This is a genomic window from Marichromatium bheemlicum (assembly GCF_012276755.1).
GTDB classification, from domain to species: Bacteria; Pseudomonadota; Gammaproteobacteria; order Chromatiales; family Chromatiaceae; genus Marichromatium; species Marichromatium bheemlicum.
In genome coordinates this window covers 112202-225174 of record NZ_JAAXKX010000002.1, presented here as the reverse complement: position 1 = coordinate 225174, position 112973 = coordinate 112202, and the positions used below count along the sequence as shown (strand labels likewise).

Genomic DNA, 112973 nt, shown 5'->3' with positions numbered 1-112973 from the left:
GCATCCGTCGCGCCACCGGGCCGCGCTGGGTGTGGGCGCGTGCCACCGGTTCGACCCTGGTCTCGCAGCTCATCGACAGCTTCGTGGTGCTCTACATCGCCTTCGTGCTCGGGCCGCAGCGCTGGTCGCTGGAGCTGTTCCTGGCGGTGGGCACGGTCAACTATCTCTACAAGTTCGTGGTTGCGGTGGCGCTCACCCCGGTGATCTATCTGGTGCGCGCGCTGATCGAGCGCTATCTCGGTGCCGCCCGTGCCGAGACCCTGCGTGCCCACGCCGCCGGAATCGAGAACTGACCAGCACAACACACCGTTGTTGCCCGCTGCCACCCTCCGGCTCGGCTATGGTGGCAGTGAGACCCGTTGCCGCGTGGTCGCGGGTCGGGCGGGGCGTCCATGGTGCCCCGGTGTGAAGGCAGCGATGGAGGATGACGAGATGATCTCGGCTATCAACCAGGGGTTGCAGGGGATCCGCGTCGGTACCGAAGGGGTACGTCAGAACGCCGCTGAGATCGCCAGCGCGCAGACCCTCAACGGCCCGGGTTCGACCCGCGAGCTGGCCGAGCCGCTGGTCGAGCAGACCCAACACCTGCGTCAGGTCGAGGCCTCGAGCAAGGTGGTCGCGGCCGGTGACGAGATGATCGGTAGCCTGATCGATGTGATGGCCTGAACTCAGGCCCCGAGTTGCCCCTCGGGGGTCTCGCCGGCGCTTACCCCGGGCCGCCGCCCACCGCCACAGACCTCTGTATAGAATCCCAGCATCCGTTCAGCCAGTGCTGGCGCCGACCAGGATTGGGCGTGCGCCGCAGCGCCGCGCGCCAGGCGTGCCCGTAACTGGTGGTCGCTGAGTACTCGTAGCGCCTGTTCAGCAAAGATCTGTTCGTCCTCTGGGACGATCAGTGCGCCCTTGTCGTCGGCCCCGGCGAGCACCTCGGCCGTTCCCATCACCGCAGTCGAGACCACGGGGACGCCGAGCGCCATCGCTTCGAGCAGCACCAGCCCCTGGGTCTCGGTGCGCGAGGCGAAGACGAAGGCCTCACCGGCGCGATAGCAGTCCTCGAGGCTGCCGTCGCGGTCGAGATAGCCGGTGAACAGGGTGTTGTCGGCCAGCCCCAGGTCGCGTGCCTGGGCCTCGAGTTCGGCGCGCGCCGGCCCCTCGCCGACCACTACCAGCAACACCTCGGGAAGGTGCGTCTTGATCCGTGCCAGCACACGTAGCACGAAGTCGATGTTCTTCTCGAAGGCCAGACGGCTGACGTGCACCAGTAGCGGACGGTCGGCGGCGATGCCGTGACGCGCGCGAAAACGTGCGCCATCGCCGCGGCTGAACTGGCCAAGCTCGATCCCGGTGGGGATCACCTGCGCCGGGGTGTGCACGCCATAGCGCTCGAGCACCTCGAGCATCGCCCGCGAGGGCACGGCGATGGCGTCGACGTCGTTGCACTGGGCGGCGGAGAAGCGCCGCGCGGCCCAGCGCATCCATGCCGAGGGTAGCCAGGGCACGTAGTGGTGTAAGTACTGCTCGAAGAAGGTGTGATAGCTCTCGATCACCGGTACATCGAGCCGGCGTGCCAGCCCGAGTCCGAGATAGTGGGCGAGGAAGGGGGTCTGGATGTGTACCAGATCGAATCCGGCCGCGGCCAGTCGGTGGTGATGACGCCGCAGTCTGCGTGGGCGCAGGATCCGGTCCTCGGGATCGATCGGGAGATAGCGCGAGGGGATGCGCAGGATCTCGAAGGGTTCGTCGTCTGGGCTCGATTGAGCGTACTCGGGGGCGATCAGGGTGACCGCATGGCCGCGCTCGACGAACTCGCGCGCAAAGGTCTGGATCGAGGTCGAGACCCCGGTGACGCGGGGGAAGTAGACATCCGAGATCATCAAGACGCGCATGGCGATTCCGCTGGGCAGCCGACAAACCGCGCAATCATAGCCTCAGGGGATCGCCAGTCGCCAGCCGGATCGAGCCGCCAGGGCAGGCGCGAGCGATATCAGCCGTCAGGAAGTTTGAACCGCAAAGCCGCGAAGGGCGCGAAGGGATTCAAGCTGCCAGCCATCAGCGGCCAGCCGCCAGTAGGTGGACGGCCTCGACGATAGCGTCACGCTCCATTCACTGTCGGCTACCGATTGGCGTGCGTTTCCGGCCAACATTCGAAGACAGACAGCCGCCAGTGGTGAGGCGCGTTGGTGCTGGAGTCTTGTGCATCCAACATCTTCGCGTCCTTTGCGGCTTTGCGGTTCAATCTCCTGGCCGCTGGCCTTCACCTGGCGGGCTCCTTTGCGCTTCAATCCAGGCCTTGCCCGGCGCGTACGGCCTCGGGTGTTGGTCCACTTTCACAAGGAAACCGAATTCATGCACGATCGATCCTGTACTGGCGCCTCGGGCGCCATTGTCTTGATGCTGGTCCTGACGCTGGGGGCCTCGGTGGCCTGGGGCCAAGCGCCCTCGGCAGCGCTCTGGGGCTATGGGGTCAAGCCCTGTGGTGAGTTCCTGGCAGTGGCGCCTGGGGTGGAGGCCCCGACGGCGCTGGCCGACCCCGAGTATCTGCACTATCGCGAGTGGCTCGCCGGTCTGATCTCTGGGCTGAACCTCGCCACCGGCGGTGATGTGTTGCGTGGCGCCGCGCTGGATGCAGCGCTGGCCCGGGTGCAGGCCTATTGCGAGGCCGATCCCAGGCAGGACTTCTTCAACGCCGCGCTGCGCCTGCTGCGCGCCCTTCAGCAGGAACCGCAATCTGGCGACTGAGCCCGGCCGTCACGAAATGGTCATATCTCGTTCATGGAACGTGCATCGCCGCCGACCACAATACGACGCTGCCATTCAACGCCCACTGGGAGCTTTCCATGAACAAGACGCTCGTCGCCGCGGCCGTCACCCTCGCCGCGGCCTCTCTGTCGTCACAGGCCATGGCCCGCGACTCCATCTACATCGTCGGATCCTCGACCGTGTTCCCCTTCTCGACCGCGGTGGCCGAGACCTTCGGCCGTAACACCGATTTTGCGACTCCCAAGGTCGAGTCGACCGGTTCCGGAGGGGGGTTGAAGCTGTTCTGCGCCGGTGTTGGTGTCGATCACCCCGACATCACCAATGCCTCGCGGCGGATGAAGGCCTCGGAGTTCGAGCTGTGCCAGGAGGCCGGCGTCGAGGACATCACTGAGGTCAAGATCGGTTATGACGGTATCGCCATCGCCAACTCGCGCGAGGGCGAGCGGCTTGATCTGTCGCTGCGCGACATCTGGCTGGCGCTGGCCAAGGACGTGCCTAACGAGGCCGGCGAGTTGGTTCCCAATCCCTACCAGACCTGGAACGAGGTCAACCCGGACCTGCCCGAGATCACCATCGAGGTGCTGGGGCCGCCGCCGACCTCTGGGACCCGTGACGCCTTCGTCGAGCTGGCAATGGAGGGGGGCTGCAAGACCTACGACTTCATCAAGGCGATGAAGCAAGAGGATAAGTCCAGGTACAAGGCGGTCTGCCACGGCATCCGTGAAGACGGGGCCTATGTCGAGGCTGGTGAGAACGACAACCTGATCGTGCAGAAGCTGGTGGCCAACCCCGATGCGCTCGGCATCTTCGGCTTCAGCTTCCTCGATCAGAACGCCGATCAGGTGCAAGGCTCCAAGGTCGACGGTGTCGAGCCGACCTTCGAGAGCATCGCCGATGGCGACTACCCGGTCTCGCGTTCGCTCTTCTTCTACGTCAAGAACGCGCACGTCGGCACCATCCCTGGGATCGCAGAATTCGTCGCCGAGTTCACCGGCGAGCAGGCCTGGGGTCCCGAGGGCTACTTGGTCGACAAGGGCCTGATCCCGCTGCCCGAGGCGATGCGCGCCGAGGTGGCCAGCGCTGCTCAGTCGTTCGCGCCGATGTCCCGGCCCTGAGTCCAGCCCTGATCATCGCGACCAGGGATGGTCGCCCTTTCCTGGATCGGCGCCCCGCGGGGCGCTGATCGTCGTTCGTCTAGCTCGCCGGGAACCCAATGCAAGACTGGATCCTTCTCCTCGTGCTGCTCGCGGTCATGACCGCGGCCTATCACCTCGGACGTCGCCGTGCGGTCAGCGGTGTTGGCGGTCCGTCGCAGGTCCACCGCCTGCATTCGCTGCCTGCCTACTACGGGCTCTATGCCGCGCTCTGGGCGGGCCTGCCGGCACTGTTGTTGCTGGCGCTGTGGACTGGTCTGCAGGATCAGTTGGTGTTGATGCTGTTACAGGCGCAGCTGCCTCGGGAGATGACCGCCGGGCTCTCCGAGGGGCGGCTCGGGCTGCTGGTCAACGACATCAAGAATCTCGCCTCGGGGGCGATGGTCTCGACCGAGGTCTCCCCCGAGCTACAGGCCGCCGCTGCACAATACGCCCGGCTCGATCGCCTCGGTCGCTGGTCGATGTGGGTGGCGGTGCTGGCGCTCGCGCTGGGCTGTGGTTGGATTGCCTGGGGGCGTGCCCGTCCCCGCTTCAAGGCGCGTAATCAGGTCGAGACCATGGTGATGGCGGTCATGGTGATCTTCTCCTCGATCGCCATCCTCACCACCCTGGGGATCGTGCTCTCGGTGCTGTTCGAGTCGCTGCGTTTCTTCTCCATGGTCTCGCCGCTGGAATTCTTCTTCGGCACCCTGTGGAGCCCGCAGACGGCGCTGCGTGCCGATCAAGTCGGGGCCAGCGGCGCCTTCGGCGCGGTGCCGCTGTTCACCGGGACGCTGATGGTCTCGGCCATCGCCATGCTGGTCGCCGTCCCCATCGGTCTGCTCTCGGCGATCTATCTCTCCGAATACGCGCCACGACGTCTGCGCGCCGTGGCCAAGCCGGTGCTCGAGGTGCTGGCCGGTATCCCCACGGTGGTCTACGGCTTCTTCGCCGCGCTCACCGTCGCCCCCTTCATCCGCGAGCTGGGCCAGTCGGTCGGGCTCGATGTCGCCTCCGAGAGTGCGCTTGCCGCCGGGTTGGTGATGGGGGTGATGATCATCCCCTTCGTCTCCTCACTCTCCGAGGACGTGATCAACGCGGTGCCACAGTCGCTGCGTGACGGCTCCTACGCGCTCGGTGCGACCGAGTCCGAGACCATCAAACGGGTGATCATCCCGGCGGCGCTGCCGGGCATCGTCGGCGGTGTCCTGCTCGCCGTCTCGCGCGCCATCGGCGAGACCATGATCGTGGTGATGGCTGCAGGGTTGGCAGCCAACCTCACCGCCAATCCGCTCGACAGCGTTACCACGGTCACGGTGCAGATCGTCACCCTGCTCACCGGCGATCAGGAGTTCGACAGCGCCAAGACGTTGGCCGCCTTCGCCCTCGGTTTGACGCTGTTCGCCGTGACCCTGGTGCTCAACGTCCTCGCCCTTCACATCGTGCGCAAATACCGTGAGCAATATGACTGATCAGACCCCGGCGAGCGCGCCGCACAAGCGCACCATCGATGCGGTCAACGCCAGCCTCAAGCGCCGCCGTGCCAAGGAGCGTCGTTTCCGCCGGCTCGGTGCCGCGGCGGTGGCCCTGGGACTGCTGTTCGTGGCGTTGCTGTTCGCCGACATCGTCGGCAAGGGCCATACCGCCTTCCAGCAGACCTATATCAAGCTGCCGGTCGTGCTCGAGCGCGCGCAGATCGATCCCGAGGGTAGCGGTTCGGCCGAGGTCATCGCCCGTGCCAACTATCTCGGCATCATCCGCGCGGCGCTGCGCGCGCACTTCCCCGAGGTCACGGCCCGGCGCGACAAGCGCGCGCTCTATCAGATGGTGAGTGTCGGCGCGCCGCAGCTGCTGCGCGATCGGGTGCTCGCCGATCCCGCGCTGATCGGCACCACCGCCGAGGTCTGGCTGCTCGCCGACGATGACATCGACATGGTGGTCAAGGGGCAGATCGATCGCACGCTGCCGGAGTCCAAGCGTCGGGTCAAGGATCAGACCCTGGGTTGGATCGAGCGGCTGGAATCGGAGGGGCGCATCACCAAGCGCTTCAATACCATCTTCTTCACCAATGGCACCTCGCGCGAGCCCGAGCTTGCCGGCATCGCCGGGGCGCTCGCCGGGTCCTTCTACACCCTGGCGCTGACGCTGCTGCTGTCCTTCCCGATCGGCGTGGGCGCGGCGATCTATCTCGAGGAGTTCGCGCCGAAGAACCGTTGGACCGACCTGATCGAGGTCAACATCAACAACCTCGCGGCGGTGCCCTCGATCGTCTTCGGCCTGCTCGGGCTGGCGGTGTTCATCGGCATCTTCGGGGTGCCGCGCTCGACCCCGCTGGTGGCGGCGCTGGTGCTGACCCTGATGACCCTGCCGACGATCATCATCTCCAGCCGCGCGGCGCTGAAATCGGTGCCGCCCTCGATCCGCGAGGCCGCGCTCGGGGTCGGTGCCTCGTCGCTGCAGACCCAGTTCCATCATGTGCTGCCGCTGGCGCTGCCGGGCATGCTCACCGGCGCCATCATCGGTATGGCCCAGGCGCTCGGCGAGACCGCGCCGCTGCTGATGATCGGCATGATCGCCTTCATCGTCGACGTGCCCGCCGGCTTCACCGATCCGGCAACCGTGCTGCCGGTGCAGATCTTCCTCTGGGCCGACAGTCCCGAGCGCGCCTTCGTCGAGCGTACCTCGGCCGCGATCATGGTGCTGCTCGCCTTCCTGATCCTGATGAACCTTGCCGCGGTGCTGTTGCGGCGTCGCTTCGAGCGACGCTGGTGAGCCCGCGTCCTGTCCTGAGCTTCCGAGGCTAGACCCTATGATTACCACGGTAGAAGAGATCCAACGCAGCACCTCCACCGCGATGCGCTCGGGCGAGCTGGCGCGGGTGCGAGAGTCGCGCGAGACGGTTGGTGACTACAGCGTACCCGATGCGCGCATGCGTTGTCGCGATATCGAGGTCTGGTACGGTGACAAGCGTGCCATCCACGGCGTCAACCTCGACCTCGGTCGTAACGAGGTGCTGTCGATGATCGGGCCTTCGGGCTGCGGTAAGTCGACCTTCCTGCGCTGTCTCAATCGCATGAACGACACCATCGACGGTTGTCGGGTCAGCGGCTCGATCCAGCTCGATGGCGAGGAGATCTACGACCGCGCGCTCGATCCGGTGCCGTTGCGTGCCCGCGTCGGCATGGTCTTCCAGAAGCCCAACCCCTTCCCCAAGTCGATCTACGAGAACGTCGCCTACGGGCCGCGCATCCATGGGCTGACCACCAGTAAGGCCGAACTCGACGCCCTGGTTGAGACCAGTCTGCGCAAGGCTGGGTTGTGGGACGAGGTCAAGGACCGGCTCGAGGCCCCCGGCACCGGGCTCTCCGGCGGTCAACAGCAACGCCTCTGTATCGCCCGCACCATCGCCGTCTCTCCCGAGGTGATCTTGATGGACGAGCCCTGTTCGGCGCTCGATCCCATCGCCACCGCGATCATCGAGGAGCTGATCGACGAGTTGCGCGCCAACTACTCGATCGCCATCGTCACCCACTCGATGCAGCAGGCCGCGCGTGTCTCCCAGCGTACCGCCTACTTCCACCTCGGTGACCTGGTCGAGGTCGGTGAGACCAATCAGATCTTCACCAACCCGCAGCATCGCTTGACCGAGGACTACATCACCGGGCGCTTCGGTTGACCGGGGGCGGGAACGCGTTCACCACTGGCCGGGGGGCGGTGCGGACCGTCGTGTCGATCCAGACCGTGTGACCGAGGACGACATCACCGGGCGCTTCGGCTGAACCGGGAGGCCAGGGAGGCATTCATCGAGGGCCGGGGTCCGGCGCGGAGCGCCGCGCCGATCCAGCCTGCCCGCAGCATCATGAGGCCGCAGATGACAGAGTCGATCAACCCGCCCATCACCGATCTTGCCCGCGGCCATACCGTCAGCCGTTACGATCAGGAATTGGCCAAGCTGCGTGGCATCATCCTCGAGATGGGGGAGCACGTGGTCGAGCAGATCCAGGCCGCGGTCTCGGCGCTGGTCTCGCGAGAGGAGAACCTCGCCTTCCGGGTGCTCGACCGTGAACCGCAGGTCGATTTCCTCGCGCTCGATGCCGACGAGGAGGTGTTTCGGGTGATCGCCCGGCGCCAGCCGACGGCGATCGATCTACGCATCGTGCTGGCACTCTCGAAGATTGCCGGCGATGTCGAGCGCGCCGGTGACAAGGCCGCGCGTATCGCCCGCCAGTCGATCGAACTCGATGCCCTCGGAGGCGGTGAGGACCTGCTCAGCCCGAGGCTGCGTGCGGCGTTGAGCACGCTCGATGCGTGCGCCTGCTGTATGTTCGAGCGTGGCATCAGCGGGGTTGCGCGTTTCGATGTGCGTATTGCGCTCGATATCTTCGAGCGTGAGCCGGCACTCTACGAGGCCTCGCACGCGGTGCGCGCGTTGCTCAGCGATGCCGAACAAGAGGGATTGAGCGCGCGTCAGACCGTCTGTGTGCTCACCTCGGCCCATGCGCTCGAGCGCATCGGTAACCATGCCGCCAATATCGCCGAGCAGGTGATCTATGTCGCCGAGGGACAAGATGTCCGCTTTCGCAACCGTGAGATCCTGATCGAGACGTTGCGGCATCGCACCTTGTAGTCGTGCTGGCTGGTGTCGCGCACCAGGTTCCCCCAGTGGCACTATTGTTTTTCGCGTGGTCGACCCAGACAATGGTGTACGGGTCGGGACGTGCCGGCGGTGTCGGTACGCTGTCCGACCAGTGCATTCATCCTGAACACAGGGGAGCATCCATGTCGAGTGAAGGCTATCACGAGCCCATCGAGGAAATGACCGACGAGACCCGCGATATGCACCGGGCCATCGTCTCGTTGATGGAGGAGCTGGAAGCAGTCGATTGGTACAACCAGCGTGTCGATGCCTGCAAGGACGACGAGCTGCGGGCGATCCTCGTCCACAATCGCGACGAGGAGAAGGAGCACGCGGCCATGGTGATGGAGTGGATCCGCCGCCGCGACCCGACCTTCGACAAGGAGCTCAAGGACTATCTGTTCACCGAGAAGCAGATCGCCCACCACTGACCCGGTCCCGGCCGTCGGCCGGGAGGACCGAGCCGGCGAGCCTTGGTGCCGACTGGTTAAACGAAAACGCCCCTGGCGATCACGCCAGGGGCGTTTTCATATTCGCCCTTGCGTTAGCGTAGGGCGTGTCCCGAGTCTATCTCCACCGACATGAAGAGGTCGCGAACGAAAGCGGGCCGAGTCCGTGCTCGCCCGTTGCCGGTGGCGCCAGCACTGCCGTCAGCGCGCCATCCGTGCGCTCATCCTCCATTGACGGCTGACGGCGGCGCGCTACTTCTCGCGCGGATAGGGCCAGGCGAGGATGCCACCCTCGAGCACCTTGACGTTGGTCCAGCCGTTGGCCTTGAGCGCCGCGGCGGCCTCGTAGCCGCGCATCGAGACCTTGCAGTAGAGGATGATCTCCTGAGACTTGTCCGCAGGCAGCTCGTCGAGCCGTGAGCGCAGCGCGCCGACCGGGATCAGGTGCTCGCCGATGCCGAGACGCTCCTCCTCGTACTCCTGCGGGGTGCGGGTGTCGATGATGAAGCACTCGGCGCCGCTGTCGACGCGCTGCTTGAGCTCGGCGGCCGAGAGCCCCTGCATGAGCCCCTTGAGCTTGTTCTCGAGCACGTGTGCCGAGACGATCACGTGATCGAGCGCGAGCGAGTAGGGCGGGGCGTAGGGCAGGTCGGCGTTGGTCAGCTCCTCGATGCCGAGTCCGCCGCGGATGGCCATCGCCACCGTTGCCACGCGCTTGCTGGCATCCCCCGGGCCGATGCACTGGAAGCCAATGATGCGTCCAGTGGTGCGCTCGGCCACCATCTGGCTGATCAGCACCTTGCCGCCCATGTAACCGGGGATGTCGAGCCCGGAGATGGTCACCGTCTCGATGTCGGTGATACCACTGGCGCGGGCCTGTGCCGCGTTGAGCCCGGTGAAGCCGATGGTGTAGTCGAACACCTTGCAGATACCGGTATGGGTGATGCCAGGGAAGCTGGCGCTGTCGGGCTCGATCAGGTTTTGGCCGATCACCCGACCCTGGAGGTTGGCCAGGTCGCCGTAGGGCGCGCGCACCTGCTCGCCGGTGATCAACGAGCGGCACTCGACACAGTCGCCGGCGGCATAGATGTCGGGGTCCGAGGTCTGCATCTGCGCGTTGACCTTGATGCCGCCGAGCGCGCCGATCTCCAGCCCGGCGGCCTCGGCCAGGGCGATGTTGGGACGCACCCCGACGGCGACCACCGCCAGCTCGCAGGGCAGCTCGGTGCCGTTGTCGAGCTTGACCCCAGCGAGCTTACCCTCCTCGCCGAGGAAGGCGGCCACACCGTTGCCGGTGATGATGTCGGCGCCCTGACGGCGCACCTCGTTGGCGACTAGGTGGGCGAGCTGAGGATCGAGGAAGGGCAGGATCGAGTCGGTCTTCTCGATCACCGTGGTCTGGATCCCGGCCAGGTGCAGCGCTTCGCAGACCTCGAAGCCGATCAGCCCGCCGCCGACGATCACCGCCTTGCGCACCTTCCCGGCATCCCGGATGGCGCGCAGCGCGTCGGCGTCACCGAGCGACTGCAGGGTGTGGATGCCGTCGAGTTCGGTGCCCGGCACCGGTGGGCGCAGCGGGGTGGCGCCGGTGGCGATCACCAGCCGGTCGTAGGGGAGGGTGCGGCTCTCGCCGCTCGGCAGGTGGGTGCAGGTGACGGTCTTGGCGGTACGGTCGATGTGCGTCGCCTCGGTCTCGACCAGTGCCTCGATCGCCTTGGCCTTCTGGAAGAAGTTGGGGTCGCGGACGATGCCCGCCGGGGTGCAGATGAGCTGGCTGCGGTCGTCGAAGACCCCGCCGACGTAGTAGGGGAAGCCACAGGAGGCCATCGACAGGTCGGCCTCCTTCTGGATCAGGGTGATGGATGCGTGCTCGTCGAGACGGCGGGCCTTGGCCGCGGCCTTGGGGCCGGCGGCCGAGCCACCGATGACCACGATCTTGAGCGGTTGCGAGGACATTGTCGGATCCTTCGGAAGGTAGGGTGGAACTGATCACGCCGGGGCGCGAGAGGCGGGGCAGTGTGCCCGCGGGTCATCGGGATCGACGTGACGAATCGCAATCGGTTCCCGACGACCCGATGGTGGGCTGACTCAGGTCATCAGATTCTTGTCCCTGAGTCGCCACTGGAAGTGGCTCAGTAGACGTGAGCGCACCTTCTTCTCCTTGTGCTTGGCGGCGGCGGCGAGGCGTTTCTCGGCGACCCCGGCGAGGATCTCCTGCGCCCCCTTGGTGTTGTCGTCGGGGGGCGTGCGCTGGGTGTAGTTGCCGTTGGCGTCCATGTCCCAGGCCGCCCGCGAGTCGGCGAGCTGGACGTCGAGGATCAGTCGTAGCTCCTGGCGCAGCTCGGGATTGTCGACCGGGGCATGGACCTCGACCCGGCTGTCGAGGTTGCGGCGCATCATGTCGGCCGAGCCGATGAAGTACTCCTCCTCGCCGTCGTTGTGGAAGTAGATGATGCGTGCGTGTTCGAGGAAGCGCCCGACGATCGACACCACCCGTGCGCGCTCGCTGATGCCTGGCAGCCCGGGGCGGAAGCGGCAGGTGTCGCGGATGATCAGGTCGACCTGTACCCCGGCGCGACTGGCCTTGTAGAGCGCGCGGGTGACCTCAGGGTCCTCCAGCGCATTCATCTTCATCTGGATCAGGCCGTTGCCGGCACGCTGGTGGTGGCGGATCTCGCGGTTGATCTTGTCGATGATGACGCGCTTGAGGGTATAGGGCGCGGCGAGGATCTTGCGGTAGCTCGGCGGGGGCGAATAGCCGGTGAGATAGTTGAACAGCTCGGTGAGGTCCTGGCCGATCTCCTCGTCGCAGCCGAGCATGCCGAGGTCGGTATAGAGCTTGGCGGTGCCGGGGTGATAGTTGCCGGTGCCGATATGGTAGTAGCGACGCAGCTGCGAGTAGTCGCGGCGGACCACGAAGATCAGCTTGCTGTGGGTCTTGAGACCCATGACCCCGTAGTTGACGTGGATGCCTTCGCCTTCGAGTCGGCGCGCCCATTGAATGTTGGCCGCCTCATCGAAGCGCGCCTTGAGCTCGACCAACACCGCGACCTGCTTGCCATTGCGCGCGGCCTTGATCAGCGAGTCGAGGATGGCCCCGGCAGAGGTGCGATAGAGCGTCATCTTGATCGCCAGCACCTTGGGGTCCTCGGCGGCGGTGCGCAGGAAACGCTCGACCGAGGTACTGAAGGGCTGATAGGGGTGTTGGAGCAGGATCGGCCCGTTCTCGCGGATGATGTGGAAGATGTTGCGCCGGTCGTTGGCGAGCAGCGGGTGATCGACCGGGCGGTGCGGGCGGTCGTGGAGTTCGGGACGGTCGAGCCCGGCGAGCTCGAAGAGATCGCGCAGCGCCATCATGCCCTCGATCTCGAAGACGTCGGCGACCTCGTCGAGCCCCAGCTCGGCGGCGAGCATGCCGCGCTGGATCGGCTGCATCCCGGGCTCGATCTCGAGGCGAACGATAGGGGCGAAATGGCGCTCGCGCAGCTCGGTCTCGATCATCTCCAGCAGATCGTTGGCGGCCTCGGCGTCGGGCTCGACGATGGCGTTGCGGGTGATCCGGAACAGCGCGCAGGAGTCGATCTCCATGCCCGGGAAGAGCATGTCGAGGTTGTTGACGATGAGGTCCTCGAGGGTGACGAAGGTGGTGCTGGCGTCGATTGCGATCAGCCGCTTGGAGACGTCCTTGTTCACCGGCACCTTGACCCGCGCCATGTAGACCTCACTGCCACCGGGGAAGCGTAGCGTCACCAACAGGTTGAGGGTGAGGTTGGAGATGAACGGGAAGGGGTGCGCCGGGTCCACCGCCAGGGGCGTGAGCATCGGGAAGATATTGGCGCGGAAGTGCTCGCGCAGCCGGGCGCGGGTGTCCTCGGTGAGGGCATCGTGGCGGACGATGTGGATGTCGCGCTCGGCCAGCTCCGTCATCAGGGTGTCGTAGATGCGCTTGAGATCTCCCTGAAAGGCGCGCACCGCCGCTTGGCACTCCTGTAGCTGCTCGCTCGGGGTGCGGCCGTCGACGCTTGGGGTATGGACCCCGGCGGCGATCTGCTGCTTGAGTCCGCCGATGCGTTTCATGAAGAACTCGTCGAGGTTGTTGCTGGCGATCGCCAGGAACTTGACGCGCTCGAGCAGCGGGGTGCGCGGGTCCTCGGCCTCGTGCAGTACCCGACGGTTGAACGACAGCCAGGTGAACTCGCGGTTGAGATAGAGGCTGGGGGCGTCGAGGTCGATCTCTTCGTGGACCGGGGGCTGGGGCTCGCCGACCGTCTCGATCGGGATCTCGGCCTCGACGGCCTGCGGATCTGCGCTGGTGCTCATTGCATGTTCCCTGGCGATGCGGCGTGAATCATCAAAGTCTAATCCTCCATTTTATCCCGAAAGCCCATGACCGTTGGGTGACGGCCCCCTTGGGGCGACGTTCGGGTATACAATCGCGCCATGCAGCACAGCGATCCCGATGACCTCTTCGACCGCGCAGAGATGCCGGTCGCGCCCTTCGAATTCAATGCCGACGTCGCCCGTGTCTTCCCCGACATGGTACGCCGCTCGGTGCCCGGCTATGCCGATCTGGTTGCGCTCTGCGGGCTGGTGGCGCGGCGCGTGGCGCGGCCCGGAACCCGTTGCTACGACCTCGGCTGTTCGCTCGGCGCGGTCAGTCTGGCGATGCTTGCCCGCACCCCCTCCGGGGTCGGGATCGTCGCCGTCGACAATGCCCGGGCGATGGTCGACGGACTCGCGCGCCGGCTCGCCGAGGTGCCCGGGGGCGAGCGGGTCAGGGTGTGCTGTGCCGACGTGCGTGAGGTCGAGGTCGCTGACGCCTCGGTGGTGGCGCTCAATCTCACCCTGCAGTTCCTACCACCGCAAGCGCGCGCCGGGCTGCTCGCCCGTATCCGGGACGGGATGGTCCCGGGCGGGGTGCTGGTGCTGGCCGAGAAGGTGCGCTTCGACGATGCCGCCGAGGCGGCCCTGGTCACCGCATTGCACGAGGACTTCAAGCGCGCCAACGGCTACAGTGAGCTGGCGATCGCCGGCAAGCGTGCCGCGCTCGAGCGGGTGCTGGTCCCGGAACCGGCCGCGGCCCATGAGCAACGGCTGCGCGAGGTCGGTTTCACCCGTGTCACCCGACTCTATCAACATCTCAACTTCGTCGCCTGGGCCGCATGGACCTGATCCCCTTCGCCCCCTTCCTCGATCATCTCGCCGGAACCCCGCTGGCGCCTTGGCGCACCGCGCTGGCCGAGCGGGTGGCGCAGCGTCTCGGCGCCGGCGCGCACGGTGATCTGCCGCACTGGGAGGCGGCGCTGTCGCGACTACCCGAGCTACCGTCGGGCGAGGTCATGCTCGATGCCCCGTGTGTCGGGCTCGCCGGCGCCACCCTCACGCCCGAGCAGCACGGAGTGTTGCGCGAGACGCTGATGGCCTTCCATCCCTGGCGCAAGGGGCCTTACTGCCTGCACGGGCTGCACCTCGACACCGAATGGCGCTCGGACTGGAAGTGGGAACGGCTGCGCGAAGCCATCGCCCCGCTCAGTGATCGCTTGGTGCTCGATGTCGGTTGCGGGAATGGCTATCACGGCTGGCGGATGCTCGGCGCCGGTGCTCGGTTGGTGCTGGGGATCGACCCGACGCAGCTGTTCGTGATGCAGTTCCAGGCGATCAACCGCTATCTCGGCACGGATCGGTTGAGCGTGCTGCCGCTCGGTATCGAACACCTGCCGACACACCTGACCGGCTTCGATACCGTGTTCTCGATGGGGGTGCTCTATCATCGCCGCTCGCCGATCGACCATCTCGCTGACCTGCGCCGGTTGCTGCGTCCGGGCGGCGAGCTGGTGCTCGAGACCTTGGTGCTGGAGGGCGGCGATCAACGGGTGTTGGTGCCGCCGGGGCGCTATGCGGCGATGCGCAACGTCTGGTTCATCCCCACCGTGGCCGCGCTGCGGGTGTGGGTGGCGCGCTGTGGCTTCGACCACATCCGAGTCGCCGACGTCAGCCCGACCACGATCGAGGAGCAGCGCGCCACCGACTGGATGCACTTCCAGTCGCTCCCGGACCAACTCGACCCGGACGACCCTCGCCTGACGAAGGAAGGACACCCGGCGCCGGTGCGCGCGGTACTGGTGGCGCGCCGGGCTGGGTGACGATGCGGCCCCCGGTTCGGTGGAGCCGTCGATGCCTCATGGAGGGTGAAGATGTCGATCCCGGAGGTGGTGATCGCGTGCTGGAGCCATGACTTCGAGCCGCACCGTATCCCGGTGCCGGTGCTGCCGGACGGGTGTCGCGATCTGATCTGTGTCCAGGCGCGGGGGGTTGCGCCGTGCTGGATGATCACGCCGCTGTTCGATCACGTGCACCAGCCGCGCCTGGCGTGCCCCGAGACGCGGATGGTCGGCTATCGGCTGTATCCCGATGCCCGGCTCGATCAGGGTGCCTTGCTCGGCGCGGTGGCCGGGTGCGACCCCGCCGACCGCGTAGCGGTGGAGACGGTGCTCGCGGCGCATGCGTGCCGCGATCCCGTACTCGCTGAGGCGCTCGCCGGTCTCGCCGATGCGCCACGCCCGCTCGCCCAGAGCGCACGGCAGTGTGGGCTGAGCCTGCGCAGCCTGCAGCGGCTCGTCGGCGGGCGCAGTGGCCGCCCGCCGCTCTTCTGGCATCAGCTCGCGCGGATCCGCCGTGCCGGACGGATGCTCGACGGCGAGCGACCGCTGGCCGAAGTGGCGTTGTGCGCCGGGTTCGCCGATCAAGCGCACCTGAGCCGGGCGTGCCGTCGCTGGTTCGGGCTCTCGCCGGCACGGCTGGTGCGGGACCCCGAGCTGCGTTGGCAACTCGGGCAACCGGGCTACGATGGCATGGCGATCGGCGAGCAGAGTTCGACCAGATAGCCGTCGGGGGTTCGGACATAGGCCGTCGTCTGTCCCCAGGATTCCTCTTGCACCTGCTGGACCACCACGGCCCCGGCGGTCTGCGCTCGCTCCAGGGCTGCGGCGACGTCTGTGGTCTCGATGGCAATCTCGAACACCGGTGCGTTCGGCTCCGGGATGCCCGGTTTCTTGCCGAGCTGACGCATCAGGGTTCGCGAGGAGAAGGCGAGCCGGGTTTCGCCGGTGTCGAGTTCGCCATAGTCGCCGCTCTCGTCGACGAAGCCGGTGCTGAATCCGAAGGCGTCGTGGAAGAAGGCGAGGCTGCGGGCGACGTCCTCGACGTAGAAGATGGTGTATGCGAAGCGCATGATGTCGATCTCCCTGGTGACGATGGAGCGGTCAGTGGATCACCGGGTGGGGTGTCCAGGCTTGAACGAACGCGCCAAGGTGCCCTGTCGACACTCGGCGCGAGTCCTTGATGTGTTCCCGATGAGGTGGTGTCGATGAGCCGTTTCCCCGAACAACTCAGGCGCAAGGAGCAGGGCGAGGAGGACAGCTATTTCGCGCGGCGCGATCGCGAGTTGGTCCAGGCGCTCGCCGCCGCGCCCTGGGTGGTCTCTGGTGGCCAGAGCGGGGTCGATCGCGCCGCGCTCGATGCCGCGCTAGCGCTGGGGCTGAGGTGCGGGGGCTGGTGTCCGCGCGGGCGGCGTGCCGAGGACGGCGTGATCGCCGCGCGCTATCCGCTGCGCGAGACCCCGAGCGCGGATTATCCCGAGCGCACCGCCTGGAACGTGCGCGACAGCGATGCCACCCTGATCCTCTGTCGAGGCGTGCCGAGCGGTGGCACCGCGCTGACGCTGCGGCTGGCGCGCGAGCAGGGCAGGGCGGTGCTGGTTCGTGATCTGGAGGGCGAGCCAGCGATTGCGCCGGTGCTCGACTGGCTGGTGGCCGAGGGGGTGCGGGTGCTCAACTGTGCCGGTCCGCGTGAATCCGGCGCGCCCGGCATCCAGGATGAGGCCCGGGTCTGGTTCACGACCCTGTTCGACGCTTGGCGAACGCGCCGTGCGCACCACGGCGCAGACTGATCGCGTGCTCAGTCGAGCACGCCCTCCGGGAGCTGCATGGTGATGCAGTGCAGGCTACCGCCTTGGCGGATCAGCGGGCGGGCGTCGATGGGGATCACCTCGCGGTCGGGGAAGCACTCGCCGAGCACGGTCAGCGCCTCGGCATCGGCCGGATCGTCGTAGACCGGGACCAAGACCGCACCGTTGATCACCAGGAAGTTGGCATAGCCGGCGGGTAGCCGCTCGTCGTCCTCGTCATAGACCGGGCGCGGGCTCGGTAGTGCTACCAGCCGGTAGGGGCGGCCCTCGGGGTCGCGCAGTGCCTGGAGTTCACGTTCCATGGCGGCCAGTTCGCGATGATCGATATCGTCGGGATCGCTGCTGCGGGTGTAGCAAAGGGTGTCGGGGGTGCAGAAGCGCACCAGGGTGTCGATATGGCCGTCGGTGTCGTCGCCGCTGATTGCGCCGTGCTCGAGCCAGAGGAAATGACGGATGCCGAGCCGAATGGCGAGCGCCTGCTCGATGTCGGCGCATTGGTGGTCGGGGTTGCGGTGGGGGTCGAGCAGGGTGCGGCTGACGGCGAGCAGGGTACCCTGACCGTCGGTCTCGAGCGCGCCACCCTCGACCACCAGTTCGCACATCTCCAACTCACAATCGCCGAAGGTGCCCTGGTCGGCGACCGCGCGGGTGATGCGGTTGTCGAGCCCGGCGGGGTATTTACCGCCCCAGCCGTTGAAACGAAAATCGAGCAGTAGCGGTCGACCACGCCCGGTGAGTACGGTGATTGGCCCATGATCGCGAGCCCAGGTGTCGTTGCTCGGTGCGGTGGCCAGGCGCAGGCGCTCGGTCGCGGCACCGGCCTGTTCGCAGCGGGCGTGGACGGCGGTGGCGTGCGCCGGGTCGCGACAGACGATCAGTACTGGCTCGAAGGCGCTGATCCGCGCCGCAAGCTCGGCATAGAGCGTCTCGACCGCCGCGAGTTGATCCACCCAATCGGTCTCGTCATGAGGCCAGGTGAGCATGACCCCGCTCTGGGGTTCCCATTCAGCAGGCAGTCGGCGCATGGTCGGTGTCTCGGCTGTTCAGCGATGCCGCGTCGCGCACTCCCGGCGACGGGCGAGAGGGCCGCTGTGGCACGTGATCCGGTGCGGCCGATGTTTGCAAAGATTGTGTGGATTCGACGCCCGCTTGTAAATCCCGGCGCGCCAGCCGTCAGGAAGTTTGAACCGCAAAGGCCCAAAGGGCGCGAAGGGATTCAAGCTGCCAGCCATCAGCGGCCAGCCACCAGTGGATGGTCGGCGTCGACGATAGCGCCACTCCCCATTCGCTGTCAGCGACCGGTTGGCGTGCGTTTCCGGCCAACATTCAAAGACAGGCAGCCACTGGCGGCTGGAGGCTGGTGGCTGGAAGCTCTTCTCTCCTTTGCGTCCTTTGCGGCTTTGCGGTTCAATCTCCTGGCCGCTGGCCGCTGGCCGCTGGCCGCTGGCCGCTGGCCGCTGGCCGCTGGCCGCTGGCCGCTGGCCGCTGGCCGCTGGCCGCTGCTGTTCCTACGTCGTCGCGGACTTTGTGGTTTAATCCATCCCCATGTTCCATCCCCTGTCACTCTACATCGGTCTGCGCTACACGCGTGCGCGTCGGCGCAACCACTTCATCTCCTTCATCTCGGGGATCTCGATGGCTGGCATCGCGCTCGGCATCGTCGCCCTGATCGTGGTGCTGTCGGTGATGAATGGCTTCCACAAGGAGATCCAGCAGCGCATCCTCAGCATGGCCTCGCACGCCACCCTGAGTGATCCCTTCAGAGGCGGCTTGAGCGACTGGAACGGCGTACTCGAACAGGTGCGCAGGCATCCCGAGGTGGTTGGTGCGGCGCCCTTCGTCGAGGTCCAGGGGATGCTCGCCAACGGCTCGCGGGTGAGTGGGGCGATGGTGCGGGGGATCCTGCCGCGTGAGGAGGATCAGGTCGCCGAGCTGCGTCGCGACATGGTCTCAGGCTCGGTCGACGACCTCGTCGACGGTGCGTTCAACATCGTCCTCGGTCGCGATCTCGCCGGTTACCTGGGGGTTGCGCCGGGCGACAAGGTCACCGTGGTCACGCCGCAGGTGAGCGCTACCCCGGCCGGGGTGATGCCGCGACTCAAGCGCTTCACGGTGAGCGGGGTGTTCTCGGTGGGGATGGCCGACTACGACCGCAACGCCGCCTTCATCCACATGCGTGACGGGGCGCGGCTGCTCGGATACGGCGATAACGTCTCCGGGGTGCGGCTCAAGCTCACCGACATGTGGGCTGCACCGCAGCTGGCGCGTGAGATCGCCTATGATCTCGGCGGCGCCTACCGGGTGCTCGACTGGACCCAGGTGCACAGCAACTTCTTCAGTGCGTTGGCGATGGAGAAGCGGATGATGAGCATCATCCTCTTCCTAATCGTCGCCGTGGCCGCCTTCAACATCGTCTCGACCCTGGTGATGGTGGTCACCGACAAGCAGTCCGACATCGCGGTGTTGCGGACCCTCGGTGCCTCACCTGCACGGGTGATGGGGGTGTTCATGGTCCAGGGGACGGCGATCGGGCTGATCGGTACCCTGGTGGGGGTGGTCGCCGGGGTGGTGCTGGCGCTCAACGTCGAACCCGTCGTGGCCTGGATCGAAGGCATGTTCGGGGTGCATTTCCTCGATCCCTCGATCTACTACATCAGCACATTGCCCTCGGATGTGCAGTGGATCGATGTGTTGCGGGTGGGTGGTGCGGCCTTCGCGATGTCGGTGCTGGCCACCCTCTATCCGGCCTGGCGCGCGGCGCGGACCGATCCGGCGGAGGCGCTGCGGTATGAATGATGCGAAGGCGCCGGGCGCGGTGCTCGAGACCGTCGATCTGGTCAAGACTTTCTGCCAGGGGCCGACCGAGGTCGGGGTGCTGCGCGGGGTGGATTTCCGTGTCGGCGCCGGCGAACGGGTGGCGATCGTCGGTGCCTCGGGTTCGGGTAAGAGTACCCTGCTGCACTGTCTCGGTGGTCTCGACCGGCCGAGTGGTGGGCAGGTGTGCTGGCGCGGCCAGGACATCGTCGGGCTCTCCGAGGCGCGGGTCGGGCGGTTGCGCAACCGTCATCTCGGCTTCGTCTACCAGTTCCACCACCTGCTGCCCGAGTTCACCGCACTCGAGAACGTGGCGATGCCGCTGCTGATCGGCGGCATGCGTCCGCGGCTGGCGCGTGAGCGCGCGCTCAACCTGCTCGCTCAGGTCGGGCTGGCGCATCGCGGTGCTCACCGCCCTGCCGAACTCTCCGGCGGCGAGCGTCAGCGCGCGGCAGTGGCCCGCGCCCTGGTCACCGAACCCGATTGTCTACTCGCCGACGAGCCGACCGGTAACCTCGATCGCAACACCGCTGCTGGTGTCTACGAGCTGATGCTCGAACTCAACCGCGATATCGGTACCGCGTTGGTGATCGTCACCCACGACCTGGAGCTGGCGGCACGCATGGATCAGCGCTGGCGGCTCGACGAGGGGGTGCTGGTGACGGTCGAGGACAGCGCCCGGTAGCGCTCCCGCCGGCGCTGGATCTCGCGCATCAGCAGCCAGCGCCAGAGCATCTGGATGATGAGATAGCCGACCACTGCGCACAGCGTGGCGCAGACCAGTGAGCCGAGCAGGAGTGGCGCGAGGACTGCCAGCCAATTGTGCCAGTCGATCCAGAAGTGCATGTCGAACCCGACCACGGGCTGGTCGGTCATCCAGCAACCGAGCGCGTAGGCACCGTAGAACATCGGCGGGATGGTGATCGGGTTGGAGATCCAGATCAGGGTCACTGAGATCGGCAGATTGACGCGGAGCACGATCGCCAGCCCCGTGGCCATGAACAGATGACCGAGCGGTGGTAGGTACATCACGAACAGACCGACCGCGACCGCACCCGAGACCGAATGTCGGTTGAGGTGCCAGAGGTTGGGATCCTGGAGTAGCTTTCCGAAGATACCGAGCTGCCGATTTTCCAGGATCACCCGGGGGTCTGGCATGACCCGTTTCAGCGATTTCTTCACGCGGAGAGTCCGCCTGGTCTCAACTGTCGAGGCAGGCGGCAAGTATAGGCCAGGTCGCGGTGCTGGTGTGCGGTGCGCCGCCCGGGTCAGGACTGCGGTCCGCAGGTGCTGATCGGCGCGGCGCTCGCCTTCGTCCTCGGTGTCGTGGGGGTGCTGGTGTTGCCGGTGCTGCCGCCGCCGGGGTGGTTGGTGGCGAGCGCGCTCGTGCTGCTGCCGGGGTGGCGGCGTCGGTCTGTGAGGATGGCGGGCGCGGCACTGCTCGGGGTATGTTGGTCGTGGTGGTCGCTGGCCGCCCTGGTTTGTCATCCCTTCCCCGACACGCTGGCGCGGGTGCCTCTGGTGGTCGAGGGGCGCATCGAGACACGACCGGTGCGGCGGGGCCAGGCCACCCGTTTTCTGTTCCGGGTCGAGCACGCCCGCCATGGCGGTGAGACGATCGCCTTTACCGGGCGGGTCCGGTTGTCCTGGTATCGCGACGCCCCGGTGCTGCATCCCGGTGAGCGCTGGCGGCTGCCGGTACGGCTCAAACCGGTGCACGGCTATGCCAATCCAGGCGGCTTCGACTACGAGCGCTGGTTGTTCGTGCGCCAGGTGGTGGCGACCGGAAACCTCCGTGCCGGGGAGCCCGCGCAGCTGCTCGATCCCGGTCCTGGAGGCTACTGGTTGGCACGGTTGCGTCAGCGCCTTGGCGATCATCTCGCCACCGTGCTCGGTGACGCCCCGGCGCTGGGTGCGGTGCAGGCGCTCACCCTGGGGGTGCGCGATGCGCTGACCTCGCGTGACTGGGAGATACTCACCCGCACCGGCACCAACCACCTGCTGGCGATCTCCGGGTTGCATGTCGCGGTGATCGCGGGTGCGGTCTTTGCGTTGGGGCGATGGTTGTGGTCGCGCAGTCGTCGCCTGACCTTGTGGTTGGCCGCGCCTCGCGCGGGTGCCGTGATGGCGACAGGTGCGGCGCTGGGGTATGCGGGCCTCGCCGGTTTCGCGATCTCGACCCAGCGCGCGCTGATCATGATCGCGGTGGTACTCGGTGCCTTGTTCTGGTTGCGGGTGCTGCGTCCCTGGCAGGGGTTCGTGCTGGCACTCGCCGGGGTGGTGGCGCTCGACCCGCTGGCTCCGCTCGGTGTCGGTTTCTGGCTCTCCTTTGGCGCGGTCGCGGCGATCCTGCTGGCGCTTGCCGGGCGGTTACCGAGCCGCACGCCGTGGCGACGTTGGGGGCAGGTGCAGTGGGCGGTGAGCATCGGGCTGTTGCCGCTGCTGTTGCTGCTGTTCGCCCGCGCCTCGCTGGTCGCGCCCCTGGTCAACCTGGTGGCGGTGCCGCTGTTCTCGCTGCTGTTGCCGTTGTTGCTGGTCGCCGCGGTGCTGAGTCTGCTGCCCGGGCTGGAGGCGCCGTTGCGCGCCGTTGCCTGGCTGCTCGAGCAGGGGCTCGTCGGCCTTGGCTGGGTCGCCGACCAGCCGTGGTCGGCCGTTACGCTGGCGTCGCGCCCGTCCTGGGTGTGGTTGGCCGCGATCTTAGGGGTCGCGCTGTTGCTCGCCCCGCGTGGGCTTCCGGGGCGCTGGCTGGGCCTGGTGGGGCTGGCGGCGCTGGTGCTGGTGCGCCCGCTGTCGCCCCCATCGGGGGCCTTGTGGTTGACCTTGGTCGATGTCGGTCAGGGACTGGCGGTGGTGGCACGCACCCATGAGCACACCCTGGTCTATGACACCGGTCCAGGTTTCGCCAGTGGCTTCGAGACCGGCAGCGCGGTGCTGGTGCCGCTGTTGCGCGCCCAGGGCGTTGAGCGGGTCGATCGACTGGTGGTCAGCCATGCCGATCGTGATCATGCCGGCGGGCTCGTGGGGCTGCGCCGTGGCGTGGAGGTCAGGCGTATCGATTCGGGCGAGCCGGCAGCGCTCGGCCTCGACGGCGTCGGGCGCTGTCGGGCCGGGGAGGGCTGGGTGTGGTCGGGGGTGCGCTTTCGCTTCCTGCACCCGGTGACCGGAGGTGGTTCGGGCAACGACGCCTCCTGTGTGTTGCGCATCGAGGTCGGGGATGTCTCGGTGCTGCTCACCGGCGACATCGGCGCTGCGGTCGAGCGCCAGCTCGTCGAGCGCCATGGCGCGGCCCTGCGCAGCACCGTCCTGGTGCTTGCCCATCACGGTAGTGCCAGCTCGTCGAGCGCGACGCTGCTCGAGGCGGTTGCCCCCGAGCTGGCGCTGGTCGCATCGGGCTATGCCAATCACTACGGCTTCCCCGCCGAGGTGGTGTGCGCGCGGCTCATCGCGCGTGACATCGAGACGCGCGGGACGGCGCACGAGGGCGCGCTGAGGCTGCGTCTCGAAGCCGAGGGGGTGGCGCTCGAGCCCGGCTGGCGTGCCCGCCATGACCGGCTTTGGCGCCACCGCCCCGACGCCGGTTGCGCACCGCGCTGCCCCTGGGCCTGCGGTCGCGCCCGCACCCTTGCGGCCTGGTTCGTGCCGCTGCCGGCCCCGCTTACCGCGCCGACCTGTCGGGAGCGAACGCCAACCATCAGCCGGACGGATTGAACCGCAAAGACTCAAAGAGCGCCAAGGGAAGGGAGTGTTGCGCTTCCAGTGATTCGTGATCGCGCCTCAACAGAGCGCTCGCACTTAAATCCTTTGTCTTCTTTGGGTCTTTGCGGTTCGTATCGGCGGCCGATGCCCCGATGGCTGGAGGTCGAGCGCTTCGAGTATCATGAAGGGTCGGTCTCGGCCCATCCGGGTTCGGGGTCATTTGTCATAGCCTGCGCCGAGGAGTTCGCCCTTGCTAGATCTGATGTACGCCGGCGGCTGGTTGATGGTGCCGATCATCGCCAGCTCCGTGGTCGCCACCGCGATCGTCATCGAACGCGCTTGGATGTTGCGCCGCACCCGCATCATGCCGCCGGGGCTGTTGGCGCGGATCTGGCAGCTCTATCGCCTCGGTCAACTCAGCGATACGCAGATCGAGGAGATTCGCTATGGGTCGCCGCTGGGGCGCATGCTTGCCGCCGGGCTGGCCAATCGGATGCACTCGCGAGAGGTGATGAAGGAGGCGATCGCCGAGACCGGTCGTCAGGTGGTCGTCGAGTTGGAGCGCTTCCTCAATACCCTGGGCACCATCGCCGCAGTGACTCCCTTGCTCGGCCTGCTGGGGACGGTGCTGGGGATGATCGATGTCTTCGCGGTGATCGTCGAGGCAGGGGTCGGTGACCCCGAGGTCCTTGCCGGCGGGATCTCTGAGGCGCTGATCACCACGGCCGCCGGCCTCGCGGTGGCGATCCCGACGTTGATGTTCCATCGCTTCTACGACAATCGTGTCTCACGTCTGGTGGTCGACATGGAGGAGCTGGCTCTGCGCCTGATCGAGGTGATCAAGGGTGAGCGTGAGGATACCGTGGAGGGGGCGGCATGAATCTGCGCCCCCAACGCAAGGCGGCGATCGATATCAACCTGACGCCGTTGATCGACGTGGTCTTCCTGCTGTTGATCTTCTTCATGGTCTCGACCAGCTTCAAGGACGAGGCGCGGCTGCGAGTACAGTTGCCCGAGGCCGATGGCGCACCGGCCCCGGCCGAGGAGCCGCCCGAGACCCTGACCTTGGTGATCGATGCCGAGGGCACCTTCTTCATCGGCGAACAACGCGTGCTCGGTGATGATGCCGCGACCCTGGCGCGGGCGATCCGCAGCCATCTCGCCGGGCGTGGTTCCGCGCCGGTGCTGATCCAGGCCGACGCCAAGACCCCACACCAGGCGGTGATGACTGCGCTCGATGCCACCGCGCGCGAAGGACTCAATCAGGTCGCCTTCGCCGCGACCCGCAATCAGGAGGCGCCATGAGCGAGTCACCCGCTGCAGCGCCGGCCAAGGCCAGCGCGATCTATCGCCGCCTGCTCGGCTACGTCCGCCCCTACTGGCGGATGTTCTCCGTCTCCATCGTCGGCATGCTCGCCTTTGCGATCACCGAGCCGCTGTTCGCGGCGATGATGCAGCCGTTGATCGACGGCAGCTTCGTCGAGCGCGACGAGACCGTGGTGCGGATGATGCCGATCCTGCTGGTGGCGCTCTTCCTCGGTCGCGGCATCGCCGGCTTCATCAACAACTACTGTCTGAGCTGGGTCGGGCGGCGGGTGGTGGCCGATCTGCGTCAGCAGATGTTCGAGCACCTGCTGCGTGCGCCGACGCGCTATTTCGACAACACCGGCTCGGGCCATCTGCTCGCCAAGCTCACCTATAACGTCGAGAACGTCGCCACCGCCGCGACCTCGGCGGTCACCACCCTGGTGCGCGACGGCTTCACCGTGCTCGGGCTGATGGCCTACATGCTCTATCTCGACGCCGAGCTGTCGGTGATCTTCCTGCTCATCGGTCCGTTGATGGCCGGCGCCATCAAGTACGCGACCAAGCGCTTTCGCCGTCACAGCAAGCGCATCCAGGACCGTGTCGGTGAGCTCACCCATGTCGCCCAGGAGGTGATCGACGGCCATCGGGTGGTCAAGGCCTTCGGCGGTCAGGCGCGCGAGGCGCGTCACTTCGGCGCGATCAACGAGAAGACCCGTTCGCTGCAGATGAAGATGATCGCCACCGAGGCGGCGAGTGTGCCGCTGGTGCAGCTGATCTCGGCGATGGCGATCGCGGTGATCGTCTATCTCTCGACCATGCAGGGGCTGCAGGACAACATCTCGGTCGGCACCTTCATGTCCTTCATCGTCGCCATGGCGCTGCTGCTGCCGCCGGTCAAGCGTCTGACCTCGGTCAACGCCCATCTGCAGCGCGGCATCATCGCCGCCGAGAGCCTGTTCGAGCTGCTCGACGCAGAGGAAGAGGACGATCGCGGGCGCGGCGAGGTTGAGCGGGTCGCCGGACGCATCGAGTATCGCGGCGTCACCCATCGCTACAGCCCCGACAAGCCGCCGGCGATCCGCGAGCTGGAGCTGAGCGTCGCCCCGGGCGAGAAGATCGCCCTGGTCGGGCGTTCGGGCAGCGGCAAGAGCACCATCGCCAGCCTGTTGCCGCGCTTCTACGACCCCAGCGAGGGCGAGATCCTGATCGACGGCACGCCGATCCGCGACCTCTCCCTGGGCTCGTTGCGCCGTCAGATCTCGCTGGTCACCCAGGACGTGGTGCTGTTCAACGACACCATCGCTAACAACATCGCCTATGGCCAAGCCGAGCCGCCGAGCCGCGAGCGGCTCGAGCAGGTCGCCGAGAGCGCGCACGCGCTGGAGTTCATCCGCGCCCTGCCGCAGGGCTTCGACACCGTGGTGGGGGATCGGGGCGTGTTGCTCTCGGGCGGTCAGCGCCAGCGTCTGGCGATCGCCCGCGCGATGCTCAAGGACGCCCCCATCCTGATCCTCGACGAGGCGACCTCGGCGCTCGATACCGAGGCCGAGCGCCACATCCAGGCCGCGCTGCAGGAGCTGATGGAGGAGCGCACCACGCTGATGATCGCTCATCGGCTCTCGACCATCGAGCGCGCCGACCGCATCCTCGTGCTTGATGCCGGGCGCATCGTCGAGCAGGGCAGCCATCAGGCGCTGCTCGAGCGCAACGGCTATTACGCGCGGCTGCACCGGCTGCAGTTCCACGACGGTCTCGCGGCCGAGGACTGATGCGCTGGATCGATCCAGACCGTGTCTGGTACGCCCGGCACTGGCTCGGCATGCTACTCGCCCCGCTCGGTGCGCTCTACTGCGTGCTCGCCATGCTGCGACGGTTGGGCTTCCGGCGCGGCTGGTTGGCGAGCACGCGGTTGCCGGTGCCGGTGGTGGTGGTCGGTAACCTCAGTGTCGGCGGTACTGGCAAGACCCCGGCGGTGATCGCCTTGGCGCGGTGGCTGCGTGAGCAGGGCTGGCGACCGGCGATCCTCACCCGCGGCTATGGCCGGCGCGAGGACGGGGTGCGCCGGGTCACGCCGGGCGATGTCCCCGAGCAGGTCGGTGACGAGCCGCTGCTGCTCGCGCGCCACGCCGGCTGCCCGGTGGTGGTCGGTGCCGATCGGGTGGCGGCGGGGCGCTTCGCGCTCGCCCACTGCGACTGCGACCTGTTGCTCACCGACGACGGATTGCAGCACTACCGTCTGGCGCGCGATATCGAGATCGCCGTAGTCGACGGCCGCCGTGGTCTCGGCAACCGGCGCTGTCTGCCGGCCGGGCCGCTGCGCGAGCCGCCGCGCCGGCTCGAGACGGTCGACCTGGTGCTTTACAACGGCGCCGCGGCGCCGCCGGGGGCCGGGCGGATGCAGCTGGTGCCGGGCGCGGCACTGGCGCTCGACGGCACCGGGCGCAGCCGTCCGTTGGCGGCCTTCCGGGGGCAGCGGGTGTGCGCGGTGGCGGGGATCGGCAATCCCGACCGCTTCTTCGCCATGCTCGAGGCGCACGGTCTGGTGCTCGACCCGCGCCCCTATCCCGATCATCACGACTTCACTGCCGCCGAGGTCGCGGCCTGGCCCGCGGGGCCGGTGCTGATGACCGAGAAGGACGCGGTCAAGTGCGCCCGGTTCGGTGGCGGTGATCACTGGTATGTCCCCGTCGCGGCCGAGTTCGATGCCGACTCGCTGGCGGGGCTGTTGACTCGACTGGCAAGGGTGAAGAGGCATGGCTAAGGGTTTCAAGGTGGTGATTCCGGCGCGTTACGGTTCCTCCAGGCTGCCGGGCAAGCCGCTGCTGGAGATCGCCGGGGAGCCGATGATCCGGCACGTGGTGGCGCGGGCCTGCGCCAGCGGTGCCGACGAGGTGGTGGTGGCGAGCGATGACGCGCGCATCCTCGAGGCCTGTGCCGGGCTCGGCGCCGCGACCCAGCTGACCGCGACGGAGCACCGTAGCGGTACCGAGCGGGTCGCTGAGGTGATCGCTACGCGTGGTTGGGAGGCCGACACCGTGGTGGTCAACCTGCAGGGCGATGAGCCCTGCATGCCGGCGGCGCTGATCGACCAGGTCGCCAGCGACCTGGCCGGGTGCGAGGGCGCGGGGATGGCGACCCTGGCCTCGCCGATCCGGCGGGTCGAGGCGCTGTTCGATCCGCACGTGGTGAAGGTGGTGACCGATGTCAAAGGCTTCGCGCTCTACTTCTCGCGCGCGCCGCTGCCGTGGCATCGCGACGAGTTCCTCGGCAGCCGCGCAAGCCTGCCCGAGTCGGTGACCTTCCTCCGTCACATCGGGCTTTATGCCTATCGCGCCGGGTTCCTCGAGCGCTACCTCGCCTGGCCGCCGGCGCCGCTCGAGGTCGCCGAGTCGCTCGAGCAGCTACGCGTGCTGTGGCACGGTGAGCGCATCCATGTCGGTATCGCCGAGCGCACCCCGGGGCCTGGGGTCGACACCCGTGAGGACCTGGGGCGTGCCGAGGCGTGGATGCACGAGGACGGTTGAACGCACGGATGTGTTCAGTGCCGCCGGCCGATGGCGGGCGTGAGGGTGTCGAGCAGCTCGCGCAGCGGTGCCGAGGGGCAGCGGTGACGGTCGAACAGCGGTACCTGTAGCAGGGTGTTGCGCCGCTGGCGCGGACGGCCGTACTGGTCGGCCTGGATCTCGGCGGCGTGTTCGTCGTCGGACTCGAGGATCAGCAACTCCTCGCCGGGGAGCAGGTCGATCAGTCGCCAGGAGGTGCCGCGCAGCCGACAGCGGCGCCCGAGCAATGTGCGGACCTGGTGCAGCAGCGCCTCGCGGTCGTGCCTGCCCTGTGGGGTCGTGGGTCTGGTGTGCATTGCGCCTCCTGAGTGGGCTGTCGCCGTCGTCTCGGCCTCCGTGCCGTGTCTGTCCCTGGCTCGATGATGGCGTCGTGGGGGCGCGCTTTCCAGTCGTGTCTCGCGCCCCCAGGTCAGGGTCTATGACCGGGCGTTGTGACGGGAGATCAAGACCATGTCCAAGCGAGCACTGATCATCCATGGCCTCGGCGCCGCGTTCGTCTGGGGCGTGGCCATGCCTGTGGCCGGGGCCGATGCTGCTGCGGTCGGTGCCGCGCAGGCCACTGGCGCCGGCGGCTGGTTGCGACTCGAGGGCGTCGCCCGCGAGCCCGCCGGGCGCCGCCCGGCGCCGACCCGGCAGCCGGGCACGCGGCTGCTCGAGCAGCGCCAGGATGAGCGGCGCGCCTGGCAGTCGCTGCGGCGTGAGTCGCGTGCCGCCTCTCCATCCCTTGACGCCCCGGCGCGCGACAGCGGCGGCTGGCGGTTGCGCCTCGAGCGCCAGGGCGCCGCCCAGGCGCGCCAGCGCGAGGCGCAGCGGCTCAGGCGTGAGCGCACCGGCGACTGAGTCCGGCGCCGGGCGCTGCTATGATCGGGGCGGTGTCAGTCAGTGATGGAGGAGTCGCGAGGTGAAACGCGAGATCAAGGCCAGGATCCTGTTCGTCTGCATGGGCAATATCTGTCGCTCGCCGACTGCTCACGGGGTGTTTCGCCAACTGGTGCGTACCCAAGGGGTCGAGCACCTGGTCGAGATCGACTCGGCCGGCACTCATGCCTATCACGTCGGTAACCGCCCGGATCGGCGTGCCAGCGAGACGGCGCGCGCCCGTGGCATCGACATCGATGACCTGCGCGCGCGTTGCGTCGGCGCCGAGGACTTCGAGCGCTTCGACTATGTGTTGGCGATGGATCAGGACAACTACGCGCATCTCGCCGCGCTCTGCCCGCCCGGGCTGGAGTCGCGCCTGGGGCTGTTCATGGACTTCGCCCCGGATTACTCGCAGCGCGAGGTGCCCGATCCCTACTACGGTGGTCGGCGCGGCTTCGATCAGGTCTTCGACATGGTCGAGGCGGCCGCGCGCGGGTTGTTCGACGACCTCAACGCGCGTTTTCTGTGACCTCGGCGCCGTCGCGCTCGGGGCGGCGTTCGGTGAGTGCGCCGTAACGGCTGTGATGGCGGTAGTGGCGTAGATCGCGCCGCAGCGATTCGGCCAGGTGCAGTTCGAGGTCGTGCGGGTGGATGCCGATGCGCAGCCAGCCGCGGGCCCGCGCCCGACTGCGGTTGAGGCGGTTCCACAGCCCGATGGCGCGGGCGCGCCCCGGGGTATCGGCCTCGTAGCCGAGCATCGGTACCGGTTCGAACAGTCCGCTTTCGGCCGAGAGGATCCCGGAGAGGTACTCATAGCGCTCGAATGGCAGCTCGGCGAGCGCCGAGCGTGCGATCCGGCCCATCGCCCAGGCTGGCGGGACATAGAGTCCGGGCGCCTCCAGCCCCTGTTCACCGAACCAGGCATGGCAGCGCTGGACCAGGGTGCTGATGCCCGCGGCGTCGAGTGCCAGGTGTTCGGCGACATCGCGCGAGACGAGCCGGGCGTGCAGGCGATGGTACCAGCCGCCATAGCTGGCGACACGATGGTGCCAACCGTGTCCGGCCAGCTCGTAGCCGCGCTGTTGCCATTGGTGCAGCCGCGTGATCGCCGCCTCGTCCCAGTCCCCGCCGGGGACCACCAGCAGGGTGACCGGGTAGACCCGTTCGGCCTCGAGCAGGGCAAGCAGGCGCTCGACCTGGGGCAGGGTCTCGGGCATTACGTCGTGCACCGAGACCAGGGTCCTGGGGGTGTCGTCAGTCGCGCATGTCGACGCTGTGTCCATGATCGCCGGAGAGTACCGATAGCCAGTGTTGAAGGTTGCGGCGGTTGATCTCGATCGCCGCCGCTCGCGCCAGCCGAGCCTTGCGCTCGCGCAACGCCGGATCGAGGTCGCGCAGCCGTGCCAGGGTGTCGGCGAGGGTCTCGTCCTCGCCGATGGCGTGTAGCCCGCGCCCGAGCAACTCCCAGCTGAGGATACCGCATGCCGAGGAAACCACCACGGTGCGAGCGCGCGCCATCGCCTCGAGTGCGATGGTACCGAAGGACTCGACCCGGGAGGGAAGCACCAGGGCATCGACCGAGTCGAGCAGGGCCATGATCTGGCCGCGTCGCACCCAGCCGAGGTGCTTGAGGTTGGGATGTTCGAGGCAGCGTTGTTCGAGCCAGGGGCGCAGCGGCCCGTCACCGGCGACCAGGAACTCGATCTCGGGGAGCTGGCGCGCGGCCTCGACCACGCTCTCGAGATTCTTCTCCGGGGCCAACCGGCCGGCGAACAAGACCCGTCTGAACTGCGGCGAGATGGGGCGTGGCGGTTGGTCGAGGAAGCGCTTGGCGATCGGCGTGGCCATCAGCGCGGCGCGGTTGGCGCCGATGCGTCGCGCCACCTCGACCATCTCGTGGGAGTTGGCGAGCACCAGCTGGCTGCGGCGAAACAGCATGCGGTGACAGGTGCCGAGATAGGCGTTGGCCACGCGCGCGCGCAGGCCGCTCCACTCGGGGAAGAGGTCGGTGAGTGCCTCGAAGTGGGTGTGGAAACCGACCACCAGGGCGATCTCACGCCGCCCAGCTAGGTGCATGCCGAGCATGCCGAAGGGGCCGGGGGTGGGCACGACGATGGCGTTGGGCCGCAGTCGGCGCAGTCGCCCACTGACCAGCGGCCAGGAGGGGACCAGTAGCCTCTGGGTGGGGTCGCCGGGGAGCGGGAAGGTCAGTCCGCCGTGCCAGCTGCCGTGGCGATAGCGTGGTGCAATCAACTCGACCCGGGCGCCGGCGGCGCGCAGATGGTCGGCGAGGTCGCGATAGTAGGCGCCGACCCCGTTACGCTCGGGTGCGGCGTCGGAGAGGATGGCCACGCGCAGCCGTGAGGCGTCGATCGGACGAGACGACTGGGGGAGGGGCGGCTGGTGTGGGCGTTGGGGACTCAGCATGGCAACGCGGTTTCCGTGGCTCGCGTGTGGTCGACGGCGCTGACAGCGGTCGTACTCGTGGCCTCGACGTCGATGGTGCGGGCGTGCAGGCGTCGGTAACAGGCACCAAGGTCGTGTTCGATGCGCGCGGCATCGAGCCCGAACTGTGCGAGGCTGTACTGGTGTGCGCTGCGATAGCGGCGGGCATGGTGCTGATGCGCCTGGAGCCGGGCGCGGTAGTCGGCCTCCAGGGCGAGGCCGAGCTGACGGTAGATGGCCTCGATGCTCGGGCCGAGCCGCTCGCGTAGCTGCTCCATGCTCACCCAGGCACAGCGCTGGCGCGGGACCTCGGCGAGGACTCGTTCGAGATTGTGGTAGTAGAAGCCGAGTTGTTCGGTCATGCGGCGCTCGAGCGCAGGCGCGATGGCGGCGGCGCCGAACAGCGTGGCGCCGCCGGCGATCGCGCTCAGCTGTGAGGGGAGGGTCTGCTGCGGGGCGCGCAGACAGACCACGAAGCGCGCGTCGGCATAGCGCGCGCGCAGCGCCCCGGCGAGCGGGGCGAAGGCGGCATTCTTCGACAGCAGACGCTTGTCCTGGCCATGGACGTAGAGGTGGCGCTGCAGGCAGCGGTGGTAGTGCTCGAGGAGGCGGCTGCGCAGCGGCTCGGGCATGTCGCGGTCGAAGGTGCCCATGCGCCATAGTCGCGTCGAATCGGGGAAGGGGAGGACGAGGATGAAGCAGGCGAGCGCCGGCAGCAGTGCGAAATAGTCCTCCTCGGGGTCGTCGAGACGCATGCTGTGGATCGCATCGAGGGCGCCGAAGACGTGACGCTCGCTCCAACGCAGCACCCGGGCGAGCGGGGCGCCGAGCCGGGCATCGAGGCGACCGAGCCCGAGCCAGAAGCGCCGGGCGCTGATCGAGAGCGCGAACAAACACTCCCAGGTGGTGAAGGTGGTGAAGCCGGGGTCCTTGGCCAGCACCCGGTGGAGATGGGTGGTGCCGCTGCGTGGCACCCCGAGGACGAACAGTGGCTCGCGGACCTGGACCTGGCGATAGTCAGGGTAGAGCAGCTCGTCGAGTGCTAGCCCGAGCCAGTGGATGAGCTGGATCAGGGCGAACAGCGGCACGAAGCCGAGCATCAGCAGGGGGCGGATGTAGCCGGCCCAACCGGCGCCGCGCCTGGGGACGAGGGCACGCAGGGCGAGCCCGAGAAGGTGCAGTTGGCTGGAGAAGAAGAGTCTGAACATCGTCCGTCCTCTGCCCGAGCACTGCTGCAGGGCGTGCGCGCAGGCTCCAGTGGTGCATGCGTGCGGGTCGTCGTCGACGACCCGCACGGGTTCAGGGTGACCGCAACAGGGCGGACCCTAGCACGCACGAGGTGACGATCGCGACCTCAGTCTCCGCCTTTCTGTGCGATACGTTCGCGACCGCTCGCTGGCGGACTGGGGGGCGTGTCGGTCGTGCTGCCGGCCGATTGCGGCTTGGCCGCCGCGGGCTTGGTCTCGCTCGCCGGGGCCTTGGGCGCGGCACTGGGTGCGGCGTCGGCCGGCTGGGGTTTGGCCGCCGCGGGCTTGGCCTCGCTCGCCGGGGCCTTGGGCGCGGCGCTGGGTGCGGCGTCGGCCGGCTGGGGCTTGGCCGCCGCGGGCTTGGCCTCGCTCGCCGGGGCCTTGGGCGCGGCGCTGGGTGCGGCGTCGGCCGGCTGGGGCTTAGCCGCCGCGGGCTTGGTCTCGCTCGCCGGGGCCTTGGGCGCGGCACTGGGTGCGGCGTCGGCCGGCTGGGGCTTAGCCGCCGCGGGCTTGGTCTCGCTCGCCGGGGCCTTGGGCGCGGCACTGGGTGCGGTGTCGGCCGGCTGGGGCTTAGCCGCCGCGGGCTTGGTCTCGCTCGCCGGGGCCTTGGGCGCGGCACTGGGTGCGGCGTCGGCCGGCTGGGGCTTGGCCGCTGCGGGCTTGGTCTCGCTCGGCTGTGCCGTGCTTGACTCGGTGGCGCGTGTCTGCTGCCGGGGCTTGGCGTTGGCGCGCTCGTCGCCGGTTTGCGCCCTCGGTACGGCCGCCGCCCCGTGGTCGCTGGCGGCCTTGGCGGTGCCGGTCGTGTCTGCGGTGGCGGGACGGGGTGACTCGGCCGCGGTGGCGGGCGGCAGCAGCGCCGTGGTCTCGGGCTTGGTCTCGCTAGTCGTCGTCGAGCGCGATGATGCCGTCTCGGCCGTCTGCTCCTCGAGCTTTTCGGTGCGAGGCTGAGCCTTGCCGTTGGCCTGCTCGTGGCCCGTGCTGGTCTGCGACTCGTTGTTGCCGCCGGTCGGGTTGGTGCGGCGTCGGTTGCGCCCGCCGCGTCGCCGCCGGGCCGAGCGCGGTCGTTCGTTGTTACCCTCTTGCGCTGCCCCCTCGCCGCTACCCTGGGGTTGCTGTTCGTTCACACCGGCAGCAGGCGCCTGTCGGGGTTGCTCCTGAGCGGGCGTGGCCTCGGCGCCTTGATGTGGTGGTTGGGCGTCGCGGTTGCGCTCGTCGTCACCCTTGCCCTTGTTGCTGCGGGTGCCGTTGTCGTTGCCGTTGCGACGGGGACGATTGCGGGTGGCGCTACCGCGCCGGTTGCGGTTGTCGCCGTTGCGACCCCCTCGCCCCCCCTCATCGCCTTCGCCACCGCGGCCCTCCGGGCTCGGGCGCTTGCGCTCGCGGCTCTTGTTGTTGGCGTTGTCGTTGCGATCACGCGGGTCGTTGCGGTTGGCGTTGCCTGCCTTGGGCTGTGACGACGACGTGCCCTGGGGGGCGCTGCTGCCGTCGACCTGGCGCGGGGCGAACAGACCACTCCAGATACGTTTGAGCAGGCCCTCGGGTTCGCTGGGCGTCGCTCCCTGCAGGCCCACCGGGGTCTTGGGGGTGCTGCGCTGGGCCGGGCGCTGGTGGTGTTGGGGGGCCGGGGTCGCAGGGGTGACCTGCTTGACCGCCGGTTCCTCGATACGTGGTGGTGTGGTCAGGCGGGTGTAGCGTGAGTCGGCCTCCGCCTCGGGCGGTGTGGCGGCGATCTCGTAGCTCTGTCGGCCCTCGTCCTGCTTGGTGACGTCCTGGGTGCGGATGCGCTCGATCTGGTAGTCGGGGGTGAGCAGGTGCTCATTGGGCAGCAGCAGGATCTCGACCTGTTGACGGTGCTCGATGTCGACGATGGTGCGGCGCTTCTCGTTGAGCAGGAAGGTGGCGACGCTGACCGGCAGGTGGGCGAGGATGCGCTGGGTGTTGTCCTTCATCGCCTCCTCCTCGATCACGCGAAGGATCGACAGCCCCAGCGACTCGACGCCGCGGATGGTGCCCTGGCCCTTGCAGCGTGGACAGACCTGCTGGCTCGATTCGCCGAGCGAGGGGCGCAGCCGCTGGCGCGACATCTCCAGCAGGCCGAAGCGCGAGATCCGCGCCACCTGGACGCGGGCGCGGTCCTGCTTGAGCGCCTCGCGCAACCGGTTCTCGACCTCGCGTTGGTTCTTCGGTGGGGTCATGTCGATGAAGTCGATCACGAACAGCCCACCGAGGTCACGCAATCGCAGTTGGCGGGCGATCTCATCGGCCGCCTCGAGGTTGGTGTTGAGTGCCGTCTCCTCGATGTCGGCGCCCTTGGTGGCGCGCGCCGAATTGATGTCGATGGCGGTGAGCGCCTCGCCGTGGTCAATCACGATCGAGCCGCCCGAGGGCAGGCGCACCTCACGCTGGAACGCCGACTCGATCTGGCTCTCGATCTGGTAGCGGGTGAACAGCGGCACCTCGTCGTCGTAGCGGCGCAGCTTCTTGATGTTCTGCGGCATTACCTGACGGATGAAGGTCTCGGCGCGTTCGTAGACGGCGGGGTCGTCGATGACGATCTCGCCGATGTCGGCGCGCAGATAGTCGCGGATCGAGCGGATGATGACATCGCTCTCCTGATAGATCAGGAAGGGTGCCTTGCGCTGCTCGCCGGAGGTCTCGATCGCCTTCCACAGCTGCAGCAGATAGTCGAGATCCCACTGCAGCTCCTCGACGCTCTTGCCGACCCCGGCGGTGCGCACGATCAGGCCCATGTCCTCGGGGATCTCGAGCTGGCTCATGGCATCGCGCAGTTCGCTGCGATCCTGGCCCTCGATGCGACGCGACACCCCGCCGGCGCGCGGGTTGTTGGGCATCAGCACCAGATAGCGCCCGGCCAGCGAGATGAAGGTGGTGAGCGCCGCGCCCTTGTTGCCGCGCTCCTCCTTGTCGATCTGCACCACCACCTCGCGGCCCTCGCGCACCGCGTCCTTGATGTTGATGCGCGATCCGGGCTTGACCGAGTCGGGCTCGAAGTAGGCGCGGGCGATCTCTTTGAGGGGGAGGAAGCCGTGGCGTTCGGCACCATAGTCGACGAAGGCGGCCTCGAGGCTGGGCTCGACGCGGGTAATGGTGCCCTTGTAGATGTTGGCCTTTTTCAGTTCCCGGCCGGGGGATTCGATGTCGAGATTGTAGAGCAGTTGACCGTCGACGGTCGCGACGCGCAACTCTTCCGGCTGAGTTGCGTTGATCAGCATTCTTTTCATGTTGTTCCTTCTCTCACCACGGCGCGTGTCCCGTCGTGGGGGACGGTTCGCCGCGGACCCCCGGTGGCTGACCTGGGGGCGGCTCGGCGCGTTGCCGTTCGTCCCACGGTGAGCAAGGATCCGACGGCATCAGCACTGTCCGTTCGGTCGCCTCCAGACGGGACCCGGAACGGGCACGCGCGCATGAACTATCGTTGACGGACGCTGGCGGGCGCCCGCGGGTTCTTGTCCCCGTCCGCGTGGAGGGGGAGGTATTCGGAGCGGCGCGGATGGTGCCGGATGCGTTGGCCTGCCTTGACGCACGGCGCGCGGAACGCAGAGGGTGTAGAATGCGCGATTGCTCGCTGCTCGAGTCCGCGCGCCATACCCCATGCTGCCCTCGGGCAGGCGTGGTTAAGATGTCGAAAGACGGCTTCCGGCGCGAAGGCAACGTCCCGGCCGGTTTCGAGTGGACGCGGACCAACCTTCAGCTGCGCTCGCCGCTCCGGGAATGATCGATATTCCACAGGCCAGCGCAAGCGATTCATGGTAGCAGCGAAGACTATTAGCATCAATTGAGCCAACAAGGCAAGGCTATCCCCTTTGAGTCCACCAGATCCCCATCCAGATCCCGCGCTGGCCAAGGGCGGCGCGGATACCGGGCCGCGTCTGGTCCGCGTCGATGCCGAGTCCGACGGACAGCGTGTCGATAACTTTCTGCTCCGTTTCATCAAGGGCGTCCCGCGCAGCCATCTCTATCGCATACTCCGTCGTGGAGAGGTGCGGGTGAACAAGGGGCGGGTCAAGGCCAATCACCGGCTGCGCGCCGGCGACATGGTGCGTATCCCGCCGCTGCGCCTGCCCGAGCAGCGCGCCCCGGCGCGCGCGCCCGCGGGCTGGCTGAGCCGGCTCGAGGGTGCGGTGCTCTACGAGGACAACCGTCTGCTGGTGATCGACAAGCCCTCGGGGCTGGCAGTGCACGGCGGCAGTGGGCTGAGCTTCGGGCTGATCGAATCGCTGCGCCAGCTCCACCCCGGTCGCGAACTCGAGCTGGTGCACCGGCTCGATCGCGATACCTCGGGCTGTCTGGTGGTGACCAAGCGGCGCAGCGCACTGCGTGAGCTGCACCGGATGATGCGCGAGGGTGGGGTGGAGAAGCGCTATCTGGCGCTGATCGGTGGCGAGTTGCCACACGCCGAGATGACCGTCGATGCGCCGCTGTGCAAGAACGTGCTGCGCGGGGGCGAGCGTATGGTCAGCGTCGATCCGGTCGAGGGCAAGCCAGCGCGTACCCGTTTTCGCCGGCTGCGCCGCTTCCAGGCCGGGTCGCGGATAGCGACCCTGGTCGAGGCCACCCTGATCACCGGCCGGACGCATCAGATCCGCGTCCATGCCACCCATCTCGGGGCCCCCCTCGCCGGGGATCCCAAGTACGGTGACGACACCTGGAACCGGGAGCTCAAGGCGCTCGGGCTCGATCGCTTGTTCTTGCACGCGGCGGCCCTGAGTTTCCGTGCCGAGTACATGAACCGACCGTTGCACGTCGAGGCCCCCTTACCGGAGACGCTGCAGGGGTTGTTGGACGCACTGGAGGAGCGCGCGTGAGTTTCGAGCTGATCGTTTTCGACTGGGATGGCACCCTGATGGATTCCGAGGCCCATATCGTCGATTGCATGCAGCGTGCCTTCGTCGAGCTGGGGCTGGAGCCGCCCCCGCGCGAGGCCGCGCGCGAGATCATCGGACTGAGCCTGGAGCGGGGCACGCGGGAGCTGCTGCCGGGGGCTGAGCCCGAGATCTATGAGGCGCTGATCCTCGCCTACCGGCGTCGCTTCCTCGGCGCCACCCCGAACGCCTCGGCGCTGTTCGCGGGCGCCGTCGAGGTGCTCTCGACGTTGACCGAGCGCGGCTGTCGGCTGGCGGTGGCCACCGGCAAGAGTCGCGCCGGGCTCGATAAGTCGCTGCGCGAGACCGGGCTCAGCGGCTTCTTCCACGCCACCCGTTGTGCCGATGAGACCTTCTCCAAGCCCCACCCGCAGATGCTCTTCGAGCTGATGGACGAACTCGGCGCCACCGCCGAGGAGACGCTGATGATCGGCGACACCGAGTTCGACATGCAGATGGCGCGCAACGCCGGGGTGGCGGGGCTGGCGGTGAGCTACGGCGTGCATGCCCCGGAGCGGTTGCTTGCGCACCAGCCGCTGGCCTGTATCGATAGGTTGAGCGCGATCCCGGGGTGGCTTGCCGCACGCACCACGAGCGAGAACTGAAAACAGCACGGAGACTGAACGATGCAGTGGCGATTCTGGAGACGGTGGCGCAAGACAGCGATGCCCGATCCCGACCAACCCGGCTGGGAGCGGGCGCTGATCAACCAGCTGGCGCTCGATTACATGCGCGAGCGGCGTCGCTCACGGCGCTGGGGGCTGGTGCTCAAGCTGCTGATCCTGGCCTATCTGGTGGGGCTGGTGGTGGCCGCCTCGGTACGGGATTGGGATCGGCGTATGGCGGTGACCGAGCCTCATGCGGCGTTGATCGACATCGACGGGGTGATCGCCGCCGACACCGAGGCCAGCGCCGATCGGGTGGTCAGGGCGTTGCGCAAGGCCTTCGACAACGATCAGGTCGAGGGGGTGATCCTGCGCATCAACAGCCCCGGCGGCAGCCCGGTGCAGGCCGGCTACATCAACGACGAGATCGGCAGGCTCAAGGTCGAGTATCGCGAGGCCCATGACGGCGACGATCTGCCGGTGTATGCGGTGGCCGCCGATCTCTGTGCCTCGGGGGGCTATTACGTCGCCGTCGGCGCCGATGCCATCTATGCCGACAAGGCCAGCCTGGTCGGCTCGATCGGGGTGCGTATCGGTAGCTTCGGGCTCGATCGCCTGCTCGCCGATCTCGGTATCGAGCGCCGGCTGCTCACCGCCGGTGCCAACAAGGGCATCCTCGATCCCTTCTCGCCGCTGCCCGAGTCGCAGCGCGTCTTCATCCAGGGCGTGCTCGACACCCTGCACCAGCAGTTCATCGAGGTCGTCAAGACGGGGCGTGGCGATCGCCTCCAGGGCGGCGACGAACTCTTCAGCGGGTTGTTCTGGAGTGGCGAGCAGGCCCTCGAACTGGGCCTGATCGATGGTCTGGCGAGCGCCGGGACGGTGGCGCGCGAGCAGCTCGGCACCGAGGCCGTGGTCGACTACACCCAGAAACGCGACCTGCTCGATTCCTTCGCCGAGCGACTCGGTGGTGGCATGGCCGCGGCGCTTGGTGGTCTGTTCGGTGGGTTGGACGCCAGCGTGCTGCGCTGAGACCGCATGCTGCGGCGCGCCACACGCCCGCAGCATGGCCCCGCGATCAGTCGCCTAGGGCCGCCTCGATGGCGTCGAGATCGAGCCGTTCGAGATAGGCCTCGAGCGCACCCTTGTCATCCAGCCCCGACCCCTGGGCCTGGATCACCAGTCGGGCGCCGACCATCAACGTGATCTCGTAGTCCTCGCTGTCGGCGGCATGCTCGACCATGCCGCGATGCCCGGCGAGGGCGTAGGGTTTGAGGTCGGGGTTGCCCTGCATCATCATCGGCATCGACAGCGCCATGGTCAGCATCGGCATCATCGGTGAGTCGGCCATCAGGTTGAGTGTGATCTCGGCGCCGTCCTCGCGGGTGTAGCGACGGCTCAGGTGGGTGCCGGTGATCATGCTCGCCATGCCTCCGGACTCGGCCACGGCCTCATCGGCCCGCCAGCCATCCAACGGCTCGGGCAGCAGCTTGAGCAGGTTGGCGCCGATCTGTTCCTGGATCTCGGCGATGGCCGCCTCGAGATGACCGATGGCGCCGCGCAGGCTGTTTTCCTCGTAGGCCGTCGCGGCCGCCTCGAGTTGCTCGATCACCGGATCCTCGGTTGCGCTTACGCTCAGTGGCAGACCGAGGGCGAGGAGGGCGACGTACAGCGGACTGGTGTGTCTCATGCGAGGTCTCCGTAGCGTGGTTCGCAGCGCGATTATCCCCCGAACCGGTGGTGCAGGCAGCTGCTCATTCTGCTGGCGTCGGTTGCCGCCCCGCCCAGTCGCGCGCGAACTGCCAGGCGGTGCGTCCGCTGCGCGAGCCGCGTCGTAGTGCCCATTGCAGTGCGGCCTGCTCGATCGTCGGCCAGTCGTCGCTCCCCCCCATCGACCCCAGTCGTTCCAGCCAATGGCGCACCACCGCCAGGTATTGCGCCTGGTCGAAGGGGTGGAAGGAGACCCACAGCCCGAAGCGATCGGACAGCGAGATCTTCTCCTCGACCGACTCGCCGTGGTGCAGCTCGCCGTCGACCACCCGGGCCTCGCGGTTCTCGGAGTGGAACTCGGGCAGCAGGTGGCGGCGGTTGGAGGTGGCGTAGATCAGCAGGTTCTCGGGGGTGGCGGCGATCGAGCCGTCGAGCGCGGCCTTGAGCGCCTTGTAGCTCGACTCGCCGGGCTCGAAGGAAAGGTCGTCGCAGAACAGGATAAAGCGTTCGGGGCGATCGCGGATCAGCGCGAGGATGTCGGGCAGCTGTAGCAGGTCGTCGCGGTCGACCTCGATCAGCCGCAGGCCCTGTTCGCGCAGCGTATTGAACACGGCCTTGATCAGCGATGACTTACCGGTGCCGCGCGAGCCCCACAGCAGCACGTTGTTGGCGCTGCGCCCGGCGAGGAACTGCTCGGTGTTGCGCAGGATCTCCTGCTTTTGCCGCTCCAGCCCGAGCAGGTCGTCGAGCGCGAGCCGGTGCGGCGCGGGCAGTGCCTGCAGCTCGCCGCCGTGGTCGCCGCGCCGGCGCCAGAGGTAGGCGTGGGCCGACCAGTCGGGTGTCGGGGTGTGGGGGACGAGCACCCGCTCGAGACGCTCGATCAGGGTCTCGGCGCGGGCGAAGAGGTGTTCGAGTTCGGACATGGGCATTCCTGGGGTGGCGGCGCCTGTGCAGATGGACGGGCACCCGGGGTCGGATCTGCCCGGACGACCGGCGCCGCCGGGGCGGCGCCGGGGCGGGTCAGGCCGAGAGCTTGCGGTACTTGATGCGGTGGGGCTGGTCGGCGTCGGTGCCGAGTCGGCGGTGACGGTCGGCCTCGTAGTCGGCGTAGTTGCCCTCGAACCAGGTCACCTGCGAGTCACCCTCGAAGGCGAGGATGTGGGTGGCGATGCGGTCGAGGAACCAGCGGTCGTGGCTGATCACCACGGCGCAGCCGGGGAAAGTGAGCAGTGCCTCCTCGAGCGCGCGCAGGGTCTCGACGTCGAGGTCGTTGGTCGGCTCGTCGAGCAGCAACAGGTTGCCGCCGCGCTTGAGCAGCTTGGCCAGGTGGACGCGGTTGCGCTCACCGCCGGAGAGGTCACCGATGCGCTTCTGCTGATCGGAGCCCTTGAAGTTGAAGCGGCTGCAGTAGGCGCGTGAGGGCATCTCGTAGCGACCGACGACGATGTTGTCGGCGCCGTCGGAGATCTCCTCCCACACCGTCTTGCTGTCGTCGAGGGTGTCGCGGCTCTGGTCGACGCAGGCGATGTCGACCGTCTCGCCGATGCGCAGGGTGCCGGCATCGGGCTGTTCCTGTCCGGTGAGGATGCGAAACAGCGTGGTCTTGCCCGCGCCGTTGGGACCGATCACGCCGACGATGCCGCCCTTGGGCAGGTTGAACGAGAGGTTGTCGTAGAGCAGTCGCTCGCCGTAGCCCTTGCGCAGCCCCTCGGCCTCGATCACCAGGTCGCCGAGCCGCGGGCCCGGCGGGATGTAGATCTCGTTGGTCTCGTTGCGCGACTGGAACTCCTGCGACTGCAGTTCCTCGAACCGGGCCAAGCGTGCCTTGCTCTTGGCGTGACGGCCCTTGGGGTTGCTGCGTACCCAGTCGAGCTCCTGCTTCATGGTCTTGATGCGCGCCTGCTCCTGCTTCTGCTCGAGTTCCAGGCGCTTTTCCTTCTGCTCCAGCCAGCTCGAGTAGTTACCCTCCCAGGGGATGCCGTGACCACGATCGAGCTCGAGGATCCAGCCGGCGACGTTGTCGAGGAAGTAGCGGTCGTGAGTGACCGCGACCACGGTGCCGGGGTAGTCGTGGAGGAAACGCTCGAGCCAGGCGATCGACTCGGCGTCGAGGTGGTTGGTCGGCTCGTCGAGCAGCAACATGTCGGGGCTCGACAGCAACAGCCGGCACAGCGCCACGCGGCGGCGCTCGCCGCCGGAGAGCTTGGTGACATCGGCCTCCCAGGGCGGCAGACGCAGCGCCTCGGCGGCGACCTCAAGGGTGTGGTCGAGGTTGTGACCGCCGCTGGCCTCGAGCAGGTTCTCGAGCTCGGCCTGCTCTTGGGCGAGGGCGTCGAAGTCGGCGTCGGGCTCGGCATAGGCGGCGTAGACCGCCTCGAGACGTTCGCTCGCTTCCTTGATGTGGGCGAGCGCCTCCTCGACGTTGCCGCGTACGTCCTTGTCGGGGTCGAGCTGCGGTTCTTGGGGCAGATACCCGACCTTGATCCCCGGCTGCGGACGCGCCTCGCCCTCGATCTCGGTGTCGAGCCCGGCCATGATCTTGAGCAGGGTCGACTTGCCCGCGCCGTTGAGGCCGAGCACGCCGATCTTGGCGCCGGGGAAGAAGGACAGGGAGATGTCACGCAGGATGGTACGCTTGGGCGGCACGATCTTGCCGACCCGGTTCATCGTGTAAATGTACTGAGCCATGAGGTCCTTGCGGTCGTTGTCGAGAATCGGGTGATGGTCCGGGCGCGGCGGGGCGCCCGGGCCGAGGTGTTGCGCCCCGGACGAGGGTCCATTCTGCGCTGCCCCCCGGGAAAAGTCCAAGCGCAGACGACCGCCCACGACCGCTGTCCCGAGGAGTGAACGCGATGGCAGTAGCAAGCCCGCCGGTACTCGGCTTCGTCGCCCCCAGCGGCACTGGCAAGACCACCCTGTTGTGCCGATTATTGCCGCGACTGCGCGCGCGCGGGCTGCGGGTGGGCTGCCTCAAGCATGCCCATCATCGTTTCGATGTCGATCATCCCGGCAAGGACAGCTTCGAGCTGCGTGCGGCCGGCGCCGAGCAGGTGCTGGTGGCCTCGCGCTGGCGCTGGGCGCTGATGGTCGAGACTCCGGAGACGGGCGCCGATCCCGACCTCGAGACCCTGCTCGCGCGGCTCGATCCGGGGCGGCTCGACCTGGTGCTGGTCGAGGGTTTCAAGCAAGCCGACTATGCCAAGATCGAGGTCCATCGCAGCGCGCTCGGGCTCGCACCGCTCTATCCCGAGGACCCGGCGATCATCGCCGTGGCTACCGATCGACCCTCACTGACCGCCCCGGCGCCGCCCCGGCTCGCGCTCGATGACCCGGAGGCGGTGGCCGAGTTCGTGCTCGAGTGGTTGGCCGGGGAGGGGGGCGGTAGGCGGGGCGGCTTGGGTCAACGTAGGTATTGACGCGCGAACGCGGCGCCCGGCAATGGACGGCTGAACAGATAGCCCTGGTAGGCGTCACAGCCGGCCCGCCGCAGGAAGTCGCGCTGGGCCTCGGTCTCGACGCCCTCGGCGAGTACGCGCAGGTTGAGGTTGCGCGCCATGGCGATGATGGTCGCGGCGATCTCGGCATCGTTGCGGTCCTCGGGGATGCCCTGCACGAAGCTCTTGTCGATCTTGAGTTTGTCGATCGGCAGTTGCTTGAGATAGGCCAGCGAGGAGTAACCGGTGCCGAAGTCGTCGATCGAGAGGGCGATGCCGAGCGCGCGCAGCGCCTCCAAGGTCTCCATGCCGCGGCGGTCGTGCTGCATCAGGGTGCTCTCGGTGAGTTCGAGCTCCAGCAGCTCCGGGGGGAGGCCGGTGAGCTGAAGTTCGTGGCCGATGTGCATGGCCAGATCGGGTTGGGCGAATTGGTGGCTGGAGAGGTTGACTGCCAGGGTCAGCGGTGGGGCGCCGGCCTCGATCCAGGCCTGGAGCTGGCGACAGGCGCTGGCCAGTACCCAGGCACCGAGCGGGATGATCAACCCGGTCTCCTCGGCCAGGGGGATGAAGCGGTCGGGGGGGATCAGCCCTGCGTCCGGGTCCTCCCAGCGTACCAGCGCCTCGACTCCGGTGACCCGGGAGGTGCGCATGTCGACTTGGGGCTGGTAGTGGAGCACTAGCTCCTCGCGTTCGAGCGCACGCCTGAGGCGTGATTCGAGCGAGAGCCGGGCATTGGCGGCGCGGGTGAGCGACTCGGTGTAGTAGCGGTAGGTATTTCGCCCCTGTGACTTGGCCTGGTACATCACGGTGTCGGCGTTGCGCAGCAGCTGGGTGGTGTCGGTGCCGTTGTCGGGATAGAGGCTGATGCCGATGCTCGCGCCGAGATAGAGCTCGCGTCCGCCGGAGAGGTGGAAGGGCTCGCCCATCAGCTCGATGATCTGTTGGGCGAGGTTGCCGGCCTCGTCGGGGCGTTCGATCGACTCGAGCACCAACACGAACTCGTCGCCGCCGAGGCGCGCGAGGGTGTCCTCGGTGCGGCAACGTGCGTGCAGTCGCTCGGCGACGACCTGCAGCAGCTCGTCGCCGAGCGGGTGGCCGAGGCTGTCGTTGACGTTCTTGAAGCGATCGAGGTCGATGAACAGGACCGCGACCTTGCGGCCGTTGCGCGCGGCGCGATGGATGGCGTGTTCCAGGCGCGAGAGCAGCAGTAGCCGGTTGGGCAGGTCGGTGAGTGCGTCGTAGTGGGCGAGGTGCTCGAGCCGGGCCTCGGACTGCTTGACCTGGCTGATGTCGGAGAAGATGCCGACATAGTTGGTGGTCGCGCCATGTTCGTTGCGCACCCGGCTGATGGTGAGCCAGGCGGGAAAGAGTTCGCCGTTGCGCCGACGGTTCCAGACCTCACCCTGCCAGTGCCCGGTCTGCAGGATCGAGGCCCACATCGCCTGATAGAACTGACGGTCGTGGCGACCCGACTTGAGTAGGCTCGGGGGGTGCTCGAGGGCCTCCGTCTCACTGTAGCCACTGATCTCGGTGAAGGCCTGGTTGACCACCACCAGCCGCTTGCCGGCGGCGTCCGTGATCATGATGCCCTCGTGGGTGTTGTCGAGTACCGCGGCGGCCAGTCGTAGTCGCTCCTGGTCGTGGAGGCGCTCGGTGATGTCCTGGCCGACCCCGGCGATACCGATCACCTCGCCCTGTTTGTCGCGCACCGGGACGCCGTTGTAGCGGTAGCTGCGGATGCCGTTGACGGTCTGGGTACGACCCTCGATCTCGCAATAGCCATGGCTGAGCGCGGCGGCGATCGCCGGCTTGAGCCGGGGCGCGTCGGCGGCGACGAAGAGTTGCTCGAGCGGTAGCTGGCGTAGGGTCTCCGGACCGTATCCGGTCTCGGCCTCGACGCGCTTGTTCCACCACAACAGTCGCCCCTCGAGGTCGACCATGTAGAGGGTGTCGTGCACGGCCTCGGTGATGGCACGACTCTCGCCATAGGCACGCAAGATCTCCTGCTGCGCGCGCTTGGGTTCGGTGATGTCGCGCACCGACTCGATGGCGCCGACGACGCGGCCCTCGGGGTCGCGTAGCGGCGAGGCGACCGAGCGCAGGTAGACCCCACGTCCCTGATCGAGATGGGGGTTGAAGACCTCGGCGGTGAGTTGGTCGCCCTCTTGCTGCTGGAGGTTGTCGTAGGGGTGGGTTGGGTGGTGCTCTGGGGCGAGGATGAGGTCGACGAGCAGGGCTCGGCGCTTGCCGTAGAAGGCCAGGGCATAGGCCTGATCGCCGGTGCCGATGATCTGCTCGCGCGTGACTCCGGTCATGCGCTCGACGGCGAGATTCCAAGCGATCACCCGGCCCTCGGCGTCGACGGCGAAGGTGGCGTCGGGGAGAAAGTTGATGATGTCGGTGAGGCGTCGTTCTGAGGCGCGTAGCGCCTCTTGGGCGCGGGTCCGCTCGGTGATGTGGCCATACTCGCGCAATACCCGTTCGAGCAGGCGCGGCATCTGGGTGAAGGTCTCGGGGGACTTGACGACATAGTCGAGGGCGCCGGCCTTCATCGCCTGTACCGCCATCTGCTCATCGCCCTGACTGGTCATCACCAGCACCGGGTAGCGGATCTCCTGCTGGTCGCCGGGGAGCAGCTCGTAGGCCTTGCCGTCGGCCAGGTTGAGGTCGGCGATCACCGCATCCGGCGGTTGGGCGGCGATCGCTTGCAGCGCCTCGGTCAGGGTCTGCGCGATCCGGGGTGGGCTGAAGCAGGCACTGTCCTCGAGGGCCCGCGCGACTGCCTCGGCGTGCGCCGGATCGTCCTCGACGATTAGTACGGAGAGGGGGCATTGTGTCATGGCGGCCTCAGTCGGGATAACGGTTCCAGGCCAGCCAATAGTGTTTGAGCGAGTCGAACAGCTGGGCGAAGGTCTCGTAGTCGGTGGGCTTGACCAGATAACTGCTGGCTTGGTTGGAGTAGGCGCCGAGCACATCCGGTGGCGCGGCAGAGGTGCTCAGGACCACCACCGGGATGCGCCGGAGTTGGGTGTCGGCCTTGATCCGGCGCAGCACCTCCAGACCGGCGACCTTGGGCAGGCGCAGGTCGAGGAGGATGAGGTCGGGACGCGGGCTGCTCTCGGGGTCGCTGAAGCGGCCTTGACGGAACAGGTAGTCGAGCGCCGCCTGGCCGTCCTCGACGTGGGTCAGGCGCGTCGGCAGGTGCTTGGCCTCGAGCCCTCGGCGGGTGATCTCGGCATGGGCCGGGTCGTCCTCGATCAGTAGGACCGAGAGTGTCTGTTCAGGCATGGCCGCCTCCAGCGCTGTACCGCGCCTCACCCCGGTGGTCGGAGTGAGCCGGTCTCGCCGACCTTGAACTGATCGGCGAGTTGCTGCAGGACCTCGCCGAGCTGGGCCAGCTCCTGGCTGGCGCTGGCGGTGTGCTGGGCGTTGCCGGCGGCCTCCTCGGAGAGGTCGGAGATCTTGATCACGCTGCGGTCGATCTCCGAGGCCGCGACTGCCTGCTCCTCGGCCGCGCTGGCGACATGGGTGTTCATGTCGCGGATGGTGGTGATGGCCGAGACGATCTCGGCGAGCGCGTCGTGTGCCTGACTGGCCTGCTGCAGGGTCGAGGTGGTGAGTTGCTCGCCCCGGTTGATGGCGGTGACCGCCTCCTGGGCGACCGCACGCAGGTTCTGGATCATCTGTTGGATCTCGGTGGTGGACTGCTGGGTGCGGCTGGCGAGGGTGTGGACCTCGTCGGCGACCACCGCGAAGCCCCGGCCCTGTTCGCCGGCGCGTGCGGCCTCGATGGCGGCGTTGAGGGCCAGCAGGTTGGTCTGTTCGGCGATGGCGCGGATGACATCGAGTACGGTGCCGATCGAGACACTCTGCTCGCTGAAACGGCGCACCGCATCGGCGACCTGGGCGATCTCTTGGGCGAGGTGCTGGTTGGATGATTGCACCTCGTCGACCGTGGCGCTGCCCTGGCGGGCACTCTCGTCGGCGGTGAAGGCCGAGGCGGCGGCGTCCTCGGCGCTCTTGGCAATCTCCTTGATGGTGGCGGTCATCTCGGTGACTGCGGTGGCCACCTGCTGGACCTCGCCGCGTTGCCGTTCGATACCGTCGTTGTTGGACTGGGTGATGGTCGAGAGCTCCTCGGCGGCGGTGGCGAGTTGTGCGGTGGCATGGGCCATCGCGCCGATGGTGCGCTCGGTCTTGTCGGCGAATTCGTTGAAGCCCACCGCCATGTCGGTGATCTCGTCGCGGCCGTTGGTGTCGAGGCGCTGGGTGAGGTCGCCATCGCCCTTGGCGATACGGTGCATGGCGCGGGCGGCGGCATCGATTGGTTTGATGATCGAGCCGGCTGTGAGCGCGACCATGAGCATCACCAATGCCAGCATGGCGGCGCCGAGCCCGCCCATCAGTGTCGCGTGACGCCAGAAGGCGGTGTCGACGTCGTCGATATAGATCCCGCTCGAGATCATCCAGCCCCAGTTGGGTTCGAGCTGTGAGAAGGCGAGCTTGGGCTCCGGGTGGTCCGAGCCGGGTTTGGGCCAGAGATAGTGGACCGAGCCGCGGCCGTCACGCTCGACCTGTTCGAGCAGTTCGGCGACGAAGCGCTTGCCGTTGGCGTCGGTCTGTTGGCGTCCGTCGTTACCGACCAGCTCGGGCTTGATCGGGTGCATCAGCATGAGACCGCGACGATCGCGTACCCAGAAATAGTTGTCACCGTCGTAGCGCATCGTGCGCAGGGCCTCGAGCGCCGCACGCTCGGCGGCGGCGCGGGTGAGCGTTCCGCTCTCGGTGCGCTGCTGATAGTGCTCGACGACGCTTTGCGCGGTCTCGACCAGTTTCTGGACCTGAGTGAACTTCTCCTGGAGCAGGATCGACCGCATCTCGTAGAGGGCGAGCGTCACCCCGGAGGCGATCCCGACCAGTACCAGCGCCGAGAGGATCCATAGACGATGCTTGATGGTGAGTGACCGCATGAACTGCATGTTCGCTCCTCGCTGTCGTCAACTGTCTATTGCCTACGGCGCTGGTCGGTGACCCTGGCCGGATTCCCCGGCGGCGATGGGGATGGGCGGGGGCGGTCGACGCGTTGGGCGTCTCCAACCACGGCCCTGATAGAGGAATGGCAGCAAGCCGTGGCGTAATCAATCGATCCCCTCGGGAAAAGCGCGGCCGGTGCCGACGCGATCACGGGTTTTCGGTATGCGCAGGCCGTGCCCCTGCCGGCGGGCCGTTTCAGCGAGGTGGATGCGATGGGCGAAGAATCCAATCGGGCGGCGCCGGTCAGCGCCGGCGCACTGGTGATTGCCGCCGATGGGACGATCTGTCAGGTCGATGCCGACTGGGTGGCGGAGCTGGGGCTTGAGGTCGCGGCGGTGCTCGGTCAGCCGCTCACCACGGTGCTCGATGTGCCGCCCTCGTGGGCGGTGCTGAGTGACTCGCGGCCCTGGCGTGGGATGTTGCGGTTGCGGGTCGGTTCGCCCCGTTGGCGGCAGTGTCGGGTGGATCTGGTGCCGGTCCTCGATCAGGCGGGGCGGATGCGCTGTTGCACCCTGATGTTCGAGTCGGGCGCAGTCGCGGCGGCTGGCGCGGCGGGTCGGGCACAACTGCTCGAGTCGGTCGTCGATGCCGCCTCGGACGCGATCATCGTCGCCCGGCTCGAGCGGCTGGAGGTGATCTATGCTAACCGTGCCGCGCACCTGCTGTTTGGCTGTGATGCGGATGCGCGCGACATGATCGGCCGCGCCGGCGCGCCGTTCTGGCCACGCCATGACCTCGGGGTGCTCGAGGCGCTGTTGCCCCAGGCGCTCGCCGGTGGTTGGCGCGGCGAGTTGCGTCAGCAGCGCCTCGACGGCACCCAGTTTCTGGCCGATGCGACCATCTTCGCGTTGCCCAGCGCGACAGGCGCCCCCGAGTTGGTGGCGGCGATGTTGCGCGATCTCAGCGCACAGCAGCAGACGACGCGAGAGCAGCGCTTGGCGCACTTCGCCCTGGAGCACTCGGGGGACGAGGTCTTTCTGCTCGATGCCGAGGCGCGCTTCGTCTACGTCAACGACAGCATGTGCGCGACGCTCGGCCTGGCGCGCGAGCGCCTGTTGGGCATGGCCGTCCCCGATATCGATCCGGTGTTCCCGCCGCAGCAGCTCCCCGAGGTGTTCGCGCGACTCCGCGAGGAGTCGTCGATCCGTGTCGAGACCGTCCACCAGCGCAGCGACGGCACGCGTTTTCCGGTGGAGGTCGTTTCCAACTATTTCGTCGTCGACGGTGCCGAGTTCAACTGTTGTATCGGTCGTGACATCACCGAGCGGGTCGCTGCTGAGCGTGCGCTCGAGGCCTCGCGCGAGTATCTCGACACCCTCATCGATGCCCTGCCCGATGCCCTTTTCGCGATCGACGCCGAGGGCATGGTCACCATCTGGAACCGGGCCATCGAACAGATGTCCGGGATCGCCAGGGAGGCGGTGCTGGGGCGTGGCGCACGCGCCTATGCGAAGGCCTTCTATGGCGAGTCGCGCCCGATGCTGATCGACCTGGTGTTCGCCCCGGCCGCGGTCGCCGAGCAGATCGAGTGTCACTACGACCAGGTCCAGCGAGACGGCGATGTGTTGCTCACCCAGGTCCATCTGCCCGGTGTCTATGGGGGGCGTGGTGCCCATGTCTGGGGCAAGGCGGCACCGTTGCGCGATGCCGCGGGACAGGTCTTCGGCGCGCTCGAAATCATCCGCGATGTCAGCGAACTCAAGGAGGCCGAGCGGGCGCTGCGCCTTAGCGAGGCACGCTTCCGCTCGGTGGTGAGCAATACCCCGGTGATGATCTTCGAGTTCGATGCCGACGGCGTCTTCCAGCTCTGCGAGGGCAGCAGCCTCAAGACCCTGGGGTTGGTCCCCGGGGCCCTGGTCGGGACCTCGGTGGCCGGGTTCTTCGGTGCCGAGTCCGGGGTCGTGGCAGGGATCGCTCGGGCGCTTGGCGGCGAGGCGGTACAGTTCACCGCCAACCTCGGTCGCCAGGTCTTCGAGACCTATTTCAACCCGGTCCGTGATCCCGGTAGCGCTGCGGCGGCGGTAATCGGGGTGGCGGTGGACGTCACCGAACGGACCGAACGCGAGGCCGAGTTGCGCCAACGCACCGACGAGCTGACCCGCTTCACCTATACCGTCTCCCATGACCTCAAGAGCCCGCTGGTGACCATCCGTACCTTCCTCGGCTTTCTCGAGCGCGACCTCGCCGGCGGCGATGCGGCGCGTGTGGCCAAGGACCTGGACTTCATACGCAATGCCTCGGAGCGGATGACCCGATTGCTCGACGAGCTGCTCGAACTCTCGCGGATCGGTCGGCTGATCAACGAACCGACCGAGTTCAGGCTGCACGAGGTGATCGAGGAGGTGCTCGCGCTGGTCGCCGGACGCATCGTCGAGCGCGGGGTCGAGGTGGTGGTGCACGAGGCCCCGGTGTGGGTCCAGGGGGATCGACCGCGCCTGACCGAGGTGTTCCTCAATCTGCTCGACAATGCCGTCAAGTTCATGGGTGAGCAGCCAGCGCCGCGCATCGAGATCGGTGTCGAGCGTGAGGACGAGGCGCTTGTGGTGGTGGTCGCCGACAACGGCAAGGGCATCGACCCGCGCCATCTGCACAAGATCTTCGGGTTGTTCGAGCGCCTCGACCGCGAGGGGGACGGGACCGGTATCGGTTTGACCCTGGTGCAGCGCATCGTCGAGGTCCACGGTGGCCGGATCTGGGCCGAGTCACCCGGCCCCGGGCTGGGCGCGCGCTTCTGCTTCACCCTCGGCGCCCTCGAGCTGCGTCCGGACGGGTAGCCTCAGCGTTGCCAGAACGACGGGGTGAGCAGCACCAACAGGGTGAAGATCTCGAGCCGGCCGAGCAGCATGGCAAAGCACAGGATCCATTTTGCCGGGTCGTAGATGTCGGCGAAGTGCGGGCCGACCTGCGCCAGTCCGGGGCCGAGGTTGTTGATACAGGCGGCGACCGCCGAGAAGGAGGTCAGCAGATCGAGCCCGGTGGCCGCCAACATCAGATACATCAGCACGAAACAGGCGACATAGAGCGAGAAGAACCCCCAGATGGCATCGATCACGCGGTGGTCGATGGTCTTGCCACCGATGCGTACCGGTAGCTGCGCGTTGGGGTGGACCAGGCGCCCGATCTCGCGGATGCCCTGCTTGATCAGCAGCAGGAAGCGGATCACCTTGATGCCGCCGCCGGTGGAGCCGGCACAGCCGCCGACGAAGCTGGTGAACAGCAGCAGGATCTGCAGGAAGGGCGGCCAGAAGTAGAACTCGGCGGTGGCGAAGCCGGTGGTGGTGCCGATCGAGACGGCCTGGAACAGGCCCTTGGTGAAGGCATCGTCCCAGGTGATGAAGGTGTCCGAGTGATAGAGCCCGATGGTGGCGATGGTGGTCACCGTCGCGATGATCAGCAGGTAGAAGCGCCACTCACTGTCATGGAGATAGACCCCAAGGCTGTGACGGCGCACCGCCATGAAGTGCAGCGCGAAGTTCATCCCCGCCAGCAGCATGAACACCACCGCGATCATCTCGATCAGGGTGCTGTCGAAGTGGCCCATGCTGAGGTCGTGGGTCGAGAAACCGCCGATGGCCACGGTCGAGAAGGCGTGACCGATAGCGTCGAACAGGGTCATGCCCGCGCCCCAGTAAGCCAGTGCGCAGGCCACCGTCATCCACAGATAGATATACCACAGCGCCTTGGCCGTCTCGGTGATGCGCGGGGTGAGCTTGGAGTCCTTCATCGGCCCCGGCATCTCGGCGCGATAGAGCTGCATGCCACCGATCCCGAGCATCGGCAGCACCGCGACGGCCAGCACGATGATTCCCATACCGCCGAGCCACTGCAGCTGTTGGCGGTAGAAGAGGATCGACTTGGGCAGGTCGTCGAGGCCGACGATCACGGTCGCGCCGGTGGTGGTCAGCCCCGAGATCGATTCGAACACCGCATCGGTCGGCGACAGCACCGGGTCGGTCGAGAGCAGAAAGGGCAGGGCGCCGGCCAGTCCCAGGGTGGTCCAGAACAGCACCACCACCAGGAAGCCGTCGCGTAGTCGCAGCACCGCGTGGTGGCGCATCACCGGCAGGAAGATCAGCAGCCCGGCGCTGAACAGGATGGCGAAGGCGACCAGGAAGGGCCAGGTCTCGCCGTCGGCATAGATCAGCTCCACCGCCACTGGTGGCAGCATGGCGAAGCTGAACACCGCCAGCAGCAGGCCGAGGACCTTCTGTACCGCAGCGAACTTCATCATAGCCTTAGAGGAAGGTGACGCCGACCTGGAACAGACGCTCGACCTCGGGGATGCGGCGCTTGTCCTGGAGGAAGAGGATGACGTGGTCCTCGGACTGGATCCGGGTGTCGTGGTGGGCGATGAGGACCTGGTCGCCGCGCACCAGGGCACCGATGCTTGCCCCCTTGGGCAGACGGATCTCGGCGATGCTGCGCCCGATCACCTTGCTCGAGGTCTCGTCACCGTGGGCGATGGCCTCGATCGCCTCGGCTGCGCCGCGGCGCAGCGAGTGCACCATCACCACGTCGCCACGGCGCACGTGCTTGAGCAGGCTGCCGATGGTCGCTTGCTGTGGCGAGATGGCGACATCGATCGCCCCGGACTGTACCAACTCGACGTAGGAGGGGCGATTGATCAACGCCATCACCTTGCGCGCGCCGAGCCGCTTGGCGAGCATCGCCGAGAGGATATTGGCCTCGTCGTCGTCGGTCAGGGCGCAGAATACGTCGGTGCTCTCGATGTTCTCCTCGAGCAGCAGGTCCTGATCGGCGGCGTCGCCGTGGAGCACGATGGTCTTCTCCAGGTCCTCGGCGACTTGTTTGCAGCGTTTCAGATCGCGCTCGATGATCTTGACCCGGAAGCTGCGCTCGAGCGCGCCGGCCAGGCGGGTGCCGATGTTGCCGCCCCCGGCGATGATCATCCGCCGGTAGGTCTTGTCGAGCCGGCGCAGCTCGCCCATCACCGCGCGGATGTGCTCGGGCGCGGCGACGAAGAAGACCTCGTCGTCGACCTCGATGACGGTATCGCCCTCGGGCTGGATGGCGCGGTCCTGGCGATAGATCGCCGCCACCCGCGCCTCGATGTTGGGCATGCGCTGGTGCAGGGTACGCAGCTCCTGACCGACCAGCGGGCCGCCGTAGTAGGCCTTGACCGCCACCAGCCGGATGCGTCCCCCGGCGAAGTCGAGCACCTGCAGGGTGCCGGGGTTCTCGATCAGGCGGATGATGTAGTCGGTGACCAGCGCCTCGGGGCTGATGGCGACATCGATCGGCAGCGCGTCGGTGCCGAACAGACGCGGTTGGTCGAGGAAGCTCTGGGCGCGTACCCGAGCGATCTTGGTCGGGGTGTGGAACAGGGTGTAGGCGACCTGGCAGGCGACCATGTTGGTCTCGTCGCTGTTGGTCACTGCGATGATCATGTCGGCGTCCTCGGCGCCAGCGCGCGCCAGCACGTCGGGGTGGGCGCCGTGGCCGTAGACGGTGCGCAGGTCGAAGCGATCCTGCAGCTCGCGTAGCAGCGCCGGGTTGTGATCGACGACGGTGATGTCGTTGGCCTCGCTGACCAGGTTTGCCGCCACCGAGGTGCCGACCTGGCCGGCGCCGAGGATGATGATCTTCATGCCGGGATCGGTCCTCGGGCGGTCGCCAGTGGCCAGCTGCCAGCTTCCAGCCACCAGTGCTCAGTCGCCAGTCGCCAGCCTCCAGTCACCAGCTTCCAGTCGCCGGTTTCCAGTTGCCGGCTGCCAGTCTCCAGCTTCCAGCGGTCTGTCGGTCCCTGGCGACGTGGCGTGCGCGCCGCCGAGCCGCGGCTGGTGGCCGAGCGCTGGTGGCTGGCAACTGGTGGCTGGTCGCTGGCCGCTGGCCGCTCGATCCTCATCGCCGTTCCTTGATCTCGATGCCGAGCGAGCGCAGCTTGCGATAGAGATGGGTGCGCTCCATCCCCGCCTCCTTGGCCATCTTGCTGACGTTGCCGCCGTGCTTCTCGAGCTGGTAGTCGAGATAGGCCTTCTCGAATTGCTCGCGCGCCTGGCGCAGGGGCTGATCGAAGGAGAGCAGCCCCTCGAGCGCCTGGGCCTGGACCGGTGGCGGCGCACCGAGCGCGCTCTCGACCTCCTTCTGGCTGATCTCGTCACCCGCGCCGAGGATCAGCACCCGTTGCACCAGGTTCTTGAGTTCGCGCACGTTGCCCGGCCAGGTGTAGTTGCGCAGGAAGTTCTGTGCGCCGACGCTGAAGCGCCGGTAGGGCAGTTTCTCGTGGGTGGCGAAGTAGTCGAGATAGAAGTTGAGCAGGTCGGGGACGTCCTCGGCGTGCTCACGTAGCGGCGGGATGTGCAGTGGCACCACGTTGAGATGATAGAAGAGGTCTTCGCGGAAGCGCCCGGCCTGGACCTCCTCTTCGAGGTTGCGCTGGCTGACGGCGACGATGCGTACGTCGATGCGTACCGGCTCGCTGCCGCCGATGCGCAGGAAGGAGCCGCTGTCGAGCGCACCGAGGAGCTTGGCCTGGGCGTCGAGCTCCATGTCGGCGACCTCGTCGAGCAACAGGGTGCCGCCGGCGGCCTTCTCCAGGCTTCCGTAATGGATGTGCTCGCCCTCCTCGGTGCCGAACAGCTCGCGTGCGGCGTTGCCGCCGGCCAGGGTGGAGACGCTGAGATCGACGAAGGGGCGCTCGCGCCGCGCGCTCTGCGAGTGCAGATAGCGGGCGAAGGTCTCGCGTCCGCTGCCGGCGTCACCGGTGATCAGCACCCAGGTGTCGTGCTGGGCGATGCGCTTGACCTGTTCGCGCAGCCGCAGCATCGCCGCGCTGCGCCCGACCGGCTCGTGCACCAGCGGGGTACGGCGCTTGAGCCCGATGTTCTCCTGATGGAGCTTGTCGGCCTCGAGCGCGCGCTCGACGGTGAGCAGCAGCTTGGCCATCGACAGCGGCTTCTCGAGGAAGTCGTAGGCGCCGAGCCGGGTGGCCTCGACGGCGGTCTCGACGGTGCCGTGCCCGGACATCATGATCACCGGGCAGGGCAGGGAGTCCTCTTCGGCCCACTCCTTGAGCAGGGTGATGCCGTCGAGGTCGGGCATCCAGATGTCGAGTAGGATCAGGTCGGGGCGACGGTCGCGTAGTGCGTGTCGGGCCGCCTCGCCATTCTCGGCGCCGGCCACGGTATAGCCCTCGTCCTCGAGAATGTCCTGGACCAGGCCGCGGATGTCGGGCTCGTCGTCCACGACCAAGATATGGGTTGCACTCATGTCTCTGTCTGTGTTCCTCGCGCTTGGGCGTCCTGGAGCGGGGGCTGCCAGACGGGTAGGCGGATCTCGATCCGGGCGCCGGAAGCTGTGTTTTCGACGACGATGATACCGCCGTGTTCCTCGATTATCCTCTTGACGATCGCCAGCCCCAGTCCGGTGCCCTTGGCCTTGGTGGTGACATAGGGTTCGAACAGTCGTTCCATCAGGTGGGGCTCGAACCCCGGACCATTGTCACTGACCTCGAGCCAGCAGCGCTGCTGTTCGGCCTCTTCACGTACCCCGGTGGTGACGTGGATACAGCCGTCGGCACGCCCCTCGAGCGCCTCCTGGGCGTTCTTGATCAGGTTGTGCAGCACCTGGCGCAAGCGCAGTGCGTCGCCGTTGATCTGATGGGGGCCAGCCGCCAGCCTGACCTCCAGTGCCCCGGCACCGGCGCTGCGGTAGAGGTCGAGCACCTCTCGTACCAGGCGGTCGAACACCAGCGGTTCGGGGCGCAGTTGCGGTGAGCGGGCATAGTCGGAGAAGTCGTTGACCATCGCCTTCATCGCCTCGACCTGCTGGATGATGGTGTGGGTGGCGCGGTCGATGACCCGGGCGTCGGCCTCCTCGGCCTTGCGCAGCAGCTTGTGGCGCAGCCGCTCGGCCGAGAGCTGGATCGGGGTCAGTGGATTCTTGATCTCGTGCGCTAGGCGTCGCGCCACCTCGCCCCAGGCCGCCTCGCGCTGGGCGGTGATCAGCGAGGTGATGTCGTCGAACACCACCACGTGCCCCGGTGCCTCGTCGTCGCCGCCGGGCAGCGGACTGCCGCGACACATCAGCGTCTGGCTGCCCTCCTGGCGCTGCAGTCGGACCTCGGCGCGCCAGGCGCGTCCGCTCACCACTTGGTGGTGTACGGTGTCGGTCCAGGGGCTGAGCCAGGGATGGTGCGCGGCGATCTGGTCGAGATCGACTGGTGTCGTGGTCTCGGCGATGGCGAGGTCGAGGATCGCGCGCGCGGCCGGGTTGGCGGTGCGCAGCCGGTGCTCGGCGTCGAGTGCCACCACCCCGGAGGAGAGCCGACCGAGTACCGTCTCGAGATAGTTGCGCTGGGTCTCGACCGCCTGCTGGCTGCGTTCGGCCTCGTCACGGGCGCGGGCGATGCGCCGTGACATGGCGTTGAAGGAGGCGACTAGGAAGGCCAGCTCGTCGTCGTGACGCGGTAGCGGGATCTGCTGTTCGTAGTTGCCCTCGGCGATGGCGCGGCTGGCGCGGGCGATGTCGGCCACCGGGGCGACCAGACGGCGCGCGGTGTGGAAGGCGACGATCAGCGCCGCCATCAGGCTGAACAACAGCACCAACGAGAGCGTTAGCGAGAAACTCAGCTTGAGCGAGTTGCGCAGATAGGCCAGCTCGGTGTAGCGGTTGTAGGCCGCTTCGAGTTGCCCCGAGAGCTCGCCGATACGTGCCGAGGTGGGGAAGATCGCCTGCATCTGCATCGGTCGTCCGAGTGGGTCGTTGACCAACACCCGCACCACCAGATCGGCGCCCGGCACCGAGTCGAGGCCGACATAGTTGTTGCCTGCGCGCACGCTCTGCTGGATCTCGCGCTCGGCGTGGTTGGGGACCAGCTTGGTCGGATCCTCGCTGGCGTTGGCCAGCACCTGACCGCCGCCGCCATAGACGGTCAGCTCGATCGCCCCGGCCTGGCGGCGCAGGCTGTCGAGGCTCAGTGCGATCGCCGTCGACGAGCGGTCCTCGATGCTCACCAGCAGTTGCTCGGTATACTTGGCCAGCACCCGCTGGTTGAGATCGAGCGAGGCCTGGTTGAGCACCAGGGCGTCCTCCATCGCCTGACCGATCTCGACATCGAACCAGCTGTCGATGCCGCGCAGCAGGAAGCCCAGGGAGAAGTAGTAGACGGTGCCCACCGGCAACAGCGAGAGCACCGCAAACAGTGCCACGATCCGTGCCGTGAGTCGTGATCCGGCCGCCTGCTGGCGGTAGCGTCGAACCAGACGGACGACGTTGAACCCGACCAAGAGTGCCAGCATCCCCAGCCCGGCGAGCACGGCGAAGAGCAATGGCACGAAGGCGCGACTGAGCGCCTCGGAGTTGGTCACCGAGTCGCGCATCAGCACCAATACCACGAACAGCGCCGCGATCAGGATCGCCACCGGCAGGGTGCCGAGCCCGAGCCCGCGTAACCGGCTCACGGACGCAGGGGCCATTGGGTCCACCCGCTCGAGAGCTTCCAGGCGGGTTTGAGGTAGGCCATCGGGCGCAGCGGCAGGGGCAGCGCCTCGATCTCCAGGGCAGTGCGCAGTCGCACCTCGTAATCGCTATCGGCGGCGAGCCGGTCGGCACTGAGCAGATGGATGTCGAGGAGTTCGCCGAGCGCGCGTAGCGCCGCCTCGCGCGAGACGAAGCTGCGCCCCTCGGTGTCGGGCAAGGTGTAGACCTGGTAGCGTTCGGAGAGCGGCTTGTAGCGGATGGCGCGGCGCAGTTGCAGGTCGGCGAGACTGTCCTCCCACAGCCAGGCGCCGCTGCGACGGACCTGGATGTGGACCAAGACCGTCAGCGGCACGCCGTTGTCGAGTGCCTCGAGCGCCTCGGCGCTGAAGGCATAGTCGATCTCGGCGCTGAGTCGGTAGCCGCCCTCGTCGTCGAGTCGGGTGTCGAGTCGCTGTACCTGGAATTCCTCGCCCGCAGCCGCCGCCGAGACCCAGGCGAGCAGGGCGCCGAGGATGAGCGTCGTCCACCGGGTGCGCGCACGCCTGAACCTCATGAGGCCGGTTTCTCGAGCAAGGCGTAGTAGAAGCCGTCGCTGCCACCGGGACTGGGCAGGAGCTGGCGACCATGGGGGCGGGTGCGGCCGGGGTCGCCGGGCAAGGGGCACTCGCGGGCCTCGGGGTGACGTTCGAGGAAGGCGGCGACCTGACGATGGTTCTCGTCGGCGAGCAGTGAGCAGGTGGCATAGAGCAGCCGACCGCCGGGGGCGAGCAGTGGCCAGATCGCCTCGAGGATGGCGCGCTGTTGCGCACAGAGCGCGGCGATGTCCTCGGCGCGGCGCAACCACTTGATGTCAGGGTGGCGGCGGATCACCCCGGTGGCCGAGCAGGGCACGTCGAGGAGGATACGCTCGAAACCGGGCGCGGCCCAGTCGCCCTCGGGGTGGGCGGCGTCGGCCTCGACCAGGGTCGCGTGCAGCCCGAGCCGGTCGAGCAGCGCGGCGACCGATTGCAGTCGCTCGCCGTCGACGTCGAGTGCGGTCAGCGCCAGTTCTCCGCCGGCGCGCTCGAGGATCGCCGCGCTCTTGCCGCCGGGCGCGGCGCAGGCGTCGAGCACCCGCATCCCGGGCGCGGCCTCGAGCAACTCGGCGGCGAGTTGAGCGCCGGCGTCCTGCACCGACACCCGCCCCTCGGCAAAGCCGGGCAGCTGCTCGGTGGGGCGGGCGCGGGCAAGGGTCAGCCCCCGTGGACAGGCGTCGAGTGGGGAGGCCTCGATGCCCGCAGCGGCCAGCTCGGCGAGATAGTCCGCACGCGTGCCGCGCAGCGGGTTGACCCGCAGGCTCAGCGGTGCGCGGGTATCGCTGGCGGCGATGATCTGCTCCCAGTCCTCGGGCCAGTCATGGCGCAGTTGTTCGCGCAGCCACTCTGGCACCGGCCAGCGTACCTGTGGTTCGGTATCGACCGCCGCGAGCAGGGCCTCGCGCTCGCGCAGGAAGCGGCGCAACAGGGCGTTGACCAGCCCGGCCTTCCCCGGTCGCGAGAGTTGGCGGCTGGCCTCGACCGTGGCCGCGACCGCGGCGTGCGGCGGGGTCTTCATCGCGGTGAGCTGATAGAGCCCGATCAGGATCAACGCCTGTAGTTCGCCCTCGCGCCTCGGCAGTGGTCGGTGTAACAGTCGCGCGGCGATGGCCTCGAGTCGGGGCAGGGTGCGCAGTGCGCCGTAGACCATCTCTTGGATCAGGGCGCGATCGGGCCCCGAGGGTGTTGGGCGCAGCTGTTGTAACACCCGGGTGAGCGACTGACCACGATCGCGCACCCGGTGCAGGGCGCGGGCGGCGGCGGCACGGGCGCGGGCGCCGCTGGCATCGGTCTGGGGGGCAGGGTGGTGCTCAGCCAAGCAGGACACCCTCGAGATCGCGGGCGTTGATGAAGGCTGCGGCCTCCATCGGGCGCTTGCCCGATGGTTGGAGTCGGGTGAGGCAGAGCAGACCATCGCCGGTGGCGACGCGGATGCCGTGTTTGTCGGCGCCGACGACACGACCGGGTCCGTCCGTGGTCGGCGTGCTCAGGGCGTGAGCGGCCCAGATCCGCAGTGGTTCGCCATCGAGTCGGGTGTGGGCGACCGGCCAGGGGTCGAAGGCGCGGACCTGACGCTCGATCGCCGCGGCCGGGGCGCTCCAGTCGATCTGGGCCTCGTCCTTGGTGAGCTTGTGGGCATAGGTCGCGGCGGCATCGTCCTGGGGGGCGGGGGTGCGGCTGCCGTCGGCGATCCCGGGCAGGGCCTCGAGTAGGGCCTGGGCGCCGAGTTCGGCGAGCCGGTCGTGGAGGCTGCCACCGGTCTCGTCGGCGGCCACGGCGGTCTCGAGTCGATGATAGACCGGGCCGGTGTCGAGCCCGGCCTCCATCTGCATGATGCAGACCCCACTGGTGGTGTCACCGGCGAGTACCGCGCGCTGGATCGGCGCCGCGCCGCGCCAGCGTGGCAGTAGCGAGGCGTGGACATTGACACAACCCAGTCGGGGGGCGTCGAGCACCGCCTGGGGCAGCAGTAGACCATAGGCAACCACCACCATCAGGTCGGCCTCGAGCGCGGCCAGCTCGGCGCGTGCCTCGGCATCGCGCTTGAGGCTCTGGGGCTGGTAGACGGCGAGCCCGTGGTCGAGCGCGAGCTGCTTGACCGGGCTGGCCTGGAGCTTGCGCCCGCGCCCAGCGGGGCGATCGGGCTGGGTGTAGACGCCGACCACCTGGTGGCCCGCGGCGATCAGCGCCGCGAGGCTCGGACAGGCGAAGTCGGGCGTCCCGGCGAAGATGATTCGCAGTGCACGCATGGATGAATCGGTCTGGGTCTGGGTTGGGGACGGGCGGACTGCTGACGAGGGTGGCATCAGAGCGCGGTTTGATGCGCCGTGTCGGCGGCATCGTGGTGGCGTTTGTTGACCTTCTCGAGCTTGCGGCGGATGCGCTGACGCTTGAGCGACGAGATGTGGTCGACGAACAGTTTGCCACCGAGGTGGTCAAGCTCGTGCTGGATGCAGACGGCCAGCAGGCCTTCGGCGTCGAGGGTGAAGGGGTTGCCGTCACGATCGAGGGCCTTGACCCGGACCCGCTCGGCGCGGGTGACCTGCTCGTAGAAGCCGGGGACCGACAGGCAGCCTTCTTCCATCTGTTCTTCGCCTTCGCGCTCAAGGATCTCCGGGTTAATCAGGCACAGCGGCTGATCGTGGTTCTCGGAGATGTCGATCACCACGACCTGCTTGTGGACGTTGACCTGGGTGGCGGCGAGGCCGATTCCGGGGGCCGCGTACATGGTCTCGAGCATGTCGTCGATCAGCCGCCGGATGCTGGCGTCGACCTGGTCGACCGGTCGTGCCGCCTTGCGCAGCCGGGGATCGGGGAAGGTGAGGATTTCGAGCATGGCCATGGTTTACGAGTTTGGTCCGCGAGTGGAAGGGGGCGCGCTACCTGCGCTACTATCGGAATCAATACTATACCCCGTATTGGGGGCAGGTGAATCCCGTTTCGACCGTCACGGAGGATCCATGCGCGTTCCCTGCTTGCTTCGTACGCTGGCACCATTGCTGCTGGCTGGTCTGCTCTCGGCACCGGTGTCTGCGCAGGTGGAACTTGCCCCCGATGCCCCAGAGCGCTATGTGGTCCGTGCTGGCGACACCCTGTGGGAGATCGCCGGACGTTTTCTGCGCGACCCCTGGCGCTGGCACGCGTTGTGGCGCGCCAATCCCGAGATCGTCGACCCCGATCTGATCTACCCCGGCGACCAGCTCGAGCTGGTCGAGATCGATGGCAGGCCGCAGCTGCAGCTGACCCGAGGCGGTGGCGCGCGTACCGTTGGCCACCAAGACGGGATGCGGGTGGTCAAGCTCTCGCCGCAGGCGCGGTCGATCTCGCTCGAGGATGCGGTGCCGATGATCCCGGTGGCCTCGATCGCCCCCTTCCTCACCCAGCCGCTGGTGGCCGATTCCAACCAGGTCGAGCACGCCCCCTATGTGGTCGGTTTTCCCGACGAGCACATCGTCGTCGGTACCTTCGATGCGATCTACGTGCGCCGGATCGACACCACGGACTCGACCCGCTACCAGGTGGTGCGTCCGGGGAAGGCGTTGCGTGATCCTGACACCAATGAACTGCTCGGGTACGAGGTCGAGTTCGTCGCCACCGCCGCGCTCGAGCGCCCAGGTGACCCGGCCAAGCTGCGCATCGCCCGTGCGGCTCGCGAGATCGGCATCGGTGACCGGGTGATTCCGGCCGAACAGGAGCGCCCGCTCGAGAACTTCTATCCCGAGCCGGCCCCTGCCGGGACGCGCGGTCGCATCCTCTCGGTTCTCAAGGGGGTCTCGCAGATCGGTCAATTCGATGTGGTGATCCTCAACAAAGGGGAGCGTGACGGCATCGAGACCGGCCACCTCTTCGAGGTCTTCATCGGTGGCGAGATCGCTCGCGATCAGGTACGCCGCGGCGGCTTCGACTGGAACTGGCGCGATGACTCGCCGCTCGACAGCGAGTTCTGGTACGGCGATTTCTCCTTCGATGGCTGGCGAGCCGATCCGGCCGGGGAAGACGGGATGCCGCTGCATGCCGATATGAGCCGGGGACGCGGCACCTACCTCAAGCCCTATGAGCGTGCCGGTGTGCTGATGGTGTTTCGTGTGTTCGATAGGGTCAGTTTCGCGCTGGTGCTCGATGCCTATCGAGCCATGGCCGTCGGCGACCGCATCGCACCGCCGCCACGCTGAGCGTCGCTGCGGTGACACCGCCCGCGCTTGAGGCCTGGCTGGCCCTACTCAATGCCCCAGGGATCGGGCCGCGCACCGCCGCCGCCCTGGTCGCGCGCTATGGCGATCCGCAGGCGGTGCTGGCCCAACCGGCGCGTCAGCTCAGTGCCGCCGGGTTGCGTCCGGAGACGATCGCGGCCTTGGCCAACCCGGCACGAGAGCCGATCGAGCGGGTGTTGCGCTGGGCCGAGCAGCCACGCGCCTGGGTGCTCACTCGTGACGATCCGCGTTATCCCGAGCGTCTCTCCCAGCTCGATGATGCGCCGCCGCTGCTCTATGTCCGCGGCGACCCGACGTTGCTCGCCGAGGCCCAGCTGGCCATCGTCGGGAGCCGCAATCCGACCCCCGGCGGCACCGAACTCACCCAGGCCTTTGCTCGTGAGCTGGCCGGTTACGGGCTGGTGGTGACCAGTGGGCTGGCCGCCGGTGTCGATGCCGCGGCGCATCGTGGTGCACTCGAGCGCGGTCGTACCATCGCGGTGCTCGGCACCGGCCCGGATCGGGTCTATCCGGCTGCGCATCGCGATCTTGCCCACCGCATCGCCGACAACGGTGCGCTGGTCAGCGAGTTCCCGCCCGGGGTCGAGCCCTTGGCGCACAACTTCCCCAGACGCAACCGCTTGATCAGTGGCCTGTCACTGGGGGTGCTGGTCACCGAGGCGGCGCTCAAGAGCGGTTCGCTGATCACCGCCCGGCTCGCCCTCGAGCAGGGGCGCGAGGTGTTCGCGGTGCCGGGCTCGGTGCGCAACCCGCTGGCACGTGGCTGTCACGCGCTGATTCGCGATGGCGCACGGCTGGTCGAGGAGGCGCAGGAGGTGCTCGTCGAGCTGGCGCCGCAGTTGCGTGCCTTGATCGCGCCCCTCGCCGACGGTGGGTCGCCGTCGGTCGGATCGGCACCGCTGGCCGGGCTCGATGACACCGCCGTGCAGGTGCTGGCGGCGATGGGGCGGGATCCGGTCGCGCCCGATGAACTCAGCGAGCGCACTGGGTTGTCGGCCCAATGCATCCTCTCTACCTTGTTGGTCCTGGAGCTTGACGCTCATGTATCATCGCTGCCGGGGGGTCGCTATTGTCGTCGCGACGCCACCGACCGCGATGATGCGCCGGCGTCCGGGTGAGCGGCACGTCGCGAGGCCAGTGACGATCCCCCGAGGCGCAATGCCGGCGCCGCTTTCCGCCAGCTCCTGGCTGGCGCCGCCCACGAGGTTGGCTGATGTACGAAAACATGGTCGATGTTCTGATCTATCTCTACGAGAACTATATGGACGGTGAGGCACAGCCCCCCGTCGACCAGCGCGCGCTCGAGGATGAACTCTCCGAGGCCGGTTTCACCGGCGATGAGATCGAGAAGGCGCTGCGTTGGCTCGACGAGCTGGCCGCCGAGGTCGAGGCCCCGCAGTATCAAGACCACATGGTCGGCGCGATTCGCATCTACGCCGAGCAGGAGTGTGTCAAGCTCGACGTCGAGGCGCGTGGCTTGCTGTTGTCGCTGGAGCAGAACGGGATCCTCGACCCTCTCAGTCGCGAGCTGGTGATCGACCGGTTGGTGGCACTCGATGCGTTGCTGGTGACGGCCGATGAGGTCAAGTGGGTGGTGCTGCTGGTGCTGATGAACCGCCCCGGTCGCGAGGATGCCTTCACCCAGATGGAGGAGATGGTCTATGAAGAGGGACAGGTCTATCTTCACTGACGGGCGTTGTACCGGGTCGCGGCCCGACATCGGGCAGCGGCTGTGCTCTGTCCCCCTTGTGGGGACTCTGAGCGCACCGCTAAACTGCCAGCGTCCCACGCTGGTCTGACCCCGGCGTCGGCACTCTCCGCGTGCCCGTCCCGGTGCGGCAGCCAACCGTTGCGCATCGGCCACGCCGCCGCACCCTGGCCATCGGGTCAGGGGCGGCCACCGCTTCGACCCCGATGGCCGGTATCCCCGGCTGGGGCCTCCGTCACACCCACAATGGCCGACCAAGACCACAGATGAATCTCGTTATCGTCGAATCACCTGCGAAGGCAAAGACCATCAAGAAATACCTCGGCCCGGACTTCGACGTGGTCGCCTCTTACGGCCATGTCCGCGATCTGGTGCCGAAGGAGGGTGCGGTCGATCCCGAGCAAGGCTTCGCGATGAAGTACCAGGTGATCGAACGCAACGAGAAACACGTCCAGACCATCGCCAAGAAGCTCAAGGTGGCCGATGCCCTGTATCTGGCCACCGACCCCGACCGCGAGGGTGAGGCGATCTCCTGGCACCTTTACGAGTTGCTCAGGAACCGTCGCCAGCTCGGTGAGCGTACCGTGTACCGGGTGGTGTTCAACGAGATCACCAAGCGTGCGGTGCAGGAGGCGGTGGCCCACCCCCGCGAACTCTCACTCGACATGGTCAACGCGCAGCAGGCGCGGCGGGCGCTCGACTATCTGGTCGGCTTTAACCTGTCCCCGTTGTTGTGGAAGAAGATCCGTCGGGGGCTCTCGGCGGGGCGGGTGCAGAGCCCGGCGCTGCGCCTGATCTGCGAGCGCGAGGCCGAAATCGAGCGCTTCGAGCGCCAGGAGTACTGGACCATCGAGGCCGACGCGGACAAGGACGCCAAGCGTTTCGTCGCCAAGCTGATCCAGTTCGAAGGGGCCAAAGTCGAGCAGTTCTCGATCACCGACGGCGAACGCGCCGAGACGGTGCGCCAGCAGCTCGAACAGGCCGCCGCCGGCACCTTGGTGGTCGAGTCGGTCAAGCGCAAGCAGCGCAAGCGTCACCCGGCGCCGCCCTTCACCACCTCCACCCTGCAGCAGGAGGCCGCGCGCAAGCTCGGCTTCACCGCCCAGCGCACCATGCGCGTGGCTCAGCAGCTCTACGAGGGTGTCGACGTCGGCGCCGGTGCCGTCGGTCTGATCACCTACATGCGTACCGACTCGGTCAACCTCGCCCAGGAGGCGCTCGAGGAGATCCGTCAATGCGTTGCCGATCGCTACGGCGCCGATCACCTGCCGCCGCAGCCGCGCTTCTTCAAGACCAAGTCGAAGAACGCCCAGGAGGCCCATGAGGCGGTGCGCCCGACCTCGGTGCTGCGCGACCCGGCCTCGCTCAGGCCCTATCTCAACCAGGAGCAGCAGCGTCTCTACGAGCTGATCTGGAAGCGCACCCTGGCCTGCCAGATGGCCCATGCGTTGATCAACCAGGTCGCGGTCGATCTCAGCGCCGGTGATGGCAACCTGTTTCGCGCCACCGGCTCGATGGTCGCCGAACCCGGCTTCATGCGGGTCTATCTCGAGGGGCGCGACGACGCCAAGGGCGGGGACGACGACGAGGAGCGGATGCTCCCGGAGATGAACGAGGGCGATCACGTGACTCTGCTCGGGATCCGCCCGGAGCAGCACTTCACCGAGCCGCCGCCACGCTATACCGAGGCCTCGTTGGTCAAGGCGCTGGAGGAGTTCGGCATCGGTCGTCCCTCGACCTATGCCACCATCATCTCCACGCTGCAGGATCGCGAGTACGTGGTGCTCGACAAGAAGCGCTTCCTGCCGACGGATGTCGGGCGGGTGGTCAACCGCTTCCTCACCGAGTATTTCACCTCCTATGTCGACTACGACTTCACCGCCCGGCTCGAGGACGACCTCGATGCCATCTCGCGCGGTGAGGTCGATTGGATCCCGATCCTCGAGCGCTTCTGGAAGCCCTTCAAGGAACAGGTCGATCATACCCAGGCCAACGTCAAGCGCAGTGACGTGACCCAGGAGCGTATCGACGAGACCTGCCCCAAGTGCGGCGGTCAGCTCTCGATCCGGCTCGGGCGCAATGGTCGCTTCATCGGTTGCACCAACTATCCCGACTGCGACTACACCCGCGACCTCAACCCCGACCAGGGTGAGGCCGAGGCCCCCGATGTGGTCGAGGGGCGCAGCTGTCCCGAGTGCGGCTCACCGCTGGAGATCAAGCGCGGGCGCTATGGCAAGTTCATCGGCTGCAGCGCCTACCCCAAGTGCCGCCACATCGAGCCGCTGGAGAAACCCGAGGACACCGGCGTGCCCTGTCCCAAGTGCGGCAAGGGCACCCTGCAGAAGAAGAAGTCGCGCCGCGGCAAGGTATTCTATTCCTGCTCGACCTATCCCAAGTGCGACTACGCGGTCTGGGACCAGCCGCTCGACGAGCCCTGTCCGCGTTGTGGTTGGCCGGTGCTCACCCTCAAGGTGACCAAGACCAAGGGCGCGGCCAAGGTCTGCCCGCAGAAGGAGTGTGGGTACCGTGCCCCGGTCGAGCCGTCAACGGCCACGGGTGAGACCGAGTGACCACCGAGTTGCCACCGGCCCAGCGTCATCGCGTCCGACTCGCCGCCGCCTGGCTGCGTGCCGGAGCGGTAGTGGCCTATCCCACCGAGGCCGTCTACGGGCTCGGTTGTGAGCCGCGCGATGGTGCGGCCGTGGCGCGGATCCTCGAAATCAAGCAGCGTGATCCGGCCAAGGGGTTGATCCTGATCGCCGCCGACTTCGCCCAGCTCGAGTCCTATGTCGAGCCGCTCGATGTCGCGCGCATGCGCGAGGTCCGGGCGAGCTGGCCCGGTCCCAACACGTGGCTGCTGCCGGCGCGTCCGGACACCCCTGACTGGCTCACTGGTCGCTTCTCCACCCTGGCCGTCCGGGTCACCGCGCATCCACTGGCTGCAGCGCTGTGTCGCGCCTATGGTGGTGCCATCGTCTCGACCAGCGCTAACCGCGCCGATCACCCCCCGGCACGCGATGCCCGCGTGCTGCGCCTGGCGCTTGCCGATGATGGGCCAGACCATATCCTCTACGGCGCCTGTGTCGGCGCCGAGCGCCCCTCGACCATCCGTGATGCGCTGACCGGGCGAGTGTTGCGCGGCTGATTGTCGGCGGCGTCTTGTGTCTGCTCCGCGGCGTCGATACCTGAAGGTATGGCCATAGCGTGACCCGTGTCGGGGGGGCAGATGTTCAATGCGACAGCGACGGCGATTCGGTGGGTCGAACAGGGCTGGGTCCCGGATGGATTGACGCGCAGCGGCATCCGTGCGCTGTTACGTCGGCGCCTGGCGAGCCTGCCGCAGGACGATTGCGAGACGGCGCTGGCACAGCAGCGTGCGCTGATCGCGCAGATGGATGCCGCAGCCATCGCCGAGGTGCCCCAGCGCGCCAACGAACAGCACTACGAGCTGCCGGTGAACTTCTTCGCGACCGTGCTCGGGCCGCGGCGCAAGTACAGCTGTTGCTACTGGCCCGAAGGGATCGACCGGCTCGAACGGGCCGAGGACGCCTCACTGGCCGTGACCTTGGAGCGAGCCGGGATCGTCGAGGGGCAGCGCGTGCTCGAGCTCGGTTGTGGCTGGGGGCCTTCAGCCTCTATCTGGCCGAGCATCTGCCGGGCTGTCATATCACCGCTGTCTCCAATTCACACGCCCAGCGCCGCTTCATCGAGGCCGAGCGCGAGCGGCGGGGGCTCGATCACCAGCGCTTCGAGGTGATCACCGCTGACATCAACGACTTCCAGCCCTCCGGGCGCTATGACCGCGTGGTCTCGCTGGAGATGTTCGAGCACATGCGCAATCATCGCCGGCTGCTCGGTCGTATCCACGACTGGTTGATCCCCGGTGGATGGATGCTGATGCATGTCTTCTGTCACCGTGACCACCCCTACCTATTCGAGGAGGAGGGGGTCGACGACTGGATGAGTCGGTACTTCTTCGCCGGCGGGCTGATGCCGAGCGACGATCTGCCGCTGTACTTCCAGGAGCGGCTGCACCTGATCGATCGCTGGCGCTGGAACGGTCTGCATTATGCGCATACCCTCGAGGCCTGGCTGGCGCGCATGGACGGTGCCCGCGAGCGGCTATGGCCGGTATTCGAGCAGACCTATGGGGTAGGGGCGGCGTTGTGGTGGCAACGTTGGCGGCTGTTCTTCATGGCCTGCGCCGAGTTGTTCGCCTTCCGCCACGGCCAAGAGTGGTACGTCGGGCACTATCTGTTCGAGCGTCCGGCGTAAGACCCATGAACCATGACATCGGTGCGACTGTGCTCAAAGCTTGAGTCCGGCGGCGAGCCCAGCGAGGAAGGCCGCAGTCCCGGAGAGATTGGCCGCGATCAGGTCGAAGAGTGCCTGGGCGTGTGCGCTGGTCCAAGCGCTCCAGGTATCGTAGTGCCCCTCGAGCCCGGCCCAGTTGATCTCCACCACGCCGATCGATTGCAGCCCGACCAGGGCGATCAAGATCAACCCGCCCACCACCAGCGCCACCTTGAAGGCGAACTTGAGCGCGAAGCCGAGCGCCAGCCCGACCATGAAGGAGAAGCCCAAGGTGAGGAAGAAACCTTGGTCAAATAGCTCGCCGGCATCGGCGCTGAGCGTTGCGGGGGACTGCGCTTGGGCGCCTCCTGCCCCCCAGAGCAGTGGCAGCAAGGGCAGCGCGCGCAGGTGACCAGTGCGGGACGAACGGATCGGGTCGGACATGCGGGGTCTCGGTCAATACGGTCAGCGGAAACCGGGGCATTATCCGGGGAACGCTGCTCAGTCGCCAGTCGCCATCGCAGGAGAGCGTCGAACCGCAAAGCCGCAAAGATCGCGAAGGAGAGAACAGCGGTATGCCGGGTAGGCGTCGACATCGACGTTGACGCCTACCGACGAACCTCGCCGCTCACCTTCGGTGGGCGCCCTGTGCTTTGCCCGCTAGGGACTGAAGGCCTTTCTCCCGCCCCCCCTTGGCGTCCTTTGCGACTTTGTGGTTCAACCTTTAAAGCCGCCAAGATCGCGAAGGAGAGAACAGCGGTATGCCGGGTTGGCGGTGACATCGACATCGCCGCCTACCGACGAACCTCGCCGCTCACCTTCGGTGGGCGCCCTGTGCTTTGCCCGCTAGGGACTGAAGGCCTTTCTCCCGCCCCCCCTTGGCGTCCTTTGCGACTTTGTGGTTCAACCTTTAAAGCCGCCAAGATCGCGAAGGAGAGAACAGCGGTATGCCGGGTAGGCGGCGACATCGACGTCGCCGCCTACCGACGAACCTCGCCGCTCACCTTCGGTGGGCGCCCTGTGCTTTGCCCGCTAGGGACTGAAGGCCTTCCTCCCGCCCCCCTTAGCGTCCTTTGCGACTTTGTGGTTCAACCTTTAAAGCCGCCAAGATCGCGAAGGAGAGAACAGTGGTATGCCGGGTAGGCGGCGACATCGACGACGCCGCCTACCGACGAACCTCGCCGCTCACCTTCGGTGGGCGCCCTGTGCTTTGCCCGCTAGGGACTGAAGGCCTTCCTCCCGCCCCCCCTTGGCGTCCTTTGTGGCTTTGCGGTTCAACCTTTGCGGTTCAACCTTTTGGCCGCTGGCCTCAGCCGCCCTCGGTCTCCGCCTGGAAGAGTTCCAGGCGCGCGGCCTGGCTGACGGCGACGACGGCGGGATGGCGCAGGCGGCGCTCGGCGGAGATCGCGTAGTAGCGCTCGCGCACCGCCTCGGTTGCGCCGATCGTCTCGACCCCGTGCTGGCGTCGGGTCTCCTCGGCGATCACGCTGGGCGAGACGAAGACCCCGACACCGGCCTGGCCGAAGGCCTGCATCAGCGCCCGGTCCTCGAACTCGCCGACGATCCGTGGGCGGATGTCGAGCTGGTCGAGCCACTGCATCAGCGCGCCGCGTAGCGCGGTGTTGAGCGCCGGGATCAGCATCGGTGCCTGGTGCAGCGATTGTGGGAAGCCAGCACGGTAGCGCTCGGCGAGCGCCGGGGCGGCGAAGAAGGTGATGCCGCACTCGCCGAGGGGGTGGTTGAAGGCGCGGACGTTGAGCGCCCCGGCCAGTGGGGTGTCGGCGAGCACCATGTCGAGCTTGTGCACCGCGATGTCGGCGAGCAACGCCTCGAGCTTGCCCTCGCGACAGTGGATGCGCACCGGTTCGGCTAGGTGCAGCGCCGGCTCCAGCAGCCGGTAGGCGACCATCTTCGGTACCACGTCGACTACCCCAACGGTGAACTGCAGCGGTCGGCCACTGGTGCGTCCTTGCAGCGCCTCCTCCATCTCTGCGCCGAGGCGGAAGATCTCGTCGGCGAAGTTGAAGGCCAGACGACCGGTCTCGGTCAGGGTCAGACCCCGGCCGCGACGATCGAACAGCCGGGTGCCGAGCTGCTCCTCGAGCACCCGCAGCTGGCCGCTGATGGTCTGCGGGGTGAGGTGCAGTGCCTCGGCGGCGCGGACCACGCCTCCCTCCTTGGCGACCATCCAGAAGTAGTAAAGATGCTTGTAATTGCTCCCGCGCATCGCCTTCTGTTCGTTTTTTTCGATATCTGATCTGGAAAAGATTCGAATTATATTGATCGAAACCTTGTCTTACACTCTGTTGTCACTGGCAGTGGAGGGCCCCGTCAATCGACGGTGTGCGACCACCACAAGAACATCAAGAGGTAATCCGCAAGATGAATGCACAGGACCAATCCGCGATCGAGGGGCTGTTTCAGCGCCTGCAGCAGGCCGAGACCCAGTCCGGTCAGCGTGATCCCGAGGCCGAGAAGCTGATCCACGACATGATCGCCCGCCAGCCGGCGGCGCCCTACCTGATGGCCCAGGCGGTGTTGGTGCAGGAACACGCACTCAAGAATCTGCAGGGGCGTGTCGAGGAACTCGAGAAGCAGCTTGCCGAGCGCCCGCAGCAGAGTAGCGGTGGTTTCCTCGGCGGTCTGTTCGGCGGCGGCGCCCAGCAACAACAGCAGGCGCCCGCCCGCCAGCCGCGTCAGTCGAGTGGCGGTGGCTGGGGTGCCGGGCGTGGCGCGCAGCCGCAGGGCCAGGGCGCGGCGCCCTTCCAGCAGGGGCAGGCTGGTGGCGGCGGTGGTTTCCTCGCCGGTGCGGCGCAGACCGCGATGGGCGTGGCCGGTGGCGTGCTGCTTGGTAACGCCATCGCCGGCATGTTCGCCGACGACGCCGAGGCCGCCGACATCCCCGCCGAGCCGGAGATGCCGATGGAGCCGGAGATGATGCAGGACCCGATGGAGGCGATGCCCGAGGACGAGGGCGCCTTCTTCGACGACTTCGGCGGCGAAGAGGAGTTCTGATCCCGCCCCAGCCGGACGGGTTGCCGGGCCCTCAAGTCCGCGCCGTCCGGCGCAGCAGGCGGCGGCCATCGGTCGCCGCCACCACCGCGATGAATCCCGCCAGGATGGTTGCGCCCACCGCCACCGACGACCAGCCCCGCGTCTCGGTCAGCCATTCGCCGAGCAGATAGAGCCCGATGCCGAAGGCGAGATAGCCGAGCACCCGCCCGACCTCGTAGGGCACCGGGTAGTAGCGCCGTCCGAGCAGATAGGACAGCGCCACCATGCTTGCGTAGCACACCAGGTGCGCCCAGGCCGCACCGACATAGCCGTGGATCGGCACCCACCACCACAGCAATACCACCGTGATCGCGGCACCGATCAGCGAGACCCCGGCGCCGAGCAGGGTGCGGTCGGTGAGCTTGTACCAAATCGATAGATTGACATAGATCCCGAGCAGCATGCCGGCGATCAGCAGGATCGGGACCACGTCGAGTCCCGCGCGATACTCGGGGCCGACGAAGTAACCGAACAGCTCCAGGAACAGCGAGACCACCAGGAACAGGAAGACACAGCAGATCACGAACCAGTTGAGCACCAGGGCGTAGACCGTGCGGGCGTCGTGCTCACGGGCATAGGCGAAGAAAAAGGGCTCACCGGCGTAACGGAAGGCCTGGATGAACAGCGCCATCAGGATCGAGAGCTTGTAGCAGGCGCTGTAGATGCCGAGCTGGGCGAGGTTGGTGGCGTCGTCGTAGGGCAGCAGATACTTGAGCGCGGCGCGATCGAGCATCTCGTTGATGATGCCGGCCATGCCGATCACCACCATCGGCGCCGAGTAGCGGATCAGGCTGCGGAACAGCTCCCCCTGGAAGCCGCCGAGACCGTCGCGTAGCTGTGGTGCGAGCAACCCGAGCTTGATCAGGCTGGCGATGAGGTTGGCGATGAAGACATAGCCGACGCCGATGGCCGGGTCCCACAGCGCCCCCAGGAACGAGTTCGGATCCTGCTCGAAGGCAGGGCGACAGAGACCGACGAAGAACACCGTCAGCCCGATGTTGGCGCCGATCTCGAGTAGCTTGATCACGGCAAAGTGCATCGCGCGCTCCTCGGCACGCAGTCGCGCGAAGGCCGCGGCGCCGAGCGCGTCGGCGGCGAGGATGGCCGCGCACCACCAGATGTACTCGGGGTGCTCGGGGTGGCGCAACAGCGCCGCCAGAGGCTCGCTGACCAAGAAGATGGCGAGTAGAAACAGCAGGTTGCCGACGAGTAGCGTCTGTACCACGGTGCCGTAGACGCGCTCCGGTGCCCAGGTCTCGCTGTTGCGGAAGCGAAAGTAACCCGTCTCCAGGCCGAAGGTGAGCACCACCGCGAGAAAGCCCATGTAGGCGTAGAATTCGGCGACCACCCCATAGGACTGGGGCGCGAAGCTGTAGGTCAGCAGCGGTACCAGCAGATAGTTGAGAAAGCGTCCGAGGACACTGCTGACACCATAGATGGCGGTCTGCGAGGCGAGTCGTCTAAGCGGGTTCAAGGTCGGTGGTCTCGGCTTGCGGGCTGGGCGCTACATTCTAACCCCGGGCTGGTCATGGTGCCGCGCACCCTGCGAACCTGGCCCCATTGCTGTTGATCGCGACCTTTGACGGTGCGAACTGAACCAGATCATGGTGCAATAACCGGGATCTCAAGCGATGGATGTGCCCTCGGATGTACGATTTCTCTCTCGCCCTTGCGCTCTACAACCTGTTGCCCGTGCTCGTCACCGGTCTGGGGTTGTGGTGGTTGCTCGGCTATCTGCGTGACCGCGCCGCGCCCGCGCAGGCCATGGCCCGGCTCGGTGCGTTACTGGTCTTCGCAGCGGGTGTCGCCAAGGCGAGCTGGAAGCTGTTGGTGGTCGCCCTCGGGGTCGATCTCGATTGGCTGGCCAACGCCCTCTTCCCGCTGCTCGGCCCCGGCTTCACGTTATTGGCCGTGGCGCTGTGGTCGAGTGCGCGCGCCCCTTTGCGGCGGCCCTGGCGACTGGTCCTGGGGACGGTGGCGGTGATCACCGGCATCGCCCTGGTGCGGGTCGAGCTACTCGGGATCGAGCGCGGCTGGCTGTTGCCGCTGTTGCTGCTGGCGGTGTCGGCCAAGCTGGGGGTAAGCGCACTGTTGCTGAACGCAGCGTTGCGGCTGCGTCGCTGGGGCGTGGTGGTGTTGTTCACCCTCGAGCTGATGGTGATGCTGGCGCTGCCCTCGCTCGCAATGACCGACCCCAAGCCGGCCTCGTTGCACTGGACCGAGCAGTCACTGACCCTGTTCGGGATGGCGTGTTTCGCCCTCGGGGTCCGGGGGTTGTGGCGTGCGACCTGGCGCGCGACCATTCGCGCGCGCCAGGATCGACTGCGCCAGCGGGCGCGGCACTAGGGGTGGCCGTGGCTTCGCTTTGGGTCCGGCCGACGCGCCTCGATGAGATCGAGGCACTGCCCGAGATCGAGCGCTCCGCGGACACGTTGTTCAGGACCGTCCCCGGGCTGGCCTGGATCGCCGATGCGCCGGTGCTGTCGGTGTCAGCACACCTGGAGGCGGTTCGAGCGGGCACCTCTTGGGTGGTCGGTGACTCGGCGCGACCGGACCCCTGGGGGTTTCTCTGCGCCGAGTCGGTAGGGCGGACCCTGCACCTCTGCCAGCTGGCGGTGTGTCGCTCACATCAGCGTCGAGGTGGTGGTCGGTTGTTGGTGCAAGCCGCGCTGGATTGGGCGCGGGCCCGTCACTGTGTCGCGCTGACCCTGACCACCTTCCGCGACCTCGGCTGGAATGCGCCCTTCTATGCCGCCCTGGGATTCCAGGTGGTGGACGCCTCCCGGCTCGGGCCCCGGTTGCGTGCGATCTTGCAGGCTGAGGTCGCTCAGGGCCTGGCATCGCACCAGCGGTGTGCGATGCAGCTGTCGCTGGTCGATGACCTGCTGTGGCAGGATGTCGACTGAGTCGACTGCCATCGTTTCCGTCGAGCGTGCTGTGGTGGTGATGCCGTCGAGGGTGGGAGCGATGAACGTCGCCGCTGTTGTGGTGCTCGCTGCCGCGTCAGGGTCAAGGGGGGCGGGCTGGTCTGGAGGCGGGAGCCGTCTCGTTCAGGGGTGTGCCATCGATGGCCGATTCACTGCTCATCATCGAGGATGAAACCGATCTCGCACAGGCACTGTCGCATCATTTCGAGCGGCAGGGGTGGGAGGTGCAGAGTGCGGCGACGCTCGCTGCCGCCCGTGGGTTGGTGCTCGACTCGGCGTTCGAACCGGCGGTGATCCTCGCCGATATGAGTCTCCCCGATGGCAATGTCCTCGATCTGCTCGAACAGGCGCGCAATGGTGCCGCGCCGGGGGAGTGGATCCTGCTGACTGGCTATGGCGGGGTGGCCGATTCGGTGCGGGCGCTGCGCCTGGGTGCCTTTGACTTCCTCGAGAAACCCTGTCCGCTCGACCGGTTGGAGATCGTCGTCGCCGGTGCCCGGCGCAGCGCCTTGGCACAGCGGCGGCTGCGCCTCCAGGCCAGCGCCGAGGGGCGGCGCTATTCGCCGGCGTCCTATCTCGGCTCGAGCGCCGTCACCCGTCGTACCCGCGCGCTGATCACACGACTTGCCGAGGTGCCCTTCAGTGCCCTGGTGATCGGTGGGGAGACCGGCACCGGCAAGGGGCTGGTGGCGCGCATTCTCCACCACGCCGGAGCACGGGCCGGTGGCCCTATGATCGAGGTCAACTGTGCGGCGCTGCCGCGCGAGTTGCTCGAGTCCGAACTCTTCGGTCACGAGGCCGGCGCCTTCACCGGGGCCAAGGGGCGTCATCGTGGTTATCTCGAGCAGGCCCATGAGGGGACCCTGTTCCTCGACGAGATCGCCGAGATGGACCTCGAGCTGCAGACCAAGCTGTTGACCGTGATCGAGGATCGGCAGCTGCGTCGGCTCGGTGGCGAGCGTGCCCTCGGCGTCGATGTGCAGATCATCGCCGCGAGCAACTGCGATCTCGAGCAGCGGGTACGGGAGGGGGCCTTCCGTAGCGATCTCTATCACCGATTGAGCGTCTTTCGGCTCGATCTGCCGCCGCTACGCGAGCGTCTCGACGATCTCGAGGAGCTGGTGCCGGCCCTGGTGGCCGAGTACAACGCCCGTTCCGGGCAGCGGGTCTGCGATATCCCCGAGATCGTCTACCAGCGCATGCGTGACTACCCTTGGCCGGGCAATGTGCGCGAGCTGCGCAATGTCGTCGAGCGCGCGGTGTTGTTGGCGCGCGGCCCGGTGTTCCCGCTCGAGTGGATGCAGCTCGATCGCCTGGTCGAGCGTCCGGCGTCGGGGGCGCAGCGCGTCGGTGATCGGGTGGTCATCCCGCTCGATGGCAGCATGGCACTGGCCGAGATGGACCGCTATATCATCCGCACCGCGCTCGAGCGTAGTGGTCACAACGTCACCGCCACGGCGCGAGCGCTCGGTACCACCCGCGAGACGCTGCGCTATCGCATCCAGAAGTACGGGTTGCGAGGCCCGGAGCGCTGAGTCCAGCCGCCGCCTTGCAATGGTGAGGGGCTTGGCTAAGGTCACGGTAGGGGCGGACGCCACCGCTCCGTCACCCTGGCACAGGAGGGCAGATCATGCAGATCGAACACTGGCATGCCCAGCGCGACGGCGCACTCACCGAGGCGAGCATGCGGCGCAAGCTCGAGGCGCGCGGCTTCGAGACCCGTCTCGACATCTATCCCCCAGGGACCTTTCTGCCCGATCACGATCACGGGGTCGATCGCATCGATGGGGTTATCTGCGGGCGGATGCGGGTCGGGATCGGCGAACGCAGCCTGGTGCTCGAACCCGGCGACCTGGTGGTGATCCCCAAACACACCTTCTATCAGGCCGAGGTCATCGGCGACGAACCGGTGGTGAGTCTGGCCGCCGCTCGTCAGGCGGCGGCCGAGTCGGTGGCGCTCAAGCGATCCACAGGGTCTTGAGATTGAGGAACTCGGCGATGCCGGGCGCGCCGAGTTCGCGACCATAGCCCGAGTCCTTGATTCCGCCGAAGGGCAGGCGCGGATCGCTCTTCACTAAGCCGTTGACGAAGGCCGCGCCACAGGCCATGGCGCGGGCGAAGCGCTCGCCGCGTGCGGCATCGGCACTCCACACGCTACCGCCGAGCCCGAAGCGCGAGTCGTTGGCCACCCGTAGTGCCGCGGCCTCGTCGGCCACCCGGATCACCGTCGCCACCGGTCCGAACAGCTCGTCGTCATAGGCGGGCATCCCCGGCCCGACCCGGTCGAGCAGGGTCGGCGCATAGAACCACCCCGGTCCCGGTTGCGGTTGCCCGCCGCAGCGCAGCTCGGCGCCGGCAGTGCGACTCTGCTCGACCTGCTGGTGCAGGGTCTCGCGCAGGTCCGCGCGCGCCAGCGGCGCGAGCGTGGTGGCGGGGTCGCGTGGATCGCCCGGCACCAGCGCCTCGACCCGGGACTGGAGCCGCGCGACGAAGTCATCGGCCACCGCCTCGACGACGATGAAGCGCTTGGCGGCGATGCAGCTCTGTCCGGCATTGATGAAGCGCGACCGGGCGCCGGTCTCGGCGGCGCGTTCGAGGTCGGCGTCCTCGAGGATCACGCAGGCATCGGCGCCGCCGAGCTCGAGTAGGCTCTTCTTCAGGTTCGCCCCGGCGATCCCCGCCACCCGGCGTCCGGCGCGCTCGCTGCCGGTGAGGCTGACGGCGCGCACCCGTGGATCGGCGACCACCTGCTCGGCGGTCTCGGCATCGATCAACAGGGTTTGAAACACGCCCTCGGGTGCGTCGACAGCGGTGAACAGCTCGGCGATCGCCAGCGCGCAGCGCGGCACGTTGGAGGCGTGCTTGAGTAGTACTACGTTGCCCGCGGCCAGCGCCGGGGCGGCGCAGCGCAAGACCTGCCAGAAGGGGAAGTTCCAGGGCATCACCGCCAGCACCACGCCGAGCGGCTGGTGCGCGAGCAGGCTACGGCTGGCGTCGGACGTGAGCGGGATGTCGGCAAGCTGGGTCGCGGCGTGCTCGGCGTAGTAGTCGCAGACCAGGGCGCACTTGTCGATCTCGGCCTCGGCCTCGGCCTCGGCGCTGAGCTTGCCCATCTCGTCGGTGATCAGGCGGGCGAGCCGGGTGCGTTCGGCGCGTAGCCGCCGGGCTAGGGCGCGCAGCAGGGCCAGTCGCGTGGTCAGGGGTTGTGCCGCCCAGGTGATGGCGGTGCGCTCGGCGCTTGCCAGTGCCTGCTCCAGCGCGGTGGCGCTGGTCGGCGCGAAGGTTGCGTAGACGTTGCCGGTCGCGGGGTCGATCGATTGCAGTGTCATCTGGGGCTCCTGCGGCGAATGGTGGAAATCATTGTCGCGCCCTGGCCGCGGGGGCGTCGAGTCGCCTGCACGAGCGTATCGCGCGGGCTGTCATGGCGTGGTGCCTGGGTGGATAAGCCCCGGCAGGCTGGTGCTTTTCAACCATTGTTCGATCGCGCGAATGGCCCAGGTCGCGGGCCATGCCACCGTGTGATTCGGTGAGGGTGATTCGGTCAGGGGGCGAGGTGTCTTGATGAGGCGCAAGATCGCGTGGGGATGGGGCCGAGTGGGGTTACCGCAGGGCTGGGGTGGCCTGCGGCACCGGTGGTCGGGATTGCGCCGGGGCGACCATGGCTGAGGCGGGACCGCTCTATCTGGTCGACGATGATCCGGCGCTGCGGAGCGCTCTGGCGATGCGGTTGCGTTTGGCCGGTTACCGGGTCGCAAGCTTCGCCTCGGGGGCCGGTCTGCTCGGTGCGCTTGCCGAGGATGCGCGAGGCTGTGCTGTGCTCGATCTGTGCATGCCGGAGATGGATGGGCTGGAGCTGCAGCGCGCCCTGCGCACTCGGGCCCCGGGGGTGGTGGTCGTCCTGCTCTCGGGGGATATCGATGCCGGGAGTCTGCAGTGTGCGCTACAGCAGGGGGCTGCGGCGGTGCTGCAGAAGCCGATCTCGGGGGCGGCGCTGATCGAGGTCCTCGAGCGTGCCTTGGCTCAGGGGCGGGCGATCTCGCCGGGGTCTGGCTAGAAGCCGAACTCGGAGAGCAGGTCGTCGACGAGGTCCTGCTTGAGCGCCGCCGGGGTGCTTGAGCCGTTGACATCACGCAGCAGCTGGGCCTTCTGCTCGACGTTTTCGAGCGAACTGTCGTGCTGGATGTTGAGGATCACCAGTACCTCGACGAGCCAGTCGCGGATCTGGTCGAGATCCTCGATCAGTTGCTCCATGCGCTGGCGGGCGACGTCTTGATAGGACTGAGAGGCGACGATGTCGAACAGATGGTGCTTGATCTGGCTGAGTCGTTGGGCGTGCGTCGGGTCTGCCGTCTCGGTCTGGAGCTGCGTCTCGAGTTGCTCGATCTCCAGGGAGAGTCGGTCGGCATTGTCGAGGACCTGGCCGGTCGATTGTGACATCAGCTCGATGACGTTGCGTGCGTGGCTGGCCGCGTTCGGTGCCTGTTCGCCGGCGTTGGTCAGCGGCGTCTCGGCGCTCTTCATATTGACCACTAGCGCGTTGATCTTCTGCGCCAGCACCGAGAGCATGCCCTCGGCGTCGATGTCGATATCGAGTCGTTCGTACTCGCCGTTGAGGATCGATTCGGTGGCCTTGACCAGTGAGGCGATGCTCTCGTCGATGTTCTGCGGATCTGCCATGGGTCCCTCGCGACGCCGGGTCGCGGTTATCTGTTGTATTTGTGATCTTTGTAGAAGGCCGCCTTGGCGGCGTACATGCGTGCGTCGGCGATCTTGAGCAACGATTCCGCCGGGGCGCGGTCAGCCCCGCAGGCACCGAGGCTGAGGGTGACCGGGAAGTGCTCTCCCGGCGCCATCTCGATGCTGACGTCCTTGAAAAGGTCGTCCTGGAGGCGCTCGATCAGGGCCTCGGCCTCGGCCTCGGTGGCGCCCGGGAGCAGCATCACGAACTCGTCTCCGCCAGTGCGCGCGACGATGTCGCAGCGTCTCACGGCGCGGGTGATGCGCTCGGAGACCGTTAGCAGCAACCGGTCGCCGGCCTCATGTCCGTAGCGGTCGTTGGCCTGTTTGAGCCGATTGATATCTGCCAGTACCAGGGCGTGTGGTATCGCCCTGGTGGCATGATCGCGCTGCGCCGCCTCGAGGGCGGCGTGCAGGTAGCCTCGATTGTATACCCCGGTGAGGGGGTCGGTATTGGCCTTTGCTTCGAGTTGGCGCATCAACCGGCGGTTGTGCAGATAGGCACCGAAGGGCTCGAAGAAGAGGCTGGCGAGGGTGGCCGTGCGTGTCGTCTCGCCGGGGCGCCACCAGGCCTCGCCGACCCGCCTGCCGTCGCCGCCGACGATCTCCAGACGGTCGAGCCCGGTCGGTGTGTCGCTGGGGAGCTCGCCACGGTGGATGGTGCCCGAGGCCTCACCGTCGAGTGCGATCGCCGCTGCGCTGCTGCCGCAGGCGGCCATGAACAGCTCGAGCAGTTCGCCGGCGACGTGGCTCGGATCGGGATTGCTGCGCATCAGCGACTCGAGGTGTAGTAGTGCGGAGAGGATGTCGTTCTTGCGGGTGATGGTGAGGCGCTGCGCGCGGATCTCCTCGATCAGCCGGATCTCGCGGGAGGTGTCGCGAAACAGCAGCAGCGCGTTGCCGTCGCCGGTATCGATCAGCTGTTCGGTGTAGTAACGCTCGCCGCTGCGGTGCTTGGTCTTGCGGCCATTGCCGAGATTGAAGCCGGCGCGTGCCGGGCAGTTGCCACAGGGTGCATCGAGGCCGAGCAGCCCGTGACAGGTCGTTGCCGTCTCCCCCAGAGGAAAGCGGGTCCGGGCGGCGGCGTTGCGACGCAGGATGCGGAACTCGGCGGAGATCGTCACCAGGGCATCGGGGAGATCGTCGAGGAGTTGGCTGAGTCCGTGTTGCTCGAGCACGGCCTGGCGCCGCTGTTGTTCGAGGATGATGCGCCTGGCCTGGGCCTCCTTGCGCGCTAGATCAGCGCCCTTGAGTGCCTCGATCTCGCGACTGACATCGACCAGGGTGATGACCAGTCCGCCGTCGCTCGGGGTCGGGGACTCCTTCAGATAGTGTTCGTGTCCGGCGCGGTCGTGGACGCTGCGCGCCAGTGTTGGTTGGGGGGGGGGGCGAGTTGCCGGGCAGTCGTCGCAAGGGGTCGCACGCCCGGCCAGCACGCGGTGACAGTGATCGCCGACGGGGTCGTACCCAAAGAGGCTGTGTGCCGCCGGGTTGGCGGTGTGGATACGGTAGTGCCCATCGACGATCAACACGGGCACGGCGATCGCCGTGAGCAGGCGGCGGCTGGGGGCGGTTGTGGTAGATACCTCGTGATCCGGTGGGGGCTGTGATGGCATTGTGGTCGAAACAGGACGAGGGCTGAGCGATGTCTGTGGACCAGACGGATGCGGGCATGGTCCTGTGCCGGTCACGCCCGCACTGCAGGATACCCGCAATGGCCGACGGGTGTCGGCTCGGTCTGGTCAGACTTCGTCGTCGTGCCGGTGAGAATAGATCGGGGCGCCGCCGGTTGTGCTCAAGGTCGTGGTCCAGTTCCTGCTCGGGCGCGCCGATCGTCTCCGGCATGACCGCGCGGCGGTCTCTGGCCCGCCGCTGGTCGGGTTGGATAAGGGGCGCCGATCCAGGTCACGGGCCGAGTTCGACGCGCATGGCTGCGGCGAGGCGTCGCGCCACCTCGGTGTTGTCGTAATAACCGTCGAAGCGCCAGGCCTCGACGCCGGTGGCCAGCACCGGGACTGGCACTGCGGTGTGCGAGAAGGAGGCCCAACCGATGCCGGCGCGGCGGTTGAGTAGATGGGTGAGGGTGATGATGAAGGGGTTGTGGTTGCCATAGCGCAGGGCATCGGCCTCGGCGCTGCCGTCGCTGTGATCGTGTGCGACCTTGTCGTAAGCGGCCTCGAGAAGACTGCGCGCGTGGTCGCTGAGGTCATCGGCGGTGGTCGTGGTCAGCCCGGCCCCGTCGAGGCCGAAATGGCTCGACACCAGTGCCCAGAGCCCGGGGGGGATGTCGGGCGGGGCGGGGGTGTGTCGTGCCAGATAGGGGGTGAGGACCTGGTCGTCGAAGTCGTCATGGGCCAGGTGTTGCCGGGCGAGGATCTCGAGGGCGGAGGTGTGGGCGGTGGCGCGGGTGCCGAGGCTCATGCCACCGCATTCGTGATCGCCGGTGACCACGATCAGGGTGGCCTCGGGGTGACGGGTGCCGAAGTCGGCGGCGATGCGGATGGCGTCGTCGAAGGCGATGACCTCCTCGATCACGGTGCGGGCATCGTTGGCGTGCGCGGCCCAGTCGATCTTGCCGCCCTCGACGACGAGGAAGAAGCCCTGTGGATTGTCGAGTAGTTCGATGCCCTTGGCGGTGAACTCGGCGAGGCTGATCGATCCCTGATAACGCTCGCTGGAGGATTCACCGGCCTGGCGGTTGAGCGCATAGGGTATGGCGTTGGCATCATCGAGATAGGGGTTGATGGCCAGTGTCGGTCGACCCCGGGCGAGCGCGGTGAAGGCGGCGCGATCGGCGGCGTACTGGAAGCCGCGCGCGGAGGCCTGCTCGCGCAACAGGGCATAGCGTTGTGCGTCGCTCAGTCCGGCGTACTCGAGTCCATCCCAGCGATCGACGCGCAGCCCGCCACCGGCGAAGTAGTCGAAGCCGCTCTCGAGCAGGGCCTGACCGATCCGTTGGTAGTCGTTGCGATGGGCGACATGGGCATAGAAGGCCGCCGGGGTGGCGTGATCGAGCGACACGCTGGTGACGATCCCGACCTTCATTCCCTTGTCCTTGGCCAGTTCGGCGAGGGTGGTGTAAGGGCGGGTGGCCGTCGGATCCATGGCGAGGATCCCGGTGTTGGTCTTGTGTCCGCACGCCAGTGCCGTGCCGGCGGCCGCTGAGTCGGTGATCAGGCGATCGTTGGCCGCGCTCGTCTGCATGCCCTGTACCGGGAACTGGCTCATGCGCAAGGCCACCGACTTGATGCCACCGGGTTCGGCGTCGTCCTGGCGTCGTGCGCCCAGATAGGCCTCGGCGGCGTGGATCTGGGCGCTGGCCATCCCGTCACCGATGAAATAGAAGATGTACTTGGGTGCCGCACTGACGCCGGGGGCGCTGAACCCAAGCAGCAAGGCGGTGGTCAGTGCACCCCAGTTGGTCTTGCGCATCGCTGTAATCCTCCTGTGACTCGAGGGCCGGGGCAGGCTCGGGTATGCCACGTCCTGGTGGCGGTGGATGACCGTGATACCTGGATGGGGCCGGTCAGCCGTGGGGATGACGAGTCGAGGACCGGCCGTCGCGATCAGTGCTCATCCTGGCGTGGATGGCGCGCAGGTTCCAGTCGACTGGGGTCGGCGGTCCTGCCTTTTGTCGGTCCGCGGTCTACCTTGGAGTCAGGGAGGGCAGGATGCAGCGTGCGGCTGCGTCAATTCGACGATCGATGCTGGAGGTGACGATGGCTGATTCGACCCCGTGCCACCAGGACCTGTTCGATGACCAGGGGTTTCTCGAGGACCCGGCGCTGTGGAGCCGCGATCTGGCGCTGGCGATCGCCGCCGAGCTGCGTCTCGGTGAACTCACCGAGACCCACTGGGATCTGATCGACCGCCTGCGTGGCGAGTATTTGCAGGGGCGGGCGCGGCCCGATCCGTGCCGCGCCCTCGGGTTGCAGGAGGATTGTGCCGAGCGTCTGTTTGGCGGCATGGCCGTGGCTTGGCGAGTGGCCGGTCTGCCGGCGCCGGTCTCACCGCCGCATACCCCATGGTCGTCCCGTGCTGGCGCTTCTCGTCAATTGCGCTGAGCCGCCGACCGGGGCGTCAGTGCTTGAGGCATGTGCCTTAGCGCGGGGTGTCGGTCGTCTGCTCGAGCCGATCCCCGGCTTCTTCGACCGCTTCGGTGGCCGCCTCGCGTGCCTGTTCGAGCTGCTCCCCGAGCTGCTCGACCTGTTGGTCAATCTTGCGCCCGGCCTCCTCGGCGGGACCCTCCTGCTCGCATCCGGCGATCAGCGGCAGGGTGAGTGCGAGTGCGGCCATGAGCACGAGGTGGGGCAAGTGGCTGGTCATCGCGATGGTCCTCGGTGTTGGTTGCTGTGGTGCCGCCCGGGCCGGGCGAACGGGACGATGGTGATCGAGTGTCTCGTGGCTTGATTCGTGCTTTGTGTCTTGATGGAGATGGGGCGAGGAACGACCTGCTCCAAGCCTCGACGATGTCGGCGAGGTGACGTTGCGCATCGCAACAAGATGAGCGGTCATGAGGTATGGGGGCGGTGCCCTGTACCCTTGCCTGTACCAGGGACGGAAATCGCTGCAGGTGGCCGATTCGATCGCCCAGCGGATGCCCTGAGCCGTGTGCAATCCGCTGTGCAACCAGACCACGGAGAAGCACGATGATCGACAACGACCTCATTGGCGATGACGCCCCTTCAGCCAGGGTTCGCCTGTCTCGCTGCTGGAGATGTCCTGTCGCGCGCTGGGGGCGCGGTCCGCGACCGCTGCTGACCCGGGTGTCGCCACGGCTCGATGTCTGCCGGGTCCCGGGAGGTGAGCAGGCGCGTGAACTCGCGCGCACCTGGCTCGAGACGACGGATCAGGGGCGTTGGCGGCTTGCCCCACAGACCCGTGCCGCGCTCTGTGTCCTCGGTGGCGATTCCGCCCCTTGGGAGACGCTGATCGCCAGCAGTTTTGCCCGGACCGGGCGGCGCTTGCGCCGGCAGGGTTGAGCGCGTAGTTGGGTGGTTCTAATCCACCACCGCGACGGTGGATTGGCACCAGTGTGGTGGATGTCTGTCTCCAGCCCCTCCCGCCGCGCTCTGTCATGGCCCGGTGCATGGCAGATCTTCGCCATTCAAAGCGGTTAGGATCTCGCCCCGGCCCTGGTATCGACCTCGTGCCAGGGTCGGGGCTGCTGCTGTGTGGTGTACGGCACAGAGGAGGTGCCGGCTTACGCCGCAGGCGGGGCGGTTGGGCCAGGGTCGCAACCGACCCAAGGGGTTGTCGGGGCCGGATACCGCCACCTTGGCGATGAGGACCCGGAGACGCCCTGCGCGTGCAGCACATCTCCTGGCGCAGGTCTTCGGTCTTGTAAGTGCGCTGGCGCGCACCCGCTGATCGCCATGGGCGCGGTCTGTCCATAAGGTCCCGCGTACTGGTCGGCCTCTCCCGTATGCCGTTCGTCCTCGCCGCTGGCGCGTTGGTCGGTGGGTGCTCGATCTGGCTTGACCCGTCTGCCGGGCTTGCCTAGGGTGGAATGCGGCCCCCTAGCCGCCCTCCGCGCCCGCGAGACCAGCTGACGATGCAGACGCCGCCGTCCGTGCCTGGACACCCGTCCCCTGACCCCGCTGTTACCCTGTCCTTCGGGTTCGAGTGGGAGATGTCTGCTGTGTGCATGCGCTATGACCCGTTCGGTGCCGAGCTGCTCGGGCTCGCCGCCGGTGAGTGTGAGGAGCCGCGGGCACGCTTTCTCGAACGCATCCATCCCGGCGATCGCTCCCTGTTGCTCAATGCCATTGCCAGCCGTACCGCGCAGCGTCCGGCCTATCGAGTCCGCTACCGCGTCGATCGCAGCGAGGCCGAGGCGCAGGTGTTCGAGGAGCATGCCGTGGTTCGCTTCACCGCCGCAGGCGTCCCGCATGTGCTGCAGGGGGTGATCACCGATATCAGCCGTGAACGGGCCCATGATCAAGCGCTGCTCGATCAGCTCACCGAGTTCGAGGCGATCTACGACTGTGCCCCGGTGGGGCTGTGCGTGCTCGATCAGGGATTACGTTTTCGCCGTATCAATCGCCGCATGGCGGAGATGAACGGTGTCCCGGTGGCCGCGCACATCGGTCGCAGTCTGCCGGAGGTCCTGCCGGCACTGGCCCCGCAGCTGGTGGCGCTGGCGCGCCACGTGCTTGCCGGTGGTGGGGCGGTGCGCGACCACGAACTCCATGGCGAAACCCCCGCCACACCCGGGGTGCGGCGCCATTGGCGCACCAGTTGGCTGCCACTGAATACGGCGAGAGGCGAGGTCTGGGGGGTCAGTGTCGTCGTCCATGAGATCACCGCGCAACGTCGCACCGAGCGGCGCTTGGCCGATTCCGAGTCGCGCTTTCGTAGCATGGCCGAGACCGTGCCCGATATCCTCTTCATCGCGGCCCCTGATGGTGCGGTGGTGGATTTCAACCAGCGCTTCACTGAGGTGACCGGGATCGCGTACGCCCAGGCCCTCGGCGAGGGGTGGCGGGCTGCGGTGTATCCGGACGATCGCGAGGTGGTCGCCCGGACCTGGGCGCGGGCCTTGCGCGAGCACCGCGAGTTTCTGCTGCGCTATCGGTTGTGCTGCGCCACCGGGGGGTATCGCTGGTTCGAGGCCCGTGCTCGTCCGATCTGCGGTTCGAGCGGTGAGCTACTGCACTGGTTCGGTAGTGTCTCCGAGATCGATGAGCTGGTGCGTGCGCGTGAGCGTCTCGAACAGCTCGATCGACAGAAGAACGATTTCCTCGCCGTCCTCGGTCACGAACTGCGCAACCCGATGGCGCCGGTCCGTAATGCCATCGAGCTGATGCAGGCCCTGGCACCGGCCGAGCCGAGATTGCGCGAGGCGATCACGGTAGTCGATCGTCAGGCCCGTCACATGGAGCGGTTGCTCGACGATCTGCTCGATGTCTCACGGGTGATCCGTGGCAAGCTGCACCTCGAGCGTGCCGTGCACCCTGTCGGCGAGGTCGTCGAGCATGCGCTTGATGGTGCGCGTGCCCTGTTCGAGTCACGCCAGCAGCGCTTCACCCTCGAGTTGTCCGACTCGGTCGCTTATATTGATTGCGATCTGTCGCGCCTCGCACAGGTCTTGGTCAACCTGTTGACCAATGCCGCCAAGTACACCCCCGAGGGTGGCGAGATCAGACTCAGTGTCGAGCCCGCGCCCGATGTCGTGGCGTTGCGGGTGACCGACAATGGCGAGGGCTTCGCGCCGGAGCTCAGCGATGGTCTGTTCGAGCCCTTCATCCAGGGCGGGCGGGGCCATGAGCGCCCCGCCAGCGGTCTCGGGCTGGGGTTGGCGATCGCGGCGCGTCTGGCCGAGCTGCACCAGGGGCGGATCGAGGCACACAGCGCCGGACGGGGCTGTGGTGCCGAGTTCGTGCTGTGGCTGCCGCGGGTGTGGCCGGCGCACGCGTCGCCGCCAGCGCCAGCGGCTCCGGCGCGGCTGCGTGGGGTGCCGGTGTTGGTCGTCGATGATGATGTCGACATGCTGTCGAGCATGGCGCGATTGCTCGAGTGGATGGGGCATCCGGTCCAGGTCGCCCACTCCGGGCATGAGGCCTTGGCCGTGGTCGCGGGGTTTACGCCGCGTCTGGCGCTGCTCGACATTGGTATGGAGGGGATGGATGGGTTGGAGACGGCGCGGGCACTGCGCGCTTACCAGCCCGATCCCGAGCGGCTGTTGCTGGTAGCGGTCTCGGGGTATGGCGCCGAGACCCTGGGGGAGGCGCTCGCGGCCTCGGGGTTCGATCTACACCTGACCAAGCCGGTCGGCCGGGCGCGTCTGGAGGCGCTCTTGCAGCGGGTCGTCGCGCAGTCTCCTGACTCCGGCCCCGGTCTTGCGTGACTTGTCCGTGACCCTGCTTGGACCCATGCCTGACATGGGTCCGTGATCGAATCCCGAGGAGTCCACCATGGCGCACGCCGATGCCCAGAGATGGCGCCGGTTGGTCGAGCTGGAGTGCCGCTCGTTGCTCGCTGAACAGGCCCGACAGCTAGCGCATGCATTGCGTACCCCGCTCAGTATCGTCGAGTTGACCTGTGAGACGCTGCAGTTGGAGCTGGCGCAGGACGACGACAAACAGACGCGTCTGGGCCGGGCGCTGCATGCCTCCACACGTCTGTCCTCGACCTTGACCGAGACCCTGCGTACCAACGCCGTTGATGAGCAGCCGGTGGCGTTCGCGGTGGCGCCGCGAGCCGCGCGACTGGTTAACGAGCTTGGTGGTGAGGTCGATTGCCCCGACTCTGTTCTTGGGTGTCGGGTACTTTTGGTACCCGAGGCGCTCGATGCGGCCTTACTGCATGGTCTGCGGCTGCTCGGTGATGCACCTGTGCCGAGGTTGAGCTGTGGTCTCGAGGCGGGACGCCTGGTGCTGCGTCTCTCCAGTCCAGATCCGGCCCCGGAGCTGGTGCCGCTGCACCAGCTCCGGGTCCAGGTCATCGAGCGTCTGGCCCGTGATGGCGGTGGCTGGGTGCGGCTCGAGCCTGCTGCGATTACGTTGTCTCTGACCCCGGAGCCAGCCCCTTGAGGTTCGCCGATATCGCTGTGTTGCCCTGGGGTTGAACCTCACCGCCGCCTTGGCGCAGGATGCGTCGCAGCAGACGTGCATGAGACCTCGCAGGGTCCATGGACAGGTGGGCGTGGTTGCCAGGCTGGCTCCAGCACCAGGCCCTCGCACGCCGTCGCGTCCTGGGTGCATTCCGTGTTCGTCCGGGGCGGGACGACCCAGGAGAATGACGATGACGATGCAGTACGCCCCCTTGGCCGACTTCGTGCGCGCGCTCGACTTCGCCGCTGACAAGCACCGCGACCAACGCCGCAAGGACGAGCGCGCCTCGCCCTATATCAACCACCCGATCGCCCTGACCCGGGTGCTGATCGATGAGGCCGGGGTGACTGACCCCGTGGTGCTCTGTGCCGCGCTGCTGCACGACACCATCGAGGACACCGCCACCACCGAGGCCGAGCTGGTCGCGCACTTCGGTCGTGAGGTCACCGCCGTGGTGCTCGAGGTCAGCGACGACAGGTCGTTGGCCCAGCAGGAGCGCAAGCGGTTGCAGATCGAGCACGCCCCGCAGCTCTCCGAGCAGGCCCGCTTGGTCAAGCTCGCCGACAAGATCTGCAACCTGCGCGATATCCTCGACTCGCCGCCGCCGGACTGGAGCCGCGAGCGCCAGCGCGCCTATTTCGATTGGGCCGGACAGGTGATCGACGGCCTGCGCGGGACCCACGCCGCGCTCGAGGCGGTCTTCGATCAGGTCCATGCCCAGGGGCGCGAACTCTGAAGCGGTGTCTACGACAGCGCCGTTAGCGCCTGCTCCAACCAGCTGAACCCCACCCGCTCCTGCTCCAGGCGGAGCCGTTTGCCGAGGCGTTGCTCGACCAGGTCCTCGAACAGCGCGCGCTCGTCCGCGTCCAGGCGGCTGAGTGGCTGGGTGAAGGGTTGGGGCTCGTGCCCCCAGTGATCGCGGTGGGCGAGCAGGGTGGCGCGATCCATCAGCAGTGACTCGACCCCGGGGAGGTGTGCGCGCAGCCGATCGAGGATGGCGAAGCCGTGGGTGTCGATGTCGCCCCAGTAGTGCAGGGCGCAGTGCTGCAGCCACTGGGCCTGGGCGAGTGCCTCCCAGCCGTAGCCGGCGCCGAAGATCACGATCGCCCCGGCTACCGGCGGGAAGGCGAGGAAATTGGTCTCGTTCTCGGTGATGAACACGCGTCGCAGCGGTAGTGCGAGGGCGGCGAAGCTCGCCGCGTCGAGGGTGATATCGGGGCAGTCGGGGGCGCCGGGCAGTAGCTCGGGGTCGAGCACCCGGAAGCGGATGCGCACGGGCTTGTCGCGAAAGCCGTAGCGGGGCGCGAACTGCTGGGCGCCGCTGTAGGCGCTGTCGATCGCCGTGGCCGGGAGCAGCAGGTCGAGCCACTCAGCGAGCACCGCGCGATGGGTCTCGATGAACTTGGTGTGTACCCCGGGGATGTCGACCTGACGCAGATAGATCCCGGGGCGGGGATGGGCGAGACACCACGCGGTCACCGCCAGCAGCGCCGACCAGTGCTCGGCCAGCTCCAGGGCGCGCAGCGGACGGCGTGCCAGCCAGGGCCGCAGCCCGGGGCAGCGCTGCTCGGTCTCCACGACGAGACAGCGGAACGTGCTGACGGCGCCACGCTTGCCGATCAGTGCGCAGGCGGCCTCGGTGTCGTCGACCCAGAGCCGGGCGGGCAAGCGCTGGGGGCCGAGCGCGCGGTGGTGCAGGGTGCGCCACTCGATGCGCAGGTGCGCCAGTGCGTCGAGGGTGGCGACCCACTGGCGCGCCTCGGCGAAGCGTTGGCCGAGTTCGGCCGAACTCGGCGCCTTGAGTGCCAGCCGCAGTGGTTGGGGATCGGGTTCGAGCACTCGGCGCAGCAACTCGCCGCGCGTCCAGTGGCGCTGTAGCTGGGCGCGGATCGCCTCCGGGGTGGTCCAGCTCATGCCGGGGCGGTCGCTGCGGTGGCGCTCGCCGGCTGCTTGCGGTCGCGGTACTCGGCGATGCTGAGGTTGCGTAGCCGCGAGGCGCGCCCCTCGAGGTTGTCGACGAAGCCGACATGGCTGACGAAGGGCTCGATGATGTGGATCTTCTGCAGCGGGGTGACGATCAGCAGCTGCAGGTTGAGTTGCCCGAACAGCTCCAGCCCGTAGCGCGCCGACTCGTCGGAGCCGCGCCCGAAGGCCTCGTCGATCACCACGAAGCGGAACGAGCGCGAGCGCACTGCGCCCCACTCCAGCCCGAACTGATAGGCGAGGCTGGCGGCGAGGATGGTGTAGGCGAGCTTCTCCTTCTGACCGCCGGACTTGCCGCCGGAGTCGGAGTAGTGCTCGTGCTCGCTGTCGTCGCTGCGCCAGCGCTCGCTGGCGGCGAACAGCGACCAGTTGCGCACGTCGGTGACCTTGTCGGTCCAGCGCCGGTCGCTCTCGGTCTGGCCGTCGCGACCGCGGAAACGGTCGATGATCGCCTTGACCTGGAGGAAGCGGGCCTCGGAGTACTGGCCGCCGGCCTCTCCGAGGGTCTCCTCGGTGCAGGCGCGCAGCGCCCTGCGAAAGTCGCGGATCTCGGCGTCCGGGGTGGGCTGCGACTCCAGGGCGATATAGCGCCCGGGGCTGTAGTCGATCTGGGTCAGGGAGGCATTGATCTGTGCGATGCGCTCGGTGATGGTGTCGTGCTCGCGCAGCAGCTGGGCGTTGAAGCTGGCGATCTCGTTGATGGTGTTGACGTTGAGCTGTTCCTTGAAGCGGGCGACGAAGCGCGGCAGGTCGTCGCGTTCGAGCTGCGCGAGTAGCCGTCGGTACTCGGACGCGGCGGCGAGGCTGGCGTCGATCTCGGCGGTCTCCAGGGGGTAGCGCTCGCGAAAGCCCGACATGCGCTTGATCAGCCCCTCGGTGAGACGGTCGAGCTGCTTCTTCTGTGCGTCGATCCGCGCCTGCAGGCGCTCGCGCAGGTCGCGTTCGCGGTTGTCGCACGACTCCAGGGTCAGGCGGTGCTCGCCGAGCAGCTCCTGGCGCAGCGTCTCGAGCTGCTTGAGGCGCGCCGGCTCGAGCGGCTGCTCGGCGAGCAGCGTCTGCGTCTGTTGGCGCTGCGCCTCGATACCCTGCAGCCGGTAGCGCGCGCCGCTGAGTGCGTCGCGTGTCGCCACCAGCGCCTGCTCGCGTTGACGTTGTGCCTGTTCGGCCTGTTCGAGCTGGGCGTTGAGCTGGGCGAGGGTGTCGGAGGCGCTGGCCAGGCGGGTCTGCTCCTCGCGCAGTCGCGCGATCTCGGCCGTCGGGCTGTGCCAGTCGAGTTCGTCGTAGCGGCTGAACTCCTCGAGTCGGGCGAGCGTCTCGAGCCGACCGGTGAGCCCCGCCTGCTCCGCCTGGAGCGTGGCGATGGCGGCGCCGATACGCTGCAGCTCGCCCTCGAGCTGGTCGCGTTGGCGCTCGAGCGTGGCGAGCTTGGCGGCGTTGCTCCAGCCGAGGACGTAACGGCTGCGATCGTCGAGACGGTGGCGATCGTCCTTCTCGTGACGCCCGCTCGGCCCCTTGACTTGACCGGCGCGGGTGAGCGCGCGCGGCTCACGGCGGAACTGTGCCTGGGTGTCGCAGCAGGCGACGTCGAAGCGCTGTGCCAGGGCCTGTTCGAGCCAGCCGAGACAGGGCGCCTCGGGCTTGATCTCGAGCTTGCGCAGCAGCGAGTCGGGGTGCAGCCGGGGCGGGGTGTCGCGGTGCGGCGTGCGGACATGGTAGTAGACCAGCCGCCCGCGTAGCTGGTTGCGCTCGACCCAGTCGGCGACCGCTGCGTAGTGCGCGTCGGGGACCAGCAGCGACAGGGCGAAGCTGTGTAGCAGCCGCTCGGCCGCGCCCTCCCAGTCGCGCGCCTCCTCCCGCACCCGGATCAGCTCGCCGGCGAAGGGCATCGCCTCGGGGTTGAGATCGAGCGCCGTGCACAACGCCTCGCGGATCCGCACCTGTCGGTCGTCGATGTTGCTGCGACGACGCCTCAGGCTGTCGATCTCGGCGCACAGCGCCTCATGCTGCTGTCGCCCCTGGCGCAGCGCAAAGGCCTGCTCGGTGTGCGCGTCCTGCAGCTCGGCGGCACGCGCGCGCAGCGCCTCGCCCAGGCCGGCGAGGCGTTGGCGCTGGGCGCTGAAGGCCGCCGCATCGCTCGCCGCCGGCTCGTCGAGGTGCGCGCTCAGCGCGCCATAGCGCTCGGCGCGGCGCTGACGCTCGTCACGCAGTCGGCCCTGGCGCTGGATCTCGAGCGCGAGGCGCTCGAGCCGGTCGCCGCCGTTGTCGTGGATCGCCTGCTTGAGCTCGTCGATGGCCAGGCGCGCGCTGGTCGACTCCGTCTCCAGTTGCTCGACGCCCTGTGCGGCCTCGTCGTGTTCGCGCTGGTGCTTGGCGAGGCGGCGCTCGAGCAGCTCGAGCTTGAGTCGGGCGAAATAACCGCACAGCGCCTCGCGACAGCCGACCAGGGCATCGGTCTGGGCGAGCAGGGTGTCATGGCGGTCGAGGTCGGCGACCATGGGGCGCAGCAGCTCGACCTGGTGACGGGCCTTGAGCACCGCCTGGTGGGCGACGTCGAGGTCGTCGAAGTGGCCGATCAGGGCCTGGATGCGCGCCTCCACCGCGAAGGGTTCGAGCATGTGGGTGCGCACGAAGTCGGTGAGGTTGCCGACCGACTTCATCGACACCGTCTGGTGGAACAGCTCCAGCGCTTGGGGGTTGTCGATACCGAGACGGCGGCGGAACCAGGCGGCATAGCCCGGGTAGCTGTCCTCGAGGTGCGCGCCCGAGTCGCGCAGCCGTCTGCGCAGTCGGGTGAGGTCGCTGCCGAAGTCGGTGAAGTCCTCGGCGATGCGCAGCGCGCGCTCGGCGCCGACGAAGAAACGCGCCGGTTGGGCCTGCGGGTCCTTGATCCAGAACACCTGGGCGAGGCTCACGGTCTGATCGTAGCCGGCGTTGTGGAACACCCCGAGGATCACCGACAGGGTGTTGTGGTCGCGCAGCCCCACCGGGCGGGCGCTGCCGCTGATCGCGCTGCGCTCGGATTTGTAGTGGCCGAGGACATAGGAGCGCAGGGTGCGCTCGCGGCTGCCGGCCCCGGCGGCCTTGTTGTAGGCGATGCGTTGCGCCGGCACCAGCAGGGTGGTGAGGGCGTCGACCAGGGTCGACTTGCCCGAGCCGATGTCGCCGGTGAGCAGGGCATTACGCCCGTCGAGCTCGAGCCCCCACACCCGGCCGTCGAAGGTGCCCCAGTTGAGCACCTCGAGCCGCTGCAGCCGGAAGCCCGAGCGGCTGTCATCGGCGACGAAGTCGAGTCCGAGGTTGAGTGGTGGCTGCTGGGGATCAGTCATCAGTGGTGTCCTCGGAGGCGCTCGCCGCCTGTACTAGGCGCGCCTCGAACGCGGCCAGCCACTGGGCGTCGACGAAGGCCTTGATGATGCGCCGTACCTCGTAGCCGGGTGGTGCGTCGCTGCCCGGGGTGGGCTTGAGCCGCCGCAGGAAGCCGAGTTCGACGACGCGGTTGATGTGGGTCTCGATCTGGTCGATCAGCCGTGCCTCGTTGCTGGTGTCGGGGAGGAACACGCGCATCAGCTCGACGATCTCCTCGCGCTCGAGCACCAGCCGAGTCTCGCCGCCGCTGGCATCGAACTCGACGAGCTTCCTGCGCAGCAGCGCCAGCAGCAGGCTCACCGGAAAGGACAGGGGGCGGCGTGCCACCAGTCGCGGTGTGCGGTTGGCGTCGTCCTCGTCCGCGGGGCGGCTACGCAGGAAGGCATAGCCCTCGGCGGGGTCGAGCGCTAGCTCCAGTCCGAGCACCGCGACATAGTCGCGCACCTGGGGCTGGAGCGCGAGCAGGTCGCGCCACAGCGGTGCGTTGTCGTCGCGGTAGAGCACGCCCTTGAGCAGGTGGATGACGACCGGCGAGAGGGCGGGTGGCGCGCTGGTCGAGGCGATGGCGTCTGCGGTGTCCATGGTCTCAGGGGACGAAGATCAGGCGTGGCACCTGGGCGACGCGGCGGTGGTGCTGGCCATCGGCGTCGGTGACCTCCCAGGCAATGGGGTCGGTGGCGTGCTCATCGAGCACCGTGGTGAAGGTCTCGCAGCCGAGCTGCAGATAGGCGGTCAACTCGGCCAGCCCCTGGCGCAGCGGCTGTGTCTCGATCAGCTCGCGCAGGCTGATCTGATCACGCCCGTGCAGCATCCGGCGGATATGGCGTTCGAGTCGGCCCTTGTCGACGACGACCTGAGAGAAGAGCGCTGCCGGGTCGGGGGCGGCGATCTCGTCCTCCGGCAGCGGGTCGTCGAAGCGTGGTTGCAGCGGTGGGCTGTAGAGTGGGCGCTCGAACGGCAGGTTGATGCTCGGGGCCATGGCCTCGAGCCGCATCAGGGTGCCCGTCGGTGGTGTCTCGCGCAGCGCCAGCGCCTGGGTCTCGATGCCACGCAGGATGTCCATGATGCGGCGGTTCTCGAGCCAGGCCTGGTCGTCGAGGAAACGGCGTAGCTGCTGCGAGAGCTGGGCGACCGTGCGCTGGGTGTGCTCACCGGCCTCGAGCCAGTCGTAGTGGACGCGGCGCAGCCGTGCGTCGGGCTCGAGCGCGGCGATCGCCGGCAGCGCCAGCACCTGCTCGAGCAGCCGCCCGAGCTCTTGCTGACGGCGGCTCGACATCAGCAGGTCCCAGAAGGCGCGGAAGCTGCGCCCCTGGTCGGAGTCGTGGATGGCGTCGCGCTCGCCCATGATCTCCTCGAGCAGTTCACCCTTGCCGCCGTCCCACAGGGTGATGCGCTCGCGCACCTTGCGGTCGAGCTGGCGGAGGTTGTGCTCGACCTCGCGGAAGTCGTTGAGCAGCTCGCGGGCGAGTTGGGAGAACTGCTGGAAGCGTTCGCGCAGCGCGGTCTCGTCGAGCAGCGGCAGCTCGCCCTGGCGTACCCGCTCGATCTCGGCGTCGAGCGTGTCGCGTTTGCGCCGCAGCTCGGCCAGGTGCACGGTGGGGTCGGTCTCGCTGCCCTCGTGCATCTGGCGCAGCAGGTCGAAGAGGGTCAGCAGTCGTGACTCGGTGCCGACGAAGCGCCGCGCCTCGAGCCGACCGAGCCAGGCGATCGCCTGCTCGGTCGCCGGGGTGAGGTCGAACAGCGCCTCGTCGCTACCCGTGCGATAGAACTTGCGCAGCCAGCCCTTGTCCGGCCCGGCCCAGTCGTCGAGATACGCGCGTGCCGAGCGCGGGAAGGCTTGGGGATCGTCGCGCTGCTGGCGCAGGGCATAGAGGGTGTCCTCCAGGGCCGCGGCGAGATCGGCCGCGGCCATCACCCGGACGTTGGGTGCGATGAACACCCGATGGAGGAAGCTCGCCACCAATGGGGCGTGCTCCGAGCGCAGCAACCGCCAGGCCGGGTGATGATCGCGCAGGGTCTCGAGGGTGGTGATGTCGAGCGGCATCGCGTCCGTCCGTTGGGGAGCCGTCGCTCAGGCTAACGACAGTGGGGCGTGGTTGGCAACTGCTGGGACAACGCCCCGACCGAGAGCTGGTTCAACAGCTTCAAGCACAAGCGCATCTTCGTCGAGCGTTTCCCGACCCGCGAGGCGATGCGCGCAACGGCCTTCGAGTACATCGAGGTCTTCTTCAACCGCAAGCGACTGCACTCGACACTCGGCTATCGCTCACCCGTCGAGTTCATACAACAGTTGGGAGGCAAGGTAGCGCCGCGACCAGACGGCCGCATGAGACCAACCCCGTGGGGGTCGAAAAAACAGGGGAATCTCACTCGTGAACGATGCGATCCCCGCGCAACAAAAAAGGCCAACCATGACTGGTTGGCCTTTGCTGCTTGCTTGGTGGAGGCGGCGGGAATCGAACCCGCGTCCGCAAGCCCTCTGCCCTCGGTCCTACATGCTTAGCCCACTCTATTGTTTTTAGCCTTCTGCCGCCCGAAGGGCAGGGCGATCAGTCGGCGATTCCGTTAGGTTTTAGTGGCTCAGGTCCGGACTCCCGTCACCACGATCCTGTGTGAGGTTACCCCTGGAATCCGCCGCCCACAGGCAAGTGACGGTCAGAGGCCCGCTGGGATTAAGCAGCGAGAGCGTAGTTGTCGTCGTTGGCAACTATAAGTTTGCGGAGGGTTTTACGAGGTCAACCGCACCTCGGCATGCACCTTAGGTTTCGCGACCCACGTCGAAGCCAGTCGCCCCCAGGTAATCGGATCGACACTATAGAAGAGCCGGGGTTCCTCGGCAAGGGGCGTGATCCCGCCGGGCAGGGTTCAGTTGCTCTTGAACAGTCGTTCCTTCTCGCGTTGCCAGTCACGATCCTTCTCGCTGGTGCGCTTGTCGTGTTGCTTCTTGCCCTTGCCGAGGCCGATCTCGAGCTTGGCGCGACCGCGCTTCCAGTACATGGCCGTGGGCACCAGGGTGAAGCCGGCGCGCTCGGTCTGGCCGATCAGGCGGTTGAGCTCGTGGCGCTTGAGCAGCAGTTTGCGTGAACGCGTGGGGTCGGGGTTGACGTGGGTGGAGGCGGTCTGCAGCGGCGAGATGTGGGCGCCGATCAGGTAGCCCTCGCCGTGGAGGATCTTGACGTAGCTCTCCTTGAGCTGGATGCGCCCGGCACGCAGGCTCTTGACCTCCCAGCCCTCGAGTACGAGGCCCGCCTCGAAGCGTTGCTCGATGAAGTAGTCATGGCTCGCCTTCTTGTTGAGCGCGATGGTCGAGCCGCCGTCGGTCTTGTTCTTCTTTCCTTTAGCCATGTCGCGAGTGTAATCGATAGTCGAGGTGGGGCGGAACGGAAGGCGAGCGCCTGTCCAGCCCCCATGATACGCATATCCGCGGCCTTTGGCTTGCAAGGGATAGGCTAAGCGGGTAGATTACCCGGCTCGATCAGACGGAGTCTTTGCCATGCGAGCGCCACTGATTGCAGGGAACTGGAAGATGAACGGCAGCAAGCGCGATGCGCGCGCGTTGCTCGGCGGTGTCGCCGCAGGTGCCGCCTCGCTCCAGGGAGCTGAGGTCGCGGTCTGTCCCCCTTTCCCTTATCTGGCGCTCGGTGAAGCCGAACTCGCCGACAGCGTTGTATGTCTCGGCGCTCAAGATGTCAGTACCGAGTCCGCCGGTGCCTACACCGGTGAGGTTGCGGCAGCGATGCTGGCTGAATTCGGCTGTCGCTACGTGATCTGCGGACACTCCGAGCGCCGTGACTATCACGCCGAGTCAGACACCTTGATTGCGCGCAAGTTGCAGGCCGTGATCGCCAATGGGATGCGTCCTATCCTGTGCGTGGGCGAGACCCTCGAGCAGCGTGAGCGTGGCGAGACCGAGGCGGTCATCGGTGCACAGCTCGATGGTGTCCTCGGGGTCGTTGGTATCGAGACCTTCGCTGATCTCGAACTCGCCTATGAGCCGGTCTGGGCGATCGGTACCGGCAAGACCGCAACCCCAGCGCAGGCGCAGCAGGTCCACGCCTTCGTGCGAGCGAAGCTTGGCGTATCGGATCGGCGTATTGCGCAAGGCGTACGGATTCTCTACGGTGGCAGCATGAAGCCCGGCAATGCCGCCGAGCTGCTGGCGCAGCCGGATATCGACGGCGGGCTGATCGGCGGCGCGTCGTTGGACGTTGATGATTTTCTCGCGATCTGCCGGGCCGCAGAGGCGGCGGCAGGTTAGCCCAGGGTAACGAGTCAGGCATGCAAACCATTTTGACAATTGTCCAGGTCTTCCTGTCGCTGGGTCTGATAGGCTTAGTGCTCATTCAGCACGGCAAAGGTGCCGACGCTGGAGCCGCTTTTGGAAGCGGTGCATCGCAGACTGTCTTTGGTTCACAGGGGTCAGGTTCTTTTCTGACACGTGCGACCGCGATCATTGCGACACTGTTCTTCCTGACCAGTATGGCGCTGGCCTATTTCGCGACCCAGGTCGGTGAGCCCGAAGGCTTCATGGAAGATATGGACGAGGCTGTGTTGATCGAGGCTGCGCCGGAAACTCTGGTGCCGTCCGACGTGCCCTCGATCCCTGGTGTGGAGGCGGACAATACCGCAACGCCGGGTGCTTCCGACATCCCTGCAGTGCCGGCCGCAGAAATTTCTGTTGACAGCGACGAAAATTCTGCTAGTATGGCCGGACCAGCTGACGGGGAGCAGGCAGATCCATCTGCTGAAGCCGAAAGCAGCGAATAAAATTTATTGCCGACGTGGTGAAATTGGTAGACACGCTATCTTGAGGGGGTAGTGGCGAAAGCCGTGCCAGTTCGAGTCTGGCCGTCGGCACCAAACAGCAAACGGCATACCAGTTCACTGGTATGCCGTTTTTTTATGCTGGAACAGAAACTCCAAACTATTGATATTATTAATAATTTGGATTTAGCGGCGAGTTGACACTATTGTTGACGCTGCACTAGACTGAATCTTCCGGCTTTATAAGCAAACTATGAATCACGGGGGTCAAGGTGCTCGAGAACTATTTGCCCATCCTGATCTTTATCCTCGTGGGGATCCTGGTGGGTGTCGGATCGCTCGGGCTCGGATATCTGTTGGGGCCACGCCGGCCGGACCAGGAGAAGGATTCCCCCTACGAGTGTGGCTTCGAGGCCTTCGAGAACGCACGTCTGAAGTTCGACGTTCGTTACTATCTGGTCGCAATCCTCTTTATCCTGTTCGATCTGGAGATCGCCTTCCTCTTTCCCTGGGCGGTTGTGTTGGATGACCTCGGGGTGTTCGCCTTCTGGTCGATGGTGATCTTCCTCGGCATCCTCGTGGTCGGCTTCATCTACGAGTGGAAGAAGGGCGCACTGGAATGGGAATAGAAGGGGTTCTTGAAGAAGGCATCGTCACCACGACGGCCGATAAGCTGATCAACTGGGCGCGTACCGGTTCGATGTGGCCGATGAGCTTCGGCCTGGCCTGTTGCGCGATCGAGATGATGCACGCCGGCGCCGCTCGCTACGACCTCGACCGCTTCGGCATCATCTTCCGCCCGAGCCCGCGTCAGTCCGACGTGATGATCGTCGCCGGCACCCTGGTCAACAAGATGGCCCCGGCCCTGCGCAAGGTCTACGACCAGATGGCCGAGCCGCGCTGGGTGATCTCCATGGGCTCCTGTGCCAATGGCGGCGGTTATTATCACTACGCTTACTCCGTCGTGCGCGGATGCGACCGCATCGTGCCGGTGGACGTCTATGTGCCCGGTTGTCCGCCGACCGCCGAGGCGCTGCTCTACGGCATTCTGCAGCTGCAGAACAAGATCCGCCGAACGAATACCATCGCCCGCTGAAGCAGTCTCCATAATCCATGTCTACAGAGCACCTGACCCGCAACGCCAGGCTGGATGCGCTCGCCGCCACCCTTCGCGAGCAGCTCGCCGAATACGACTGCGAGCTGCTGGAGCAGTTTGGTGAGCTGACCCTGGTGGTACCCGCCGAGCACCTGCTCGACGTGTGTCTGACCCTACGTGACCACGAGGCGCTGCAATTCGAGCAGTTGATCGACGTCTGCGGCGTCGACTACGCCGCCTATGGCCAGTCTGAGTGGGAGACCGAGACGGCCTCTTTCACCGGGTTCGGTCGCGGTGTCGATCGCGACCCGAAACTCACCCTCGACGACCCCAAGCGCTTCGCGGTCGCCTACCACCTGTTATCGTTGGCCTACAATCGGCGCCTGCGGGTGCGGGCCTATGCCGGTGGCGCTGAACCAATGGTCGATTCCGTGGTCGATATCTGGCCGTCGGCCAACTGGTTCGAGCGCGAGGCCTTCGATCTCTACGGCATCCTCTTTCGCGGCCATCCCGATCTGCGCCGCATCCTCACTGATTACGGTTTTGTCGGGCACCCCTTCCGCAAGGATTTCCCGCTCATCGGTCAGGTGGAGATGCGCTACGACGCCGAGTTGGCGCGCGTGGTCTACGAGCCAGTCTCCATCGAACCGCGGGTGTTGGTGCCTCGGGTGATCCGTGGTGATGCGCCCGCCGGGCCCGACCTCAGTCAGGAGACAGGTGATGCCTGAGATTCGCAACTACACCATCAACTTCGGTCCCCAGCACCCCTCGGCTCACGGTGTATTGCGTCTGGTGCTCGAACTCGATGGTGAGGTCATCCAGCGTGCCGATCCGCACGTCGGTCTACTCCATCGCGCCACCGAGAAGCTCGCCGAGAGCAAGCCCTATAACCAGAGCATCGGTTACATGGACCGGCTCGATTATGTCTCGATGATGTGCAACGAGCACGGTTATGTGCGCGCCATCGAGCAGCTGCTCGGTATCGAGGCGCCGGAGCGGGCGCAGTACATCCGCACCATGTACGACGAGATCACGCGCATCCTCAACCATTTGATGTGGCTGGCCGCGCACGCGCTCGACATCGGTGCGATGAGCGTGTTCCTCTATTGCTTCCGTGAGCGCGAGGACCTGTTCGACTGTTACGAGGCGGTCAGCGGTGCGCGCATGCACGCAGCCTATTACCGTCCGGGCGGCGTCAATCGCGACCTTCCCGAGCGCATGCCGCAGTACGACAAGGCCGGCAGCAAGTGGCACGGCGCCAAGGAGATGACACGGCGCAACGCCAACCGCCAGGGCTCGTTGCTCGACTTCCTCGAGGACTTCACCGAGCGCTTCCCCAAGCACATCGATGAGTACGAGACCCTGCTCACCGATAACCGCATCTGGAAGCAGCGCACCGTCGGCATCGGTGTGGTCTCGCCCGAACGCGCCAAGGCGCTTGGCTTCACCGGGCCGATGTTGCGTGGCTCGGGAATCGCTTGGGACCTGCGCAAGAGGCAGCCCTACGCGGCCTACGACAAGATCGACTTCGACATCCCAGTGGGGGTCAACGGCGATTGCTACGACCGCTATCTGGTCCGCGTCGAGGAGATGCGCCAGTCCAATCGCATCATCCGTCAGTGCATCGACTGGTTGCGTGCCAACCCGGGTCCGGTGCGCATTGATGATGCCAAGGTGATCGCGCCGTCGCGCGAGCGCATGAAGGAGGACATGGAAGCGCTGATCCATCACTTCAAACTCTTCAGCGAGGGCTATTGCACGCCGCCTGGCGAGGTCTATGCCGCGGTCGAGGCGCCTAAGGGCGAGTTCGGTTGCTACATCGTCTCCGACGGAGCCAACAAGCCCTATCGGCTGAAGGTCCGTGCCCCCGGCTTCCCCCATCTGGCCGCCATCGACGAGATGGCGCGTGGTCACATGATTGCCGACGTGGTAGCCATCATCGGGACGCTGGATATCGTCTTCGGGGAGATCGATCGCTGATGAGTTTTCGTACCACACCGCTCACTGTCGCCCACGATCGCGACAAGTCGACCCTGTTCACTGCAGAGCTGCGTGAGGCGATCGACGCCTTGCTGACCCGCTACCCCGAGGACTGGCAGCAGTCGGCGGTGATGCCCGCCCTGACCCTGCTGCAGGACGCCAACGGGGGCTGGCTCACCCGCGCGCTGATGGACGATCTGGCGGTCTATCTCGACATGCCCGAGGTCGCCGTCTACGAGGTTGCCACCTTCTACGGCATGTACGACCTCGAGCCACAGGGCCGGCACAAGGTCTGTGTCTGTAACAGCGTCTCCTGCATGCTGCGTGGCTCCGAGGAATTGATCGAGCACGTCGGAGAGAAGTACGGGGTACGTCCGGGCGAGACCAGCGACGATGGTCGCTTCACCCTCAAGGAGGTGGAGTGTCTCGGCGCCTGTCGTCATGCCCCGGCGGTGTTGGTCGACAAGACCTACCACGAGAACCTCTCGCCGGAGGCGCTCGACGAACTCATCGATGGGCTGGAGTGAGACATGGTCGAGAACCAGAACACCGTATGCTTTCGCACCATGCACCTCGACGCCGCGACCCGCCACGGCCTCGAGGCCTATCGCAGCGTCGGCGGCTATGCCCAGTGGGAGCGTATTCTCCGCGAGCAGCCCGACCCCAATGACCTGATCGAGGAGGTCAAGCGCGCCAACCTGCGTGGGCGGGGTGGGGCGGGGTTCCCAACCGGCTTGAAGTGGAGCTTTATGCCGCGGACCGCGCCGGGGCAGAAGTACATCGTCTGTAACTCCGACGAGGGCGAGCCCGGGACCTGCAAGGATCGCGACATCCTTCGCTTCAATCCGCACCAAGTGATCGAGGGCATGGCCATCGCCGGTTACTGCATCGGTGCCACCGTCGGTTACAACTATATCCGCGGTGAGTTCTACGAGCCGATCGCGCGCTTCGAGGAGGCGCTGCGCGAGGCCTATGAGGCGGGGCTGCTGGGGCGCGATCTGCTCGGCTCCGGGGTCGACTTCGACATCCATGTCCACTGTGGGGCCGGTGCCTATATCTGTGGCGAGGAGACTGCGCTGCTCGAGTCGATCGAGGGCAAGAAGGGCCAGCCGCGCTACAAGCCGCCGTTCCCCGCCCAGCAGGGCCTCTATGGCTGTCCGACCACCATCAACAACACCGAGTCCTTGGCCTCAGTGCCGGTGATCCTGGAGCGTGGCGGGCAGTGGTTCCTCGAGCAGGGGCGGCCCAACAATGGTGGCCCCAAGCTGTTCTCGGTCAGTGGCCATGTCAATCGCCCGAATAACTTCGAGGTCCCGCTCGGCACCCCCTTTCGCGACCTCCTCAAGATGGCCGGCGGGGTGCTCGATGACCGCCCGCTCAAGGCGGTGATCCCCGGTGGCTCCTCGGTGCCAGTGGTGCCGGGTGAGATCATGATGCAGACCGACATGGATTACGACTCCATCGCTAAGGCCGGCTCCATGCTCGGTTCGGGCGCGGTGATCGTGATCGCCGAGGGCACCTGCATGGTGCGTGTGCTGCATAACCTCTCGCACTTCTACATGCACGAGTCCTGTGGTCAGTGCACCCCGTGTCGCGAGGGCACCGGCTGGTTGGCGCGGGTGCTCAAACGCATCCTCGACGGGCAGGGACGTGCTGAGGACCTGGAGCTGCTCGAGAGTGTGGCCGGGCGTATCGGTGGGCGCACCATCTGCGCCCTCGGCGACGCCGCGGCGATGCCGGTGCAGAGCTTCCTCAAGCACTACCGGCACGAGTTCGCATACCTGATCGAACACGGCCGCAGCATGGTTGCCTGACGGCTGTGCCCTTCGATCCTTCCTCTGCCGGCCGGTGGCACGCGCCACCGGCGGCCATGATTCCATGAGCAGACGGTGTCCGCCGCGGCGGACACCCTGGCGCCCCGTAGCGAGTGCACCTCGGGCGTCTCAATGCGGCCCCTCGGGGGTCGCGTCACTGGTGCCGATCGAGAGACCTTAATGACGGACAAGATCACCATCGAGATCGACGGCCGTGCCTGTGAGGCAGCGCCGGGGGAGATGATCATCGCGGTCGCCGACCGTGAAGGCATTACCATTCCCCGCTTCTGCTACCACAAGAAGCTGTCCATTGCGGCGAACTGTCGGATGTGTCTGGTCGAGGCCGAGGCCGGCGGTCGCCCCTTCCCCAAGCCGGTGCCGGCCTGTGCGACCCCGGTCAGTGACGGGATGAAGGTGCAGACGCGCTCACCCAAGGCCATCGACGCCCAGGAGGGCACGATGGAGTTCCTGCTGATCAACCATCCGCTCGACTGCCCGATCTGCGACCAGGGCGGTGAGTGTGAACTGCAGGACGTGGCCATGGGCTACGGCGGTGACGTGTCGCGCTACAGCGAGCGCAAGCGGGTGGTCGAGGACGAGGACCTCGGCCCGCTGATCGCCACCGAGATGACCCGCTGCATCCACTGCACCCGCTGCGTGCGCTTCGGCGCCGAGATCGCCGGGGTGCGTGAGTTGGGCGCCACCGGTCGCGGTGAGGCGATGCGTATCGGTACCTTCGCCGCTGCGGCCGTCGGGCACGAACTCTCGGGTAACGTCATCGACCTCTGTCCGGTCGGTGCCCTGACCTCCAAGCCCTATCGTTTCCAGGCCCGCGCCTGGGAGCTGACCGGTCGCGATAGCATCTCCCCGCACGACGGGGTCGGCGCCAACCTGCGCCTGCACGTGCGTCGCAACCAGGTGCTGCGGGTCCACCCCAACGACAACGAGGCGGTCAACGAGACTTGGCTCGCCGACCGCGATCGCTTCAGCTACGAGGGCCTGCACGCCGCCGATCGCCTCACCCAGCCGATGATCAAGCGCAATGGCGCCTGGCAGGCAGTGGCCTGGGGCGAGGCGATGACCCTGGTCGCCGAGCGGCTCAAGACCACCGAGGCGGCAACATGCGGCTGGTGGCTCGCGCCCAACGCCACCCTCGAAGAGCTTTATCTGGCACAACGGGTGGCGCGTGGTCTCGGGTGTCGCGATATCGACAGCCGGCTGCGTCAGCAGGACTTCCGCGACGATACGGCAGCGCCGCTGCGCCCCTGGCTCGGTTGTACCATTGCCGAACTCGAGACCCGGCGTGCGATCCTGGTGGTCGGCAGCGACCTGCGTCAGGAACAGCCGCTGCTCGCCCATCGTATTCGCAAGGCCGCGCTCGCCGGCGCCGGGGTCGGTTGCGTCAACCCGCTCGAACTCGAACTCCATCATGGAGCTACCCAGCTGGTGGTCGATCCGGCGGCCTTGCCCGCGGCGCTGGCGGCGATCGCCAAGGCGCTCGACTGTGCTCCAGAGGGCGCGGGCGCGGCGCTGATCGCCGCCGCCGAGCCCGATGATCGACATCGTGCGCTCGCCGAGCTGCTGCGCGCCGGTGAGGCCGAGCAGGGTGGTCTGGTCGCGCTCGGCGCGCTCGCCGTCGCCCACCCCGATTACGCACTGATCCGCGCTCTGGCCGAGACCATCGCCACGGCCAGCGGTTGTGCGCTCGGTTGGCTGCCGCCGGCGGCCAACAGCGTCGGGGCGTACCTCGCCGGGGCACTGCCCCAGGTCGGTGCCGGCGGCGTTGCGCTAGAACAGCCCGGGCGTGCGCTCGACGCGATGCTCGCCGAGGCGCCGCGGACCTTGGTGCTGTGGGGGGTCGAGCCCGAGCGAGATCTGATCGATCCGACGCGGGCGATGGCCGTCTGTGAGCAGGCCGAGTTCGTCGTCGCCTGCTCGGCCTTCCGCTCGCCGGCGCTGGAGACGGTCGCCGACGTGTTGCTGCCGATCGGCGCCTTTGCCGAGACCGCTGGGACCTTCGTCAACGCCAGCGGTACCTGGCAGTCGTTCCAGGGCGCGGTAGCGCCCCCGGGCGAGGCGCGTCCCGGCTGGAAGGTGCTGCGGGTGCTTGGCAATCTGCTCGATCAGCGTGGCTTCGACTACACCAGCGCTGCCGAGGTGCGCACCGAGCTCGCCGAGCAATGCGGCGAGATCACCCACGATAACGCCGCCCGGGCCGCGCTCGAGGCGCTTGAGCCGCGTCTCGCCGAGGGGGGGCTGGTGCGGGTCGGTGGGGTGCCGATCTATGCGCTCGATGCTCTGGTGCGTCGCGCCCCGGCGCTGCAGCGTACGACCATGCCGCGTGCGACCCTCGCGCTCTATCTGCATCCACAACAGGCCGAGGTGCTGGGGCTGGAGGAGGGCGCTGAGGCGACCCTGACCCAAGGCGGGCAGACGCTCACCGGTGAGGTCAGGCTCGATGCCCGACTCGCACTGGGGTGTGCCTGGGTGCCGGCAGCGGTCGCGGGTAGCGAACGGCTCGGTGCCCAGATCGGCCCGATCGAGATCGCCGGCGGCGGCCTCCAGTGAGGATGATGCGACTATGATCGAACTGTGGAATAGCCTCCCGGTGGTGATGCAGATCCTGCTCAAGATCACCGCCATCCTGGTGCCGCTGCTGTTGCTGGTGGCCTATTACACCTATGCCGAGCGTAAGGTCATCGGTTACATCCAGATCCGTATCGGCCCCAACCGGGTCGGTTGGCGGGGGTGGTTGCAACCGATCGCCGATGCCTTGAAGCTGTTGTTCAAGGAGGTGGTGATTCCCTCCAAGGCGGATAAGGCGCTCTATCTGATGGCCCCGGTGATCACCATCGGTCCGGCGATGGCCGCCTGGGCGGTGATCCCCTTTGATGCCGGGCTGGTGCTCTCGGACATCAACGCCGGGCTGCTCTATGTGCTGGCGCTGACCTCGCTCGGGGTCTACGGCATCATCATCGCCGGCTGGGCCTCCAACTCCAAGTACGCGTTGCTCGGTGCGATGCGCTCGGCGGCACAGATCGTCGCCTACGAGATCGCCATGGGCTTTGCCCTGGTCGGGGTGCTGGTGGCCGCCGGGAGTCTCAACCTCGGCGCCATCGTCGAGGCCCAGGCCGGGAGTGTGTTCACCTGGTTCTGGTTGCCGCTGCTGCCGCTGTTCGGGGTCTATTTGATTTCCGGTGTGGCTGAGACCAACCGTGCCCCCTTCGATGTCGCCGAGGGCGAATCGGAGATCGTCGCCGGTTTCCACGTCGAGTACTCGGGGATGGCCTTCGCGGTCTTCTTCCTCGCCGAGTACGCCAACATGATCCTGATCTCGGCGCTGAACGCGTTGCTGTTCATGGGTGGCTGGCTGTCGCCGTTGCCGCAGTCCTGGGTCGCCGGAGTGCCGCTGCTCGACGATGGCTTCCATTGGTTCGCGTTGAAGACCGGCTTCTTCATGTTCCTGTTCCTGTGGTTGCGCGCGACCTTCCCGCGCTATCGCTACGACCAGATCATGCGCCTGGGCTGGAAGGTGTTCATCCCGATCACGATCGTGTGGATCCTGGTCGTGGCGCTGGCGGTGGTCTATCGGCTGCCGCCGTGGTGGTCGGCGTGATTGCGGAGGAGGCGAGATGCTGAAACACGCGCAAAAGTATGTGCAGAGCCTGCTCCTGGTCGAGCTGTTCCGGGGGCTGCGGGTTACCGGTGGCTATCTGTTCAAACGCAAGTTCACGGTCCAGTACCCGGAGGAGCGTGCGCCGCTCTCGCCGCGGTTCCGTGGCCTGCATGCGTTGCGTCGTTATCCCAACGGTGAGGAGCGTTGCATCGCTTGTAAGCTGTGCGAGGCCGTCTGCCCGGCGCTGGCCATCACCATCGAGGCCGAACCGCGCGAGGACGGCTCGCGGCGTACCACGCGTTATGACATCGATCTGTTCAAGTGCATCTACTGTGGTTTCTGCGAGGAGTCCTGCCCGGTCGATTCGATCGTCGAGACCGGGATCTACGAGTACCACTTCGAGAACCGCGGTGAGCACATCATGACCAAGGACAAGTTGCTGGCGATCGGCGACAAGTACGAGGCCGAGATCGCCGCGGCGCGGGCGGCCGATGCGCCCTATCGATGAACGGGATCACGCGCCGTCTCGCGCATCCAGAAGACTAGGGATCAACCATGGGCTTTGAAAAGTTTCTGTTCTACGTCTTCGCCGCCATCACCGTGCTGGCGGCGGGGATGGTGGTGACGCGGCGTAATCCGGTGCACGCGGTGCTCTATCTGGTACTCGCCTTCTTCTCCAGTGCCGCGCTCTGGCTGTTGCTCGAGGCCGAGTTCCTCGGTCTGGTGCTGGTGCTGGTCTATGTCGGCGCGGTGATGGTGTTGTTCCTGTTCGTGTTGATGATGCTCGACATCGATCTGGCGACGCTGCGTGCCGGCTTCATCCGCTATCTGCCACTCGGAGTGGTGATCGCGGTGGTGATGGCCGTGCAGATCCTGCTGGTGGTCGGGCCGGGTAACTTCGGCGCCGAGCAGTTCCCGACGCCGGCTGCGGCAGCGGCCGATGTCTCCAATATCGAAGAGGTCGGGTTGCTGCTCTATACCGATTATGTCTATCCCTTCGAGCTGGCCGCGGTGATCCTGCTGGTAGGCATCATCGCCGCCATCCGCTTGACTCTGCGCCGGCGACCCGGCACCAAGTACCTCGATCCCACGCAGCAGATCCAGGTGCGCAAGGGGCCGGATCGAGTGCGGTTGGTCTCGCAGGTTTCCACGGCCGGGCTGCGCGAGGAGCAGGGCGCGCGGGATGTTGCACAATCGCAAGAGGATGGGTCCGCATGATCGCGCTCTCCGACTATCTGATCCTTGGTGGTCTGTTGTTCTCGATCTCGGTGGCCGGGATCTTCCTGAACCGCAAGAACCTGATCCTGCTGCTGATGTGCATCGAGCTGATGCTATTGGCGGTGAACATGAACTTCGTGGCCTTCTCGCACTTCCTCGGCGACGTCACGGGGCAGGTGTTCGTCTTCTTCATCCTCACCGTCGCCGCCGCCGAGGCGGCGATCGGACTGGCGATCCTGGTGGTGCTGTTCCGCCGCCGGCGGTCGATCAACGTGCAGGATCTCGACGTCCTGAAAGGGTAGGGCGCACGCCGGTGCCGAGGCGCCGGCGGTCCCTGGGAATCGTCGTTGCGGGCGCCACCCGTGGATACGGCAATTAGAGCGAAAGAGCAGAAATCAAGATGGAAAACGTCTACCTGACCATCGTGCTCGCGCCCCTGGTCGGCGCCATCGTCGCCGGCTTCTTCGGCGGCAGGATCGGCCGCGTGGGCGCGCACTCGGTGACCATCGCCGGCGTGGGCCTCTCCACACTCCTGTCGTTGTGGGTGCTGGGACGCTTCATCTGGGCGGATGAGCCGGTGTTCGACGGCGCCGTCTACACCTGGCTGGTCTCCGACGGCATGCGCTTCGAGGTCGGCTTCCTGGTCGACAAGCTCACCGCGATGATGATGGCCACGGTGACCTTCGTCTCGCTGATGGTGCATATCTACACCATCGGTTATATGGCCGACGACGCGCACAACTGGCCCGAGGGTGCGCTCACCGGGCGCAACAGCTATCAGCGCTTCTTCAGCTACATCTCGCTGTTCACCTTCTCGATGCTGATGCTGGTGATGGCCAACAACTTCATGCAGCTGTTCTTCGGGTGGGAGGCCGTGGGTCTGGTCTCTTATCTGCTGATCGGCTTCTGGTCGACCCGCGACAGCGCTACCTTCGCTGGTCTCAAGGCCTTCCTGGTCAACCGCGTCGGTGACTTCGGCTTTCTCCTCGGCATCGCCGCGGTGGCGATGTACTTCGGCACCCTCGATTACGCCGAGGTGTTCGCCGCCGCCCCGGGGCTGGCCGGTACCGAGGTGGCGCTGTTCGGCGGCGTCTCGCTGATGACCCTGGTCTGTGTGCTGCTGTTCATCGGCGCCATGGGTAAGTCGGCGCAGGTACCGTTCCATGTCTGGCTGCCCGACTCGATGGAGGGCCCGACCCCGATCTCGGCGCTGATCCACGCCGCCACCATGGTCACTGCCGGTATCTTCATGGTCGCGCGGATGTCGCCGCTCTACGAGCTCTCCGAGGTGGCGTTAAGCTTCGTGCTGATCGTCGGTGCCACCACCGCCTTCTTCATGGGGCTCGTCGGTCTGGTGCAGAACGACATCAAACGGGTGGTCGCCTACTCGACACTCTCCCAGCTCGGCTACATGGTCACCGCACTCGGTGCCTCGGCCTATGCCGCCGGCGTCTTCCATCTGATGACCCACGCCTTCTTCAAGGCGCTGCTGTTTCTCGCCGCCGGCTCGGTGATTATTGCGGTGCACCACAACCAAGACATCCGTCAGATGGGCGGGATCCGTAAGTACATGCCGATCACCTGGCTCACTGCGCTGATCGGCTCGCTGGCGCTGATCGGCTTCCCCGGCTTCTCCGGCTTCTTCTCCAAGGACGCGATCATCGCCGCGGTCAACCAGACCGAACTCTTCGGCGGCGGTTATGCGGCCCTGCTGCTCACCCTCGGCGTGCTGGTGACCGCGCTCTACAGCTTCCGCATGTACTTCCTGGTGTTCCACGGCAAGCCGCGGATGGATGATCACACCCGCGAGCACCTGCACGAGACCCCCAAGGTGGTGACCATCCCGCTGGTGATGCTGGCCATCCCCTCGGTGTTCATCGGCTGGTTCGCGATCGAGCCGATGCTGATCAACGACTGGTTCGCCTCGGGTGACTGGAGCCCGATCATGGTCGCCCCCGAGCACGACACCCTGGCGCACCTGCGTGAACACTGGCACGGTCAGGGCGCCTTCGTGATGCACGCCCTCGGCACCCCGACGCTGATGCTCGCGCTCGGTGGTCTGGTGTTCGCCGCGCTGGTGTGGTGGGCGATTGCCGCGCGCAAGCCCGACATCGACGCCAAGCTGCTCGCCCTCGGCGGACCGCTGACCCGGCTGCTGCAGAACAAGTACGGTTTCGACGACTTCAACCAGCGCTTCCTCGCCGGTGGTGCGCGGTTGCTCGGCCAGACCTTCTGGAACCGTGGCGACCAGACACTGATCGACGATGGCATGGTCAACGGCTCGGCGCGCAGCGTCGGTCGCATGGCCGGCGTGCTGCGCTTGTTGCAGACCGGTTATCTCTACCATTACGCCATCGCGATGATCGTCGGTCTGGTCGGCCTGATGACGATCTTCGTGACCCTCTGACGCGCACAGGGAGACGCCCCGCATGTATCAGTTTCCGCTGCTGACGCTGCTCATCTGGCTGCCGATCGTCGGCGGTATCGCCGTGCTGGCCAGTGGTGACAGGTCAGCCTCCACCTCCAAGTGGACCGCACTCGGCTTCGCCGTGCTCACCTTCGTCTCCAGCCTGTGGCTGTGGTTCGGCTTCGATCCGGGCACCGCCGAGATGCAGTTCGCCGAGCGGGTGGCCTGGATCCCGACCTTCGACGTCTATTACGCACTCGGCGTCGATGGCATCTCGATGCCGCTGATCATCCTCACCGCCTTCATCACCATCTTCGTGGTGATCGCCGGCTGGGAGGTGATCAGCTACAAGCCGAGCCAATACATGGCCGCCTTCCTGATCATGGAAGGGGTGATGATCGGTGTGTTCTCGGCGCTCGACGCGGTGCTCTTCTACGTCTTCTGGGAGGCGATGCTGATCCCGATGTTCATCATCATCGGGGTCTGGGGCGGCCCGAACCGGGTCTATGCGACCATCAAGTTCTTCATCTACACCTTCTTCGGATCGGTGTTCATGCTGGTGGCGCTGATCTATCTGTACTTCCAGGCCGGCAGCTTCAGCATCCTCGACTTTCACGCCCTCGAGCTGGGGATGACCGCGCAGACGCTGATCTTCATCGCCTTCCTGCTCGCCTTCGCAGTGAAGGTGCCGATGTTCCCGGTGCACACCTGGCTGCCCGACGCCCACGTCGAGGCGCCGACCGGTGGTTCGGTGATCCTGGCGGCGATCATGCTCAAGATCGGCGGTTACGGCTTCCTGCGCTTCTCGATGCCGATCGCCCCGGACGCTAGTGCCGCGCTCGCCTGGCTGATCATCGCCATGTCGTTGATCGCGGTGGTCTATATCGGCTTCGTCGCCCTGGCTCAACGCGACATGAAGAAGCTGATCGCCTACTCCTCGATCGCCCACATGGGCTTCGTTACCCTCGGCTTCTTCATCGTCTTCGCCATCGTGCAGAACTCGACGGCCGGCGCCGGCGCGGTGATGGGGGTTGAAGGCGGTCTGGTGCAGATGATCTCCCACGGGTTCATCTCCGGCGCGCTCTTCCTCTGCGTCGGCGTGCTCTACGATCGGGTGCACTCGCGCGAGATCGCCGATTACGGTGGCGTGGTCAACACCATGCCCTGGTTCGGTGCCTTCTTCGTCTACTTCGCCATGGCCAACTCGGGGCTGCCGGGCACCTCCGGGTTCGTCGGTGAGTTCATGGTCATCCTCGCCACCTTCCGCGCCAACTTCTGGTGGGCGTTGCTGGCGGCCACCACCCTGATCCTCGCCGCGGCCTACACCCTGTGGATGATCAAACGGGTGGTGTTCGGGCCAGTGGCCAACGACAAGGTCGCGGCGCTCAAGGACCTCGATCGGCGCGAGACCTTCAACCTCAGCGCGCTGGCCGCGGTGGTGCTGGCGCTCGGTCTGTGGCCGGCGCCGCTGCTCGAGGTGATGCACACCTCGGTCGAGCACCTGGTCACCCAGGTCACGACCTGTAAGCTGCCGGCCGAGGAGGTCGGTGCCTGCGTGCTCAGCCGGCCCGAGCCGCTCGCTGCTGTCGCCCAACCCTGACCCCTATGTCGCGTGCAGGCCCGGGACGATGGTCCGACTGACCGTCGTCGCGGGCGCCGCAGACGCGGATCTACTCTCACTGGAAGATTCACATGCACTTCGACGCCGCCAACCTCTTGCCGATCCTGCCCGAGATCGCGGTGCTGCTCACCGCCGCCATCGTGCTCGTGGTCGATCTCTACATCGATGAACGTCATCGCGAGGTGATCCACGGACTGACCCTGATCGGTCTGGTGGTCGCCATCGCGCTGACCGGCGTGGTCGGTGGCGGCGCCACCGAGCTGGTGTTCGCCGGTAACGTGGTGCGCGACCCGTTGGCCGACCTGCTCAAGGGGGCGATCCTGGTCGTCAGCCTGCTGGTGTTCATCTACGCTCGTCCCTGGCTGCGCGATCGCGGCATGCTGGTCGGCGAGTTCTACATGCTTGGTCTGTTCTCCATCCTCGGCATGTTGGTGATGGTCGCGGCCAACAGCTTCGTCACCGTCTATCTCGGCCTCGAGTTGCTGGCGCTGAGCCTCTATGCGCTGGTCGCCTTCGATCGTGACTCCTCGCGTGGGGCCGAGGCGGCGATGAAGTACTTCGTGCTCGGTGCCCTAGGCTCGGGCATGCTGCTCTACGGCATCTCCATGGTCTATGGCGCCACCGGCTCGGTCGAGTTCGGCGCGGTGGCCGAGGCGCTCGCCACCCAGGGCATGGAGAACAAGGTGCTGGTCTTCGGCCTGGTGTTCATGGTCATCGGCATCGGCTTCAAGTTCGGCGCCGTGCCCTTCCACATGTGGTTGCCTGATGTCTACGAGGGTGCGCCGACGCCGGTGGTGCTGCTGCTCGGCAGTGCGCCGAAGATCGCCGCCTTTGGGCTCGCCATCCGCCTGTTGGTCGATGGCCTGGGCAGCCTCCAGGCCGATTGGCAGGGGATGCTGCTGATCTTGGCGGTGTTGTCGATCGGACTGGGCAATGTGGTGGCCATCGCCCAGCGCAACATCAAGCGGATGCTCGCCTACTCGACCATCTCGCACGTCGGTTTCATCTTCCTCGGACTGCTCGCCGGCACCGAGCAGGGCTATGCCGCGGCGATGTTCTACAC

At 67.1% G+C, this 112973-nt stretch carries 98 protein-coding genes, 1 tRNA gene, 1 other RNA gene and 2 pseudogenes (2 of these 102 running past the window's edge); 63 read left to right on the top strand and 39 right to left on the bottom strand.

Features of this window, described 5'->3' with window-relative positions; genetic code table 11:
- Nucleotides 1–293 carry the final stretch of a queuosine precursor transporter gene (locus HF203_RS02585; protein WP_168666302.1) on the top strand. It extends 475 nt beyond the left edge of the window, so only the last 293 of its 768 coding nucleotides appear in the window; its start codon lies beyond the left edge, outside the window; it ends in the stop codon at nucleotides 291–293.
- A 139-nt stretch (nucleotides 294–432) separates the two neighbouring features.
- Nucleotides 433–666: a hypothetical protein gene (locus HF203_RS02580; RefSeq protein ID WP_168666300.1), complete on the top strand. Its 234-nt coding sequence runs from the start codon at nucleotides 433–435 to the stop codon at nucleotides 664–666.
- A gap of 2 nt (nucleotides 667–668) precedes the next feature.
- On the opposite strand, the gene HF203_RS02575 is transcribed toward HF203_RS02580, so the two are convergent.
- Entirely contained in the window at nucleotides 669–1886 is a 1218-nt protein-coding gene (locus tag HF203_RS02575; protein WP_168666299.1) for a glycosyltransferase, read from the bottom strand.
- Nucleotides 1887–2346: 460 nt separating this feature from the next.
- On the opposite strand from HF203_RS02575, the gene HF203_RS02570 reads away from it, so the two are divergent.
- The 7 genes from HF203_RS02570 (at nucleotide 2347) to HF203_RS02540 (ending at nucleotide 8960) form a co-directional block, all read left to right on the top strand.
- Nucleotides 2347–2739, top strand: coding sequence for a hypothetical protein (locus HF203_RS02570; protein ID WP_168666297.1), 393 nt, complete (start codon nucleotides 2347–2349; stop codon nucleotides 2737–2739).
- Nucleotides 2740–2837: 98 nt separating this feature from the next.
- Nucleotides 2838–3875: a PstS family phosphate ABC transporter substrate-binding protein gene (locus HF203_RS02565; RefSeq protein ID WP_168666295.1), complete on the top strand. Its 1038-nt coding sequence runs from the start codon at nucleotides 2838–2840 to the stop codon at nucleotides 3873–3875.
- A 98-nt stretch (nucleotides 3876–3973) separates the two neighbouring features.
- Nucleotides 3974–5365 carry a phosphate ABC transporter permease subunit PstC gene (gene pstC, locus HF203_RS02560; protein WP_168666292.1) on the top strand — a complete coding sequence of 464 codons (1392 nt, stop codon included), beginning with the start codon at nucleotides 3974–3976 and terminating at the stop codon, nucleotides 5363–5365.
- Nucleotides 5358–6665 carry a phosphate ABC transporter permease PstA gene (pstA, locus tag HF203_RS02555; protein WP_168666290.1) on the top strand — a complete coding sequence of 436 codons (1308 nt, stop codon included), beginning with the start codon at nucleotides 5358–5360 and terminating at the stop codon, nucleotides 6663–6665. Before pstC ends, pstA begins: the two co-directional genes overlap by 8 nt.
- Before the next feature lie 37 nt (nucleotides 6666–6702).
- Entirely contained in the window at nucleotides 6703–7569 is an 867-nt protein-coding gene (gene pstB / locus HF203_RS02550; protein ID WP_168666288.1) for a phosphate ABC transporter ATP-binding protein PstB, read from the top strand.
- A gap of 195 nt (nucleotides 7570–7764) precedes the next feature.
- Nucleotides 7765–8520 carry a phosphate signaling complex protein PhoU gene (phoU, locus tag HF203_RS02545; protein WP_168666286.1) on the top strand — a complete coding sequence of 252 codons (756 nt, stop codon included), beginning with the start codon at nucleotides 7765–7767 and terminating at the stop codon, nucleotides 8518–8520.
- 152 nt (nucleotides 8521–8672) lie between these two features.
- On the top strand, nucleotides 8673–8960 hold the full coding sequence (locus HF203_RS02540) for an encapsulin-associated ferritin-like protein (RefSeq protein ID WP_168666284.1): 288 nt from the start codon (nucleotides 8673–8675) through the stop codon (nucleotides 8958–8960).
- A 270-nt stretch (nucleotides 8961–9230) separates the two neighbouring features.
- On the opposite strand, the gene HF203_RS02535 is transcribed toward HF203_RS02540, so the two are convergent.
- Nucleotides 9231–10934, bottom strand: a complete 1704-nt coding sequence (locus HF203_RS02535) for an FAD-dependent oxidoreductase (RefSeq protein ID WP_168666282.1) — start codon at nucleotides 10932–10934, stop codon at nucleotides 9231–9233.
- A 132-nt stretch (nucleotides 10935–11066) separates the two neighbouring features.
- A complete protein-coding gene (ppk1, locus tag HF203_RS02530; protein ID WP_168666280.1) occupies nucleotides 11067–13298 on the bottom strand; it encodes a polyphosphate kinase 1 in 2232 nt (743 codons plus the stop codon).
- A 120-nt stretch (nucleotides 13299–13418) separates the two neighbouring features.
- Here ppk1 and cmoA point away from each other — a divergent pair, with 120 nt between their 5' ends.
- From cmoA to HF203_RS02515, 3 genes are read left to right on the top strand one after another with little or no spacing between them, the layout of a single operon-like run.
- Nucleotides 13419–14150 carry a carboxy-S-adenosyl-L-methionine synthase CmoA gene (gene cmoA / locus HF203_RS02525; RefSeq protein WP_168666278.1) on the top strand — a complete coding sequence of 244 codons (732 nt, stop codon included), beginning with the start codon at nucleotides 13419–13421 and terminating at the stop codon, nucleotides 14148–14150.
- Nucleotides 14141–15121, top strand: coding sequence for a tRNA 5-methoxyuridine(34)/uridine 5-oxyacetic acid(34) synthase CmoB (cmoB, locus tag HF203_RS02520; protein ID WP_168666276.1), 981 nt, complete (start codon nucleotides 14141–14143; stop codon nucleotides 15119–15121). Before cmoA ends, cmoB begins: the two co-directional genes overlap by 10 nt.
- A gap of 51 nt (nucleotides 15122–15172) precedes the next feature.
- The gene (locus HF203_RS02515; protein ID WP_168666274.1) at nucleotides 15173–15862 is read left to right on the top strand and encodes a helix-turn-helix domain-containing protein; all 690 of its coding nucleotides are present in this window, start codon (nucleotides 15173–15175) and stop codon (nucleotides 15860–15862) included.
- Here the strand turns inward: HF203_RS02515 and HF203_RS02510 are convergent.
- Complete coding sequence (locus HF203_RS02510; protein WP_168666272.1) at nucleotides 15820–16209, bottom strand: VOC family protein; 390 nt, start codon at nucleotides 16207–16209, stop codon at nucleotides 15820–15822. The two genes, HF203_RS02515 and HF203_RS02510, sit on opposite strands and share 43 nt — an antisense overlap.
- A gap of 135 nt (nucleotides 16210–16344) precedes the next feature.
- Here HF203_RS02510 and HF203_RS02505 point away from each other — a divergent pair, with 135 nt between their 5' ends.
- On the top strand, nucleotides 16345–16926 hold the full coding sequence (locus HF203_RS02505) for a putative molybdenum carrier protein (RefSeq protein WP_168666270.1): 582 nt from the start codon (nucleotides 16345–16347) through the stop codon (nucleotides 16924–16926).
- Between the two features lie 8 nt (nucleotides 16927–16934).
- Here the strand turns inward: HF203_RS02505 and HF203_RS02500 are convergent, their stop codons facing one another.
- The gene (locus HF203_RS02500; RefSeq protein ID WP_168666268.1) at nucleotides 16935–17969 is read right to left on the bottom strand and encodes an agmatine deiminase family protein; all 1035 of its coding nucleotides are present in this window, start codon (nucleotides 17967–17969) and stop codon (nucleotides 16935–16937) included.
- Nucleotides 17970–18489: 520 nt separating this feature from the next.
- Between HF203_RS02500 and HF203_RS02495 the strand changes: the two genes are divergently transcribed.
- The gene (locus tag HF203_RS02495) at nucleotides 18490–19740 is read left to right on the top strand and encodes a lipoprotein-releasing ABC transporter permease subunit (RefSeq protein WP_168666266.1); all 1251 of its coding nucleotides are present in this window, start codon (nucleotides 18490–18492) and stop codon (nucleotides 19738–19740) included.
- Nucleotides 19733–20443: a lipoprotein-releasing ABC transporter ATP-binding protein LolD gene (lolD, locus tag HF203_RS02490; RefSeq protein ID WP_168666264.1), complete on the top strand. Its 711-nt coding sequence runs from the start codon at nucleotides 19733–19735 to the stop codon at nucleotides 20441–20443. The genes HF203_RS02495 and lolD overlap by 8 nt, the downstream gene beginning before the upstream one ends.
- On the opposite strand, the gene HF203_RS02485 is transcribed toward lolD, so the two are convergent.
- A complete protein-coding gene (locus HF203_RS02485) occupies nucleotides 20386–20916 on the bottom strand; it encodes a DUF2062 domain-containing protein (RefSeq protein WP_168666262.1) in 531 nt (176 codons plus the stop codon). The two genes, lolD and HF203_RS02485, sit on opposite strands and share 58 nt — an antisense overlap.
- A gap of 96 nt (nucleotides 20917–21012) precedes the next feature.
- Here HF203_RS02485 and HF203_RS02480 point away from each other — a divergent pair, with 96 nt between their 5' ends.
- The 6 genes from HF203_RS02480 (at nucleotide 21013) to kdsB (ending at nucleotide 28286) form a co-directional block, all read left to right on the top strand.
- Nucleotides 21013–23466 (top strand): DNA internalization-related competence protein ComEC/Rec2, encoded by a 2454-nt coding sequence (locus HF203_RS02480; protein WP_343043865.1) that lies wholly within the window; start codon nucleotides 21013–21015, stop codon nucleotides 23464–23466.
- Between the two features lie 238 nt (nucleotides 23467–23704).
- The gene (locus tag HF203_RS02475) at nucleotides 23705–24334 is read left to right on the top strand and encodes a MotA/TolQ/ExbB proton channel family protein (protein WP_168666259.1); all 630 of its coding nucleotides are present in this window, start codon (nucleotides 23705–23707) and stop codon (nucleotides 24332–24334) included.
- Nucleotides 24331–24759, top strand: a complete 429-nt coding sequence (locus HF203_RS02470; RefSeq protein WP_168666257.1) for an ExbD/TolR family protein — start codon at nucleotides 24331–24333, stop codon at nucleotides 24757–24759. The genes HF203_RS02475 and HF203_RS02470 overlap by 4 nt, the downstream gene beginning before the upstream one ends.
- Nucleotides 24756–26531, top strand: a complete 1776-nt coding sequence (msbA, locus tag HF203_RS02465; RefSeq protein WP_168666255.1) for a lipid A export permease/ATP-binding protein MsbA — start codon at nucleotides 24756–24758, stop codon at nucleotides 26529–26531. The genes HF203_RS02470 and msbA overlap by 4 nt, the downstream gene beginning before the upstream one ends.
- Entirely contained in the window at nucleotides 26531–27523 is a 993-nt protein-coding gene (lpxK, locus tag HF203_RS02460) for a tetraacyldisaccharide 4'-kinase (RefSeq protein WP_168666253.1), read from the top strand. The genes msbA and lpxK overlap by 1 nt, the downstream gene beginning before the upstream one ends.
- Complete coding sequence (gene kdsB / locus HF203_RS02455) at nucleotides 27516–28286, top strand: 3-deoxy-manno-octulosonate cytidylyltransferase (RefSeq protein WP_168666251.1); 771 nt, start codon at nucleotides 27516–27518, stop codon at nucleotides 28284–28286. Before lpxK ends, kdsB begins: the two co-directional genes overlap by 8 nt.
- 14 nt (nucleotides 28287–28300) lie before the next feature.
- On the opposite strand, the gene HF203_RS02450 is transcribed toward kdsB, so the two are convergent.
- Nucleotides 28301–28621 (bottom strand): hypothetical protein, encoded by a 321-nt coding sequence (locus HF203_RS02450; RefSeq protein WP_168666249.1) that lies wholly within the window; start codon nucleotides 28619–28621, stop codon nucleotides 28301–28303.
- A gap of 154 nt (nucleotides 28622–28775) precedes the next feature.
- On the opposite strand from HF203_RS02450, the gene HF203_RS02445 reads away from it, so the two are divergent.
- Nucleotides 28776–29165: a hypothetical protein gene (locus HF203_RS02445; protein ID WP_168666247.1), complete on the top strand. Its 390-nt coding sequence runs from the start codon at nucleotides 28776–28778 to the stop codon at nucleotides 29163–29165.
- A 61-nt stretch (nucleotides 29166–29226) separates the two neighbouring features.
- The gene (locus tag HF203_RS02440; RefSeq protein ID WP_425483189.1) at nucleotides 29227–29715 is read left to right on the top strand and encodes a low molecular weight protein-tyrosine-phosphatase; all 489 of its coding nucleotides are present in this window, start codon (nucleotides 29227–29229) and stop codon (nucleotides 29713–29715) included.
- Here HF203_RS02440 and HF203_RS02435 read toward each other — a convergent pair.
- The 4 genes from HF203_RS02435 to rne form a co-directional block, all read right to left on the bottom strand.
- The gene (locus HF203_RS02435; RefSeq protein ID WP_343043864.1) at nucleotides 29696–30415 is read right to left on the bottom strand and encodes a DUF2334 domain-containing protein; all 720 of its coding nucleotides are present in this window, start codon (nucleotides 30413–30415) and stop codon (nucleotides 29696–29698) included. The genes HF203_RS02440 and HF203_RS02435 overlap by 20 nt on opposite strands.
- Nucleotides 30416–30440: 25 nt before the next feature.
- Nucleotides 30441–31613, bottom strand: coding sequence for a glycosyltransferase (locus HF203_RS02430; RefSeq protein ID WP_168666243.1), 1173 nt, complete (start codon nucleotides 31611–31613; stop codon nucleotides 30441–30443).
- Nucleotides 31607–32839 carry a sulfotransferase gene (locus tag HF203_RS02425; RefSeq protein WP_168666241.1) on the bottom strand — a complete coding sequence of 411 codons (1233 nt, stop codon included), beginning with the start codon at nucleotides 32837–32839 and terminating at the stop codon, nucleotides 31607–31609. The genes HF203_RS02430 and HF203_RS02425 overlap by 7 nt, the downstream gene beginning before the upstream one ends.
- A 146-nt stretch (nucleotides 32840–32985) precedes the next feature.
- The gene (gene rne, locus HF203_RS02420; protein WP_168666239.1) at nucleotides 32986–36120 is read right to left on the bottom strand and encodes a ribonuclease E; all 3135 of its coding nucleotides are present in this window, start codon (nucleotides 36118–36120) and stop codon (nucleotides 32986–32988) included.
- A gap of 582 nt (nucleotides 36121–36702) precedes the next feature.
- Here rne and HF203_RS02415 point away from each other — a divergent pair.
- Genes HF203_RS02415 through HF203_RS02405 form a run of 3 tightly spaced genes read left to right on the top strand, consistent with a single transcriptional unit; the run spans nucleotide 36703 to nucleotide 39398 of the window.
- A complete protein-coding gene (locus tag HF203_RS02415) occupies nucleotides 36703–37704 on the top strand; it encodes an RluA family pseudouridine synthase (protein WP_210424595.1) in 1002 nt (333 codons plus the stop codon).
- Complete coding sequence (locus HF203_RS02410) at nucleotides 37701–38366, top strand: HAD-IA family hydrolase (RefSeq protein ID WP_168666237.1); 666 nt, start codon at nucleotides 37701–37703, stop codon at nucleotides 38364–38366. Before HF203_RS02415 ends, HF203_RS02410 begins: the two co-directional genes overlap by 4 nt.
- 21 nt (nucleotides 38367–38387) lie before the next feature.
- Nucleotides 38388–39398: a S49 family peptidase gene (locus tag HF203_RS02405; protein WP_210424594.1), complete on the top strand. Its 1011-nt coding sequence runs from the start codon at nucleotides 38388–38390 to the stop codon at nucleotides 39396–39398.
- 46 nt (nucleotides 39399–39444) lie between these two features.
- Here HF203_RS02405 and HF203_RS02400 read toward each other — a convergent pair whose 3' ends face one another.
- The 3 genes from HF203_RS02400 to ettA form a co-directional block, all read right to left on the bottom strand.
- Nucleotides 39445–40056, bottom strand: a complete 612-nt coding sequence (locus HF203_RS02400; RefSeq protein ID WP_168666233.1) for a hypothetical protein — start codon at nucleotides 40054–40056, stop codon at nucleotides 39445–39447.
- A gap of 64 nt (nucleotides 40057–40120) precedes the next feature.
- A complete protein-coding gene (locus HF203_RS02395) occupies nucleotides 40121–40999 on the bottom strand; it encodes an ATP-binding protein (RefSeq protein ID WP_168666230.1) in 879 nt (292 codons plus the stop codon).
- A 97-nt stretch (nucleotides 41000–41096) separates the two neighbouring features.
- The gene (ettA, locus tag HF203_RS02390) at nucleotides 41097–42764 is read right to left on the bottom strand and encodes an energy-dependent translational throttle protein EttA (protein WP_168666228.1); all 1668 of its coding nucleotides are present in this window, start codon (nucleotides 42762–42764) and stop codon (nucleotides 41097–41099) included.
- Nucleotides 42765–42928: 164 nt separating this feature from the next.
- Between ettA and mobB the strand changes: the two genes are divergently transcribed.
- Entirely contained in the window at nucleotides 42929–43492 is a 564-nt protein-coding gene (gene mobB, locus HF203_RS02385) for a molybdopterin-guanine dinucleotide biosynthesis protein B (protein WP_168666226.1), read from the top strand.
- On the opposite strand, the gene HF203_RS02380 is transcribed toward mobB, so the two are convergent.
- From HF203_RS02380 to HF203_RS16240, 3 genes are read right to left on the bottom strand one after another with little or no spacing between them, the layout of a single operon-like run.
- Nucleotides 43477–46350, bottom strand: a complete 2874-nt coding sequence (locus tag HF203_RS02380) for an EAL domain-containing protein (protein ID WP_168666224.1) — start codon at nucleotides 46348–46350, stop codon at nucleotides 43477–43479. The genes mobB and HF203_RS02380 overlap by 16 nt on opposite strands.
- A gap of 7 nt (nucleotides 46351–46357) precedes the next feature.
- Nucleotides 46358–46798, bottom strand: a complete 441-nt coding sequence (locus tag HF203_RS02375) for a response regulator (RefSeq protein ID WP_168666223.1) — start codon at nucleotides 46796–46798, stop codon at nucleotides 46358–46360.
- Nucleotides 46799–46824: 26 nt separating this feature from the next.
- A complete protein-coding gene (locus HF203_RS16240) occupies nucleotides 46825–48489 on the bottom strand; it encodes a methyl-accepting chemotaxis protein (RefSeq protein WP_168666220.1) in 1665 nt (554 codons plus the stop codon).
- Nucleotides 48490–48756: 267 nt separating this feature from the next.
- Between HF203_RS16240 and HF203_RS02365 the strand changes: the two genes are divergently transcribed.
- The gene (locus tag HF203_RS02365) at nucleotides 48757–51318 is read left to right on the top strand and encodes a PAS domain-containing sensor histidine kinase (RefSeq protein WP_168666218.1); all 2562 of its coding nucleotides are present in this window, start codon (nucleotides 48757–48759) and stop codon (nucleotides 51316–51318) included.
- Between the two features lie 2 nt (nucleotides 51319–51320).
- Here the strand turns inward: HF203_RS02365 and HF203_RS02360 are convergent, their stop codons facing one another.
- The 8 genes from HF203_RS02360 to def all read right to left on the bottom strand — a co-directional run bounded on the left by HF203_RS02360 (nucleotide 51321) and on the right by def (nucleotide 61402).
- Nucleotides 51321–52772 (bottom strand): TrkH family potassium uptake protein, encoded by a 1452-nt coding sequence (locus HF203_RS02360; RefSeq protein WP_168666513.1) that lies wholly within the window; start codon nucleotides 52770–52772, stop codon nucleotides 51321–51323.
- 7 nt (nucleotides 52773–52779) lie between these two features.
- Nucleotides 52780–54153, bottom strand: coding sequence for a Trk system potassium transporter TrkA (trkA, locus tag HF203_RS02355; RefSeq protein ID WP_168666217.1), 1374 nt, complete (start codon nucleotides 54151–54153; stop codon nucleotides 52780–52782).
- A gap of 253 nt (nucleotides 54154–54406) precedes the next feature.
- On the bottom strand, nucleotides 54407–55774 hold the full coding sequence (locus tag HF203_RS02350) for a sigma-54-dependent transcriptional regulator (protein ID WP_168666214.1): 1368 nt from the start codon (nucleotides 55772–55774) through the stop codon (nucleotides 54407–54409).
- Entirely contained in the window at nucleotides 55771–57981 is a 2211-nt protein-coding gene (locus HF203_RS02345) for a sensor histidine kinase (RefSeq protein WP_168666212.1), read from the bottom strand. Before HF203_RS02345 ends, HF203_RS02350 begins: the two co-directional genes overlap by 4 nt.
- On the bottom strand, nucleotides 57963–58538 hold the full coding sequence (locus HF203_RS02340; RefSeq protein ID WP_168666209.1) for a DUF4390 domain-containing protein: 576 nt from the start codon (nucleotides 58536–58538) through the stop codon (nucleotides 57963–57965). The genes HF203_RS02345 and HF203_RS02340 overlap by 19 nt, the downstream gene beginning before the upstream one ends.
- The gene (rsmB, locus tag HF203_RS02335) at nucleotides 58535–59878 is read right to left on the bottom strand and encodes a 16S rRNA (cytosine(967)-C(5))-methyltransferase RsmB (RefSeq protein ID WP_246221615.1); all 1344 of its coding nucleotides are present in this window, start codon (nucleotides 59876–59878) and stop codon (nucleotides 58535–58537) included. The genes HF203_RS02340 and rsmB overlap by 4 nt, the downstream gene beginning before the upstream one ends.
- Nucleotides 59871–60809 carry a methionyl-tRNA formyltransferase gene (gene fmt, locus HF203_RS02330; RefSeq protein ID WP_168666205.1) on the bottom strand — a complete coding sequence of 313 codons (939 nt, stop codon included), beginning with the start codon at nucleotides 60807–60809 and terminating at the stop codon, nucleotides 59871–59873. The genes rsmB and fmt overlap by 8 nt, the downstream gene beginning before the upstream one ends.
- A gap of 56 nt (nucleotides 60810–60865) precedes the next feature.
- Nucleotides 60866–61402: a peptide deformylase gene (gene def, locus HF203_RS02325; RefSeq protein WP_168666203.1), complete on the bottom strand. Its 537-nt coding sequence runs from the start codon at nucleotides 61400–61402 to the stop codon at nucleotides 60866–60868.
- A gap of 118 nt (nucleotides 61403–61520) precedes the next feature.
- On the opposite strand from def, the gene HF203_RS02320 reads away from it, so the two are divergent.
- The 6 genes and pseudogenes from HF203_RS02320 (at nucleotide 61521) to HF203_RS02295 (ending at nucleotide 68754) form a co-directional block, all read left to right on the top strand.
- A complete protein-coding gene (locus tag HF203_RS02320; RefSeq protein WP_168666201.1) occupies nucleotides 61521–62732 on the top strand; it encodes a LysM peptidoglycan-binding domain-containing protein in 1212 nt (403 codons plus the stop codon).
- 11 nt (nucleotides 62733–62743) lie between these two features.
- Nucleotides 62744–63889 (top strand): DNA-processing protein DprA, encoded by a 1146-nt coding sequence (gene dprA, locus HF203_RS02315; protein WP_168666199.1) that lies wholly within the window; start codon nucleotides 62744–62746, stop codon nucleotides 63887–63889.
- A gap of 95 nt (nucleotides 63890–63984) precedes the next feature.
- Nucleotides 63985–64461, top strand: a complete 477-nt coding sequence (locus HF203_RS02310) for a Smg family protein (protein ID WP_168666197.1) — start codon at nucleotides 63985–63987, stop codon at nucleotides 64459–64461.
- A gap of 284 nt (nucleotides 64462–64745) precedes the next feature.
- Nucleotides 64746–67049 carry a type I DNA topoisomerase gene (gene topA / locus HF203_RS02305; protein ID WP_168666195.1) on the top strand — a complete coding sequence of 768 codons (2304 nt, stop codon included), beginning with the start codon at nucleotides 64746–64748 and terminating at the stop codon, nucleotides 67047–67049.
- A complete protein-coding gene (gene tsaC, locus HF203_RS02300) occupies nucleotides 67046–67624 on the top strand; it encodes an L-threonylcarbamoyladenylate synthase type 1 TsaC (RefSeq protein ID WP_168666193.1) in 579 nt (192 codons plus the stop codon). The genes topA and tsaC overlap by 4 nt, the downstream gene beginning before the upstream one ends.
- Nucleotides 67625–67705: 81 nt before the next feature.
- Nucleotides 67706–68754 (top strand): annotated as a pseudogene (locus tag HF203_RS02295) (SAM-dependent methyltransferase).
- 33 nt (nucleotides 68755–68787) lie between these two features.
- Here HF203_RS02295 and HF203_RS02290 read toward each other — a convergent pair.
- Complete coding sequence (locus tag HF203_RS02290; protein ID WP_168666191.1) at nucleotides 68788–69216, bottom strand: FUN14 domain-containing protein; 429 nt, start codon at nucleotides 69214–69216, stop codon at nucleotides 68788–68790.
- Nucleotides 69217–70081: 865 nt separating this feature from the next.
- Nucleotides 70082–70999 carry a transcriptional activator NhaR gene (gene nhaR, locus HF203_RS02285; RefSeq protein WP_168666190.1) on the bottom strand — a complete coding sequence of 306 codons (918 nt, stop codon included), beginning with the start codon at nucleotides 70997–70999 and terminating at the stop codon, nucleotides 70082–70084.
- 155 nt (nucleotides 71000–71154) lie between these two features.
- Between nhaR and HF203_RS02280 the strand changes: the two genes are divergently transcribed.
- On the top strand, nucleotides 71155–71787 hold the full coding sequence (locus tag HF203_RS02280) for a DUF2076 domain-containing protein (protein ID WP_168666188.1): 633 nt from the start codon (nucleotides 71155–71157) through the stop codon (nucleotides 71785–71787).
- A gap of 31 nt (nucleotides 71788–71818) precedes the next feature.
- Here HF203_RS02280 and HF203_RS02275 read toward each other — a convergent pair whose 3' ends face one another.
- Nucleotides 71819–73300 (bottom strand): lipopolysaccharide biosynthesis protein, encoded by a 1482-nt coding sequence (locus HF203_RS02275; protein ID WP_168666186.1) that lies wholly within the window; start codon nucleotides 73298–73300, stop codon nucleotides 71819–71821.
- A 173-nt stretch (nucleotides 73301–73473) separates the two neighbouring features.
- On the opposite strand from HF203_RS02275, the gene HF203_RS02270 reads away from it, so the two are divergent.
- The 4 genes from HF203_RS02270 to HF203_RS02255 all read left to right on the top strand — a co-directional run bounded on the left by HF203_RS02270 (nucleotide 73474) and on the right by HF203_RS02255 (nucleotide 76734).
- On the top strand, nucleotides 73474–74172 hold the full coding sequence (locus HF203_RS02270) for a hypothetical protein (RefSeq protein ID WP_168666184.1): 699 nt from the start codon (nucleotides 73474–73476) through the stop codon (nucleotides 74170–74172).
- 8 nt (nucleotides 74173–74180) lie between these two features.
- The gene (locus tag HF203_RS02265) at nucleotides 74181–74732 is read left to right on the top strand and encodes a GNAT family N-acetyltransferase (RefSeq protein ID WP_210424593.1); all 552 of its coding nucleotides are present in this window, start codon (nucleotides 74181–74183) and stop codon (nucleotides 74730–74732) included.
- A 161-nt stretch (nucleotides 74733–74893) separates the two neighbouring features.
- Complete coding sequence (locus tag HF203_RS02260) at nucleotides 74894–76288, top strand: sigma-54-dependent transcriptional regulator (protein WP_168666182.1); 1395 nt, start codon at nucleotides 74894–74896, stop codon at nucleotides 76286–76288.
- A gap of 95 nt (nucleotides 76289–76383) precedes the next feature.
- A complete protein-coding gene (locus HF203_RS02255; protein WP_168666180.1) occupies nucleotides 76384–76734 on the top strand; it encodes a cupin domain-containing protein in 351 nt (116 codons plus the stop codon).
- Here the strand turns inward: HF203_RS02255 and HF203_RS02250 are convergent.
- Entirely contained in the window at nucleotides 76712–78082 is a 1371-nt protein-coding gene (locus HF203_RS02250; RefSeq protein ID WP_168666178.1) for an NAD-dependent succinate-semialdehyde dehydrogenase, read from the bottom strand. The genes HF203_RS02255 and HF203_RS02250 overlap by 23 nt on opposite strands.
- A 329-nt stretch (nucleotides 78083–78411) precedes the next feature.
- Here HF203_RS02250 and HF203_RS02245 point away from each other — a divergent pair, with 329 nt between their 5' ends.
- Nucleotides 78412–78807, top strand: coding sequence for a response regulator transcription factor (locus HF203_RS02245; RefSeq protein WP_168666176.1), 396 nt, complete (start codon nucleotides 78412–78414; stop codon nucleotides 78805–78807).
- Here the strand turns inward: HF203_RS02245 and HF203_RS02240 are convergent.
- The 3 genes from HF203_RS02240 to HF203_RS02230 form a co-directional block, all read right to left on the bottom strand.
- Nucleotides 78804–79430 carry a protein phosphatase CheZ gene (locus HF203_RS02240; protein ID WP_168666174.1) on the bottom strand — a complete coding sequence of 209 codons (627 nt, stop codon included), beginning with the start codon at nucleotides 79428–79430 and terminating at the stop codon, nucleotides 78804–78806. The two genes, HF203_RS02245 and HF203_RS02240, sit on opposite strands and share 4 nt — an antisense overlap.
- Before the next feature lie 26 nt (nucleotides 79431–79456).
- The gene (locus tag HF203_RS02235) at nucleotides 79457–81106 is read right to left on the bottom strand and encodes a diguanylate cyclase (RefSeq protein ID WP_281349771.1); all 1650 of its coding nucleotides are present in this window, start codon (nucleotides 81104–81106) and stop codon (nucleotides 79457–79459) included.
- Nucleotides 81107–81395: 289 nt separating this feature from the next.
- Nucleotides 81396–82922, bottom strand: coding sequence for an alkaline phosphatase (locus HF203_RS02230; protein ID WP_210424592.1), 1527 nt, complete (start codon nucleotides 82920–82922; stop codon nucleotides 81396–81398).
- Nucleotides 82923–83209: 287 nt separating this feature from the next.
- On the opposite strand from HF203_RS02230, the gene HF203_RS02225 reads away from it, so the two are divergent.
- Complete coding sequence (locus tag HF203_RS02225; protein ID WP_168666170.1) at nucleotides 83210–83554, top strand: TusE/DsrC/DsvC family sulfur relay protein; 345 nt, start codon at nucleotides 83210–83212, stop codon at nucleotides 83552–83554.
- Between the two features lie 37 nt (nucleotides 83555–83591).
- On the opposite strand, the gene HF203_RS02220 is transcribed toward HF203_RS02225, so the two are convergent.
- On the bottom strand, nucleotides 83592–83816 hold the full coding sequence (locus HF203_RS02220; protein ID WP_168666168.1) for a hypothetical protein: 225 nt from the start codon (nucleotides 83814–83816) through the stop codon (nucleotides 83592–83594).
- 323 nt (nucleotides 83817–84139) lie between these two features.
- On the opposite strand from HF203_RS02220, the gene HF203_RS02215 reads away from it, so the two are divergent.
- The 4 genes from HF203_RS02215 to HF203_RS02200 all read left to right on the top strand — a co-directional run bounded on the left by HF203_RS02215 (nucleotide 84140) and on the right by HF203_RS02200 (nucleotide 88781).
- Nucleotides 84140–84472: a hypothetical protein gene (locus tag HF203_RS02215; RefSeq protein WP_168666166.1), complete on the top strand. Its 333-nt coding sequence runs from the start codon at nucleotides 84140–84142 to the stop codon at nucleotides 84470–84472.
- Nucleotides 84473–85122: 650 nt separating this feature from the next.
- Nucleotides 85123–87339 carry a hybrid sensor histidine kinase/response regulator gene (locus HF203_RS02210; RefSeq protein ID WP_168666164.1) on the top strand — a complete coding sequence of 739 codons (2217 nt, stop codon included), beginning with the start codon at nucleotides 85123–85125 and terminating at the stop codon, nucleotides 87337–87339.
- A gap of 67 nt (nucleotides 87340–87406) precedes the next feature.
- Nucleotides 87407–88024, top strand: coding sequence for a histidine kinase (locus HF203_RS02205; RefSeq protein WP_168666162.1), 618 nt, complete (start codon nucleotides 87407–87409; stop codon nucleotides 88022–88024).
- A 211-nt stretch (nucleotides 88025–88235) separates the two neighbouring features.
- The gene (locus HF203_RS02200) at nucleotides 88236–88781 is read left to right on the top strand and encodes an HD domain-containing protein (protein ID WP_343043863.1); all 546 of its coding nucleotides are present in this window, start codon (nucleotides 88236–88238) and stop codon (nucleotides 88779–88781) included.
- An 8-nt stretch (nucleotides 88782–88789) separates the two neighbouring features.
- On the opposite strand, the gene HF203_RS02195 is transcribed toward HF203_RS02200, so the two are convergent.
- Genes HF203_RS02195 through HF203_RS02180 form a run of 4 tightly spaced genes read right to left on the bottom strand, consistent with a single transcriptional unit; the run spans nucleotide 88790 to nucleotide 95438 of the window.
- Nucleotides 88790–89959 (bottom strand): Wadjet anti-phage system protein JetD domain-containing protein, encoded by a 1170-nt coding sequence (locus HF203_RS02195; protein WP_168666160.1) that lies wholly within the window; start codon nucleotides 89957–89959, stop codon nucleotides 88790–88792.
- Nucleotides 89956–93354 (bottom strand): ATP-binding protein, encoded by a 3399-nt coding sequence (locus HF203_RS02190; protein ID WP_168666158.1) that lies wholly within the window; start codon nucleotides 93352–93354, stop codon nucleotides 89956–89958. The genes HF203_RS02195 and HF203_RS02190 overlap by 4 nt, the downstream gene beginning before the upstream one ends.
- Nucleotides 93347–93976, bottom strand: coding sequence for a DUF4194 domain-containing protein (locus HF203_RS02185; RefSeq protein ID WP_168666156.1), 630 nt, complete (start codon nucleotides 93974–93976; stop codon nucleotides 93347–93349). Before HF203_RS02185 ends, HF203_RS02190 begins: the two co-directional genes overlap by 8 nt.
- A gap of 4 nt (nucleotides 93977–93980) precedes the next feature.
- Nucleotides 93981–95438: a DUF3375 domain-containing protein gene (locus tag HF203_RS02180; RefSeq protein ID WP_168666154.1), complete on the bottom strand. Its 1458-nt coding sequence runs from the start codon at nucleotides 95436–95438 to the stop codon at nucleotides 93981–93983.
- A 48-nt stretch (nucleotides 95439–95486) separates the two neighbouring features.
- Here HF203_RS02180 and HF203_RS02175 point away from each other — a divergent pair.
- Nucleotides 95487–95672: pseudogene (locus tag HF203_RS02175) on the top strand (IS3 family transposase); the annotation flags it as partial.
- A gap of 160 nt (nucleotides 95673–95832) precedes the next feature.
- On the opposite strand, the gene ssrA reads toward HF203_RS02175, so the two are convergent.
- Together ssrA and smpB are read right to left on the bottom strand one after the other, a co-directional pair.
- Nucleotides 95833–96189, bottom strand: a transfer-messenger RNA (tmRNA) gene (ssrA, locus tag HF203_RS02170).
- 70 nt (nucleotides 96190–96259) lie between these two features.
- Entirely contained in the window at nucleotides 96260–96739 is a 480-nt protein-coding gene (smpB, locus tag HF203_RS02165) for an SsrA-binding protein SmpB (RefSeq protein WP_168666152.1), read from the bottom strand.
- A 148-nt stretch (nucleotides 96740–96887) separates the two neighbouring features.
- On the opposite strand from smpB, the gene tpiA reads away from it, so the two are divergent.
- From tpiA to nuoN, 17 genes are all read left to right on the top strand, one after another.
- Entirely contained in the window at nucleotides 96888–97652 is a 765-nt protein-coding gene (gene tpiA, locus HF203_RS02160; protein WP_168666150.1) for a triose-phosphate isomerase, read from the top strand.
- A gap of 20 nt (nucleotides 97653–97672) precedes the next feature.
- On the top strand, nucleotides 97673–98161 hold the full coding sequence (gene secG, locus HF203_RS02155; RefSeq protein WP_168666148.1) for a preprotein translocase subunit SecG: 489 nt from the start codon (nucleotides 97673–97675) through the stop codon (nucleotides 98159–98161).
- Nucleotides 98162–98169: 8 nt separating this feature from the next.
- Nucleotides 98170–98254, top strand: a tRNA-Leu gene (locus HF203_RS02150).
- Nucleotides 98255–98430: 176 nt separating this feature from the next.
- The gene (locus tag HF203_RS02145) at nucleotides 98431–98787 is read left to right on the top strand and encodes an NADH-quinone oxidoreductase subunit A (RefSeq protein WP_168666146.1); all 357 of its coding nucleotides are present in this window, start codon (nucleotides 98431–98433) and stop codon (nucleotides 98785–98787) included.
- Nucleotides 98778–99254 carry a NuoB/complex I 20 kDa subunit family protein gene (locus tag HF203_RS02140; RefSeq protein ID WP_168666144.1) on the top strand — a complete coding sequence of 159 codons (477 nt, stop codon included), beginning with the start codon at nucleotides 98778–98780 and terminating at the stop codon, nucleotides 99252–99254. Before HF203_RS02145 ends, HF203_RS02140 begins: the two co-directional genes overlap by 10 nt.
- A 17-nt stretch (nucleotides 99255–99271) precedes the next feature.
- Nucleotides 99272–99982, top strand: a complete 711-nt coding sequence (locus HF203_RS02135; protein WP_168666143.1) for an NADH-quinone oxidoreductase subunit C — start codon at nucleotides 99272–99274, stop codon at nucleotides 99980–99982.
- A complete protein-coding gene (locus HF203_RS02130) occupies nucleotides 99975–101234 on the top strand; it encodes an NADH-quinone oxidoreductase subunit D (protein ID WP_168666141.1) in 1260 nt (419 codons plus the stop codon). Before HF203_RS02135 ends, HF203_RS02130 begins: the two co-directional genes overlap by 8 nt.
- Nucleotides 101234–101761 (top strand): NADH-quinone oxidoreductase subunit NuoE family protein, encoded by a 528-nt coding sequence (locus HF203_RS02125; protein ID WP_168666139.1) that lies wholly within the window; start codon nucleotides 101234–101236, stop codon nucleotides 101759–101761. The genes HF203_RS02130 and HF203_RS02125 overlap by 1 nt, the downstream gene beginning before the upstream one ends.
- A 3-nt stretch (nucleotides 101762–101764) precedes the next feature.
- A complete protein-coding gene (nuoF, locus tag HF203_RS02120) occupies nucleotides 101765–103048 on the top strand; it encodes an NADH-quinone oxidoreductase subunit NuoF (RefSeq protein WP_210424590.1) in 1284 nt (427 codons plus the stop codon).
- A gap of 180 nt (nucleotides 103049–103228) precedes the next feature.
- Nucleotides 103229–105616 (top strand): NADH-quinone oxidoreductase subunit NuoG, encoded by a 2388-nt coding sequence (gene nuoG / locus HF203_RS02115; RefSeq protein WP_168666137.1) that lies wholly within the window; start codon nucleotides 103229–103231, stop codon nucleotides 105614–105616.
- Between the two features lie 13 nt (nucleotides 105617–105629).
- A complete protein-coding gene (gene nuoH / locus HF203_RS02110; protein ID WP_168666135.1) occupies nucleotides 105630–106664 on the top strand; it encodes an NADH-quinone oxidoreductase subunit NuoH in 1035 nt (344 codons plus the stop codon).
- Between the two features lie 16 nt (nucleotides 106665–106680).
- The gene (gene nuoI / locus HF203_RS02105) at nucleotides 106681–107172 is read left to right on the top strand and encodes an NADH-quinone oxidoreductase subunit NuoI (RefSeq protein WP_168666133.1); all 492 of its coding nucleotides are present in this window, start codon (nucleotides 106681–106683) and stop codon (nucleotides 107170–107172) included.
- A gap of 47 nt (nucleotides 107173–107219) precedes the next feature.
- Nucleotides 107220–107882, top strand: a complete 663-nt coding sequence (locus tag HF203_RS02100; RefSeq protein ID WP_168666131.1) for an NADH-quinone oxidoreductase subunit J — start codon at nucleotides 107220–107222, stop codon at nucleotides 107880–107882.
- Nucleotides 107879–108184, top strand: a complete 306-nt coding sequence (gene nuoK / locus HF203_RS02095; protein ID WP_168666129.1) for an NADH-quinone oxidoreductase subunit NuoK — start codon at nucleotides 107879–107881, stop codon at nucleotides 108182–108184. Before HF203_RS02100 ends, nuoK begins: the two co-directional genes overlap by 4 nt.
- Before the next feature lie 98 nt (nucleotides 108185–108282).
- Nucleotides 108283–110289 carry an NADH-quinone oxidoreductase subunit L gene (gene nuoL, locus HF203_RS02090; protein WP_168666127.1) on the top strand — a complete coding sequence of 669 codons (2007 nt, stop codon included), beginning with the start codon at nucleotides 108283–108285 and terminating at the stop codon, nucleotides 110287–110289.
- A gap of 22 nt (nucleotides 110290–110311) precedes the next feature.
- Entirely contained in the window at nucleotides 110312–111889 is a 1578-nt protein-coding gene (locus HF203_RS02085; RefSeq protein ID WP_168666125.1) for an NADH-quinone oxidoreductase subunit M, read from the top strand.
- A gap of 92 nt (nucleotides 111890–111981) precedes the next feature.
- Nucleotides 111982–112973: the 5' portion of an NADH-quinone oxidoreductase subunit NuoN gene (gene nuoN, locus HF203_RS02080; RefSeq protein ID WP_168666123.1), read on the top strand. 451 nt of this gene lie beyond the right edge of the window; only the first 992 of its 1443 coding nucleotides appear in the window; it begins with the start codon at nucleotides 111982–111984; the stop codon falls past the right edge of the window.

Excerpts from the sequence above, each read along its gene's own strand:
- nuoF (WP_210424590.1), top strand. The coding sequence starts at position 101,765 with ATGGTCGAGAACCAGAACACCGTATGCTTTCGCACCATGCACCTCGAC.
- HF203_RS02505 (WP_168666270.1), top strand. The coding sequence starts at position 16,345 with ATGAGCCGTTTCCCCGAACAACTCAGGCGCAAGGAGCAGGGCGAGGAG.
- HF203_RS02140 (WP_168666144.1), top strand. The coding sequence starts at position 98,778 with ATGGGAATAGAAGGGGTTCTTGAAGAAGGCATCGTCACCACGACGGCC.
- HF203_RS02430 (WP_168666243.1), bottom strand. The coding sequence starts at position 31,613 with ATGCTGAGTCCCCAACGCCCACACCAGCCGCCCCTCCCCCAGTCGTCT.
- lolD (WP_168666264.1), top strand. The coding sequence starts at position 19,733 with ATGAATGATGCGAAGGCGCCGGGCGCGGTGCTCGAGACCGTCGATCTG.
- HF203_RS02570 (WP_168666297.1), top strand. The coding sequence starts at position 2,347 with ATGCACGATCGATCCTGTACTGGCGCCTCGGGCGCCATTGTCTTGATG.
- tpiA (WP_168666150.1), top strand. The coding sequence starts at position 96,888 with ATGCGAGCGCCACTGATTGCAGGGAACTGGAAGATGAACGGCAGCAAG.
- rne (WP_168666239.1), bottom strand. The coding sequence starts at position 36,120 with ATGAAAAGAATGCTGATCAACGCAACTCAGCCGGAAGAGTTGCGCGTC.
- HF203_RS02130 (WP_168666141.1), top strand. The coding sequence starts at position 99,975 with ATGCCTGAGATTCGCAACTACACCATCAACTTCGGTCCCCAGCACCCC.
- HF203_RS02565 (WP_168666295.1), top strand. The coding sequence starts at position 2,838 with ATGAACAAGACGCTCGTCGCCGCGGCCGTCACCCTCGCCGCGGCCTCT.
- cmoB (WP_168666276.1), top strand. The coding sequence starts at position 14,141 with ATGGACCTGATCCCCTTCGCCCCCTTCCTCGATCATCTCGCCGGAACC.
- msbA (WP_168666255.1), top strand. The coding sequence starts at position 24,756 with ATGAGCGAGTCACCCGCTGCAGCGCCGGCCAAGGCCAGCGCGATCTAT.
- HF203_RS02350 (WP_168666214.1), bottom strand. The coding sequence starts at position 55,774 with ATGAGTGCAACCCATATCTTGGTCGTGGACGACGAGCCCGACATCCGC.
- mobB (WP_168666226.1), top strand. The coding sequence starts at position 42,929 with ATGGCAGTAGCAAGCCCGCCGGTACTCGGCTTCGTCGCCCCCAGCGGC.
- HF203_RS02580 (WP_168666300.1), top strand. The coding sequence starts at position 433 with ATGATCTCGGCTATCAACCAGGGGTTGCAGGGGATCCGCGTCGGTACC.
- HF203_RS02485 (WP_168666262.1), bottom strand. The coding sequence starts at position 20,916 with ATGCCAGACCCCCGGGTGATCCTGGAAAATCGGCAGCTCGGTATCTTC.
- HF203_RS02290 (WP_168666191.1), bottom strand. The coding sequence starts at position 69,216 with ATGTCCGACCCGATCCGTTCGTCCCGCACTGGTCACCTGCGCGCGCTG.
- HF203_RS02235 (WP_281349771.1), bottom strand. The coding sequence starts at position 81,106 with ATGCCATCACAGCCCCCACCGGATCACGAGGTATCTACCACAACCGCC.
- HF203_RS02540 (WP_168666284.1), top strand. The coding sequence starts at position 8,673 with ATGTCGAGTGAAGGCTATCACGAGCCCATCGAGGAAATGACCGACGAG.
- HF203_RS02510 (WP_168666272.1), bottom strand. The coding sequence starts at position 16,209 with ATGCGCTTCGCATACACCATCTTCTACGTCGAGGACGTCGCCCGCAGC.
- nuoK (WP_168666129.1), top strand. The coding sequence starts at position 107,879 with ATGATCGCGCTCTCCGACTATCTGATCCTTGGTGGTCTGTTGTTCTCG.
- HF203_RS02135 (WP_168666143.1), top strand. The coding sequence starts at position 99,272 with ATGTCTACAGAGCACCTGACCCGCAACGCCAGGCTGGATGCGCTCGCC.
- HF203_RS02575 (WP_168666299.1), bottom strand. The coding sequence starts at position 1,886 with ATGCGCGTCTTGATGATCTCGGATGTCTACTTCCCCCGCGTCACCGGG.
- HF203_RS02310 (WP_168666197.1), top strand. The coding sequence starts at position 63,985 with ATGTACGAAAACATGGTCGATGTTCTGATCTATCTCTACGAGAACTAT.
- HF203_RS02320 (WP_168666201.1), top strand. The coding sequence starts at position 61,521 with ATGCGCGTTCCCTGCTTGCTTCGTACGCTGGCACCATTGCTGCTGGCT.
- HF203_RS02205 (WP_168666162.1), top strand. The coding sequence starts at position 87,407 with ATGGCGCACGCCGATGCCCAGAGATGGCGCCGGTTGGTCGAGCTGGAG.
- pstB (WP_168666288.1), top strand. The coding sequence starts at position 6,703 with ATGATTACCACGGTAGAAGAGATCCAACGCAGCACCTCCACCGCGATG.
- HF203_RS02210 (WP_168666164.1), top strand. The coding sequence starts at position 85,123 with ATGTCTGCTGTGTGCATGCGCTATGACCCGTTCGGTGCCGAGCTGCTC.
- HF203_RS02515 (WP_168666274.1), top strand. The coding sequence starts at position 15,173 with ATGTCGATCCCGGAGGTGGTGATCGCGTGCTGGAGCCATGACTTCGAG.
- nuoG (WP_168666137.1), top strand. The coding sequence starts at position 103,229 with ATGACGGACAAGATCACCATCGAGATCGACGGCCGTGCCTGTGAGGCA.
- topA (WP_168666195.1), top strand. The coding sequence starts at position 64,746 with ATGAATCTCGTTATCGTCGAATCACCTGCGAAGGCAAAGACCATCAAG.
- HF203_RS02375 (WP_168666223.1), bottom strand. The coding sequence starts at position 46,798 with ATGCCTGAACAGACACTCTCGGTCCTACTGATCGAGGACGACCCGGCC.
- HF203_RS02340 (WP_168666209.1), bottom strand. The coding sequence starts at position 58,538 with ATGAGGTTCAGGCGTGCGCGCACCCGGTGGACGACGCTCATCCTCGGC.
- HF203_RS02215 (WP_168666166.1), top strand. The coding sequence starts at position 84,140 with ATGATCGACAACGACCTCATTGGCGATGACGCCCCTTCAGCCAGGGTT.
- HF203_RS02280 (WP_168666188.1), top strand. The coding sequence starts at position 71,155 with ATGAATGCACAGGACCAATCCGCGATCGAGGGGCTGTTTCAGCGCCTG.
- HF203_RS02495 (WP_168666266.1), top strand. The coding sequence starts at position 18,490 with ATGTTCCATCCCCTGTCACTCTACATCGGTCTGCGCTACACGCGTGCG.
- HF203_RS02240 (WP_168666174.1), bottom strand. The coding sequence starts at position 79,430 with ATGGCAGATCCGCAGAACATCGACGAGAGCATCGCCTCACTGGTCAAG.
- HF203_RS02195 (WP_168666160.1), bottom strand. The coding sequence starts at position 89,959 with ATGAGCTGGACCACCCCGGAGGCGATCCGCGCCCAGCTACAGCGCCAC.
- cmoA (WP_168666278.1), top strand. The coding sequence starts at position 13,419 with ATGCAGCACAGCGATCCCGATGACCTCTTCGACCGCGCAGAGATGCCG.
- HF203_RS02365 (WP_168666218.1), top strand. The coding sequence starts at position 48,757 with ATGGGCGAAGAATCCAATCGGGCGGCGCCGGTCAGCGCCGGCGCACTG.
- HF203_RS02400 (WP_168666233.1), bottom strand. The coding sequence starts at position 40,056 with ATGAGACACACCAGTCCGCTGTACGTCGCCCTCCTCGCCCTCGGTCTG.
- HF203_RS02180 (WP_168666154.1), bottom strand. The coding sequence starts at position 95,438 with ATGCCGCTCGACATCACCACCCTCGAGACCCTGCGCGATCATCACCCG.
- HF203_RS02220 (WP_168666168.1), bottom strand. The coding sequence starts at position 83,816 with ATGACCAGCCACTTGCCCCACCTCGTGCTCATGGCCGCACTCGCACTC.
- HF203_RS02360 (WP_168666513.1), bottom strand. The coding sequence starts at position 52,772 with ATGAAGTTCGCTGCGGTACAGAAGGTCCTCGGCCTGCTGCTGGCGGTG.
- HF203_RS02255 (WP_168666180.1), top strand. The coding sequence starts at position 76,384 with ATGCAGATCGAACACTGGCATGCCCAGCGCGACGGCGCACTCACCGAG.
- HF203_RS02190 (WP_168666158.1), bottom strand. The coding sequence starts at position 93,354 with ATGACTGATCCCCAGCAGCCACCACTCAACCTCGGACTCGACTTCGTC.
- fmt (WP_168666205.1), bottom strand. The coding sequence starts at position 60,809 with ATGCGTGCACTGCGAATCATCTTCGCCGGGACGCCCGACTTCGCCTGT.
- ettA (WP_168666228.1), bottom strand. The coding sequence starts at position 42,764 with ATGGCTCAGTACATTTACACGATGAACCGGGTCGGCAAGATCGTGCCG.
- HF203_RS02185 (WP_168666156.1), bottom strand. The coding sequence starts at position 93,976 with ATGGACACCGCAGACGCCATCGCCTCGACCAGCGCGCCACCCGCCCTC.
- kdsB (WP_168666251.1), top strand. The coding sequence starts at position 27,516 with ATGGCTAAGGGTTTCAAGGTGGTGATTCCGGCGCGTTACGGTTCCTCC.
- HF203_RS02085 (WP_168666125.1), top strand. The coding sequence starts at position 110,312 with ATGTATCAGTTTCCGCTGCTGACGCTGCTCATCTGGCTGCCGATCGTC.
- HF203_RS02500 (WP_168666268.1), bottom strand. The coding sequence starts at position 17,969 with ATGCGCCGACTGCCTGCTGAATGGGAACCCCAGAGCGGGGTCATGCTC.
- HF203_RS02470 (WP_168666257.1), top strand. The coding sequence starts at position 24,331 with ATGAATCTGCGCCCCCAACGCAAGGCGGCGATCGATATCAACCTGACG.
- HF203_RS02270 (WP_168666184.1), top strand. The coding sequence starts at position 73,474 with ATGTACGATTTCTCTCTCGCCCTTGCGCTCTACAACCTGTTGCCCGTG.
- pstA (WP_168666290.1), top strand. The coding sequence starts at position 5,358 with ATGACTGATCAGACCCCGGCGAGCGCGCCGCACAAGCGCACCATCGAT.
- HF203_RS02260 (WP_168666182.1), top strand. The coding sequence starts at position 74,894 with ATGGCCGATTCACTGCTCATCATCGAGGATGAAACCGATCTCGCACAG.
- nhaR (WP_168666190.1), bottom strand. The coding sequence starts at position 70,999 with ATGCGCGGGAGCAATTACAAGCATCTTTACTACTTCTGGATGGTCGCC.
- lpxK (WP_168666253.1), top strand. The coding sequence starts at position 26,531 with ATGCGCTGGATCGATCCAGACCGTGTCTGGTACGCCCGGCACTGGCTC.
- HF203_RS02535 (WP_168666282.1), bottom strand. The coding sequence starts at position 10,934 with ATGTCCTCGCAACCGCTCAAGATCGTGGTCATCGGTGGCTCGGCCGCC.
- HF203_RS02380 (WP_168666224.1), bottom strand. The coding sequence starts at position 46,350 with ATGACACAATGCCCCCTCTCCGTACTAATCGTCGAGGACGATCCGGCG.
- trkA (WP_168666217.1), bottom strand. The coding sequence starts at position 54,153 with ATGAAGATCATCATCCTCGGCGCCGGCCAGGTCGGCACCTCGGTGGCG.
- HF203_RS02125 (WP_168666139.1), top strand. The coding sequence starts at position 101,234 with ATGAGTTTTCGTACCACACCGCTCACTGTCGCCCACGATCGCGACAAG.
- HF203_RS02200 (WP_343043863.1), top strand. The coding sequence starts at position 88,236 with ATGACGATGCAGTACGCCCCCTTGGCCGACTTCGTGCGCGCGCTCGAC.
- HF203_RS16240 (WP_168666220.1), bottom strand. The coding sequence starts at position 48,489 with ATGCAGTTCATGCGGTCACTCACCATCAAGCATCGTCTATGGATCCTC.
- HF203_RS02225 (WP_168666170.1), top strand. The coding sequence starts at position 83,210 with ATGGCTGATTCGACCCCGTGCCACCAGGACCTGTTCGATGACCAGGGG.
- HF203_RS02250 (WP_168666178.1), bottom strand. The coding sequence starts at position 78,082 with ATGACACTGCAATCGATCGACCCCGCGACCGGCAACGTCTACGCAACC.
- nuoL (WP_168666127.1), top strand. The coding sequence starts at position 108,283 with ATGGAAAACGTCTACCTGACCATCGTGCTCGCGCCCCTGGTCGGCGCC.
- HF203_RS02405 (WP_210424594.1), top strand. The coding sequence starts at position 38,388 with ATGCAGTGGCGATTCTGGAGACGGTGGCGCAAGACAGCGATGCCCGAT.
- HF203_RS02230 (WP_210424592.1), bottom strand. The coding sequence starts at position 82,922 with ATGCGCAAGACCAACTGGGGTGCACTGACCACCGCCTTGCTGCTTGGG.
- pstC (WP_168666292.1), top strand. The coding sequence starts at position 3,974 with ATGCAAGACTGGATCCTTCTCCTCGTGCTGCTCGCGGTCATGACCGCG.
- HF203_RS02345 (WP_168666212.1), bottom strand. The coding sequence starts at position 57,981 with ATGGCCCCTGCGTCCGTGAGCCGGTTACGCGGGCTCGGGCTCGGCACC.
- ppk1 (WP_168666280.1), bottom strand. The coding sequence starts at position 13,298 with ATGAGCACCAGCGCAGATCCGCAGGCCGTCGAGGCCGAGATCCCGATC.
- HF203_RS02450 (WP_168666249.1), bottom strand. The coding sequence starts at position 28,621 with ATGCACACCAGACCCACGACCCCACAGGGCAGGCACGACCGCGAGGCG.
- secG (WP_168666148.1), top strand. The coding sequence starts at position 97,673 with ATGCAAACCATTTTGACAATTGTCCAGGTCTTCCTGTCGCTGGGTCTG.
- nuoI (WP_168666133.1), top strand. The coding sequence starts at position 106,681 with ATGCTGAAACACGCGCAAAAGTATGTGCAGAGCCTGCTCCTGGTCGAG.
- smpB (WP_168666152.1), bottom strand. The coding sequence starts at position 96,739 with ATGGCTAAAGGAAAGAAGAACAAGACCGACGGCGGCTCGACCATCGCG.
- HF203_RS02445 (WP_168666247.1), top strand. The coding sequence starts at position 28,776 with ATGTCCAAGCGAGCACTGATCATCCATGGCCTCGGCGCCGCGTTCGTC.
- phoU (WP_168666286.1), top strand. The coding sequence starts at position 7,765 with ATGACAGAGTCGATCAACCCGCCCATCACCGATCTTGCCCGCGGCCAT.
- nuoH (WP_168666135.1), top strand. The coding sequence starts at position 105,630 with ATGATCGAACTGTGGAATAGCCTCCCGGTGGTGATGCAGATCCTGCTC.
- HF203_RS02425 (WP_168666241.1), bottom strand. The coding sequence starts at position 32,839 with ATGTTCAGACTCTTCTTCTCCAGCCAACTGCACCTTCTCGGGCTCGCC.
- HF203_RS02100 (WP_168666131.1), top strand. The coding sequence starts at position 107,220 with ATGGGCTTTGAAAAGTTTCTGTTCTACGTCTTCGCCGCCATCACCGTG.
- HF203_RS02395 (WP_168666230.1), bottom strand. The coding sequence starts at position 40,999 with ATGTCCGAACTCGAACACCTCTTCGCCCGCGCCGAGACCCTGATCGAG.
- HF203_RS02245 (WP_168666176.1), top strand. The coding sequence starts at position 78,412 with ATGGCTGAGGCGGGACCGCTCTATCTGGTCGACGATGATCCGGCGCTG.
- def (WP_168666203.1), bottom strand. The coding sequence starts at position 61,402 with ATGGCCATGCTCGAAATCCTCACCTTCCCCGATCCCCGGCTGCGCAAG.